This is a genomic window from Methylobacterium sp. WCS2018Hpa-22, from assembly GCF_031843785.1.
Lineage (GTDB): Bacteria > Pseudomonadota > Alphaproteobacteria > Rhizobiales > Beijerinckiaceae > Methylobacterium.
The window spans coordinates 1-115343 of record NZ_JAVTJA010000011.1; the positions used below are offsets into that span (position 1 = coordinate 1).

96 protein-coding genes, 1 pseudogene and 1 riboswitch (1 of these 98 running past the window's edge) are annotated in these 115343 nt (G+C 66.2%); of the genes and pseudogenes, 50 read left to right on the top strand and 47 right to left on the bottom strand.

All coding sequences use genetic code 11. The features are described from left to right. Window positions 1-64: 64 nt before the first annotated feature. Genes RQI43_RS15465 through RQI43_RS15475 form a run of 3 tightly spaced genes read right to left on the bottom strand, consistent with a single transcriptional unit; the run spans window position 65 to window position 4071 of the window. Window positions 65-1165, bottom strand: coding sequence for an AAA family ATPase (locus RQI43_RS15465; protein WP_311275716.1), 1101 nt, complete (start codon window positions 1163-1165; stop codon window positions 65-67). A 3-nt stretch (window positions 1166-1168) separates the two neighbouring features. Further along, window positions 1169-2716: a DUF5691 domain-containing protein gene (locus RQI43_RS15470; RefSeq protein WP_311275717.1), complete on the bottom strand. Its 1548-nt coding sequence runs from the start codon at window positions 2714-2716 to the stop codon at window positions 1169-1171. Continuing rightward, window positions 2716-4071, bottom strand: coding sequence for an SWIM zinc finger family protein (locus RQI43_RS15475; protein WP_311275718.1), 1356 nt, complete (start codon window positions 4069-4071; stop codon window positions 2716-2718). The genes RQI43_RS15470 and RQI43_RS15475 overlap by 1 nt, the downstream gene beginning before the upstream one ends. Before the next feature lie 578 nt (window positions 4072-4649). Here RQI43_RS15475 and RQI43_RS15480 point away from each other — a divergent pair. The 5 genes from RQI43_RS15480 to RQI43_RS15500 all read left to right on the top strand — a co-directional run bounded on the left by RQI43_RS15480 (window position 4650) and on the right by RQI43_RS15500 (window position 10457). Beyond that, window positions 4650-4844, top strand: a complete 195-nt coding sequence (locus tag RQI43_RS15480) for a hypothetical protein (protein ID WP_056422192.1) — start codon at window positions 4650-4652, stop codon at window positions 4842-4844. A gap of 332 nt (window positions 4845-5176) precedes the next feature. Continuing rightward, window positions 5177-5818: a M10 family metallopeptidase C-terminal domain-containing protein gene (locus RQI43_RS15485; protein ID WP_311275719.1), complete on the top strand. Its 642-nt coding sequence runs from the start codon at window positions 5177-5179 to the stop codon at window positions 5816-5818. Between the two features lie 589 nt (window positions 5819-6407). Next, a complete protein-coding gene (locus RQI43_RS15490) occupies window positions 6408-7436 on the top strand; it encodes a CorA family divalent cation transporter (RefSeq protein WP_311275720.1) in 1029 nt (342 codons plus the stop codon). A gap of 61 nt (window positions 7437-7497) precedes the next feature. Next, entirely contained in the window at window positions 7498-9843 is a 2346-nt protein-coding gene (locus tag RQI43_RS15495) for an Orn/Lys/Arg decarboxylase N-terminal domain-containing protein (protein WP_207414111.1), read from the top strand. Then, window positions 9840-10457 (top strand): GNAT family N-acetyltransferase, encoded by a 618-nt coding sequence (locus RQI43_RS15500; protein WP_056422177.1) that lies wholly within the window; start codon window positions 9840-9842, stop codon window positions 10455-10457. The genes RQI43_RS15495 and RQI43_RS15500 overlap by 4 nt, the downstream gene beginning before the upstream one ends. Before the next feature lie 55 nt (window positions 10458-10512). On the opposite strand, the gene RQI43_RS15505 is transcribed toward RQI43_RS15500, so the two are convergent. Further along, complete coding sequence (locus RQI43_RS15505; protein WP_056423228.1) at window positions 10513-11022, bottom strand: DUF533 domain-containing protein; 510 nt, start codon at window positions 11020-11022, stop codon at window positions 10513-10515. A 182-nt stretch (window positions 11023-11204) separates the two neighbouring features. On the opposite strand from RQI43_RS15505, the gene RQI43_RS15510 reads away from it, so the two are divergent. Next, entirely contained in the window at window positions 11205-11648 is a 444-nt protein-coding gene (locus RQI43_RS15510) for a TIGR01244 family sulfur transferase (protein ID WP_056454704.1), read from the top strand. 56 nt (window positions 11649-11704) lie between these two features. Here RQI43_RS15510 and RQI43_RS15515 read toward each other — a convergent pair whose 3' ends face one another. Together RQI43_RS15515 and RQI43_RS15520 are read right to left on the bottom strand one after the other, a co-directional pair. Further along, window positions 11705-12205, bottom strand: a complete 501-nt coding sequence (locus RQI43_RS15515; RefSeq protein ID WP_056422172.1) for a DUF2721 domain-containing protein — start codon at window positions 12203-12205, stop codon at window positions 11705-11707. A 275-nt stretch (window positions 12206-12480) separates the two neighbouring features. Beyond that, window positions 12481-13179 (bottom strand): BA14K family protein, encoded by a 699-nt coding sequence (locus tag RQI43_RS15520; RefSeq protein ID WP_311275721.1) that lies wholly within the window; start codon window positions 13177-13179, stop codon window positions 12481-12483. Window positions 13180-13462: 283 nt separating this feature from the next. Then, window positions 13463-13569, top strand: a riboswitch (TPP riboswitch). A gap of 85 nt (window positions 13570-13654) precedes the next feature. Here RQI43_RS15520 and thiC point away from each other — a divergent pair. Then, window positions 13655-15562, top strand: a complete 1908-nt coding sequence (thiC, locus tag RQI43_RS15525) for a phosphomethylpyrimidine synthase ThiC (RefSeq protein ID WP_311275722.1) — start codon at window positions 13655-13657, stop codon at window positions 15560-15562. 52 nt (window positions 15563-15614) lie between these two features. Here the strand turns inward: thiC and RQI43_RS15530 are convergent, their stop codons facing one another. The 3 genes from RQI43_RS15530 to RQI43_RS15540 form a co-directional block, all read right to left on the bottom strand. Then, the gene (locus RQI43_RS15530; protein ID WP_311275723.1) at window positions 15615-16880 is read right to left on the bottom strand and encodes a D-amino acid dehydrogenase; all 1266 of its coding nucleotides are present in this window, start codon (window positions 16878-16880) and stop codon (window positions 15615-15617) included. Between the two features lie 367 nt (window positions 16881-17247). Next, on the bottom strand, window positions 17248-17637 hold the full coding sequence (locus tag RQI43_RS15535; protein WP_056422151.1) for a tautomerase family protein: 390 nt from the start codon (window positions 17635-17637) through the stop codon (window positions 17248-17250). Window positions 17638-17705: 68 nt separating this feature from the next. Continuing rightward, window positions 17706-19055 carry an aspartate aminotransferase family protein gene (locus RQI43_RS15540; protein WP_056422148.1) on the bottom strand — a complete coding sequence of 450 codons (1350 nt, stop codon included), beginning with the start codon at window positions 19053-19055 and terminating at the stop codon, window positions 17706-17708. A gap of 173 nt (window positions 19056-19228) precedes the next feature. Between RQI43_RS15540 and RQI43_RS15545 the strand changes: the two genes are divergently transcribed. The 4 genes from RQI43_RS15545 (at window position 19229) to RQI43_RS15560 (ending at window position 23066) form a co-directional block, all read left to right on the top strand. Beyond that, on the top strand, window positions 19229-20635 hold the full coding sequence (locus RQI43_RS15545) for a PLP-dependent aminotransferase family protein (RefSeq protein ID WP_311275724.1): 1407 nt from the start codon (window positions 19229-19231) through the stop codon (window positions 20633-20635). 59 nt (window positions 20636-20694) lie between these two features. Further along, entirely contained in the window at window positions 20695-21111 is a 417-nt protein-coding gene (locus tag RQI43_RS15550) for an HIT domain-containing protein (protein WP_056422142.1), read from the top strand. Then, window positions 21111-22016 carry an NAD(+) diphosphatase gene (gene nudC / locus RQI43_RS15555; RefSeq protein ID WP_311275725.1) on the top strand — a complete coding sequence of 302 codons (906 nt, stop codon included), beginning with the start codon at window positions 21111-21113 and terminating at the stop codon, window positions 22014-22016. The genes RQI43_RS15550 and nudC overlap by 1 nt, the downstream gene beginning before the upstream one ends. Window positions 22017-22247: 231 nt before the next feature. Continuing rightward, a complete protein-coding gene (locus tag RQI43_RS15560) occupies window positions 22248-23066 on the top strand; it encodes an outer membrane beta-barrel protein (protein ID WP_311275726.1) in 819 nt (272 codons plus the stop codon). A gap of 48 nt (window positions 23067-23114) precedes the next feature. On the opposite strand, the gene RQI43_RS15565 is transcribed toward RQI43_RS15560, so the two are convergent. From RQI43_RS15565 to RQI43_RS15575, 3 genes are all read right to left on the bottom strand, one after another. After that, window positions 23115-23627 carry an ureidoglycolate lyase gene (locus RQI43_RS15565; protein WP_207414042.1) on the bottom strand — a complete coding sequence of 171 codons (513 nt, stop codon included), beginning with the start codon at window positions 23625-23627 and terminating at the stop codon, window positions 23115-23117. Then, on the bottom strand, window positions 23624-24463 hold the full coding sequence (locus RQI43_RS15570; RefSeq protein WP_311275727.1) for a bifunctional allantoicase/(S)-ureidoglycine aminohydrolase: 840 nt from the start codon (window positions 24461-24463) through the stop codon (window positions 23624-23626). Before RQI43_RS15570 ends, RQI43_RS15565 begins: the two co-directional genes overlap by 4 nt. A 127-nt stretch (window positions 24464-24590) precedes the next feature. Next, entirely contained in the window at window positions 24591-25892 is a 1302-nt protein-coding gene (locus RQI43_RS15575) for a dicarboxylate/amino acid:cation symporter (protein ID WP_311275728.1), read from the bottom strand. A 214-nt stretch (window positions 25893-26106) separates the two neighbouring features. Here RQI43_RS15575 and RQI43_RS15580 point away from each other — a divergent pair, with 214 nt between their 5' ends. Further along, window positions 26107-27039, top strand: coding sequence for a LysR family transcriptional regulator (locus RQI43_RS15580; RefSeq protein WP_311275729.1), 933 nt, complete (start codon window positions 26107-26109; stop codon window positions 27037-27039). A gap of 436 nt (window positions 27040-27475) precedes the next feature. Continuing rightward, entirely contained in the window at window positions 27476-27748 is a 273-nt protein-coding gene (locus tag RQI43_RS15585; protein ID WP_156467623.1) for a hypothetical protein, read from the top strand. A gap of 19 nt (window positions 27749-27767) precedes the next feature. Here RQI43_RS15585 and RQI43_RS15590 read toward each other — a convergent pair whose 3' ends face one another. Further along, window positions 27768-28031: a hypothetical protein gene (locus RQI43_RS15590; protein ID WP_311275730.1), complete on the bottom strand. Its 264-nt coding sequence runs from the start codon at window positions 28029-28031 to the stop codon at window positions 27768-27770. 324 nt (window positions 28032-28355) lie between these two features. Between RQI43_RS15590 and RQI43_RS15595 the strand changes: the two genes are divergently transcribed. From RQI43_RS15595 to RQI43_RS15605, 3 genes are all read left to right on the top strand, one after another. After that, on the top strand, window positions 28356-30449 hold the full coding sequence (locus RQI43_RS15595) for a M48 family metalloprotease (RefSeq protein WP_311275825.1): 2094 nt from the start codon (window positions 28356-28358) through the stop codon (window positions 30447-30449). Then, complete coding sequence (locus RQI43_RS15600; RefSeq protein ID WP_311275731.1) at window positions 30449-30955, top strand: hypothetical protein; 507 nt, start codon at window positions 30449-30451, stop codon at window positions 30953-30955. Before RQI43_RS15595 ends, RQI43_RS15600 begins: the two co-directional genes overlap by 1 nt. A 307-nt stretch (window positions 30956-31262) precedes the next feature. Then, entirely contained in the window at window positions 31263-31904 is a 642-nt protein-coding gene (locus tag RQI43_RS15605; protein WP_311275732.1) for a hypothetical protein, read from the top strand. A gap of 187 nt (window positions 31905-32091) precedes the next feature. Here the strand turns inward: RQI43_RS15605 and RQI43_RS15610 are convergent, their stop codons facing one another. After that, window positions 32092-33231, bottom strand: a complete 1140-nt coding sequence (locus RQI43_RS15610) for an HPP family protein (protein WP_311275733.1) — start codon at window positions 33229-33231, stop codon at window positions 32092-32094. A gap of 269 nt (window positions 33232-33500) precedes the next feature. Beyond that, window positions 33501-33824 (bottom strand): transposase, encoded by a 324-nt coding sequence (locus RQI43_RS15615; RefSeq protein WP_311275734.1) that lies wholly within the window; start codon window positions 33822-33824, stop codon window positions 33501-33503. 417 nt (window positions 33825-34241) lie between these two features. Between RQI43_RS15615 and RQI43_RS15620 the strand changes: the two genes are divergently transcribed. Continuing rightward, the gene (locus RQI43_RS15620; RefSeq protein WP_311275735.1) at window positions 34242-34475 is read left to right on the top strand and encodes a DUF6471 domain-containing protein; all 234 of its coding nucleotides are present in this window, start codon (window positions 34242-34244) and stop codon (window positions 34473-34475) included. Then, the gene (locus tag RQI43_RS15625; RefSeq protein ID WP_311275736.1) at window positions 34430-35413 is read left to right on the top strand and encodes a hypothetical protein; all 984 of its coding nucleotides are present in this window, start codon (window positions 34430-34432) and stop codon (window positions 35411-35413) included. Before RQI43_RS15620 ends, RQI43_RS15625 begins: the two co-directional genes overlap by 46 nt. Window positions 35414-35518: 105 nt before the next feature. Here RQI43_RS15625 and RQI43_RS15630 read toward each other — a convergent pair whose 3' ends face one another. Beyond that, window positions 35519-35791 carry a hypothetical protein gene (locus RQI43_RS15630; RefSeq protein WP_311275737.1) on the bottom strand — a complete coding sequence of 91 codons (273 nt, stop codon included), beginning with the start codon at window positions 35789-35791 and terminating at the stop codon, window positions 35519-35521. 153 nt (window positions 35792-35944) lie between these two features. Here RQI43_RS15630 and RQI43_RS15635 point away from each other — a divergent pair, with 153 nt between their 5' ends. Together RQI43_RS15635 and RQI43_RS15640 are read left to right on the top strand one after the other, a co-directional pair. After that, window positions 35945-37567, top strand: a complete 1623-nt coding sequence (locus RQI43_RS15635) for a Na+/H+ antiporter (protein ID WP_311275738.1) — start codon at window positions 35945-35947, stop codon at window positions 37565-37567. A 280-nt stretch (window positions 37568-37847) separates the two neighbouring features. Next, the gene (locus tag RQI43_RS15640; RefSeq protein ID WP_311275739.1) at window positions 37848-38114 is read left to right on the top strand and encodes a hypothetical protein; all 267 of its coding nucleotides are present in this window, start codon (window positions 37848-37850) and stop codon (window positions 38112-38114) included. A 34-nt stretch (window positions 38115-38148) separates the two neighbouring features. Here the strand turns inward: RQI43_RS15640 and RQI43_RS15645 are convergent, their stop codons facing one another. Next, window positions 38149-40164, bottom strand: a complete 2016-nt coding sequence (locus tag RQI43_RS15645) for a PAS domain S-box protein (RefSeq protein ID WP_311275826.1) — start codon at window positions 40162-40164, stop codon at window positions 38149-38151. A gap of 137 nt (window positions 40165-40301) precedes the next feature. After that, window positions 40302-40712 carry a DUF1236 domain-containing protein gene (locus tag RQI43_RS15650; RefSeq protein WP_207413376.1) on the bottom strand — a complete coding sequence of 137 codons (411 nt, stop codon included), beginning with the start codon at window positions 40710-40712 and terminating at the stop codon, window positions 40302-40304. Between the two features lie 296 nt (window positions 40713-41008). Here RQI43_RS15650 and RQI43_RS15655 point away from each other — a divergent pair, with 296 nt between their 5' ends. After that, window positions 41009-41233: a hypothetical protein gene (locus tag RQI43_RS15655; RefSeq protein WP_311275740.1), complete on the top strand. Its 225-nt coding sequence runs from the start codon at window positions 41009-41011 to the stop codon at window positions 41231-41233. Window positions 41234-41320: 87 nt separating this feature from the next. Here the strand turns inward: RQI43_RS15655 and RQI43_RS15660 are convergent, their stop codons facing one another. Together RQI43_RS15660 and RQI43_RS15665 are read right to left on the bottom strand one after the other, a co-directional pair. Then, window positions 41321-41557, bottom strand: a complete 237-nt coding sequence (locus RQI43_RS15660) for a DUF6894 family protein (protein WP_056422073.1) — start codon at window positions 41555-41557, stop codon at window positions 41321-41323. Between the two features lie 248 nt (window positions 41558-41805). After that, window positions 41806-42843: a calcium-binding protein gene (locus tag RQI43_RS15665; protein ID WP_311275827.1), complete on the bottom strand. Its 1038-nt coding sequence runs from the start codon at window positions 42841-42843 to the stop codon at window positions 41806-41808. 316 nt (window positions 42844-43159) lie between these two features. Here RQI43_RS15665 and RQI43_RS15670 point away from each other — a divergent pair, with 316 nt between their 5' ends. After that, window positions 43160-43432, top strand: coding sequence for a hypothetical protein (locus tag RQI43_RS15670; protein ID WP_207413372.1), 273 nt, complete (start codon window positions 43160-43162; stop codon window positions 43430-43432). Window positions 43433-43535: 103 nt separating this feature from the next. Here RQI43_RS15670 and RQI43_RS15675 read toward each other — a convergent pair whose 3' ends face one another. Beyond that, on the bottom strand, window positions 43536-43895 hold the full coding sequence (locus tag RQI43_RS15675; protein WP_056422068.1) for a hypothetical protein: 360 nt from the start codon (window positions 43893-43895) through the stop codon (window positions 43536-43538). A 294-nt stretch (window positions 43896-44189) separates the two neighbouring features. Between RQI43_RS15675 and RQI43_RS15680 the strand changes: the two genes are divergently transcribed. Together RQI43_RS15680 and RQI43_RS15685 are read left to right on the top strand one after the other, a co-directional pair. Beyond that, complete coding sequence (locus tag RQI43_RS15680; RefSeq protein WP_311275741.1) at window positions 44190-45077, top strand: MBL fold metallo-hydrolase; 888 nt, start codon at window positions 44190-44192, stop codon at window positions 45075-45077. Between the two features lie 266 nt (window positions 45078-45343). Next, window positions 45344-46237 carry a hypothetical protein gene (locus tag RQI43_RS15685; RefSeq protein WP_207413368.1) on the top strand — a complete coding sequence of 298 codons (894 nt, stop codon included), beginning with the start codon at window positions 45344-45346 and terminating at the stop codon, window positions 46235-46237. A 97-nt stretch (window positions 46238-46334) separates the two neighbouring features. Here RQI43_RS15685 and RQI43_RS15690 read toward each other — a convergent pair whose 3' ends face one another. After that, window positions 46335-48389, bottom strand: coding sequence for an ATP-binding protein (locus tag RQI43_RS15690; protein WP_311275742.1), 2055 nt, complete (start codon window positions 48387-48389; stop codon window positions 46335-46337). Further along, window positions 48386-49903 (bottom strand): ATPase domain-containing protein, encoded by a 1518-nt coding sequence (locus RQI43_RS15695; protein ID WP_311275829.1) that lies wholly within the window; start codon window positions 49901-49903, stop codon window positions 48386-48388. The genes RQI43_RS15690 and RQI43_RS15695 overlap by 4 nt, the downstream gene beginning before the upstream one ends. A 313-nt stretch (window positions 49904-50216) precedes the next feature. Between RQI43_RS15695 and RQI43_RS15700 the strand changes: the two genes are divergently transcribed. Further along, window positions 50217-51128: an NAD(P)H-dependent oxidoreductase gene (locus RQI43_RS15700; protein WP_311275743.1), complete on the top strand. Its 912-nt coding sequence runs from the start codon at window positions 50217-50219 to the stop codon at window positions 51126-51128. Between the two features lie 190 nt (window positions 51129-51318). Next, window positions 51319-51792, top strand: a complete 474-nt coding sequence (locus RQI43_RS15705; protein ID WP_207412903.1) for an SRPBCC family protein — start codon at window positions 51319-51321, stop codon at window positions 51790-51792. Window positions 51793-51815: 23 nt separating this feature from the next. Here RQI43_RS15705 and RQI43_RS15710 read toward each other — a convergent pair whose 3' ends face one another. From RQI43_RS15710 to RQI43_RS15725, 4 genes are all read right to left on the bottom strand, one after another. After that, the gene (locus tag RQI43_RS15710; protein ID WP_311275744.1) at window positions 51816-52250 is read right to left on the bottom strand and encodes a hypothetical protein; all 435 of its coding nucleotides are present in this window, start codon (window positions 52248-52250) and stop codon (window positions 51816-51818) included. Then, a complete protein-coding gene (locus tag RQI43_RS15715) occupies window positions 52247-53002 on the bottom strand; it encodes a DUF1828 domain-containing protein (RefSeq protein WP_311275745.1) in 756 nt (251 codons plus the stop codon). Before RQI43_RS15715 ends, RQI43_RS15710 begins: the two co-directional genes overlap by 4 nt. 570 nt (window positions 53003-53572) lie before the next feature. Next, entirely contained in the window at window positions 53573-54499 is a 927-nt protein-coding gene (locus RQI43_RS15720) for an IS1595 family transposase (RefSeq protein ID WP_311275746.1), read from the bottom strand. Window positions 54500-54662: 163 nt separating this feature from the next. Continuing rightward, the gene (locus RQI43_RS15725; protein WP_056422060.1) at window positions 54663-55403 is read right to left on the bottom strand and encodes a 3-oxoacyl-ACP reductase family protein; all 741 of its coding nucleotides are present in this window, start codon (window positions 55401-55403) and stop codon (window positions 54663-54665) included. 81 nt (window positions 55404-55484) lie between these two features. Between RQI43_RS15725 and RQI43_RS15730 the strand changes: the two genes are divergently transcribed. Then, a complete protein-coding gene (locus tag RQI43_RS15730) occupies window positions 55485-56132 on the top strand; it encodes a TetR/AcrR family transcriptional regulator (protein WP_311275747.1) in 648 nt (215 codons plus the stop codon). 862 nt (window positions 56133-56994) lie between these two features. Here the strand turns inward: RQI43_RS15730 and RQI43_RS15735 are convergent. From RQI43_RS15735 to RQI43_RS15760, 6 genes are all read right to left on the bottom strand, one after another. Next, complete coding sequence (locus RQI43_RS15735) at window positions 56995-57312, bottom strand: DUF6894 family protein (protein ID WP_311275748.1); 318 nt, start codon at window positions 57310-57312, stop codon at window positions 56995-56997. 177 nt (window positions 57313-57489) lie between these two features. Then, entirely contained in the window at window positions 57490-57615 is a 126-nt protein-coding gene (locus RQI43_RS15740) for a hypothetical protein (RefSeq protein ID WP_311275839.1), read from the bottom strand. 205 nt (window positions 57616-57820) lie between these two features. Next, a complete protein-coding gene (locus RQI43_RS15745) occupies window positions 57821-60397 on the bottom strand; it encodes a TonB-dependent receptor (protein WP_311275830.1) in 2577 nt (858 codons plus the stop codon). A gap of 119 nt (window positions 60398-60516) precedes the next feature. Further along, window positions 60517-61461, bottom strand: coding sequence for a FecR domain-containing protein (locus RQI43_RS15750; protein WP_311275749.1), 945 nt, complete (start codon window positions 61459-61461; stop codon window positions 60517-60519). A gap of 96 nt (window positions 61462-61557) precedes the next feature. Beyond that, window positions 61558-62067, bottom strand: a complete 510-nt coding sequence (locus RQI43_RS15755; RefSeq protein ID WP_311275750.1) for a sigma-70 family RNA polymerase sigma factor — start codon at window positions 62065-62067, stop codon at window positions 61558-61560. Between the two features lie 328 nt (window positions 62068-62395). Next, the gene (locus tag RQI43_RS15760) at window positions 62396-64336 is read right to left on the bottom strand and encodes a PAS domain-containing protein (protein ID WP_311275751.1); all 1941 of its coding nucleotides are present in this window, start codon (window positions 64334-64336) and stop codon (window positions 62396-62398) included. A gap of 577 nt (window positions 64337-64913) precedes the next feature. On the opposite strand from RQI43_RS15760, the gene RQI43_RS15765 reads away from it, so the two are divergent. Both RQI43_RS15765 and RQI43_RS15770 read left to right on the top strand, forming a co-directional pair. Then, a complete protein-coding gene (locus tag RQI43_RS15765; protein WP_311275831.1) occupies window positions 64914-65180 on the top strand; it encodes a hypothetical protein in 267 nt (88 codons plus the stop codon). 261 nt (window positions 65181-65441) lie between these two features. After that, window positions 65442-65780, top strand: a complete 339-nt coding sequence (locus tag RQI43_RS15770) for a hypothetical protein (protein WP_056422045.1) — start codon at window positions 65442-65444, stop codon at window positions 65778-65780. 134 nt (window positions 65781-65914) lie between these two features. Here RQI43_RS15770 and RQI43_RS15775 read toward each other — a convergent pair whose 3' ends face one another. Then, entirely contained in the window at window positions 65915-66064 is a 150-nt protein-coding gene (locus RQI43_RS15775; protein ID WP_311275752.1) for a hypothetical protein, read from the bottom strand. A gap of 531 nt (window positions 66065-66595) precedes the next feature. On the opposite strand from RQI43_RS15775, the gene RQI43_RS15780 reads away from it, so the two are divergent. The 8 genes from RQI43_RS15780 to RQI43_RS15815 all read left to right on the top strand — a co-directional run bounded on the left by RQI43_RS15780 (window position 66596) and on the right by RQI43_RS15815 (window position 71687). Next, window positions 66596-67105, top strand: a complete 510-nt coding sequence (locus RQI43_RS15780) for a ferritin-like domain-containing protein (RefSeq protein ID WP_311275753.1) — start codon at window positions 66596-66598, stop codon at window positions 67103-67105. 185 nt (window positions 67106-67290) lie between these two features. Then, a complete protein-coding gene (locus tag RQI43_RS15785) occupies window positions 67291-68436 on the top strand; it encodes a zinc-dependent alcohol dehydrogenase (protein ID WP_311275832.1) in 1146 nt (381 codons plus the stop codon). 11 nt (window positions 68437-68447) lie between these two features. After that, window positions 68448-68969, top strand: a complete 522-nt coding sequence (locus RQI43_RS15790) for a hypothetical protein (protein WP_056422037.1) — start codon at window positions 68448-68450, stop codon at window positions 68967-68969. Window positions 68970-69237: 268 nt separating this feature from the next. After that, a complete protein-coding gene (locus tag RQI43_RS15795; protein WP_311275754.1) occupies window positions 69238-70098 on the top strand; it encodes an SDR family oxidoreductase in 861 nt (286 codons plus the stop codon). A gap of 311 nt (window positions 70099-70409) precedes the next feature. Continuing rightward, window positions 70410-70595, top strand: a complete 186-nt coding sequence (locus RQI43_RS15800) for a hypothetical protein (RefSeq protein ID WP_246748098.1) — start codon at window positions 70410-70412, stop codon at window positions 70593-70595. Next, entirely contained in the window at window positions 70595-70813 is a 219-nt protein-coding gene (locus tag RQI43_RS15805; protein WP_056422031.1) for a hypothetical protein, read from the top strand. The genes RQI43_RS15800 and RQI43_RS15805 overlap by 1 nt, the downstream gene beginning before the upstream one ends. Before the next feature lie 45 nt (window positions 70814-70858). Continuing rightward, the gene (locus tag RQI43_RS15810) at window positions 70859-71179 is read left to right on the top strand and encodes a hypothetical protein (protein WP_056422029.1); all 321 of its coding nucleotides are present in this window, start codon (window positions 70859-70861) and stop codon (window positions 71177-71179) included. A 148-nt stretch (window positions 71180-71327) separates the two neighbouring features. Continuing rightward, the gene (locus tag RQI43_RS15815; RefSeq protein WP_311275755.1) at window positions 71328-71687 is read left to right on the top strand and encodes a hypothetical protein; all 360 of its coding nucleotides are present in this window, start codon (window positions 71328-71330) and stop codon (window positions 71685-71687) included. Window positions 71688-71767: 80 nt separating this feature from the next. On the opposite strand, the gene RQI43_RS15820 is transcribed toward RQI43_RS15815, so the two are convergent. The 3 genes from RQI43_RS15820 to RQI43_RS15830 are packed head-to-tail and all read right to left on the bottom strand — an operon-like array spanning window position 71768 to window position 74211. Further along, window positions 71768-72262, bottom strand: coding sequence for a DUF2243 domain-containing protein (locus RQI43_RS15820; protein ID WP_311275756.1), 495 nt, complete (start codon window positions 72260-72262; stop codon window positions 71768-71770). 26 nt (window positions 72263-72288) lie between these two features. Continuing rightward, window positions 72289-73236, bottom strand: a complete 948-nt coding sequence (egtD, locus tag RQI43_RS15825) for an L-histidine N(alpha)-methyltransferase (protein ID WP_311275757.1) — start codon at window positions 73234-73236, stop codon at window positions 72289-72291. Window positions 73237-73254: 18 nt separating this feature from the next. Then, window positions 73255-74211 carry a methyltransferase gene (locus RQI43_RS15830; protein ID WP_405030636.1) on the bottom strand — a complete coding sequence of 319 codons (957 nt, stop codon included), beginning with the start codon at window positions 74209-74211 and terminating at the stop codon, window positions 73255-73257. A 470-nt stretch (window positions 74212-74681) separates the two neighbouring features. On the opposite strand from RQI43_RS15830, the gene RQI43_RS15835 reads away from it, so the two are divergent. The 4 genes from RQI43_RS15835 (at window position 74682) to RQI43_RS15850 (ending at window position 80286) form a co-directional block, all read left to right on the top strand. Next, the gene (locus tag RQI43_RS15835; protein WP_311275759.1) at window positions 74682-76688 is read left to right on the top strand and encodes an OPT family oligopeptide transporter; all 2007 of its coding nucleotides are present in this window, start codon (window positions 74682-74684) and stop codon (window positions 76686-76688) included. Window positions 76689-77140: 452 nt separating this feature from the next. Further along, window positions 77141-77659, top strand: coding sequence for a MucR family transcriptional regulator (locus RQI43_RS15840; protein ID WP_056422016.1), 519 nt, complete (start codon window positions 77141-77143; stop codon window positions 77657-77659). Between the two features lie 189 nt (window positions 77660-77848). After that, a complete protein-coding gene (locus RQI43_RS15845) occupies window positions 77849-78535 on the top strand; it encodes a YoaK family protein (protein ID WP_405030637.1) in 687 nt (228 codons plus the stop codon). A gap of 494 nt (window positions 78536-79029) precedes the next feature. Then, window positions 79030-80286: a histidine kinase dimerization/phosphoacceptor domain -containing protein gene (locus RQI43_RS15850; RefSeq protein ID WP_311275761.1), complete on the top strand. Its 1257-nt coding sequence runs from the start codon at window positions 79030-79032 to the stop codon at window positions 80284-80286. A 335-nt stretch (window positions 80287-80621) separates the two neighbouring features. Here RQI43_RS15850 and RQI43_RS15855 read toward each other — a convergent pair whose 3' ends face one another. After that, window positions 80622-82028: a UdgX family uracil-DNA binding protein gene (locus tag RQI43_RS15855; RefSeq protein WP_311275833.1), complete on the bottom strand. Its 1407-nt coding sequence runs from the start codon at window positions 82026-82028 to the stop codon at window positions 80622-80624. A gap of 130 nt (window positions 82029-82158) precedes the next feature. Here RQI43_RS15855 and RQI43_RS15860 point away from each other — a divergent pair. Both RQI43_RS15860 and RQI43_RS15865 read left to right on the top strand, forming a co-directional pair. Further along, window positions 82159-83622, top strand: a pseudogene (locus RQI43_RS15860) (cisplatin damage response ATP-dependent DNA ligase); the annotation flags it as partial. Continuing rightward, on the top strand, window positions 83619-84095 hold the full coding sequence (locus tag RQI43_RS15865; RefSeq protein WP_311275762.1) for a secondary thiamine-phosphate synthase enzyme YjbQ: 477 nt from the start codon (window positions 83619-83621) through the stop codon (window positions 84093-84095). The pseudogene RQI43_RS15860 and the gene RQI43_RS15865, both read left to right, overlap by 4 nt. A gap of 43 nt (window positions 84096-84138) precedes the next feature. Here the strand turns inward: RQI43_RS15865 and RQI43_RS15870 are convergent, their stop codons facing one another. The 4 genes from RQI43_RS15870 to RQI43_RS15885 form a co-directional block, all read right to left on the bottom strand. Further along, on the bottom strand, window positions 84139-84702 hold the full coding sequence (locus RQI43_RS15870; RefSeq protein ID WP_156467629.1) for a response regulator transcription factor: 564 nt from the start codon (window positions 84700-84702) through the stop codon (window positions 84139-84141). A gap of 784 nt (window positions 84703-85486) precedes the next feature. Further along, window positions 85487-86836 carry an O-antigen ligase family protein gene (locus RQI43_RS15875; protein WP_311275763.1) on the bottom strand — a complete coding sequence of 450 codons (1350 nt, stop codon included), beginning with the start codon at window positions 86834-86836 and terminating at the stop codon, window positions 85487-85489. A 253-nt stretch (window positions 86837-87089) separates the two neighbouring features. Further along, the gene (locus RQI43_RS15880) at window positions 87090-88265 is read right to left on the bottom strand and encodes a glycosyltransferase (protein ID WP_311275764.1); all 1176 of its coding nucleotides are present in this window, start codon (window positions 88263-88265) and stop codon (window positions 87090-87092) included. A gap of 64 nt (window positions 88266-88329) precedes the next feature. Further along, window positions 88330-89316 carry an NAD-dependent epimerase/dehydratase family protein gene (locus RQI43_RS15885; protein ID WP_056422446.1) on the bottom strand — a complete coding sequence of 329 codons (987 nt, stop codon included), beginning with the start codon at window positions 89314-89316 and terminating at the stop codon, window positions 88330-88332. A 722-nt stretch (window positions 89317-90038) separates the two neighbouring features. On the opposite strand from RQI43_RS15885, the gene RQI43_RS15890 reads away from it, so the two are divergent. After that, window positions 90039-91430, top strand: coding sequence for a UDP-glucose/GDP-mannose dehydrogenase family protein (locus tag RQI43_RS15890; RefSeq protein ID WP_056422443.1), 1392 nt, complete (start codon window positions 90039-90041; stop codon window positions 91428-91430). Between the two features lie 289 nt (window positions 91431-91719). On the opposite strand, the gene RQI43_RS15895 is transcribed toward RQI43_RS15890, so the two are convergent. The 4 genes from RQI43_RS15895 to RQI43_RS15910 form a co-directional block, all read right to left on the bottom strand. After that, entirely contained in the window at window positions 91720-92877 is a 1158-nt protein-coding gene (locus RQI43_RS15895) for a DegT/DnrJ/EryC1/StrS aminotransferase family protein (protein WP_311275765.1), read from the bottom strand. Beyond that, window positions 92858-94093: a glycosyltransferase family 4 protein gene (locus tag RQI43_RS15900; RefSeq protein ID WP_244478198.1), complete on the bottom strand. Its 1236-nt coding sequence runs from the start codon at window positions 94091-94093 to the stop codon at window positions 92858-92860. The genes RQI43_RS15895 and RQI43_RS15900 overlap by 20 nt, the downstream gene beginning before the upstream one ends. Before the next feature lie 123 nt (window positions 94094-94216). Next, window positions 94217-95308, bottom strand: a complete 1092-nt coding sequence (locus RQI43_RS15905) for an NAD(P)-dependent oxidoreductase (RefSeq protein ID WP_082470605.1) — start codon at window positions 95306-95308, stop codon at window positions 94217-94219. Between the two features lie 613 nt (window positions 95309-95921). After that, window positions 95922-96605: a response regulator transcription factor gene (locus tag RQI43_RS15910; protein ID WP_056454656.1), complete on the bottom strand. Its 684-nt coding sequence runs from the start codon at window positions 96603-96605 to the stop codon at window positions 95922-95924. A 613-nt stretch (window positions 96606-97218) separates the two neighbouring features. On the opposite strand from RQI43_RS15910, the gene RQI43_RS15915 reads away from it, so the two are divergent. From RQI43_RS15915 to RQI43_RS15930, 4 genes are all read left to right on the top strand, one after another. Next, window positions 97219-98376 (top strand): hypothetical protein, encoded by a 1158-nt coding sequence (locus RQI43_RS15915; protein WP_311275766.1) that lies wholly within the window; start codon window positions 97219-97221, stop codon window positions 98374-98376. Between the two features lie 290 nt (window positions 98377-98666). Beyond that, window positions 98667-103307, top strand: coding sequence for a MupA/Atu3671 family FMN-dependent luciferase-like monooxygenase (locus tag RQI43_RS15920; RefSeq protein WP_311275767.1), 4641 nt, complete (start codon window positions 98667-98669; stop codon window positions 103305-103307). Window positions 103308-103339: 32 nt separating this feature from the next. Continuing rightward, window positions 103340-109570 (top strand): SDR family NAD(P)-dependent oxidoreductase, encoded by a 6231-nt coding sequence (locus tag RQI43_RS15925; protein WP_311275768.1) that lies wholly within the window; start codon window positions 103340-103342, stop codon window positions 109568-109570. A 78-nt stretch (window positions 109571-109648) separates the two neighbouring features. Next, a complete protein-coding gene (locus RQI43_RS15930; protein ID WP_311275769.1) occupies window positions 109649-110503 on the top strand; it encodes an FkbM family methyltransferase in 855 nt (284 codons plus the stop codon). Here RQI43_RS15930 and RQI43_RS15935 read toward each other — a convergent pair. Then, complete coding sequence (locus tag RQI43_RS15935) at window positions 110481-112019, bottom strand: right-handed parallel beta-helix repeat-containing protein (protein ID WP_311275770.1); 1539 nt, start codon at window positions 112017-112019, stop codon at window positions 110481-110483. The genes RQI43_RS15930 and RQI43_RS15935 overlap by 23 nt on opposite strands. 332 nt (window positions 112020-112351) lie before the next feature. Here RQI43_RS15935 and RQI43_RS15940 point away from each other — a divergent pair, with 332 nt between their 5' ends. Together RQI43_RS15940 and RQI43_RS15945 are read left to right on the top strand one after the other, a co-directional pair. After that, a complete protein-coding gene (locus RQI43_RS15940) occupies window positions 112352-114544 on the top strand; it encodes a polysaccharide biosynthesis tyrosine autokinase (protein WP_311275771.1) in 2193 nt (730 codons plus the stop codon). Window positions 114545-114715: 171 nt separating this feature from the next. Then, window positions 114716-115343, top strand: the start of a protein-coding gene (locus RQI43_RS15945) for a polysaccharide biosynthesis C-terminal domain-containing protein (protein ID WP_311275772.1). It continues 740 nt past the right edge of the window; 628 of the gene's 1368 nt are visible here — the first part of the coding sequence; the start codon lies at window positions 114716-114718; its stop codon lies off the right edge, out of view.

A 115343-nucleotide genomic window follows, 5' to 3' on the forward strand; every position in this document is an offset into this window, starting at 1 on the left:
CGCCCCCTCTCCCGCCTGCTCCGCAGGCACCCTCCCCCGCAGAGGGGGGAGGGTGAGAACGCCCTCACGCGCTCTCGCGGGCGGCGCGGTAGAAGTCCTTCCACTCCGACCGTTCCTTCACGACGGTCTCGAGATATTCGCGCCAGACGATGGCGTCCTGCACCGGATCCTTGATCACCGCGCCACTGATGCCGGAGACGAGGTCGTGGGCCGAGAGGTGGCCGTTGCCGAAATGCGCGGCCAGCGCCAGCCCGCTGCCGACGACGCTGATCGCCTCGGCCGTGGAGAGCGTGCCGGATGGCTGCTTGACCTTGCTCTTGCCGTCCGCGGTCACGCCCTCGCGCAGCTCGCGGAAGATGGTGACGACTCGGCGAATCTGGTCGGCGCCGGGCGGTTCGGCGGGGATTTCGAAGGCGCGCCCGAGGGCGGCCACGCGGGTCTCGACGATGGCGATCTCGGCCTCGATCGTGGCCGGCGAGGGCAGCACCACGGTGTTGAAGCGCCGCTTCAACGCGCTCGACAATTCGTTGACGCCGCGATCCCGGTTGTTGGCGGTGGCGATGAGGTTGAAGCCCCGCGCGGCGGCGATCTCCTCGTTGAGTTCCGGGATCGGCAGGGTCTTCTCGGAGAGGATCGTGATGAAACTGTCCTGCGTCTCGGAGGGGATGCGGGTCAGTTCCTCCACGCGGGCGATTTTGCCCTCCTCCATGGCGCGCACGATCGGGCTCGCCACCACCGCCTCGCGGCTCGGCCCCTTGGCGAGGAGCAGTGCGTAGTTCCAGCCGTAGCGGATCGATTCCTCGCTTGTGCCGGCGGTGCCCTGCACGATGAGGCGGGAGGTGCCGCAGATCGCGGCGGCCAGATGCTCGCTGACCCAGCTCTTGGCGGTGCCCGGCGTACCGAGAAGAAGGAGCGCCCGGTCGGTGGCCAGCGTCGCCACCGCCACCTCCATCAGGCGCCGGTCGCCGATGTATTTCGGCGTGACCTCGAAACCGGAGCCGAGCCGCCCGCCCATGAGGTAGGTGACGACCGCCTGCGGCGAGAGCAGCCAGTTCGGCGGGCGCGGCCTGTCATCGACGCCGCGCAGCGCCTCCAACTCCTCGGCGAAGGCATCCTCGGCGGCCCGGCGCAGCTGCGTCGTCTTGGTTCCGTTGATCTGGCTCATGCCTCAGGCGAACTCCCGTCTGATGGTGGCGCGCAAAGCGAGGGTTTCGGCGAAGTCCTCGATCTGCCGGCGCAGGTTGTCCTCGGCCTCGTCAGGCAGCCGGGCGAGGATGGCGGCAGCCGATGCCGCGTGGTCCTCGTCGGGCCAGGCCCGTTCGGCGAGGCGGGTGAGCAGGTAAGCGGAGGCGAGGTCCTGGCGGTCGGATTGCGAGGTCCGCGTCACCGCAGCAAGCCAATCGAGGAGGGCCGCCGTGAAGACCTCCGACAGGGATGAGGGCGCCTGTCGCAGCAGGGTCAGAATCGTATCGATCTCCCCCTTGCCGAGGAGCTGCGCCACCGTCGCCTCCCATTCCGCATCGGGGAGCGACCGTACGGCGCGGGCCCAGGTCTCACGGAGCGCGTCGACCGGCTCGATGCCGGAGAGGCGCCCGGCCGACGCCTCGCCCAGCACCGACACCATCATCCGTACCCAGTCGAGGTCGCGCTCGCGGCGCGCGGCGGTGAGAAAACCATCGACGATCTGGATCGCCCATTCGCTGCGCAGGGCCAGTTCGATCCAGAGCTTCGGCGGATGATCGGCGAAGGCGTGGAGGGGAGCGGCGGCGATGACGCTCTCGAGCAGACCGGCCCTCGCGCCGCCGCGCCTCCGCTCGTAGGCGTTCGGCTCGATCCCGTCCCGCGCGAGCGTCGGCGATTCCTCCGGCAGCGTCACCACCAGAGTGTGTTTCGTCCCGCCGAGGAGCTTTCGGCTGCTTTCGACCACGAGCGCGGTTCGCGCCCTCGCCGCCATGCGGGAGGCGAAGAGCGAGTGGGTGAGGCGCGGTAGCAGGACTCTCGCTGCCGCGCGCACGCCGCCCGCGCGATCGTCCAGGCAGGTTTCGAGGAAGGGCGCATCCGCCTCCGACAGGCCGATCTCCAGGATGTAGACGAGGCGCTCGCGCATCTCCGCCTTCTCGGCGCGGAACCCAGCCTCCAGATCGGCGCGGGCTCCTTCGGGATCGCGCAAGCGGAAGTCGGCGAAGGTGGCGTGGCGCTCGGCCGGGCTCGCTTCAGCGCCATCCGGGGCCGAAATCGCCGCCTCGGCGCCTCGGGCGGAACAGGCCGCCTCCAGCCAGGCGAGCTCCTCGCCCGCGACCGCGTCGATGGTCTCGTCCCACTCGCGCCGGTAGGGCGCGAGGGCGGGGAGCAGCCAGGGCGGAGCGCGCATGCCCCGCTCCGCCGCGATCTCGCACCACTCCTTCACGCGGCCCCGCGCCTCCGTGCCTGCGGCGAGGAGCAGCCCGAGCCGCGCCGCCGCTTCGGGTGGGCAGGGACGGCCCTTCGCCTCGTGAGGGCGCGTCGGCGTGAAGGCTTCTGGCGGAAAGCCGCTGCCGGCGAGATGGTGGATGCCCGCGACCGCGACCCGCGCCAGCAGGGTCATGCCCGGCTCTGCGCGCGGCAGCGTACCGGCGACCGTCTCGAGATCGACAGGGGAGGGGGAGCGGTCGGCCCCCAGCAGAGCGGAGACGAGGGCCGACTCCCAATCGTCGGGGGCGGAGACGTCGAGGCTCATCAGGCCGCCCTCACCAGGATCGGCCGGGGATCCTGGGCCGGAACCGCGTAGAGATGCCCGCCGGCCACCATGGCGAGGGGCGTGAGCGCGAACCCGTCATAGAGACCGAAAAGATCGATATGGCCCCCCGCCGCCACCGCCATCAGAGGGGGGACATGTGCGGAATCGGCAAGGGTCAAACAGCCGGTGGCGTCACCCGCGCCCATGGCGCCATCCGCGAGATGTCCGAGGCGTAGGCCGGACAGCCGAAGCGGCCAACGGTCGATCCACGGCGCCCGCGCCAGGGCCCCGGCGAAACCGTCGAGGGCTTCGGCGACGCTCGTCGCGCCGGGCAGGGGGCCGGCCGGTGCCGGACTGGCGCGCCCCTCGCGAAACGCGGCCCTGAGCGGCGGATCGCCGGGATGGAAGGCGAGCGCGCCCGAGAAATCCTGTCCTGCCGCCGGGACCGGCGGCAGCGGCGAGCCGGAGGTGCCGTAATCGACGACCTGGGCCATGGCGCCACTCGTCCGTCCGGCGAGCCAGACGGTGCGGGCGGTGAGCTTGTCCTCGTCCTCCACCGCATGCGCGAGGACGGCCCACTCGTCGACGAGACCCGGACGTGCCGCCATCTCCTCGGTGGTCACGGGATAGCCGATGGCCGCGCGGACGCCCGCTGCCTGTTCGGGCGTGAGCCGTTCCAGACGCCGGGCGGCCCGGGCCAGCAGGGACAGGCGGCCGAGGGCGAGGGCAAGGGCCGCCTCCGGACGCGCGGCAGAGCCGGGCGCGGCCGCGATGAGGCCCGGCATGGCCCGGACCCTGCGGGCGAGGCCCGGGGCCTGTCCATCGACGAGGCGTCCCGCCATGCGGTCCCAGAAGGCATAGGTCTCGCGCCGCACCGTCGCGAGACCGCGCCGCATCAGGTCGCCGAGCCAGAGATCGAGTTCATCGAGCGCCGCCGAGACCTTGTCCTCGCGGGCCTGACGGCGCTTGGCCTGCCCCTTTTCGTCGACGGGGGCAGAGGCTTGCTGGGACCGCGTTTCGGCGGAGACGGCGCGGCTCTCGCGCCCCCGGATCCAGGCGGCGACCCAATCCGGCGGTTCTGCCTCGGAGATCGGCGCGGCGGCATCTACCAGCATCAGGCCGATTGCGTGCTTGCAGGGAAATTTCCGGCTCGGGCAGGTGCATTTCGAGGCTGGACCGGAGAGATCGGCCACCGTGCGATAAGGGTTCGCTCCGCTTCCCTTGATCTCGCCCCAGACGACGGCGCCTGCCCGCCCGAGCCCGCTCCACTTGGCCGCCTTCGCCTGATCCTGCCCGGCCTTGCGGCTCGACGCATCGGGAGCGAGGTCGAGGATTTGCGCGGAAGTGAGGCTCATATGGCGATGGGACGGCGATTCCGAAGCTGGATGATTCGAGGGAGCCTAGCCGCCCCGAGCCGCAACGCAAGCATAAATCTGTATTTCAAGTTTATAATAAGAATAAAACAAATCTTCATCTGTGAGAAAGAGGCGGCAGAAATGCCGATATATGAGAAAAGCGGCGCAGAGGTGTATTTGTCCTCCCTGATGGCAGTGCTCTGGTGTCCGTTCGTCAACGATCAGCAAGCCCGCCGCCGTCGCTCGACCTCGAAAGGTGCTCTCGATATCTTAGCTACAGTTTCGTTCGATGGTCGTCTGCGAAGTAAAAACGATGGCTCGGTATTCTCAAAAAAATCTCCCGACGGGTCATTCTGGTCTGAGCGCAACCCGTCCGTGACCGGAAGTTCTGTGGGCAGTCTCAACGCTGTGACTTTCTGATCGACGCAGGCGCTGACTTCTGCCGGGAGGTATTCTCGCACTCAGGGGCCTATCTCCGTCGCGCTCGTTCCCTCGGGCGGTAAACCCCGTTCACAGCGACATATGAACCTATCTTCGATCCCGGCGTTCACATTTCTTGTGTTATCGAAGGAGTGGCGATGCTCATTGAAGACTATCGCGAGCCAGCCCGGCCCCGGCCGCGCACCAGGGATCTCAACAGCGCGCTGACCGAGACCACCCGGCGGCGTCTCGGCGAGGAGTTGCAGGCCCTCTACGAGCCCGTGATCGACGAGCCTCTCGACCCTCGCCTTGCCGAGCTCATGAAACAGCTGGAGGCGGACAGGGACCGTTAGATCCTGTCTGGCTAAATCCGGTCCAGGGATCGGGGGTGATCCTGTCGGTGCCGCCCGGCGATCTCCCGACGGCGGATGTCCTTTCTCCCCATGCGGGCTCCGGCCCAACCCGCACCTTGCCGCGGCCCTCGGTTCAACGCTGTTCGGACCCTCAACGCGGGAGAGGCCCCGATCTCGTGGCGATCCGGGTTTGAACCGTCGGAGGCCCGGCGGAACGACATCGTCCAGGGTCGGAGCGGACGAGTGTTCCGCAGCCATGACCAATTCTGAATGGCATTCGATGTCGGCGGGGCACCATCCTGCGTCATTCGCCGGTGGAGCGAGGGCTCAAAGTGCCTCGCCGGCCATGTAGGCGATACGAAGACGTCCTGATCGGCTATAGTGGCATTAATATCCTGACGGGCTTGGCCGGCAACGACTTCCTCCGGGGATTAAGAGCATCCGATACACTGATCAGCGGCGACGGCAATGACAAGCTGGCAGTTACCAATGCACCAGCGCTGGTCGACGGGGAAGATGGGCAGGACAGGCTCCTGCTTCTTGGACCCGATACTTTCACGTTCACCGACGCAAGCTTCAAGAGTATCGAGACGATCTATGTGCGCGGAGCTCTAACCCTCGATCTGTCGGGCGTGACCGCAGGCACCACGGTCAACCTGCAGAACGCCAAGGATACCTTCGCCACGGTGTCGGGGACAAAGGGGAACGATGTCATCAGGGCCGGCGAGGGTGACACGGTGATCGATGGCGGCACCGGTAACGACAAGCTGTATGCTGGTGGGGGAGCTGATACCTTCACTTTCAAAATGAATTTTGGGAAGGATAACGTCTATGGTTTTGCGAAGGGCTTCGATCATTTCGACGTGTCAGCCCTCGTGAGCAGCTTCGAGGATATCAACCTTACTATGTTGAACGGGGGGCGGACACTCTTGTCACGTTCGATGATTTTGGTCTTGGCAGCAGTATCATCCTGAGAGATGTTGCTAAAGGATCCTTGAGTAGGGCGGACTTTGGACTCCTGATCTAGTAGTATGTCGGTAATTCACTTCTAGAGGGTAGTCTGAATCGTCTTACGAAATGAGGATGCAGGACGGGGCGGAACGAAGCTAACCGAAGAGATGTCCAGCGACGGCCTGCCGCACGCTGGACGCGAATAGCGACGATGAAGACCTCGGACGACGCGGCGTTATTTTCCGCCCAGTCCGACGAACCTCGGCGAAGTGCAGATGCTGCCGGCAAGCACAGGCGATGTACATCATCACTGCATGCCCTTCCACGAGCGCTTGGCCCAGCAAGGCTCACCGAAGAATGTCGCGCAGGCGGCCGTGATGCGAAGGCGACTGGTGACGCTCAGCGCGATCCCTCGGAATGCACGTCATGATGGCCAATCACGGCTCGACCATCGACGTCGTCGCTCCGCCCCGTCCCTGCGAGTCGTCTGAACCATCGGGAGAATACGATGGCAGCAGACGCGCCTCGTCGTCATCACAGTGTCGCCCAGCCTTGCGATCCAGCGCGATAGTGAGCCGGTATTTTGCCGGCCATGTTCGCCGCGAACGCATTATGCAGCATCTTCTCATTGAGGAATCGTCCCTCCCGGGGCTGATCTTCGCCCTCGCCTTCGACACGGATGGACGGGGACGCCAGGTTGCGCTGAGGGACGAGCTTCCTTCCCTCGGTGACCCGGAACACGGCTTCGTTTGGCTTCACGTCGATCTCGTCGATGCGCGGACCGAGGCGCTGATCCTTGAGGGACGCCTTGGCCCGCCCCGTCTCGCCGCCGCAACCTTCGCCCGCGACGAGCATCAGCGTGTCGTCGTCGATGGCCCTCATGCCGGCTTCGTCATCGCCGACCGGGAACGCGCTTTCGACGGGTCGTCGAGCGAAGAGCCGAACGGCCGCCTCCATTGCGTTCTCGGTCCAGGCTATCTGGTCAGTGGCCGTCGCCATGCCACGGCCTGCGCGGTCGCCGCCCGCGACGCGGTCCTGTCCGGTACCCTCGTTCCCGGCCCGGCAAAGCTGCTGGAGCGCTTCGTCGGCAGCACCATCGCATCGCTCAATGCCACGTCCGATCGCCTGTCTTCCTCCCTCGATGCCATCGAGGACGACATGCTCGACGAGGCCAAGGCCGACGATGCCAGGCCGTTGGGACCGATCCGCCGCCAATCCGTGCGCTCCCACCGTCAACTCGCCGGCTTACGCGCGGTGTTCCACCGGCTCGAGGATGAGGCCGCCATGGAGGGCGACCAATTGCCGGAAGCCGTCGGCGCCATGGCGGCGCGCGTGGTCCAGCGCCTCGATTCGCTCCACCGGGACATGCATGTCCTGTCCGAGCGCAGCCGGCTTCTCCAGGATGAGATCGCCGCCCGCACGACCGCGCTGACCAACCGCCAGCTCTTCACCCTCTCCATCCTCACGGCCCTGTTTCTGCCGCCCACCCTGGTCACGGGCGTCTTCGGCATGAACACCAAGGGCCTGTTCTTTTCCGAATCCGACAGCGGCTCCATGATCGCCCTGATCATCGGCGCGCTCGCGGCGCTGGCCGTCTATGTCGTCATCCGCCGGCTCAATCTCGCCGGCCGGCCTGGTTGATCCCGAACGCGAACGCGCCCACACACCCTCGATTCATCCGACCACCGGAGCCTTCCCCCGCATGGACTTCTTTCGCCGCTTCACCGTGCTCATGTGCGCGCCTAACTTCGACCCGGACGACCTCGAGGGCGTGCGCGTCCAGCAGATCATTGGCTCTGTGGAGAAGCTCGGCTTCGAAGTGGTCCGCGCCCGCCGCGTGGAGGACGCAGCCATCGCGGTCCAGACCGATGCCGCCATCGGCTGCATGGTGGTCGATTGGGGCAAGCGCGGCCTCGACGGCAAAGCGGCTGCCCTCATCAACCTGATGCGGAAGCGCGGGCTCGAAATGCCCATCGTCATCATGGTCCGCCGCAAGCGCCTGGAGGACATCCCCGTCGAAGTGCTCGACTTCATCGACGGCTACATCTTCCTGGCCGAAGAGACCCCTGACTACATCGCCCGCGGCCTGGTGAGCCGCGTGAAGCAATATGCCGAGACCCTGAAGACGCCGTTCTTCGGCGCGCTGGTCGATTACGCAGAGCAGGGCAACCAGCTCTGGACCTGCCCGGGCCATAACGGCGGCATCTTCTACAACCGCTCGCCGATCGGGCGTATCTTCGTGGAGCATCTCGGCGAGGCCGTGTTCCGCGACGACCTCGACAATTCCGTGCTCGATCTCGGCGACCTTCTGGTCCACGAAGGCCCGGCCTTGAAGGCGCAGAAAGAAGCCGCCGTCATCTTCGGCGCCGAGAAGACCTATTTCGTCCTCAACGGCACCTCGGCCTCCAACAAGATCGTGCTCTCGGCCCTGGTGGCGGAGGGCGACCTCGTCCTGTTCGACCGCAACAACCACAAGGCGGCCCATCACGGCGCCCTGTTCCTCGGCGGCGCGGTTCCGGTCTTCCTGGAGACCGACCGCAACTGCTTCGGCCTGATCGGCCCGATGTATCACGAGGCCCTCGACGAGGCGGCCATCCGTGAGAAGATCCGCACCAACCCCCTCATCACCGACAAGGAAGCCTGGAAGCGCGAGCGCCCGTTCCGCGTGGCGGTGGTGGAGCAGTGCACCTATGACGGCACCATCTACAACGCGCAGATGATCCTCGAGAAGATCGGGCATCTCTGCGACTACATCCTGTTCGACGAGGCCTGGGCGGGCTTCATGAAGTTCCACCCCCTCTTCGCCGGCCGCTTCGCCATGGGACTGAAGGGCCTCGACGAGACCTCGCCCGGCATCATCGCCACGCAATCGACCCACAAGCAGCTGGCGAGCTTCTCACAAGCCTCGCAGATCCATACCAAGGACAGCCATATTCGCGGCCAGACCCGGCGCATCGAGCACCGGCGCTTCAACGAGACCTTCCTCGTCCACGCCTCGACCTCGCCGTTCTACCCGCTCTTCGCCTCGCTCGATGTCGGCGCGCAGATGATGAAGGGCCGCTCGGGCGTCGTCCTGTGGGACGACACGATCCGGCTCGGCATCGAATGGCGCAAGAAGGTCCGTGCCATCCGCCGCGAATTCGAGGAGAAGGAGGGCGATCCTCTGCGCCGCTGGTTCTTCGACCCCTTCGTGCCGGACACGGTGAAGGGCCCGGAGGGCAAGGTGCCGTGGGAGAGCGTCTCGACGGACGAGCTCGCCAGCGACGCGAAATACTGGGAGCTGACCCCCGGTGCCGCCTGGCACGGCTTCAACCATGTGGCGCCGAACTACGCCATGACCGACCCGAACAAGCTCACCGTGCTCACCCCCGGCTTCGACCGGCGCACGGGGGAATATGCCGAGCACGGCGTGCCCGCGCCCATCGTGGCCCAGTACCTGCGCGAAAACCGCATCGTGCCGGAGAAGAACGACCTCAACTCGCTCCTATTCCTGCTGACGCCGGGCGTCGAATCCTCCAAGGCCGGCACGCTCATCTCCGGCCTCGTGGCCTTCAAGCGCCTGCATGACGAGAATGTGCCGCTCGAGGATGCCATGCCGGAATTCGTCCGGCGCCGGCCGAACCGCTACAAGGGCGTACGCCTGCGCGACCTCTGCGCGGATTTCCACGCCTTCCACCGCGAGCACGGCACCAGCACCCTTCAACGCAAGCAGTTCGAACCCGGCCACCTGCCCGAGATGGTCATGACTCCGAAGGAGGCGGTGCAGCAGCTCACCCGCAACAACGTCGATTACGTGCCGATCGCGGAAGCGGAAGGTCGCGTGGCGACGACCTTGCTTCTAGTCTACCCGCCGGGCATCGGCACGGTGCTGCCGGGCGAACGACTGGACGAACGGGCGAAACCCATGCTGGACTACTTCAAGATGTTCGAGCGCTCCGCGAACCTGTTCCCGGGCTTCGAGGCCGAGATTCAGGGCGTGTTCCGCAACGTCGATCCCGATGGGACCATCCGCTTCTACACCTATGTCATGCGCGAGAATCGCCCGTGAATCCGGAAGGGCCGCCCGCCGCCTCCGATACCGGGATCATCATCCGGCCCTCCTCGGATGCGGACGTGCCGGCCATGGTGGCGATCTACGCTCACCATATTCGGCGGGGCGTAGGTGATGTGGGGGATTTCGAAGCGGATCCGCTCCATCCCGACGACCTCAAGCGCCGCCGCAAGGCCATGCGCAAGAGGCGTCTGCCGCATCTTGTGGCCGACCGCGATGGGGTGGTGGCGGGCTACGCTTACGCTGTCCCGTTCCGGAAGCGCCCGGCCTATCGCTACACGCTCAAGCACTCGATCTACGTTCATCACGAGCACCTGAACGCCGGCATCGGGCGACGCCTGCTGCCGGCTTTGATCGAGGCCTGCGCCGCCGGTGGCTACCGCCAGATGATCGGCTATATCGACGCGCAGAACGAAGCGTCCCTGCGGCTCCACGAGACCTGCGGCTTCGTCCGTGTCGGCCTGTTGCCGGCGGTGGGCTACAAGTACGGCCGCTGGAGCGACAGCGTCATGGTCCAGCGGGCACTCGGCACCGGCGCCACCGACCAGCCCGGCACCTGGACACGATCGGTTGAGGCGCTGGTGGCAGGGCACGAATGGATGGGGAAGTAGCACTTCCCCATCGGGCCGGTACGGAGCGCGTCAACTCCCGCGACATCGCTCTCCATCAGGCATTTTCGAGCCCGGCATCGACCCTCGCCGCCACGTCCTGCGAGACGTCCAGGGCCTCGGCCAATCGCTTCAGGAACTCCCGCTCCTGCAGCGTATCGGCATCGATGGCCAGACGCGCTGCCGCATAGAGGCGGGCACCCTTCTCCGGCGAATCCACGCGTTCGGCGAGTTCGTCGATCTCGGCCGGGTCGGCCAGCTCCTTTTCGAGCCAGGCGCGGCCATCCTTGTCGATACCGGCCGCCTCTACCGCCTCGTCGAGGCGCTGGCGCTCCTGCGTGTCCACGATGCCGTCGGCCAAGGTCGCCGCCACCATGGCGCGCAGCATGATGCGGGCCTCGTCCTCGCCGACTTGGCTGAGATCGGGGGTTTCGGGCTCATGGGAAGGACGGAGTGCTCGAAGAGCCAGGCCCGCGACGAGGGCGAGCCCACCGAGGGCGGCCGTGGCGGCGATCCCGCCCTTGCGTGAGCGCACGAGCGCGTCGACGATCTGTCTTGCATCGGCCATGGTGGTCATCCTGAAGGCGGGTTGAGGATCAGACCGGAAACGGACGAGACCCATCCCGGGTTCAAGGCGGGCCGTGCGGTGGAATCAGCCTGCCCCGCTTGTGCCGCACGGAACGGACACGATCTGTGGCGGGTCCGTGCAGCGCCAACGGAGCCGCAAGGCAGCCCCAAGGACGATCTTCCATGACCATCACCTCCATCGAATCCCGACTTTCGGTCTCCGGCCAGCCGAACGAAGCCGAGATCGCCGACTTGGCGGGAAAAGGGTTCGCTCTGCTGATCAACAACAGGCCCGAGGGGGAAGAACCCGGCCAATTGGGCACGGAGGCCGAAGCCGCAGCTGCTAGGGCGGCGGGGCTGGCCTATCTCCATCTTCCGGTTACCGGCCCAGACATCACACTCGACGACATCGCGCAGTTCCGCGACGCCGTGGAAGGGGCGCCCGGCCCAGTCCTCGCGCATTGTCGTAGTGGTACCCGCTCGCTCACCCTCTGGGCTTTGAGCGAGGTGTTGGCGGGACGCTTGAGGCGCGATGACGTCGCGGCCTATGGCCGGGAACGGGGCTTCGACCTCAGCGGCGCAATTCGCTGGCTCGACGCGCATGGCGAGGGGATCGTCGAGGATTGAAGCCGCAGGTGGCGGTCCGCAACATTGGATCAAGCCCGTGCTGTTCGCGGCGATCGCTATGGGAGATCGGGTCCAGACGCTTCCCGATCCGAGGCCTGCACCGTCTGGCGGTCGACCTCGTCCCTGATACGGCGGCCCGCCATTAGGATCTCGAGAAGGAAGGCGACGATGGCCGCCACCGTGCAGACCAGGGCGACGCCGAAGCATCCGAACAAGACGGAGGCCGTGGCGGCATCGCGCAAGGCCCCGACGAAAAGCGTGAGCACCGCGATGCCGGTCATGATGCTGCCGAAACAGGCCAGCACCACAGCCACATCGAGCATGAAGGAGCGCTGACGCAGATAGGTCAGTTGGCGCGACAGGTGCGCCGCCTCGGTCGCATCCGCCTTCTGCAAGCTGGCGGCGGCATCATCGACACGGTCGGCCACCCGCCCAAGGCGCGTTGAGAAGACATTGAGCAGCGTCGCCAGCGCCGTCAGCAGGAAAGCGGGAGCGAGCGCGACCTGAATGACGTGGGCGATGTCGTCGGGAGCGAGGAGAGAACCGGAAGCCACCATGACGTGGCGTTACGCCATGCCGAGCAGCCCCGGAAGATCCCTCCTCGCTGCGACCGCCGTTCCTAGACCCAGACCCTCGAACGGGGTGGAGGCGGGGTCGTCAGGTATAGATCATCATCTCCGCCGATGGACCGATGGCAAAGACGGCGCGGATAAGTAAGGCAGGCGCCACTGGGCCCAGATGCGACGAAGCCCCGCAACGAGTGATGCGGGGCTTCTCTTGTCGGATGAGGCTGAAATGTCTTCGCTCTTGGTGCAGGTCTTCCGTGCAGTTGTTATTGCGGGCAGCGGTGACGCTGACCGTCATTGCCCAGATAGGTGCCCGATCGCTGATCGTAGGAGCGGAAGCGCTGGATGCAGTAGGCGACGTCCTGATCGGACCCGCCGACATCCTGCTGAACCTCGACGGCGCCACCATAATAGGCTGGGGCATAGCCGCCGCCGTAATAGCCACCGTTATCGTAGTAACCGCTGCCATAGCCGTAACCGATTCCGGCTCCAGCCAAGCCTAGCCCCAAACCAAGACCGAGTCCGCCGTAGCCGTATCCCCGGCCGTAGCCACGATTGTAGCCATACCCGCGGTGATGACCGTAGCCGCCACGGTTGAAGCCACCGCCGGAGTTCGGACCGGCAGCGATCCCGCCCTGTCCGCGTCCACCGCCCCAGCCTCCCTGGCCAGCGCCCCCCACGGCAGCGGGACCGCCGCCAGCACCGCCACGGCTCAAGCCGCCACCGCCCCAGCCTCGCCCACCACCGCCCGCAGCCGCGAGTCCCGCGCCGCCAGCGCCTCCACGGCTCATTCCACCGCCGCCCCAGCCGCCGCCTGCACCACCCGCGGCGAGCCCACCGCCGCCACGACTCATGCCACCGCCACCACCGCCACCACCCCAGCCGCCTCCGCGAGCGTCGGCGGTTGTCGGAACGAACGCGACCGCGCCGAGCAATGCGGCGGATGCGAGAATGAGTTTGTTCATGGAACGCCAGCCTGTTTGTCTTTTGGAATTGATGACTGACAACGCGCCGTCAGCAGGGAAGGCTCCATTATGGGAGGGCCTTTGACGGACTGAAATATGCCGCACCGAAAATGGACTGTGCTTGCGGATGAAATCGAACACTACGGTCGCGGAGAGCTTAACGGCCCGACCCGAACGATCCGCGATCGGCGCGACGTCATCGTTGCCGTGGTGTGAGTCCTTGCATTCGGGTGGGGATGTCGGCTCCGGCGATTGACAAAGGCGCGGCGAACGCAGACTTTCGAATCGTTCCGAGGGGGGCCCCGCATAGGGGGCTGAGATAGGGCCGCAGCCCTGACCCTTGAACCTGATCCGGCTCATACCGGCGGAGGGACGGGAACTACGCTTGGGTTGTCTGCTCAAAACGAGCGGGTGCCCGTCGTCCTGACGTACCGTTGCGAACCGGATCGCCTCCCACGCCAGGAGCGAATCCGATATGAACGCACCCGTCCTTCCCAAAAACCTTTCCGGACAAGAACCCGCCAAGGGGCAGCCGCAAGCGGTGACCACCGGCCCGATCATGGGCTCGCGCAAGGTCTATGCGAGCGTGGCTGGCCGTGACGACATCCGGGTGCCGTTCCGCGAGGTCACGTTGAGTGATCCGAAGGAGGCGCCGGTGCGGGTCTACGATCCGTCTGGCCCCTATACCGAGACCGATGCCCGGATCGACCTGAATGCCGGCCTGCCCCTATTGCGCGACCCGTGGATCGCCAAGCGCGGCTACGCCACGATCACGCCGCGCGCGGTCAAGCCCGAGGACAACGGCTTCGTGCCGGAGGACAAGCTCGTCGCCCCCTGTCCGGCGACGCGCCAGATCCGCAAGGCCGGCCCCGGCCAGATGGTGACGCAGTACGAGTTCGCCAAAGCCGGGATCATCACCGAGGAGATGATCTACGTCGCCCACCGCGAAAACCTCGCCCGCGAGACGATGCTGGAAGGCGCGCAGACCGCGCTGGCCGACGGCAACAGCTTCGGTGCCTCGCTCCCCGCTTTCATCACCCCCGAATTCGTGCGCGACGAGGTGGCGCGCGGCCGCGCCATCATCCCGGCCAACATCAACCACCCCGAGGTGGAGCCGATGGCGATCGGCCGCAACTTCCTCGTCAAGATCAACGCCAATATCGGCAATTCGGCCGTGACCTCGTCGGCAGCGGAAGAGGTGGAGAAACTGGTCTGGGCGACCCGCTGGGGCGCCGACACGGTGATGGACCTCTCCACTGGTCGAAACATCCACAACATCCGCTCGTGGATCGTGCGCAACTCGCCCGTGCCCATCGGCACCGTGCCGATCTACCAGGCGCTGGAGAAGGTCGGCGGCGATCCGCTGAAGCTCGACTGGGAGGTCTTCAAGGATACCCTCATCGAGCAGGCCGAGCAGGGCATCGATTACTTCACCATCCATGCGGGCGTCCGCCTCGCCCATGTGCCGCTCACCGCGCGCCGGGTCACCGGCATTGTCAGCCGAGGCGGCTCGATCATGGCGCGCTGGTGCCTCGCCGGTCACCGGGAATCGTTCCTCTACGAGCGGTTCGACGAGATCTGCGACATCATGAGGGCCTACGACGTCTCGTTCTCGCTAGGCGACGGCCTGCGCCCTGGCTCCATCGCGGATGCCAACGACGCGGCGCAGTTTGCGGAACTCGAGACCCTCGGCGAGCTGACGAAGATCGCCTGGGACAAGGGCTGCCAGACCATGATCGAGGGCCCCGGCCACGTGCCGATGCACAAGATCAAGGTGAACATGGAAAAGCAGCTGGAGGAGTGCGGCGAGGCGCCGTTCTACACCCTCGGCCCGCTGACCACCGACATCGCCCCCGGTTACGACCACATCACCTCGGGCATCGGCGCGGCCATGATCGGCTGGTTCGGCTGCGCCATGCTCTGCTACGTCACCCCGAAGGAGCATCTCGGCCTGCCCAACCGCGATGACGTCAAGGAAGGCGTCATCACCTACAAGATCGCGGCCCATGCCGCCGATCTTGCCAAGGGCCATCCGGCGGCGCAGCTGCGTGACGACGCCCTGTCACGCGCCCGGTTCGACTTCCGCTGGGAGGACCAGTTCAACCTGTCGCTGGATCCCGACACGGCGCGCGCCTATCACGACGAGACCCTGCCGAAGGACGCCCACAAGGTTGCGCATTTCTGCTCGATGTGCGGCCCCAAATTCTGCTCGATGAAGATCACGCAGGATCTGCGCGCCGAGGTGCTCGCCATGGAGGCGGCCGGTCAGGTGTTGGGCGAGGCGACGCCCATGAGCCAGGCCGAACGCGAAGCGGGAATGGCGGCCAAATCCGCCGAGTTCCAGGCCGAGGGCGGCAAGCTCTACGTCGACGCGGCCGAATAGGCCGCCTCGCCTCACCCTCTCGCGCCCGGCGCGAGAGGGCATTACCCCGTTGTCAGGCTCCGCGTGCGTAGCGGCTGACGGCGAGGTCCGGGGTGGCGATGTCCGGCGTGCGGCCGGATATGAGGTCGGCCAGCACCCGGCCCGAGCCGCAGGCCATGGTCCAGCCCAGGGTGCCGTGGCCGGTGTTGGTGTAAAGGTTCGACAGGCGCGTTCCGCCGACGATGGGCGTGCCGTCCGGCGTCATCGGCCGCAGGCCGGTCCAGAACTTTGCCTGCGAGAGATCGCCGCCCGCCGGGAACAGGTCGCCGACGGAGCGGACCAGGGTTTCCCGGCGCGGTCCCCGCAGGACCGCGCTGAAACCGGCGAGCTCGGCGGTGCCGCCGACCCGGATGCGGTCGCCGAGCCGGGTGATCGCGACCTTGTAGGTCTCGTCCATCACCGTCGAGACCGGGGCGGCGTCGATATTGGTGACCGGCAGGGTGAGGGAATACCCCTTCACCGGATAGATCGGCAGGTCGATGCCGAAGGGCCGGAGCAGAGCCGGGGTGTAGCTGCCCATGGCCGCCACATAGGCGTCGGCGGTCAGCACCTCGCCCGCTGCCGTCGCCACGCCGCTGATTCGGTCGCCTTCGCTGCGCAGGCCTGTGATGGCCGTGCCGTAGCGGAAGACCACACCGAGGTCTTCGCAGAGTGCGGCGAGCCGCTGGGTGAAGAGGTGGGCGTCGCCGGTCTCGTCGCCGGGGAGCCGCAGGCCGCCGACGAAGGTCCCGGCCACCCGCGCCAGGGCCGGCTCGGCCATGATGCAGCCGGCAGGGTCCAGCACCGCGTAGGGAACGCCGTAAGCATCGAGGACACGGGTGTCGTCGCCGACATGATCGAGTTGCTTAGCGGTCCGAAACAGCTGGAGCGTGCCCTGCTCGCGATGGTCGTAGGCGATGCCGGTCTCGGCGCGCAGGTCGCGCAGCACGTCGCGGCTGTATTCGGCCAGACGCACCATCCGGCCCTTGTTGCGCTGGTAGGCTTCCTCCGTGCAATTCGCCAGCATCCGGGCGAGCCAGCCGTAGAAACGCGGCTCGAAGCTCGGCCAGACCACGAGGGGCCGGTGGCGCATCATCAGCCACTTCATCGCCTTGAGGGGAATGCCGGGCGCCGCCCAGGGCGCCGAATATCCCGGTGAGACCTGGCCGGCATTGGCGAAACTCGTCTCGAGCCCCGCCGCCGGCTGGCGCTCCAGCACGGTGACCCGGTGGCCGGCTTTGGCCAGGTAATAGGCCGAGGTGACGCCGACGACGCCGCCACCGAGGATCAGGACATGCATGGCCGGCGTTCCGTAGAGGGTCGGGGTTAGGGTCCGGAATGGGCTTGGCGCCCCGGGCGGGTTCGCATTGGCGGGCCAACACGTCACCTCGCTCAGTCCTTATGACGTGTCGCAGGTTTCAGGCCGCAGAAGCGGCGACCCTCGTTGCGAAACCCGCCCAGGGCCTGTTTGATCGGGTTTTCCAGCGGATGCTTGTGCCAGAGCAGATCATCCCAGCAGACCACCTCATCCTGAGGCGCCCTTTGCTTGAGCAAAGGGCCTCGAAGGAGCCCTCCAGTCGTCTCCCGATCCATGGAAGCCTCCTTTGAGGCCGCTACGCGGCACCTCAGGATGAGGTTAAGCTCTAGAATAAGAACTCAAACGATTGTCAGAGTTCGCCGGTGAGGAACTGCGCCCGGCCGTGGCCGAAGGACCAATCCTCGTCGGTGTTCTCCACCGTGGAGACCATGACGTCGGCCGGGGCGATGCCGCAGGCGGCTTCGAGCTTCTCGGTCAGCAGCCGGTAGAACAGCTGCTTCTTCTCTTTGCCGCGCGGCCGGGTGATCATCTGGACCACCACAACGTCCTTGGTGCGCGGGATGTCGAGCCCGGTATCCTCGACGATCATCCGCGAGGGCTTGTGCTCGGTGACGATCTGGTAGCGGTCGCCCGGCGGAACGTTGAACGCCTCCAGCATCGCCTCGTGTGCGGCGTCGAGGAGCGTCTTCAGTTCGGAATCGGTGCGGCCTTCCAGGATATCGAAGCGCATCAGGGGCATGTGGATTCAACCTTTGAAGAGAAGGGAACGGGTCACGGGCCGTCTATCGGGAGTGCGCCGGCCGCCGGTCAGGCTTCGGCGCGGATGAGACCGCGCAGCATCTCGATCATGCCGGTGATCTCGGCTTGGGTCGAGATGAAGGGCGGGCCCATGGCGATGGTGTCGCCGGTGAAGCGCAGGAGGATGCCTTCGCGCAGGCCGCGCTCGAAGATCCGCAGGGCGCGCGCGCCGGGCTGGCCCGGTGTCGGTTCGAGATCGACGGCCGCCGTCAGGCCGAAATTGCGGATGTCCTTGATGCCCGGTTCGTCGCGCAGCGTGTGGACGGCCCCCTCGAGGATCGGCTCCAACTCGCGCACGCGGGCGAAGAGGTCACCCTCCTCCATCAGGTCGAGGGAGGCATGGGCGACGGCCGCCGCCAGGGGATGGCCCGAATAGGTGTAGCCGTGGAACAGCTCCACCGCCGCGGCCGGCCCGGTCATGAACGTGTCGTAGATCTCCTTGCGGACGATGACGCCGCCCATCGGCACGATGCCGTTGGTGATGCCCTTGGCGAAGGTGATCATGTCGGGGATCACACCGAGGCGGTCAGCGCCGAAGGGCGCCCCGAGGCGGCCGAAACCGGTGATCACCTCGTCGAAGATCAGCAGGATGCCGTGCCGCGTGCAGATTTCGCGCAGGCGCTGGAGATAGCCCAGCGGCGGCACGATGACCCCCGCCGAGCCCTGCAGCGGCTCGACGATGACGCAGGCGATCGTGCCCGCATCGTGCAGCGCCACCATCCGTTCGAGGTCGTCGGCGAAATGCGCACCCCAGGTCGGCTGGCCCTTCGAGAACGCCATCTCGGCATAATCGTGGGTATGGCGCAGGTGGTCGACGCCCTGGATCATCGCGGTGGCGAACATCTTGCGGTTGGCCACCATGCCGCCCACCGACATGCCGCCGAAGCCGACGCCGTGATAGCCCTTCTCGCGGCCGATCATGCGGAAGCGACCGGCCTCGCCGCGCAGGCGGTGATAACCGAGAGCGATCTTGAGGGCGGTATCGACGGCCTCCGAGCCGGAATTTGTGAAGAACACCCGGTCGAGCCCGTCCGGGGCCATGTCGGCGATACGCTCGGCCAGCCGTAGCGTCACCGGGTTGGTCATCTGGAAGGCGGTGCAGTAATCGAGGGTCTCGGCCTGCCGGCGCAGGGCCTCGACGATCCGCGGCTGGGCGTGGCCGAGGGGGCAGCACCACAGGCCCGACAGGCTGTCGAACAGCTCGCGTCCCTCGGCCGTCCGGTAATAGGCGCCCTTCGCCGAGGTGATGATGCGCGGCGTCGGGTCGGCCTTCACGTGGCGATTGGGCGTGAACGGCATCCAGTACGGCTCGACATTGAGCTGCCGGTCCGCCGCCTGGTCGATGATCGCATGATCCATGTGTCTCTCCGCCGATCCCCGATGCAAGATCCCGACCCCCGCCGCACTGCGTTATCGCCCGGCCCTGGCTCACCGACTATCAACAGTTGGCGGGTTGGCACGCGCAGCTGTATCTGTTCACCCACCCATACAGTCGGATCGCCGAGACCGGCCTCGCCCGTGGATGACGGCCCATGATCAGCCTCGACCCCGCCAGCACCGCCCCCCTCGTCGCCCAGCTGGTGGAGGCCGTGTCCGAGCGCATCCGCAGCGGGAGCGTGGCGCCGGGCGCCCGCCTGCCATCGGTGCGCAAGCTGGCCGTTCAATGCGGCGTGAGCACGCTCACCGTCTCGAACGCCTATAACCGGCTGGTGGCGGACGGCCTGCTCGAAGCTCGACGCGCGAGCGGATACTTCGTCTCGGCCCGGCTGCTCGATCGCAAATCCGTCGTCCCCCGGCGGAAACCCGTGCAGATCTCGGTGGATTCCGGCTGGCTGCTCCAGCGGGTCTACGAGGAGGACGCTTTCACCGTCAAAGCCGGCTGCGGCTGGCTTCCCGACAGCCACCTGTTCGCCGACGGGATCAAGCAGGCCCTGGCGGCCCTGGCGCGGCGCCCCGACCGGCTGGTCTCGCGCTATGGGCATCCCCTCGGCCACGCGCCCTTGCGCCGGGCGATCCAGTTGCTCCTCGCCCAGCGCAACATCGAGTGCGAGCCGGACCAGATCCTGCTGACGCATGGGGCGAGCCAAGCCCTCGACCTGACCATGCGGACCTTCCTACAGCCGGGCGACATCGCCTTCGTGGACGATCCAGGCTATTGCAACCTCTACCCCTCGCTCCACGCCATGGGGGTGACCATCGTCGGCGTCGAGCGGACCCTCCAGGGGCCGTCGATTCCCGCGCTCCAGGCACTGGCGGAGCGGCACAAGCCGAAGCTGTTCTTCACCAATACGAGCTTCCACAACCCCACCGGGACGTCCTGCTCGCCGGCCACCGCCTACCAGATCCTCCGCATCGCCGAGAAACACGACTTCCAGATCGTCGAGGACGACATCTATGCGAGCTTCGTCGAGGAGACGGCGCCCAGCATCGCCAGCCTCGACCAGCTCGCGCGCGTCATCCACATCAGCAGCTTCTCGAAGACCATCTCGCCCGCCCTGCGGGTCGGCTATCTCGCCTGCAACCCCGAGAATGCGCAGCGGCTCCTGCGCATGAAGATGGCGGCGAGCCTGACGAGCTCGGAAATCTCCGAGAGCATCGTCCACTCGATCCTGACGGAAGGCCAGTACCGCCTCCACATCGCGAGGCTCCGCGAAAAGCTCGCCGCCGAGCAGAAGATTGTGGCCGAGGCCCTGCTCTCGGTGGGCCTGTCGCTGTTTCACCGCCCCGCCAACGGGCTCTTCCTCTGGGCCGGCTTCGGCGGAGATCCGGACACGGCCGGCCTCGCGCAAAGGGCCGCCGCGAAGGGCATCATGCTCGCCCCCGGACACCTGTTCCGCGCCGATCAGGAGCCGACCCCGTGGCTGCGCTTCAACGTGGCGCATGCCAACGCGCCGGCCCTGTTCCGCTTCCTCGACACCGAGCGGCCCGCGCCGGCGTGACTTACGAGGCCGAACCGGCGAGAACTCCGCATTCCCAACGCATCCCAGCTTGAGCGGCGATGACAAACGATTTCACCCTCGACCCGCGCCTCGTCGCCGACACCGTGCCGGTGGGCGACCTCGCCTTGTGCAGTGTCCTGCTGATGGACGACGCCCGGTTTCCCTGGCTGATCCTGGTGCCGCGCCGGGCGGGTGCCAGCGAACTCACCGACCTGTCGGCGGAGGATGCGCGCGACCTCATGGACGAGATCCGGATCGCCACCGGCGTGATGCTGGCCCTCGCCAAGCCCGACAAGGTCAACGTCGCGGCCTTGGGCAACGTCGTACCGCAGCTCCATGTCCATGTGATCGGGCGTTTCCTGTCCGATCCGGCCTGGCCCTCGCCGGTCTGGGGCGTAGGCACGCGCCAGTCCTATCCGCACCACGCCCGCGCCCAGATGATCGAGCGCATCGGCGCCCTGTTCGCGGCCGCCTGATGAGCGCGCGCCTCGACCGACTCGGCTATGCGGAAAGCCGGCTCGTCCGCCATTCGGCCGAGAGCAGCGACCTCGTGCCGAAGCCGGACGCGCCGGATGCGCGGATCGTGCTGGTGGCGGGGGACCGCATCGTCCTTGCCGGCGATACGGCGCTCCTCCCCTCCGGGCAGGCGGCGAGTGCCTGTCACGCCGATCTCACGCTCTTCCTCGGCCGCCTCGACGGGGCTCCGGTCTTCGCCTGCGCGGTCTCGCCGGAGTCCGCCGACGGGTATGAGTCCGATCCCGGCTTCCGCACCACCGACCTGCGCAGCCTCGCCGCCGAGAATGCGGTAGCGCCGCATGAACTCGGCCTCCTCGCCACGGCGAAATCCATCCTGGCCTGGCATGCCCGCCACGGCTTCTGCGCCAATTGCGGAACGGCCACCCGTTTCGCCGCCGGCGGTTTCCGCCGCGAATGCTCGACCTGCGAGACCCATCACTTCCCCCGCGTCGATCCCGTGGTGATCATGCTGATCCGCCGTGGAGAAACCTGTCTGCTCGGCCGCTCGCCGCGCTTCAAGGAGGGGATGTATTCCTGCCTCGCCGGCTTCCTGGAGCCCGGCGAGACCATCGAGGACGCGGTCCGCCGCGAGACCCTCGAAGAGGCGGGGCTGAGGATCGGCGCGGTGACCTACCACGCCTCGCAGCCTTGGCCGTTCCCGTCGTCGCTGATGATCGGCTGCGCGGCGGAGGCCCTGGACGAAGCGATCACCATCGATCCGGCAGAGCTCGCGGATGCCCGCTGGTTCACCCGCGACGAAGTAGCGGCGATGATCGCCGGCACCCATGGCGAGGGACTGACCGTGCCGCCGCCCATGGCGATCGCTCATCTGCTCATGCGTGCCTTCGTCGAGGAGCGGCTTTAATGGGCTGTGGAAACCGGTCGACAGACTCACGGCAGTGTCATTTTTGTACCTCCCCGAGGAGGAGTTAGCCACGTCGCGTCATGGTTAAAAATTTCGGACGATCGGTCCGAAATTGTGTCTTCCCGGCACTATCCCAGGATCGCTCCGTTGATTCACGTCGCTGCCGTCAATGGAGGCGGCGAGGGGAAGATGGCGAAAGTTTTGTTGGGTGTCGGCGCGATAATCGGGCTGATGACCGGGACCGCGGCTGCGGCGGACCTACCCCGCCGCGCTGCGCCGCCACCCGTCTTCGTGCCGCTTCCGAGCTTCAGCTGGACCGGCTTCTACGCCGGTGTGCAGGCCGGATACGGCTTCACCGACCGGCAGACCGTCCGCACGGCGGCGACCTCGGTGAATGGCAGCAACGCCGATCTCTTCATCGAGCGCGCCGGCATCGCCTCCCTGTCCTCCCGGCAGGAAGGCTTCGTGGCCGGCGGTCAGGCCGGGTACAATTACCAGTTCACCCCCGGCGCGGGCCTCGTCCTCGGCATCGAGACCGACATTGCCTATACCGACCTGGACGAGACCAAGCGCAGGTCGCGCGGCATCTTCGGGTCGGGCAGCGATTCGGCCGTGGTGACCACCACGCGTCAGAGCCTCGATTTCCTCGGCACCGTGCGCGGCCGGCTCGGTTACGCGTTCGATCGCGTCCTGGTCTACGGCACCGGCGGTCTCGCCTACGGCAACGTGAACTACCAGAGCGCGTCGAGCTTGCAGCTGGGGGGAACTCCGACCCTCGCCCTCTTCGCCGGCGGGATCGACCGTCTCGAGACGGGCTTCGCCTATGGCGGGGGCATCGAATACGCCCTGCCGACCGAGAGTTTCCTCAACGTCTTCCGCTCCTCCGCGGTGACGCTGAAAGTGGAATACCTGCATTACGATCTCGGCAAGCGCAGCGTCCCGCTGACGGGCTCCAGCGGACTCGCCCAGTCCCTCGTGGAGGCGACCTCGCGCTTCCGGTCGGAGGGAAGCGTCGTCCGGGTCGGGCTGAACTACAAGTTCGGCTCCTGAGCCATCGGGACATCCGGCTCACGATGCCCTCCGGGGCATCGCGGCGGCTTATCCCTCCGACATTGTCGGCAGAGCGACCGTCCAAGGCTCGTCGAGCCGAACCTCTTCCAAGTTGGTGCCCGTCCCGCCGCGATCGATCACCAGGAACTCCTGGGGCGCACCGAAGGGGGTCAGCACGCCGTGCCACGTGCCGATAGCGTAGCAGACCCCCTGGCCCGGCGCCGTGACGAAGGCCTGTGGTGGTCCGGGCCGCCCGTCCTCGTCGGGGCACACGACGACGAGGAACGGCGCGTCGTTCAGCGGTACGAAGGCCTGCGCGCCGAGGGGATGGCGCTCGATGAGACCGACCCTCAGCGGCAGGGGATAGGGCTCGGCTTCCACGAGGCCGATCACCACGCGCGCGTCCTCGCCGAGGGTACGGACCTCCGCCAGATCGTGGAAGCGGCGCGCCATGCCGGCATTCATGGGGCGCGGATCAACAGTCGCCCTGTCGATGATCGTCCCGAACGGGGCGAAGGCTTGGGGGGTGAGTGGACGCGCGACGATGTGCCGGGCGCTCATCGCCCGCCCCTGTGCGGCGTAAGGGCCGGGTGGCGGTTGACGTCCTTGTAGAGCAGGTAGCGGAAAGGGCCGGGGCCGCCCGCGTAACAGGCTTGGGGGCAGAAGGCGCGTAGCCACATGAAATCGCCGGCCTCCACCTCGACCCAGTCGCGGTTGAGCCGGTAGACCGCCTTGCCTTCGAGCACGAAGAGCCCGTGCTCCATCACATGGGTTTCCTCGAAGGGAATCGAAGCACCGGGCTGAAGCGTCACGATGTTCACGTGCATGTCGTGGCGCACGTCGTCGGGGGAGACGAAGCGGGTCGTGGCCCAGACACCGTTCGTGCCGGTCATGCCCCGCGGCTCGATCTCGGAATCGTGGCGGATGAAGGCGGGGGGCACGTCGATGCCCGGCACGGGCTCGTAGGCCTTGCGGATCCAGTGGAAGCGGGCCGGCTCGCCGCCGTCATTGCGCAACGTCCAGGGGGCGCCCGGAGGAAGATAGGCATAGCTGCCGGAGCGGAGGGCATGCGTGGCCCCCTCCAGGACGAGGCTGGCATGACCACCGACCACGAACAGCACGCCCTCGGCGCGGGCGTCGAGTTCCGGGCGCTCGCTGCCGCCGCCGGGCGCGACTTCCATCAGGTACTGGGCGAAAGTTTCGGAAAAGCCGGAGAGCGGGCGGGACAGGATCCAGGCGCGGGTGTCGTCCCAGAACGGCAGCACGCTGGTGACGATGTCGCTCATCACGCCTTTCGGGATGACCGCATAGGCTTCGGTGAATACGGCCCGGCCGGTCATCAGCGCGGTCTGGGGCGGCAGTCCACCGCAGGGCGGGTTATAGGAAGAGGCGGTCACAGGCTCGTCTCCAACAATTCATGCGACTCGTTCGAGCCGTTAACGTCGCGGGCCCAGCGCGGATCGTGCCAGGGCGGACCCGGATTGGCCTGTTCCGACCTGGGCGCGCCGGATGTCGTCCCGGAGCTTACGCCTTGGCAAGGGGGCTATCGAGCACCGCCGCCGTGTCGGTGGCGACCTCTCCGTTCAGGACGCGATGGGCCTGAGCCCGATCGATATCGCCCTCCCAGGCGGCGATGACCACCGTCGCCACGCAATTGCCGATGAGGTTGCCGAGCGCCCGGGCGATGCCGACGAACCAGTCGATGGACAGAACCAGCACCAGCCCGATCACCGGGATTTCCGGCACCGCCGACAGGGTCGCCGCCAGGACGACGATGGCCGATCCGGGGACGCCGTGTGCGCCCTTGGAGGTCAGGAGGGCGATGCCGAGGATCAGCATCAGGTGTCCGAAGGACAGGGGCGTGTTGGTGGCCTGCGCGATGAAGACGGTGGCGAGGGTGAGGTAGAGGGAAAAGGCGTCGAGGTTGAACGAGTAGCCCGTGGGGATCACCAAGCCGACGGTGGAATCGCGGATGCCGAGCCGTTCGAGCTTGCGCATGATCTGCGGCAGCACGCTGTCGGAGGAGGCCGTGCCCGCCACCACCATGAGTTCCTCGCGCAGATAGGCCAGGAGCTTCAGGATGCTGAAGCCGGCCGCGCGCAGGATCGCGCCGAGCACGACGAAGACAAAGAACGCGACACCCACATAGAACAGGGCCACCAGCATCCCGAGCTGCCGCAGGGAGCCGATGCCGTACTTGCCGACGGTGAAGGCGACGGCGCCGAGGACACCGAGGGGGGCCAGCCGCACGATGAAGCCGATGATCTTGAACAGGACGGCGGTGATCCGCTCGATGCTCTGCGCCAGGGGCTGCCCGTGCTCGCCCAGCAGCGCCAATCCCGAACCGAACAGGATCGCGATGATGAGGACCTGGAGGATGTCGCCCTTGGCGAAGGCATCGACGATCGTGGTCGGGATGATCTTCATCAGGAAGTCGACGGTACCTGTCACCTGCCCGACCCGGTCGGTGTAGCTGGCGATGGCCTTGGCATCGAGGGTGGAGGGATCGATGTTCATGCCGGCCCCCGGCGCGAACACGTAGGCGAGGACGATGCCGAGCACGAGGGCCAGGGTCGTGACCGCCTCGAAATAGATCAGCGCCTTGAGACCGACCCGGCCGACCTTGCGCAGGTCCCCCGCCCCGACGATGCCGTGCACGACGACACCGAAGACCAGGGGCGCGATCGCCATCTTGATCAGCTTGATGAACCCGTCGCCGAGGGGCTTCAGGGCGACGGCGAAATCCGGCAATGCGATGCCGAGGACGATCCCGAGGACGAGGGCCGCGACCACCTGACCGAACAGGGACGCAAAGAAGCGCCGCATGCGAACCTCCAACCATTGCTTCAGGCCGTTCGTCGCTCCGCGTGCCCGGCCCCGGTGCATCGGAAGGGTCGTCGATGTGACAGCGGCACGTCGGGGAAATCACCCGGGTGCGGCATGCTGTCGCCAATCGCCGAGTGCAGCATTGTTCGCCCCGCGCCGGCCGTCAAATATCTCTTTCGTCGCCATTAAGAGCTTCCACATATGAATGGCGGTCATGCAACTGCGCCACCTCCGCTACTTCGTCGCCGTCGCAGAAAAGCTGAGTTTCACGGCGGCGGCGGAGGCCCTGGGCGTGGCGCAGCCGCCGTTGAGCCAGCAGATCCGCGATCTGGAGACGGAGATCGGGACCTGCCTGCTGGAACGGACGACCCGCCGCGTGTCGCTCACCCAAGCCGGCCAGGATTTCCTGGTCCGGGCCAAGGCCATTCTCCACAGCGCGCAGGACGCCACCGAGCGGGCGCATGCCATCGGCTGCGGCAGCGTCGGCGTGCTCAATGTCGGCCTGACGGGCTCCATGCTCGCCGGACCGCTCGGCGGACTGATCTATAAGTTTCAGGAGACCTTCGTCGGAGTCGACATCCAGATCCATGAGATGTCGCCTGACAAGCAGATCGCTGCGCTGAAATCGGGGCAGACGGACATCAACTTCCTGCGAACTCCGCCGCAGGACCCGGACCTGACGAGCGAATTGGCCTGGAGCGAGGGAATCAACGTCGTCCTGCCTAAAGGCCACAGCATCACCACCGAATCGGTGACGTTGAGCTGTCTGAAGGACGAGAAGTTCGTCTTCCTGCGTCTGCGGGATTCGCTCTTTGCCAGGCACATCCTGCAATGCTGCATCGGCGCCGGTTTCTACCCGACGATCTCGCAGCAGGCGGTGGAAGCCGCCTCGCTCACCAGCCTCGTGGCGGCGGGTTTCGGTGTCGCCCTGATCCCGGAATTCGTGGCGAAGCTCGCCCATGCGAACGTCACCTATCGGCCCGTCGTCTCGCCGATCCTGTCGGCGGATGTCCACGCCCTCTATCATCTGCGGTCGGGGCCGATGGCGCAAAATTTCCTGGCTCTGATGCGAAGCGACGCGGAGCGCTTGGCTACCGAGTTGCGGCGAGACCGGCCTTCGGTCGGGAGCGGCGTAGAGCGGTCTTAGACTTTGGCTAACCAATCGGGCCCACCCTGGCTGCCATGTCGAAACAAACCGTCAAAACCGCACGATGCGCCCTCTGGCTGGCTTCGCTGGCCCTCTGTTGCGTCTGCGCCTTCCAACTCATGAAGATCCCTAAGACCGCGCCTCAGCCGGGCAATCACGCCACGCTCAGGGGCGAGCCCGAGACGACGGGATCGATTGAGACGCGGCCTGTGAAGATTTGCCGCCCCACTGTCTGTTAATGACTTCTCACCGATCGGAGGGCGTGAGCACCATTCATTAACCACGGCATCGCATTGTCGGGGCAACCCAACTTGCAGGTACCCGAGTGTTCCAGGCCCGTTCGATCGGCATCGAAGATTTCAACGACGATTGCCCTGTCTCAGGCGATCAACTTGGGAAGATATACCGCGCTCACGCGGACGCCATCCCCGATTTGGTGGCGGGCATACCCGAGAGGACCCGGGCGCGCCTCGCCGCCTTCCTCTATGGCCGGAGCCATACCCGTGAACTCGCGACGCAGGTCGCGGCATCCTGCCAAGCAACCACCCTGCGACAGGTCGCCGGCGACCTCGGCGACGCGATCCACCGGCAATCCCGACAGGGCTACACGCCTCCCACCTACGGCGATGGACACCGTGTGTCGAAGAAGGGCGTCAGCCTTGCGGGGTCGGGTGCAGCATTGGGAATGACGGCCAGTCCCCGTTTCTGACCCGGCTGAGCCGGCGCGGCTAATCCATACCACGCGCGGCGCGCCATGCCGCCAAGGCGCTCTCACGGGCGTCGTAGAGATGCCGAAGGCGACTTCCCCCCTCGCCCCGGCCCGCGCGCTGAGCCGCCATCTCGTCGATCCTGTCGGAGCCGAACACGCTTGCCAATTCGGCGATCCACTCAGCATCCGCGGCGATGAGATCGGCCTCTGTGGAGGCGAGGGCCGGGGTAGAGAAACCTGGGAAGACGTCGAGATTCATCCGCCCCCATACGGAGCGGCACATAATGAAGTTTCATACCTCATCCCAGGGGCCACCCTGACGCTTCCGCAGCGTTCCTGCGCTGGAATCCCTGGCGAATGCTGATGGAGCAACCCGCCCCGGACACGATCCACGCCGCCCTCCGCATCGACATGCCAGAGGCGCCCGGATCGTGTCCGCAGCCTGACGGGTGATTTTTCCTAGGAAGTGGCCTATCTGCATGCCCGTTTGCGCTAGAACGCATCCCGGGAGGCAGGCATCGCCGACGCAACGATCACGCGCGCCCCGTCGCGGCTACGCTCTCTCGCTGGCCTCGTGGCCGCCACCGTCCTGCTGCCCCTGGCCATCATGCTCCTCGGCCTCTGGGAACAGGAGCGCGCCGCCGCCGATTGGGCCGAACTCGATGCCGAACGCCTGCAGCTGATACGGGTCGTCGAAGACCTTGAGGCGCGCCAGCCACAGGACGGCCGCATCGATTTCCGCATGCAGTTCCGCCGCAACGGCCAAGTCTATGGCGGCCCCCTCGCCCTGGTTCAGGCCCGCGCGGCCCGCGACGAGGCCACCACCCTGACCATGCTGATGGATTGGCGCAGGAGCCTGCCGCCGTTCGTCGTCGCGGCCGGTGCCATCGCGGCCGTTCTGTCCTTCCTCGTCCTGCTCGCCGGCGCCGTCCTGGGATGGATGGGCCGGGGCTCGCGGGACGTGCTGGTCGTCGGCTTCTCCCTGGTGCGACGACTCTTGCCTCCCATCCTCGCGGTCCAGGTCCTCCTCACCGCCGGAGGGGTCGTTGTCGCCGTGATCGTCGAGGCCGGTATGCTCGCCCGACCCGGCCTCGGCAGCGGAGAGATCAAGCTGCTGCTGGTCGCCGCCGTAGCTATCGGCGCCGTGCTCATCACGGCCGGTGCGACCGTTCTCGGTCTGCGCCGGGCTCTCGCCGCGTTCGAGCCCGACCCGCTGCCGATCCTCGGCCGGACCGTCTCGCCAGCGGAGGCGCCAGGCCTGTGGCGTCTCACCGAGGGGCTCGCCGAACGGCTCGGAGCGCTCAAGCCCGAGGCCGTGGTGGTGGGCCTCACCGGAGGATTCTTCGTCAGCGCCGGGCCGGCCGTGGTGGAGCCGGGGGGCGAGCTGCTGACCGGCCGCATCCTCTATCTCCCGCTGCCCTATCTCGCCCTGATGCGCGGCGACGAAGTGGCGGCGATCATCGGCCACGAACTCGCCCATTACGCCGGGGGCGACACCGCCTACAGCCAGCGCTTCCTGCCAATCTATGCCGGGGTCGGGCGCTCCCTCGACGCGGTGGCGGAGGGGCATGCCGGATCCTTCGGGCTGCTGACCCCGTCCTTGCGCCTCGGCGCCTTCGTGATGGAGCGGTTCCACCTCGCCGTGCGGCACTGGAGCCGGACGCGGGAATTCGCCGCCGACGCCGCGGGGGCCGGGCCGACCTCGGCGGATGCCGCCGCGCGGGCGCTGCTCCGCACCGGCGCGGTTCAGCCGCGCATCGCGGAAATGCTCGATGCCGCCGCCGAGACGCCCGGATCGGCCCCCGCCGATCTCGTGGCCGCCATCCTCGATCACGTGATCGCGCGCGGGCTCGACGACCCGGCCGCGCATCTGGAGGCCGAGCAGCCCCACCCCACCGACACCCATCCGCCGACCCGCGAGCGCATCGCCGCCCTCGGCAGGACGCTGGATGCCGAACTCCTGGCCGCCTCTGCCATCGTGCCGCCGCCGCACGCCCTGGGCCAGCTCGCCGCCTATTTCGCGGACCCCACCGGCCTGTGCCGGGCGGCCACGGCGGATTTTCGCGGGGCGGTGGAAGAGCATGACGCAGCCGTGCGGGCGCATCTCGAAGCGACGGCGGCGGCGATCGACACCGAGGAGCGGATCCTGCGCGAGAACAGCCGGCCCGGCGCCATCGTCCTCGCGGTCACCGGCCTGCTCTTCGCCACTTTCGCTCTCGCCCTGGTGACCCTCGGCTTCCCGGGATTGTCGGCCTGGGAGGCGCGCCTCGTAGCGGCGGTCTCCCTTGCCTGCGGGGCTATGCTTGGGGGCTTTGGCCTGTTCAGGCTGTGGCGGGGCGAGCGGACCACGATGATCCTGCGGCCCGAAGCCCTGGTGATCCCCGGCCTGGACCGGCCCATCCCCTGGGACGACATGGCCGACCTCGACATGACGCTACAGCAGACGGGAATCGTCACGCGCCTGCTCCTGCCGCCGGAGGCGCTCTTTCCGCAGAGGGTGCCGGGGGGCCGGAAGATCCGCCTCGACCCCAAACGCCGCATCGTCACGATCAGGGCCAGCCTTCCGCGAAAGATGACGCTGCAGGACTTCGCCGACCTGATCGGCCGCTACCGGCACGCGGCCGAGGCGCGCCGCATCCTCGCGGAGGCTGGCTCGTCTCCGGCCCCTCCCATACACGATGCCAGACGAGGCTCGCTTTGATGACTGCCCCTGCGAAAAGCCCGGCCTCCTTGCGCCTTCCCCCTCCGAGTCAGGGCTGGGGCAATATCTTGTGGACGCTGTTCGGCCTCGTGGCGTTGGCGGGTCTCCTGGCCGCCTGCCTCGTCTACACGGCGCCGCCGTTGCTCTCGGATTGGCAGGTCCGCGAAACGGCCCATCCGGTCGCCGACGCGCGGGTGACGGACGGCAAGTGCAGCGCCAAGATCGTGATCCATATCTGCGACGCGACCCTTAACCTGCGCACCTCGACCGGAGCCGTCGCGCGCCGGGTGAACTACGTGTTCAGTGGCTTTCATGTGGGCGATTACAGCATCCGGGTGATGGCCGATCCGGCCCGGCCAGACCTCGTCACCACCGATCTCGGCCTCGACCGGTTGTGGAATCGCACCCTGACTTTCCTGGCGATCACCGGTGCCATCGCGGCGATCATCGTGCTGGCGATCGCCGGCATGGTCCGCAACCGGCGGGCGGCCTCGGGGGGCCTTTGACGGCGGGACCGGTCGCGCGAGCCGGGATTTCGGTCGGACGCGACCCCGTTTCCCACCGCCACGCGGCGGGCCTTCGGCGTGTTTCGTCGTCGCGACGGATGGCGCCACGCGCGAGGGGGCGGCAGCCACCCGAGTGCGGGAAAACGCGTGATCCGGCAAGCTCTTGAGCCACCCCGAGCGTGGCGCGACCATGGCGGATCGGCGCGGCGTTGCGCCGATCATGGCAAACCGCGCCGCGTTCCGGTCACACAGGTGGGCCACGGACCTCACGCCCCCATCGCCCCCGCTTTCCGAACCGAGGTTCCGCGTGGACCAAAGCCTGCGCCAACGTTTCGACGGAGCCTGGACACGGGCGGTGGGAGGGGCCGGCGCGGAGGCCGCATGGCGGGCGCTCGATGCGGGCTACGGCGAGGCGGCGCGGCATTACCACGGCTGGCCCCATGTCAGGGCTCTGCTCGCGGGGCACGATGCCGTGCGGGGGCTGCCCGACGTTTCGGGGCTCGACGGCGACGCCATCGATCTCGCCATCTATTTCCACGACGCCGTCTACGATCCGGCCCGCTCCGACAACGAGGCGCGGAGCGCCGACCTGCTCGTCACCTGCTCGGGGTCCGGCCTCGGCCGGGATGGCATTCGCTCGGCCGTCGCGATGATCCGGGCGACCGCCGCGCATGGACCCAGCGAGGACCCGGAAACGCGGTTGATGCTCGATCTCGACCTCGCGGTGCTCGGCGATCCGCGGGCGATCTACGAGGCCTATGCGGCGGCGATCCGGCGGGAATATGCGATGGTCCCCGACGCGGCCTGGAGGATCGGGCGCGCGGGCGTGCTCGATCGGTTTCTCGACCGGCCCCGTCTCTACCAGACCGGGCATTTCCACGACCGCCTGGAGAGTGCCGCCCGTGCCAACCTCGCCGACGAGGCGGCGGCGCTTCGGGCCGGAGGGTAACGCGCTCAGGCGCGGCCGAGAAGCCGGTGGACCTGCCACGTGATCATCATGCTCGACGCCATCAGGATCACGTAGAGGAGGTGGAGAAGAAGCGGCGTGTCGTGCATCGGCCCGAACCCGTGCTGGTACGGTGGGAGGGAAACACCCCCTCCACGCAACAACCGGGCCATACTCTCCGACCCACGGATCACGCCGCGTGCGGCGTGGTCACTGCGAAGGCCTTGTTCGAGACCAGGCGCGTGAGGACCGCGACGAGGTCGGTCTGGGTGACGATCCCGAGGATGCTGCGGTCCTCGGCCGTGACCACCACCGCATGCGTGCGCCCGTTGCTCAGCGGCTCCACCAGCGAGAGCACCGGCTCGTCCGCCCTAGCGGTCCTGGCCTCGGACATGACCTGCGCGATGGTCCCGTCGCCCCGCAAGGCCAGTTCGCGCAGGCCCAGCGTGCCGGCGAGCCGGCCCGCGCCGTCGACCACGGGCAGGGTCCGGATGTTGTGCTTGAGCAGCAGGTCGCGCGCCTTCGCGATGGAATCGTTCACGCCGATCGTGACCACGTCCCGCGACATGACCGTGCCGCAGTCGAGCTCCCCATGGGCGCGGGACATGGCCTGGCTCTCGACCTCGCGGAGCAACCGATCCAGGTCGGTCCGGTCGATGTCGAGGGTTTCGTTCAAGGACTCGAGCGCCGCGTCGACGTCGCGGGCATTGAAGCCGACGCGGAGCGGAGCGGGCAGATCGGCCGTTCCATGGACGTTGACGGGCGCCGCCTGCGGGACATGCGGATATTGCCGCCCCGACAGCCGATGGAAGGCGATGCCGAGGCCGACCAGGATGAGGGAGTTCAGGCAGACGGGGACGAAGGGAAACAGGAAGCCGGAGGACGCGATGGCCGGTCCGCCGATGAGGGCCGTCAGGGCGGCGGCACCGCCCGGCGGATGCAGGGAGCGCGTGAACGACATCGCCGCGATGGCGAGCGAGACGCCGACACCGATGGCCAGCACGGGGTTGGGAATGAAATAGGCCGCCGTGACGCCGATCAGGCCCGAGATCGTGTTGCCGCCGATGATCGGCCAGGGCTGGGCGAGCGGGCTCGCCGGCACGGCGAAGAGGAGCACCGCGGTCGCTCCCATCGGGGCGACGATCAGGGGAATGTGCGGCCCCTCTCCGACGATCCAGCCGCTGACGAGGCCGGTCAGCGCGATGCCCAGGAGAGCACCGAGGCAGGCGATGAGACGCTCGCGCAGGGTCGCCCCCGCCAGGATCGGCCGAAACAGGCGAGATCCGAGCAGGTCGCCGAGACGACGTCCAGGACCGGCGATGTTGGACATCCTCTCGTTCTCCCCCGTGCGACCACCCACCCCGCCGATCAGAGCCGCCATCGCCGGCTCACGACCCTGGTATACCAGGCGGAGTTTTACAGAAGGCATCGAGATTTGCAATCTCGATAGGCATTCTGCCTTCTAGTGAGGCAGATCGGGGGTCCGATCTGGTTGCGAGACGCTTTCGCCCTGGAGGGGCTCACGATTTCCGCCTCTCCGGTTCCTACGGATCGGGCGAAGAAGCTCTTGGCTTGGTTCGTGTTGGCACCGTCCGCCGACTAGGCCTCGGAGTGATTGATACGGCCAGCGCCGAGGAACGAGATCTCTAGCTCGTTCCAGCGGGTCGCCTCGTTGGCGTAAATTTTGGAGCCCTTGGCCTGACGCTTGGTCACGAACGTCAGTGTGCGGCCCTTGCGCCGGCGCATGACGATCCGACGCTCGGGACTTAGGTTGGCATTGAGGCGATGATCCTTGCGATCCTCCTTGCGGTTCTCAGGACGAACCGTGCCACCGAAACACGCGCCGTCGATCTCAATCTCCCCATCGAGGCCAAGGCCGCGTGTCTCAGCCGAAAGGGGCTCGCAGCTTGTGGGCAAGGACAAGAGCCGTCTTGTAGGACACCGGTAGGTCGCGGCTCGAGTTGGAGAGCCGACAGGCCCTTTTCCGCGTTCACGAAGATGGCGACGTCGGCGCACAGGTCCGTGAAGGCCAGCCTGCGCGAGGCGAAGATGGTCACGCTGAACTGCTTGCCGCAGTCCGCGCACCTGAAGCGACAACAGGTCTAGATGCCGCAGTGGTCGAGGCAATCGAAGCCGGGGCACACGAGCTCGCCATCCGTCTTAGGCCAGCGAAGGCGCTTGAAGGTCTGGTAGGTTTTGTCCTCGCCGCCTTTGTAGATCGCCTTGAGCGAGAGGGTGCGGGCGGCTACCGAAAGGCCGAAAAGAGGAAATGTTGGGTCACTATTGCCAAATCCGATGTCGACACATCGAATATGGCGACATTTACCCCCAGGGGCGACGATGACGAAGGCCAACGAGACCGAATGGCAGGCCAGCGTGAAGAACCCCCTCAAGGCCGAGTTGAAGCGGAAGGGCTTCAGCTGCCGCGATCCGGTCGAGAAGCTGGCTCCCACTGGTGTGGAGGAGACGGAAAGGAATATCGCGAATAAGATCAGCCGGGGCGGGCTCACAGCGGTGTTTTTATTGCAATGCCTAAAAGTGGTTGGCGCTACGTCTTTGCGTTTGGTGGAGTAGGCGTCCTTGCTGGCATATTCCTAACCGCAGCACTGCTAACCTCCTCTTCACCACCAAATTGGGAAAGCGGAGCAAAACAAAGCAAGGCCGACCAAACAGAACAAAAGAGCCGGGCGACGGTCGCGGGGCCTATCGAATCCACCGAACAACGCGACGGCTCGGAAGAGAAATGGCCGTGCAAACGCGGCCAAGAAAATCGTAATTCCGATCTTTGCGCTCAATGGAAGGCCGCAGATTCCGCGAGCGATGCTGCATTGTGGGGGTTTCTCTCTTTCATAGTTGGTATTTTTGGTACCATCGGGCTGCTGATAAACATCATCTATACCCATCGTGCCGTAAGTGTTGCTGACAAATCTGTTGTCGAGAGCCGACGAATGGGCGAGGTTCAAAATAGAGCGTACCTCCAGATTATCTCCAAATCTTCCAAAATAGTATTCGACAAAGACAGTGGTTGCATATCTCCACAAGTTGAAGTCGTGGTTAAAAACACCGGGCAGACTCCGGCTCGTGAAGTTAAAATTGTTGCTGTTCATTCCAAGGTCTGGAAGGGTTCCACCAGCTTTCCCAAGGCCGACGTTATCAATTATCCTGGCACCAATATTCTGGAAATAGGATCTCAGACCGAAGGAAAGCTCGTCATTTCTCCTTTGGGATATGGCGCCACTACAGAGTGGATATCTAAGCAAATATCCAGAAGTCCCCATGCCGGTATCATAATGAACGGAGCTATATTCGGATACATCACGTTCGATGACGTATTCAGCATAAACAGAACTATAAGATTTAGATTTCAATCCCTTATTTTCTTCGGGCAAGATGGGAACCTTCAATCCTCTCCAGTCGAATTTCGCTTCTGGATGCTTCCTGATGAAGAAGCCAAGTCCGCTAACAGGTGGAAAAGAAACAAGGACGGTGGCTGGACCTTGCAAGAGGCATGATGTGCCAATGGCAGCGGTCAATAAAGACCGCGTCCTTGAGCCGTCCTTCCCCAAAATTTTCATCGGGTGTCTCCCGCCCGGCCGTCTGAACCAAAGGTGCCTCGCCTAGGGCTTCGTGCATTTGCTCCATGAGGCCGGCTTTGTGAGGAACGTCACGGTGCGGCCCGTACGCTGGCACAGGACGATGAAGACCCGGCGCTCTGGGCTCTGGTTGGCCTTGAGTCGGTGATCCTTGCGATTCTCAGGGCGAACCGAGCCGCCGAAATGCGCGCCGTCGATCTCGACCTTGCTGTCGAGGCCAAGGCCAGCCGTCTCAGCCGGAAGCGACCCGCGCCGCTCGTGCGCCAGGACGAAGACCGTGACAACGATCCCTGTCATGCCATCGCCGATGCGGGTAATCCGAGGAGGTTGGCGCCGCTGTGCCCTACGATGCCTCGCAGGCGGTAATGGCCACGACGCGCCATCGCGCCCCTATGACGCCACACCGCCGGGGCATCGACACCGCCATCGGCTCCACCATGAAAGAGGCGCATGGAAAGCGTTACCGTCGTCCTGGCCCTGCTGCTGTCCGTCCTCGTCAGCGGCGCCCTCGGCCGCCTGCTTCCGCTGCCGTTGCCGTTGATCCAGATCGCCATCGGCGTGGCCCTGGCCCTGGGCCCGCTGCCGAGCACGTCCCTCGACCCCGAAATCTTCTTCCTGGTCTTCCTGCCGCCGCTCCTGTTCCTGGACGGCTGGCGCATTCCCAAGCGCGACCTGTTCCGGGACGGCAAGACCGTTCTGGCCCTCGCGCTCGGCCTCGTGGTCCTGACCGTGCTCGGCATCGGAACGCTGATCCACGTCATGATCCCGGGCATCCCCCTCGCCGTGGCCTTCGCCCTCGCGGCCGTCCTGTCCCCGACCGATCCCATCGCGGTCTCGTCCGTGGCGGCGCAGGCACCGGTGCCGCGCCGTCTCATGCACATCCTCGAAGGCGAGGCCCTTCTCAACGACGCCACCGGCCTCGTCTGCCTGCGCTTCGCCATCGGCGCCGCCCTGACCGGGACCTTCTCGCTGCCCCAGGCCGCGACCACGTTCGTGTGGCTCGCGCTCGGTGGAATCGGCATCGGCGCCGCGACCACCTTCCTCCTCATGGGCGCGCAGGACCTCCTGCGCCGGCGCACGGGGGAGGACCCCGGCCTGCAGATCCTGTTCAGCCTGCTCACGCCCTTCGGCGCCTATCTGGCCGCCGAGCATGTCCACGCCTCCGGCATCCTCGCTGCCGTCGCGGCCGGCATCGCCATGACCTATGTGGAGATCCAGGGCCGCAGCCTGGGGGCCACGCGCGTTCGGCGCACCGCCGTGTGGGACACGGTCGCCCTCGCGGCCAACGGCTCGATCTTCGTCCTGCTCGGCGAGCAGCTGCCGGCGGTCCTGCGGGAGGCCGCCAAACAGTCCGACGTCGAGGGCGCGGGCTGGCTCGTTGCCTGGATCCTGGCCATCACCGGCGGCCTGATGGCCATCCGCTTCGTCTGGGTCTGGGTCTCGCTCCAGTTCGTGCTGATGAAGGCGCGCCGGAACGGCGACCGACGAGAGGCGCCAACCCTGCGCCTCGTGGCCGCGACCACCCTGGCGGGCGTGAAGGGCGCGATCACGCTGGCGGGTATCCTGACCCTGCCGCTCACCCTGGCGGACGGCACGCCGTTCCCCGCGCGCGACCTCTCCATCCTGCTGGCGATGGGGGTGATCCTCACCTCCCTCCTCATCGCGAGCACGATCCTGCCGCCCCTCCTGCGCGGGCTTCGCCTCCCACCCGAGCCCAGCCACGATTCCGAGGAGGATGCGGCCCGCGCCGCCGCGCGCGACGACGCCGTGAAGGCGATCGAGGCCCTGCAGCATCGCCTCGTGGAGGAGCAGGAGGATGCCTCCATCGCGGTGGAAGCCGGCGCCCGCGCCATGGATCGCTATGAAGGTCTGGAATCGCCGACGGAGACGCCCCGCAAGGATGTCAGCCGTGTGAAGCAACTGGCGCTCACCGAGAAGCGCCTGCGCCTCGCGGGCATCGACGCCGAGCGCCAGGCGCTCTACCGCCTGCGCCGTTCGCAAGCCATCGACGACGTTCTGCTGCGGCGGCTCGTCCGGGAGATCGACCTGATCGAGGCGCGGCTCGTCGCCTAGAGCTGCGCCCAACCCCATTGGGTCGGGTCACATCGTCCAGGCCTTTGTTTTGCCGCGCTCTTTTTCGCCGAACCGGCATTCACTTCGGCGGAGAGCGCTCCAGTCGCGCCTCGGTCCGGGAGACGCGCGGGAATGCGAGATCCGGCGGCGCATATTCTAATCCGCGATCGCGCGTGCGGGTCGGCACGTCATAGATCGCGATGACGCCCCATATTGGTTTCCAACAGCAACAAGCAGACACCCTTTCAGGTCTGCAGCTTATAGGAGCCAAGCAATCCTCATGAAGTCCCGTATTGCCGCCATCGCCACCGCCCTTGTTCTTGGTGTGGCCCCGATCTCGTCGGCGATGGCCTACGATAGTCCTTCCCGCTACACGACGGTCTCGCCTTACGATGTCGAGACGACAGGTTCGATCCAGTCTCGCGACGATCTCTTTTCGCGCAACCCGGCCACCTGCCCGATGAGCTCCGCCGCCGAAGGCAATGCCAACCAGCAGAACTTCCCGGTCCAGCAATACGGCCAGACCTCCGGCGGAAACCGCTGCTGATCGGCGTCCGAGGGGGCGACGATAGAGTCCCCGCTCAATGGGCGGGTGAGCCGGAATCGTCGCCCGTCCTGGCACTGACCGGCTGGAACGCCGGCACCTGAGGATCGGCCTGCAATCGCGTCAGGATGGCGCGGGCGAGATCCGCCTGGTCGAACGGTTTGGTCAGGCGCACGAGATCGGTCTGCGCGTGCTCCGTCGGTTCGGCGTAGCCGCTGGCGAGGATGACCGGCAATCCCGGATACGCCGCCTCGATCGCCGCGATGAGCTGCAGGCCGTTCATGCCGGGCATCAACTGGTCGGTGACCACGAGATCGAACGGTTCGGCGCTGCCGAGGACGTGCAGGGCCTGTGCGCCCGACATCGCCTCCTGCACCCCATGACCGAGATCTTCCAGCATGGCCGCCGTGTTCATGAGGACGAGCGGGTCGTCGTCGACGACCAGCACCCGCAACGGCCTCGTCTTCGGCAGGGGAAGCCCGTGTTCGGGCGCTCTCTTGTCCGGGCCGCCGGCCTGGGCCACGGGCAGCCACAGCTCCGCGACGGTGCCCTGGCCCGGAACGCTCGTGAGGATCAGCCGTCCGCCGGATTGCTCGGCAAACCCATGGATCATGGAGAGGCCGAGCCCGGTGCCCTTGCCGACGCCCTTGGTGGTGAAGAACGGCTCGGCGGCGCGCGCCAGGGTCCGCTCATCCATGCCTTCGCCGGTATCGGCGACCGAAAGACAGACATAGCGGCCGGGCGCGAGTCCCGGAATCTCGTGGAGGCCGATCTGTGCCTCGCGGGCCGAAATGGTGATCCGCCCCCCCTCCGGCATGGCATCGCGGGCGTTGACGCTCAGATTGAGCAGGGCCAGTTCCAGCTGGTTGGCATCGGCGCAGGCGAGGGGCAGCTGCAGGGGAAACTGCGTGTCGACCCGGACGACGGAGCCGATGGAGCTCTGCAGCAGCTCGGCCATGCCGCGCACGAGAGCCGGCACGTCGACGGGGCCGGTCTCCAGGGTCTGCTGGCGCGCGAAGGCGAGCATGCGCCGGGTCAGCGTCGCCCCGCGCTCGGCCGCCTGAATGGAATTGTCCACCAGTCGCAGGAGCTTGCCATCCGGCGGCAGACGCTTGCGGGCGAGGTGCAGATTGCCCAGGACGACCGCCAGCAGGTTGTTGAAATCATGGGCGACGCCGCCGGTGAGCTGGCCGATCGCCTCCATCTTCTGTGACTGGACGAAGCGCGCGCGGGTCTCTTCGAGGGTCTGTTCGGCGTTTCGCCGCTCCGTGACGTCCCGGGTGATCTTGGCGAAACCGATCAGTTGGTCATGCTCGCCCCGGATCGGATCGATGACGACATGCGCCCAGAAGCGCGTGCCGTCCTTCCGGACGCGCCAGCCTTCCGCTTCGAAACGGCCTTCCTTCGCGGCCGTCCGCAGGGCGTGGCCGGGCAGGTCCGAGGCGCGATCCTCGTCGGTATAGAACCGCGAGAAATGCTCGCCGATGATCTCGTCGTCCGCATAGCCCTTGAACCGCTGCGCGCCACGGTTCCAGCTCGTCACCTTTCCCTGCGGATCGAGCATGTAGATGGCGTAATCGTGCACACCCTGGACGAGCAGGCGGAAATGCTGCTCGCTCTGCCTGAGCGCGGCCTGGGCGGCATGCCGCTCGGTGAGGTCGCGGGTGACCTTGGCATAGCCGAGGAGGGTGCCGTCCTCATCGCGGATCGGGTCGATCAGCACATGGGCCCACATCAGGCTTCCGTCCTTGCGGACGCGCCATCCCTCCTGCTCGAATCGCCCCTCGGTCGCGGCGATCTTCAGCGCACGGCCGGGAAGATCGGTGGCCCGGTCGTCGTCGGTGTAGAACCGCGAGAAATGCTCGCCGATGATCTCCGCGTCGGTATAGCCCTTGAAGCGCTGGGCGCCGCGATTCCAGCTCGAGACCCGACCCTCGATGTCGAGCATGTAGATGGCGTAGTCGACGATGCTCTCAACCAGTAGACGATACCGGTCGTCACCTACAATCGATGCATTGCTTGCTTGCGAGGCCTTCAGCTCTTGCTCGGGCATTGCAGAGTGATGGATTGAATCATCGGGCATGGGCCCACCATACGGGATACCGAACGCGATGTCGGCTGCGTCGCATTACGGACGCAGCTCATGGCATGACGGCCGTCACATCGGCCCCGGCAGGGGAGGATCGGCGCTCAGTCGATCACTTCGACGATGCGGCGGGTGCCCGGCTCGACCAGGACGGGGAGATCGTTGACGATCGTGTAATTGTACCCTTTGAGGGCGAATTCCGGGGGCACGTCGTAATAGACGACGCCGTTCTCGGGCAGCACGGTGCCGACATGGACCTTGCCGCGATACGCGAAGGACGGGCGCCTTTCGCCGCGCGTATAGATGCGGAACCGCTCACGGCGGTCGATCCCGAGAATGTCGTTCGCCGTGCCGACAGCCCCTCCGATCACACTGCCGACGGCCGCGCCCAGCGGCCCGGCAATGTTTCCACCGCGCTCCGCGCCATCCTGCGCCCCTCGGGCGAGGCCCTGCGCGTGGGCGGCCGTCCCAACGCTCAACGCCGCGAGCACACCCACCGCAACACGCATCCGCATCGGTTTCGCTTCCGTCTCTGATGGGCCGAACGGGAAAGAGCACTTCCGATCCGCGCTGCCTTTTCTTGCCGATGGATGGTTAACATAATCCACTGTCGGGACGGGTTCGCGTGCGAGACGCCCTGCGTCGTCGGACCACGACCTCATCGTTTCTCGACGCGGTCCCCCTCGCGCAGCCCCGTTCCGCCCAATGGTACGAGACCGGACGAAAGGTCGGAAAAAAACTTAGGTTATTGCTGGACAGGCCTCGTGTGCTTTCGAAAGGCATCAGGTCCCCTGTGCTGTGATGGCCCCTGATGTCCGATCCGCCCCAGCCTCCAGCCACGATCGTGGGAACACAGCCACGACCGGCCTACCGGGTGCTCGTCCTGTCCAAGGAGGGAACGATCGTTGAAGTGAGACGGATCTCCGTCGATAGCGACGACGACGCCATCCAGCACACGCAAAGGCTCGTGGACGGGCACGCCCTCGAGCTCTGGGATGGTCTGCGCTTCATCGAACAGTTCCTGCCGACCGAGTGACCGCATTTCCGTCGCCGGGAGGGAGATGTCCCCGATCCCGGAGGGCGACCGAAGCAATCTCGATGACCGGACACCGGGGGAGGGCCGCTAATCCAGCTTCAGGGCCTCCTTGAACGGCACGACGGCGCGCAGTTCACCCGAATCGTCCATGATCTCGAAGCACTGCCCGTCCACGAGCCGCCCGGCCCGGACGAGTTCGGCGAGGATGTCCCGTGCTGATGCCAGCGCTTCCAGGCGAGCCGCATCGACATCGACGAGAACGCTCCCCTCCTGATCTTCGATGAGATCGTCGCCGTCGCGAATGTTGAGGTAAAAACGAGGCATACCAGTCAACGGCAGGCTCTAGCCCAAGTTGCTGTATGAAAGAAGACATAGCTTCCTCCAGTCCGATGCTTTTGCGTCGCCGCACCGGATCCGAAGGTCGGGATTCGGGCACGCGCCTCTCGAAAATCCTCCCGTCTCGCGCGGACAGGCCTCGATGAGGCGGGCTCACCGAGGCCAAGCGTCATGTCACGAGTCTCACGTCTCACATCACGAAAGCGGCCGGCCGTGGACGGACGCTCGTATGCCGATCACACGACATGCACATCCGTGTGGGTGAGCGTGGCGAGGTTCTCCAGCGTGGCGAATTGCTGTTGGGCCTGGCTGCCGCTGCCATCGGAATCGTAATAAAGGGCGCCGGTGTTGCTGTCGTAGAGCACCCTGTCGTCCCCATCGACGGTCGAACCCGCCGTACCGATGTCCTTGAACGCAGACTCGGTGAGTTCGCCGGGGGCCAGCGCCTCGAAGATCTCCTGCGACAGGCTGATCGTATCGAGATCGTGGGTGAAATCGGTGATCCGATCGACATTCGTCGAGCCCAGTCCCGTATCGAAGACGAAGGTGTCGTCGCCGCCGCCACCCGTCAGGATATCCCTGACCTGACCGCCCGCGAGCACGTCACGGCCCGCACCGCCTTCGAGCTGATCGAGGCCGGCGCCGCCGAGGAGCTCGTCCCTGCCGGTACCGCCGAACAGCTTGTCGTTGCCGGCATCGCCGAACAGGACGTCGGAGCCGTCGCGACCGAATAGAATGTCGTTGCCGGCGTCACCGTCGACCAGATCATCGCCCTCGCCCCCGTCGAGACGGTCGACGTCAGCGCCGCCGGTGACGAAATCGTCGCCGCTGCCTCCGAGAACGGTGTCTCGCCCCAGCTCTCCGACAAGGAAATCATTGCCGGAGCCGCCGCTTATGTAGTCGTCACCCGCATTGCCGGCGATGTAATCGTCGCCGAAGATGCCATAGAGGATATCGTTGCCGTCTTCTCCTATGATCTGGTCGCTACCGGCATTTCCTCTGATCACATCGTTGCCGAGGCCGCCGGCTATGTAGTCGATACCGTCACCGCCCGTGATCCGGTCGTTGCCGTCCTGGCCGTCGATGCGATCGAACCCGCCATTACCATTGAGGACATCGTCGCCTGAGAGACCAAGGATGATATCTTCATCATCCGTACCATTCAGAACATCACTTCCAAGAGTACCGTTCAGCTTAGCCATGGCGTTTGCCTCCGCTTCATGCGTGATCGCAGGGTTTTTATAGAGGCAACTGAAACATCGTCCATTGCTCATCACGGAAACAATTGTTTGCGGCGCTGCAGCATGCTTTGCAGTACCGATGGATATTTAACCTCAGTTTTTCTCATAGTATAAAGAAATATTGGGAATTCGACCTGTCTGGGAGCACATCGCTTCGCGCCATTCGAATGCCTGCGACATTTCATCCCGCATAGACTTCGATGATGCGCTCTACGTATTTCACCTTGGGACGATGGCACGCATCCGGGGAGCGTGACTTACGGTTATTCTGTTCGGACGGATCTTCACCGCAGGAACATTCGCCGTCGAACCGGATTGATGCGTCACTCTCGGAAAACAAGGACGTTCGATGAATAGCCTACGCATCGTCGTGAGCGCGGGAGCGCTCGCATTGTCGGTCATGCCCGCTTTCGCACAGGGGTTGATGTCTCCCAACGGGGAACGTGGCGTGGTGATCCAGAACCAGCCGAACACGACCGGCAACAGCCGCGATCGCGTCATCTCCTATGGGGCGACGGGGGCCGATACCGTGACGACCAATTCCGCCGCGGGCGGCAATGCGAGCCGACCGGAGCAGGCCATTCCGAATGGCAGTGCCGGTGGGGGTCAGGGCGGCCGCTGAGAACCGGCGACGCCCACTCCCTCCACGGTCTTTCAGGCCGCGTATCGGGGATCGGCGCTGAGGCGACCGGTCGCCGGTCGGGCCACCATCACCGAGCTTGGCATCAGCCCTTGGTCCCCTTGAAGGGGCGGAACAGCCAGGCCAGGCGCTTGGCGTCCGCCTCCTCGCCTTCGGCGGGTTCAGGCACGGCCTCCTCGTCTTCGCGGTCGGCCACCGGTTTTGCCGAATCCTCGTCCTCGAGCTTGCCGATCATCTGCTCCAGCAGCGGCGGCAAGTCCCGTTCGTATTTTTCGAGGATGATGGCGGCATCGAGCAGGGCGTGAATATGCGCTTTGGGAATGGGTTGACTGGCGATCTGTGCGCTGAGGACGCGGTCGGCCAGAAGACTGGCGAGCCGCGAGACTTCGGACAACCTACCGATGGGATCCGTGGCGTTGGCGGACGGGTCCGGGCTCTCGTTCATGACAAATGTTCTCCCCCCTCAGATGTTTAACCCATTATCCGCCGTCCCCCTACATGCGCCACGCACTTCTGCCCCGGTCGACTATGCCGTGGTCGAGTGGGAGGCGCTGCCGGAGCCCTAGAGCGCTCACCGCCGGAGGGGATGCCGGTTCGGCGAAAAAGAGCGCGGCAAAACAAAGGCCTAGAGTTGCACCCGACCCAACGTGGTCGGGCGCAGCTCTAGAGGAACCGGCATCCGCGGGATCGATTGGCCTATCGACCGGGCGGCGATGCAAACCCTTTTACGAGGTGCCCCATGGCGCAACAGGTTCCCGTCGACGCGACTGCGCAGATCGAGACGCCTCTGGGTGCGGACGGTACCCACACCATCACGGAGGATCTCGTCTACCAGCGCCATGCCATCGTGAATGTGATCTTCCATGGTCCGCCGGGAGCGGGCGACCGTGGCTGGACGCTGATCGATGCCGGGATCATGGGGTCGAAATCCGCGATCCGGAAAGTGGCGGAGCAACGCTTCGGCCCGAATGCCCGTCCGGCGGCCATCGTGTTGACCCATGGCCATTTCGACCATGTCGGGGTCGTGGAAGACTTGGCTCGCGAATGGGACGTGCCGGTCTGGGCCCATCCGCTCGAACGTCCGTATCTCGATGGGTCCGCCGCCTACCCGCCGCCGGACCCCTCCGTCGGCGGCGGCCTGATGGCCCGGCTCTCGCCCCTCTATCCGCTCGCGCCGGTCGACGTGTCCGCCCATCTCCGGGACCTGCCGGAAGACGGCTCGGTGCCCTCCATGCCGGGCTGGCGCTGGATTCACGTGCCGGGCCATTCGGTGGGTCAGGTCGCGCTCTGGCGGGAGGCGGACCGCACGCTGATCGCGGGCGACGCCTTCGTGACGACCGCTCAGGAATCGGCCTACGCGGTCATCGTCCAGGAGCCCGAGATCCACGGTCCGCCGATGTATCTCACCACCGATTGGGAGTCGGCGGGCCGTTCGGTGGCGATTCTCGCGGCTCTCGAGCCGGAGCGTGCGATCACGGGCCATGGACGCCCGCTGGAAGGGCCGGCCCTTCGCGAGGCGCTTCATCTGCTGGCGGATCGTTTCGACGCGGTCGCGATGCCGAGGCAGGGAATGTATGTCGATGAGCCGGCCCGAGCCGAGGACGGATCGGCCTACAAGGAGCCGTGACGCGCCTGTGTGGCCGCGTCGGGTGACGGATCGGCGATGCGGGCTCGGCCCCATGCTGCTTGGGCGGTCGTGCCCGCGCGATCGGGGAGGACCGGGCCGGCACGACGGATCCCCACGTCTTATTCCATCGAAAAAGCATTCGCCGGGGCCGGATGCCGCTTTTCGCGCGTCCTGTGGCAGAACAATCGCAGTCATGGACCGGCTCGGCATGGTCTAACGGCCGAGCCCATTCGGCTCATGCAGCGTTGAGTTGCCAAGACATCATCATGCGACTTTCAATCTATTGCCTGCTGGCGGCCTGTTTGCTGGCGCAGCCCTCGCTCGTCGACACAGCCTCTGCCGAGGAGGTGGACACCGAACATCTGTTCGGCTTCACCGAAGGGGCCGATGTGGGCAAGAAGGGCGAACAGGAGGTGGTGCTCGACACCGTCACCCGTATCGGCAAGCGCCGGGCCGGACCGGGGCCGTCATCCTATGACGCGGTCGGCACGAAGCTCAGCTATCAGATCGATCTCGTCGACGGTTTCAGCGTCCAGGTCGGGCTCTTCGGCGACCACCATCGCGTTCGCAACATCCTCGATCTCGACGACAGGAACGCGGGCAATTTCGACGGCGTCTCGGTGGAGTTCAAGTATCAGCTCGTCAAAAGCACGCCCGAGCAGCCCTTCGGCCTGGCCTTGGAATCGCGGCCGCGGTTTGCCCGCGTTCTGCCCATCGAGGGGCGCGGAGCCGACATCTTCGACTTCGAGAATGTCGTGCACGTCGATTGGCAGATCGTGCCGAACAAGCTCTGGTATGGCACAAACATCAGCTTCGATCCGGCCGCCGGACGCCAGCGCGGCTCGGGGGAGGGATACCGCTCCTCGACATTCCTGTGGTCGAACGCCCTCGTCGGGGAGGTCGCGGACAAGACCTATCTCGGACCGGAACTGCGCTATCTGCGCAGCTATGAGGGAATCTTCCTGAACGGGCTGCAGAGCGAAGCTCTGACCCTCGGCCCCGCCCTGCATCACCGCTTCACCGAAAAGGCCTGGATCACCGTCGCCTATGCCGGTCAGGTCTGGGGTCGGGACACCGACAAAGCCCTCGCCAACCGGGGATTGGGTCTGAACCAGTTCGAACGCCATGCCCTTCGGGTGAAGCTGGGCATGGAGTTCTAGGGGGGCAGTCCTCATCACCCTGGCGATGGCCGTACGGTCGCCGGTTCGTCGCGCGCGCTCGTCAACGAACCGCCGGAATGACCGTGGCCCGTATGGATCAGCCGGTTCCGCCCGTCAGGACCAGCCGTAGGGAGCGGGCGAGTTCATCGCGGCGGTACGGCTTGTTCAGGACGGTGAGTTCGCCCTTGCCGATGATCTGTCCCTCGTCGAGGTTGGCGACGTAGCCGGAGGTGAGGAGCACCTTCAGGCCCGGTCGCAGGCGCTGCGCCTCGACCGCCAGCTGCGAACCGTTCATGCCGCCCGGCATCACCACGTCCGAGAACAGGATGTCGATGCGCTCGACCCCCCTGAGATGCTCCAGCGCTTCGGCGGCGTTGCGCGCGACGATCACCCGGTAGCGCAGTTCCTCCAGGCTCTCGACCGCCATGCCGAGGACCTGCTCGTCATCCTCGACGAGCAGGACGGTGTCGCCGTCCCCCGCCCGCTTGAGCGGGAGCGCGGTGCCGGAGCCCGTCCCCGCTTCCTCGCCGACCGGGTCCGAGGACCGCGGGATGAGAAGTCGGAACGTGGTTCCGGCCCCGACGGTGGATTCGATGGCGACGTAGCCGCCGGCGCTGCGGGTGAAACCATAGACCTGGGAGAGCCCGAGACCGGTGCCCTTGCCCACTTCCTTCGTGGTGAAGAACGGTTCGAACACCCGGGCCAGGGTCTGGGGCGGGATGCCGCTGCCGGTGTCGGCGACCGAGACCTCGACGTAGTCGCCGGGGGGTACGCCTTTATCGGCGACGGCGGCGGTGTCGAGGCGGACGTTGCGGCTGCGCACGTCGATGCGGGCCGCGCGGTCGCTGCCCTCCATCGCGTCGCGGGCGTTGACGACGAGGTTCAGCACCGCGGCCTCGAACTGGGCGGGGTCGATGCGGATCGGATCGAGCGCCGGGTCGAGATCGAACGTCATCTCGATGGCGCCGCCGGCCGCGCGCTGGGCCAGGGGCCGGAAGTCGAGGAGCAGGCGGTTCGGGTTGAGGGTCTGGGGCCGCAGCATCTGCCGCCGCGAGAAGGCCAGAAGCTGCTGGGTGAGCTGCTCGCCCCGGCGCGCCGCATTCATCGCGGCCTCGGCCAGGCGGACCACCCGCTCGGTGTTCTCCGGCTTGCGGATCACCATGTCGAGGCCGCCGACGATGACGGTGAGCAGGTTGTTGAAATCGTGCGCCACCCCGCCGGTCAATTGCCCGATGGCTTCCATCTTCTGGGCCTGGCGCAAGGCGTCCTCGGTCGCCCGCTGGTCGGTGCGGTCCATGACGATACCGGCGAGGCGGACGGGATTTCCCTCGCGACCGTATTCGGCGCGGCCCCTCGCGGCGATCCATCGGATCGCGCCGTCCGGGCGCCGGATCCGGCATTCCATGTCGAGGTTTCCGGTCTCGACCGCCTGCGCGAAGGCCGCCGCGACGATGGAATGGTCCTCCGGGACGACGTGATGCAGGAAGTCCGCCCATCCCCAGGAGGGCAGAGGCTCGTCGTAGCCGAAGATGGCGTCGTGGCGTCTCGAACGCCGGGAGGTATCGTGGACGAGGTCCAGGTCCCAGGAGCCCATGCCGGCGGAATCGAGGGCGAACAGGAGCGTCTCGCGCGCCGCATCGACTTCGCGGGTGCGCTCGGCGACCCGGCATTCCAGCGTCTCGTTGGCGTGCCGGAGGCGCTCCTGCGCCTGTTCCCGCTCCAGGATGTGGCCGCGGGCCTGATATTGCCGACGACGGCCCCGAAGCGCCGACGCGACGGCGCTCGCCAGGGTCTCGGCGTTGATGGGCCGTTCCAGCAGCACGACGTTGCCGAGCCGCTCGATGATCGCGGCCGCCCGCGCGGGGCGGCGTCCGACCTGTCGGGTCGCCAGCATGATGAACGGGAAGTCCGACCAGGGCGGCTGGGCTTCGACCCAGGCGTCGAGGGCGGCCGTATCGGCCTCGGCCAGGGCCTCCTCGGTGACGAGGGCCGCGGCCGCGCCCGCGCGCAGGCCGGCGATCAATGCCGGCGCGTCCGCACAGATGGCGGCCGGCGTGCCCGATTTGGCGAGCAGCTGCTGGACGACCCCGGCGTCGCGCCCGCGCGGCGCCAGGATCAGCACCCGCTCCTCGATTGCCGACGATGGCGTCACGCGGCGGGTCCGGACGTCTCGGCATTGCCGTCCAGCATCGCGACCTTGCCGCCATAGGCCGGCAGCCCGGTGAGCACGCCCTGGAAGTCGCTCAAGGCCTCGCCGACCTGCAGGCCGGTCGGGGAGATCCGCAATTCCCGGATGGTGCGCTCGTGTGCGTTGACCCGGCTCTTCACCACGGAGATCGCGGTGCGGACCGCGCCTTTGGCCTCGAAATACCGGAACAGCACGATGCCGTCGCTGAGATAGCTCAGGTCGACGTCGGTGCGGACCTCGCCGATGACCCCGTGCTGGCCCAGCACGAGGACGGTCGTGGCGCCCTTCTGGTTGAGGTAGCTCAGGAGCTCGTGCATCTGCAGGACGAGGTATTGCTCGCCCGGCATGGCGTGGACGTAGGCGTTGAGGCTGTCGATGGCCACGAAGGACGATCCCTGCGCCTCGACGGCCTCGCGCACCCGGCAGGTGAACTCGCCCGGCGAGATCTCGGCCGGGTCGATCTGCATCAGGTCGAGCGCGCCGCTCGCGATATGGGGACGCAGGTCCATGCCGAGGAGCGCGGACCGGGCGAGCAGGGTCGCCCTGCCTTCGTCGAACAGGAAGTAGGTCGCGCGCGATCCGCCCTCCAGGGCGGTGAGCATGCAGCGGATGGCGGTGGTGGTCTTGCCGGCGCCGGACGGCCCCATCAGCAGCGTGTTGGTGCCCGGCACGAGGCCGCCCCCGAGAAGCAGGTCGAGCTCCACCAAACCGGTCGAGGTCGTGCCCGGGTCGAACTCGTCCGAGTGCTCGGCCGCGACGAGGCGCGGGAACACGGTGAGGCCGCCGGTGCGGAGCACGAGGTCGTGGAAGCCGCCACGGACCTTGACGCCGCGCATCTTGACGACGCGGATGCGCCGACGCTCCGACCCGAACTCGCGCTCGATCTGCTCCACGACGATGACGCCATGGGCGATGCTGTGGAGCTGGACGTCCGCCGTGTTGTCGTCGAGCAGCAGAACCGTGCAGCCGCGCGACGCGAAGAACTGCTTCAGGGCAAGGATCTGACGCCGGTAGCGCAAGGGGTTCTGGGCCAGGAGCCGGAGCTCGGACAGGCTGTCGAACACGATCCGGGCCGGCTGCAGCGCGTCGACGCGCTCCATGACCTCGCGCACGGTCTCGCCGAGCTCCACATCCGACGGGTGCAGGATCGACTGCTCGCTGTCGGGGTCGAGGCCGAGTTCGCTGACGAGTTCGTAGACGTCGACGCCATCCAGGGACCAGCCGTGGGACGCCGCACCGGCCCGGAGCTCGTCGGCACTTTCCGACAGCGTGACGTAGAGGCCCTTCTCGCCCCGGGCGACGCCTTCGAGGAGGAACTGCAGCGACAGGGTCGTCTTGCCAGTGCCGGGCCTGCCCTCGACGAGGTAGAGCCGGTCACGGGTGAGGCCGCCGGCGAGGACGTCGTCGAGCCCGGATATGCCGGTGGAGAGCGCGTCGCGGGAGCCGGTCGGGGCGGTAGGCTGACTGTCGTCTGGCATGGTCACCATGATGCGGGAGAGGCGCATCGGGCGGCCGCCCATCGAGGGGGCGGCCCATCGCCTTCTGTCGGAATCTATCATGCATCAGCCCGTGTCAGCGCGATAGGTCGGATTGGACACATCGCCCGGAACAATGGTGGAGGCTCTGTCGTCCTTCACACCAGGACATGGCGTCGGCACGTCGAAGATCAGGCATAGGTTGAAGGCGATCAGGAACCTGCCATTGCGCCTCCTGTTTTTGTTGGGCGGGGTCGCGGTGCGGTGCCGGGACCGTATGGACACTTCAGCCGGTGAGCGGAAAACGTTGGATAACTTGCAAGCCGAAGTCGAAACGTTGCCACTGGAGACGCGCCCATTCCAGGTCCTCGTGGTCGCCGGATCGGCAAGGCGGCTCGATGGATGCCCCGGCATGGACGGCAAGGCCCGGTTTCTGATGCACCGGATGCTCGGGCGCTTGCCGGCGCGCTGGCAGGTCGACCATGTCGATATCGGCAACCAGCACGGCAAGCCCAAGATCCAGGGCTGCAATGGCTGCGTCGGCTCCTCGATGGCGCTCTGCGTCTGGTCCTGCAACTGCTACGGGCCGGACAGCGACCACCAGCCCGACCTGATGTGGAACGAGAAGCTCTACCAGCGCCTCGCCCGCGCCGATGCCTGGGCGATCATAGGGCCGGTCTGGTGGTATGGTCCCTCCACCAACCTCAAGGCGATGTTCGACCGCCTCGTCTGCATGAGCGGCGGTAACCCGCGTCCCGACCTCATCGACAAGAAGAGCACCCTGAAGGCGCAGGCGCTGGAAAAATCGCCGCTCTGGCGGGAGCTGACCCGGAACCACCTGGAGGGGCGCACGGCCGGGTTCTTCTGCTACGGCAACGAGGGCGGCAACGAACTCGACGACGATCGCCGCCCCCGCATCCTCCGGCAGAAGGACTGGTTCGACCCGGCGCGGGAGCCTTACCAGGGCGATGAGCGCAAGGCTTACCAGGGCCTGGTCTGGCAGTGCCGCTACAGCGGCATTGAGGTGCCGGACGAGCTCTGGCGGCATGCCTCGGTCGGTCTGGAGCGGCCCTATGCCGACGATCAGGCCGACGACATGGTTCAGGAACGCGACGCCATGGCCTGCTTCGATTCCTGGGTCGACGCCTTCGTGCGGCACGTCTCGGCCAAGGGCATCGTGCCGGGGACGACCGAGGCCGAACGGGGCGCGCGATCCACGACGGATTGATGCCGGCGGCCTCGGTCTTTCCGCTAGAGCTGCGCCCGACCACGTTGGGTCGGGTTACATCTCCAGGCCTTTGTTTTGGCGATTATACCGTTCACACATACGCGATAGGCATGGCCTGATTTCGATTGCGCGCTAGTTTGTTCATGGTCCCACGAGGGGCGAACAAGAACCTGTTTTGAGGAAGCGCCAAATGTTGAAGATCGTTGCCCCCGTCCTGGCTCTCGCGGTAGTCGCCACGACCCCCGCTTTGGCACTTGAAGTCACCAAGACGGCGACTATTGCAGCGGCGCCGGACGCAGTGTGGAAGACAATCGGCGGCTTCTGCGGCATCGGCGATTGGCACCCCGTCATTGAGAAGTGTGCACTGTCCAAAAACGGCAGCAAGGAGGAGCGTACGCTATCGTTGAAAGGCGGCGGCACCATCGTCGAGCAGGAGCAGGCCCGCGACGACAAGAAGATGAGCTACACCTACACGATCCTCTCGGGACCTCTTCCGGTGGAGGACTACAAGTCCACGATCATGGTCGAGAAGGATGGTGGCGGCTCCAAGGTCACTTGGACTGGCAGCTTCAAGGCCAAGGGCGCGCCCGACGATAAGGCCAAGGAAGCTATTGCCGGCGTCTACGATGGCGGCCTGAAGGGCATCGCCGACAAGTCCAAGTAGGACATCTCATCGGAGCGGGGGCGCTACGATTGCCCCTGCTTCGGCTTCAATATCTGCTTCAACGCACTATCAAAGTCCGCTTCATCCTCACTGCACCCGGCTTCACGGGCGGCTTCGATGAAGCGGCGCTTCTGCTCCTCAGGTGTCAGCTTCTCTGCGCCGAGCTTGCTCACCGCTTTAGCTAGCTTCGCTTGGGACTCCACCGCATCCTGTGCGGCCTTGTCGGCGCGGTTCTGCGCCGTGCGTGTGCCGAGCTTGGCCGATGCCACAGCCGCCTGCGCGTCAGCTACGACAGCCTGTGCGCGCTGGATGTCCGGCGTCAGCTTCTCGGCGACGAGCTTGGCCGGCTTGGGCGAGGGTATTGTCTCCTCTCGATCCGACCCACGTTTGGCAAGTGTCACCGTGGACGCTGGTAGGTTGCCCTTTTTGCTGAGCGGCTTGGGCTTAGCGGGTGTCATGCAGCAGCACGCCTAAAATCACTATCTGACTGCTGCTCTTGTATGACCTTACTAGGGACAAGAAGAGATAGCTTTGGACCGAAAGCAGAAAGATCCTTTACGACAGCAATCAGTCGAGGTGGATCGTGAAGCTCAGATAGGTCGCGAAATGCCGTTGAGGCTTTGTAAATTGATGCAGCATGATCGCTCACCGCCTGAAATACAGCAACTCTATCAGGCAGCCTGACGACCGCAGATAGGGTCCATTCATTTGTCGAGGCGCCGAGGATTGTAGATTTGTTAGGGTCGACGCTATTGGGGCCAAAGACCTTTAGTAGGCGGCTCGCCAAGGCTTCGGACAACGCCTCATCATCATCGGAAAGCAGTCTCTGTGATATGCGATCAGCTACGCGCCACGATGCCTCCGCCACATCATGCACCGCTCTTTCAAGCATATCAGTAGATGAGTCTACAAAAATTGCATGATTGTTGACGAAAACACCCATCTGTTCAGCGATGGCACTTGCTGTTCTTTTGAACGAACCTTTCGGCGCTTCAAGATCTTCAGCTTCACGATATGCAAAACCGTCATCACTAACCCGGATGCCTCCAGGCGTTGGATCGACGCGAACTGTTACATACGATCCATCTGGATACAGCAGTGGTAGATTAATATACCAACTCTCACCGATCCGCTCAGTACGCACGAGTTCGCGAGCCGTGTTTTCGACAGCCTGCCTAACCCTATCAGCGATGTTTACGCCCGTCGTCATGTGAACAAATCATACTCCCACGGAGGGCGAGGCACAACGTCTATGTTATTGATATTTAAGCGTCTTCCGACGAGGGTCCTAAGTTCTTCAAAGGATTGCGGTTCCGGCTCTAGGGGCTCAGCGCAGGGCAATTTGCCTTTCCGCATACGCCGTTCAGCCTCCACCCAATTGAGATTGAACGTGTGCGCGTGTGACGCGGGGACGCGACGTCCTGACCATAGTCCTCGGCAGGATCGTTGATTGCTGTGGCCTCCCCTGATGTCTCTCCAATCCACTCGCTCAATACGAATTTGGCGCTGGCCCGACACGCCACGAACAGAGAGCTCGAAGGTCACATGTCTGTCCGGGCGGCGAATGTAGGCGCCGACACTGAGCGTGACGCTGGTTTCCAGCACGCCTTCGACTTCAAGGGGGACAAGGAAGCGAGCGTACCCATCTGACGCCTCAGGCTTCACCCATTCGTTGGCGAAAGGGATGCTCTTTTCGGCAGCAAGGAGCCTCGGCAATGGCATCGGGTTACGCTAGCTGAGAATGTACGAGCTTGGGAGTCTGCCGGTGATCAGCGTTTGATCAGGCCAAGCGGTACGTCAGCCGCTTCCCGACGATACCCTTTAGCGCCCGCTCGGCCCGCTCTACGTCGCCACAGCCGAGCTTCACCCGGTTGTTGTACCGGAAATCGAACTCGGCGAGGTAGCGGTGAAGGTGCTGCTTGCCGCAGTGCTGGTAGACGCCCTTCATGCCGCGCTTGAAGACGGAGAACGCGCCCTCAATCGTGTTCGTGTGGATCGTGCGGTCCACGAGGTCGACGTACTCGCCTTGGCCGTGCCGGGTGAAGCCGTGGCCGCCGGTGAAGGTCGCGGAGAGCTTGCCGTACTGGCCGGCCTCGTCGGTCATCACACGGGCTTCCTTGGCGATGTTCTCCTTGAGGATCGGGAGCAGGGTCTTGGCGCTGAGGTCATCGACGACTATGGAGCGCTTCTGGCCCGTGTCACGGTCGACAAGGCTCAGCACCTTATGCTTGTGAGCGTAGCCACGGCCCTTCTTCTCGCCCTTGGGCTTCACGGTGCGGTCGTTGCCGATGAAGGTCTCATCGACCTCGACAATGCCGCCACCGCCGCCGAAGGGCACGAAAGCGCCTTCGCGCATCGCCTCGCGCAGACGGTGGGTCATGAACCACGCCGTCTTGTAGGTGACGCCGAGGATGCGGTGGATCTGGTGGCTGCTCATGCCCTTCTTGGAGGAGCAGAGGAGGTGAGCAGCCTGGAGCCACAGATGTAGCTTCACATGGCTGGACTCGAACACGGTGCCGACGGTGACGGTGAACTGCTTCTTGCAGTCGCCGCAGCGACGTAGGCCCATCCGACCGCCCTTAACCGCAGTGATCCGACCCATGCCGCCACAGTGAGGGCACACGGGGCCTTCCGCCCAAAGGAGGCTTTCCAGCTTTTCGAAAGCGGCGGCCTCGTCGTGGAAGAACTTGGCGGAAAGGGCGGACATCGGGCTAACTCCTTGATCCAGAAGCTAGACCGTCAGTCCGTATGTGTCAACGATATAATCGCCTTTGTTTTGCCGCGCTCTTTTTCGCCGAACCGGAATCCACTTCGGCGGAGAGCGCTCCAAGGCCGTGTCTCGGATGCGCGCGGCGGTGTCGGATCCCCGCTCAGGCGTTCACGCCGCCATCCACGGTGACGACCGATCCGGTGATCTGCCGCGCGGCCGGGCTCGCGAGGAAGCCCACGGCGGCGGCGACGTCCTCCGGCGTACCGTAGCGGCCGAGCGGTGTCAGCGCGCGGATACCGTCGGATTGGGGACCGTCGGCGGGGTTCATGTCGGTGTCGGTTCCACCCGGCTGGACCAGGTTCACGGTGATGTCCCGAGGCCCGAGTTCGCGGGCCAGCCCCCGGGTGAAGGCGAGAAGCGCCGACTTGGTCATCGAGTACACGGTCACGCCGGGAAAGGGGACGCGCTCGGCGAGGCACGAGCCGATCGAAATGATGCGCCCCCCTTGTCCGAGATGCGGAATCGCAGCCTGGGAGGCCAGCACCACCGACCGCACATTGACGTTCAGGAGCGCGTCGATGTCGACGAGGTCGATCTCCGCGACCGCGCCGTAGCGGGCGATGCCGGCATTGTTGACGAGGATGTCGAGACCGCCCAGTCCCGCCACGGCCTCGTCGACCGAGCGTTTCACGGCCGCCGCATCGGCGCTGTCGGCCTGAATGGCGAGCCCGTGCCGGCCTTTCGCCTCGATGGCGCGCACCAGCTCGGCCGCGCGGTCGGCCGACCGCTCGTAGGTGATCGCCACGTCCGCCCCTCTGTCCGCGAGATCGAGCGCGATCGCGGCGCCGATGCCTCGTGAACCACCCGTGACGAGTGCACGCTTTCCAGCCAGTTCCTGCATCACTCAACCTTTATGTATCGATCGACACAAAAATAGCTAGGCGTGTTGGTGATGGGGGTCAAGAGATTTATATATCGATCGATGCAGAAATCAGAGCAGAAACCGGGACGCGTCGCGGCAGGGTCCGTCCGGGGGCGCGGACGCCCTCGTGCCTTCGACCGCGAGGCCGCCCTCACGCAGGCGACCCACCTGTTCTGGCGCAAGGGCTACGAGGCGACGTCCATCGCCGACCTCACCGAGGCGATGGGGATCGGATCGCCCAGCCTCTATGCCGCTTTCGGATCGAAGGAGGCGCTCTTCACCGAGGCCCTGCGCCACTACAACACGACCTACGAGGCGCTGGTCTGGGGCAGGTTCCGATCCGCCGGGACGGCGCGTGAGGCGGTGCTGTCCTTACTCATGGACTCGGCCGCGGCCCTGACCGGATCGCTCGCCGACAATCCCCTCGGCTGCATGGTGACGCTCTCGTCCGTCGGCGGCGAAGGGCGATCGGACCTCGGCGATCTGGTTCGGTCGGCGCGTGCCGTGACGCTGGAGCGTCTGGAGGCGTGCCTGGCCGGGGCCGTGTCCTCGGGCGAGCTTGCGGGCGAGACCGACATTCACGCCCTCGCCCGCTTCGTGCAGACCGTCCAGAGCGGCATGTCGATCCTGGCCCGCGACGGCGCGAGCCGGGCCGAACTGGAGGGCGTGGCGCAGATGGCGATGCTGAGATGGGACGCCTGCGGCTGAACTCCGCCGGACCGTGCCAGGGCTGCGCCCGACCGCGTTGGGGCGGGGCACAACTCAAAACCTTTGCTTGGCGATCGTACCGTTCGCCCATACGGCCTGACGGTCTGGCTTCCTCTTCATAGAGTTGCCCCGATATCCGCCCTTTCCGCCAAGTTCTTTCACGACGAGGCCGCAGCTTTCGGGACGCTGGAGGACCTCTTTTAGGCGGAAGTCCCCGTGTGACCTCATCACGGCGGCATGTCGGCAGCGGTGGCGGCCTTGTCGAGGGCGATGAGACCTTCGTCGGCAACGACGGCGCCGTGAAGCCGAAGGGCGAGAAGACGGGCCGTGGCTACGCTGGCGGGCACAGGGCGACGAGCCAGGCTCGCCGTAACGTGTCCTCCCGAGGCGGCACGTCATGAATCGCGGGACGCGGATACTGCAAATACGGGGCTGCCGGATCGGGTGCGGAGGCTTTTTGCTGTCCGCCGCGTTGGCTCTACATTCCCCGACGATGCAGGAGCCACTGTCATGACCGCCGACACCCCCCCCCCCAAAGCCGGGACGGCCAGGACGCCCGCTGACGCCAGGACAGGCCATGCAAGTCAGTGACGCTGAGTTCCTCGAGTTCATCCTGCAATCGGCCGCGGACGCCCGACAGTCTGTCGCGAGATCCAAAGCGGTGGTCGAAGAGACGAGGGCGATTCTGGACGAGCCTGAGACCGCACCAAAACCGCCCGCAAAGCGGGGCGGGGTCGTTGACGCGTGAGGAACGGAGGCGCCGCTTCATCGAAGCCGCCCGTGACGCCGGGGCGAGCGAGGATGAAGCGGACTTTGTTCGTGTGTCGAGGCCGATATCGAATCTGTGCCGATCAGATGACAGTCATGATTGGTAATTCGGCCGTCTTCTCATGGTTTCGACGATGGGCGACTCGATCATCGTAAAATCCAGCCAGATCAGCAAAAGCCCATTTTCATCCGCGACCTCGAGGCGCCACTCATCGCTCGAGCAAATGTGCTTGAAGTTTTCGAGAATGATCCTGCCGGCTAGGCACACTGCCGCAAACTTGGCTTCCTCGAAGCTATTGAGCTCTGTCCCATCCTGATCGAGGGTGCTTTTTCCATCGTACACGTTGAAATGATAGCGCGGCATATCCCGCCTCATCTTGGTGGAGGCGGGAGCGATGACGCTCTCACTCACGGGCATGCCTAGGAAAGGGCGCGCGATTGCCCTGACATTAAGCAACTATATTTGTTGCTGCTATTTCTTGCGTTATTTTTTGACGGCGGTCGACCACATGTCGCACCCGTCTGTGCGAGCCGATGGGGATGACCGGGAGACCGATCCGGCGCGGAGCGGGAGGGAGGCCTCCATGGCTCAGCCCGCCCGCTTGATCGCGAAGGAGTTCAGGTAATCCTCGGGTTTGGCCGGATCGAAGACCTTGCCCATCACCGAGAAAGTCTTGGTGGTCGCCGTCGGCGGGGTGAGGCCGGCCTCCGTCATCAATCTCGCGGTGCACCTCGGATTCGTGATCGACCGCCCGACGGTTTGCAAGCTTCGTACACATTGCCCGACGCGACGGCGCGTCAGGCAAAGGGCATGACCTCTAAAGCTGCGCCCGACCACGTTGGGTCGGGACACATCTCTAAGCCTCTGTTTTGCCGCGCTCTTTCTCGCCGAACCGGTATCCACTTCGGCGGAGAGCGCTCTAGAAATCGACGGAGGCGGAGACGATGACGGTTCGGGGGGCGCCGACGGCGAGGAAGCCGCGCGCGGCGGAGGCCCAGTACGAATCGTCGAATAGGTTCTCGACGGTGGCCCGCAGCACCACGGGTTTGCCCGAGACGCCCTCGAAGGCGTAGCGCAGGCCGGCATCGAAGCGGGTCCAGTCGGGGACCGACTGTGTGTTGGCCTGATTGTAGAACTGGCGGCTGGTATGGATGGCCCGCCCGGTGAGGGTCAGGCCCGGGGCCAGCCACGGCGGCAGGTCGTACTCGCCGTAGAGATTGATCGCCATGTCGGGGACGCCGGGAGCGGCGTTTCCGTCGAACTGCCCTCCGAGCGTCCTCACCAGTTCCGCGTCGATGAAGGCGATGCCGCCGAGCAGGCGGATCCCCGCGACGGGCTCGCCGAACACGGTGAACTCGGCGCCCCGGTTGCGCTGCAGCCCGCTCACGGAGAAGCGCCTCGTGCCGGGATCCGTGAAGGCGCTCGGCTGCTCGATCTCGAACAGAGAGGCGGTGACCGAGACGGTGCCGAAATCGTATTTGGCGCCGACCTCCTTCTGCCGACTCACGGTGGGGGCGAAGATCTCGCTAGCATTGACCGCGGTGACCGGCGCGCTCGGGCCTGCGTCGAGGGACTCGATGTAATTGCCGTAGAACGACAGGTTCTCGAAGGGGCGGATGACCAGGGCGATGGCGGGGCTGAACCGGCCCTGGTCGTAGCTCGATGCCAGCGACCCCTGATTGGCCACCGGGCGGGTGACGTAGCTGTTGACCGCGATGTCCTGGAAGCGCCCGCCGAGCGTCAGCATGAAGCGGTCTTCACCCAGGGAGAGGGTGTCGGCCACGGCCACGCTGCGTGCGCTCAGCTCCGTGAAGAGGGGTTGCCGGCTGGAGCGGGGATAGACCCCCGTGGCGACCGATCCGAACGGCAGGTAGGTCGGAGCGTAGATGTTGGTCTGGAAGCTCGGGAGGCTCGGGGGGAAGTAGCCGCGCGAGAAGTTCTTGTTCACGGCCTCGGTCGCCGAGACCGAGACCTGGTGCCCGATGAAGCCGGTGTGGAAATGCGAGCGCAGCCCGATCTCGCCGGTCAGGCCCTGCAATTCGAGGGGAGCGATGGCGAGCGTGTTGGTGGCCTGCCCCGAGGCTCCGGTGATCAGGTAATAGGAACTCAGCGAATCCTCGCGGTAACGGCTGATGCCGCCCGCGGCGTAGATCGTCGTCTCCGGCAGGATATCGAATTCGACCCGGCCGGCGGCCATGCCGTAGGTGGTGTCGATATATTCGTTCGTGTTCGCCGTGTTGCGCCGGTTGTTCGGGGCGCGGGGCACCGCGATGTTCGGTGCGGCCGCGTTGAACAGCGATGTCGGCGCCGTGATGTTCTGGTTGGAATGGTTGAGGTCGAGCGAGGCGCGGAACCGGTCGCCGCGATAATCGAGCCCGAGGGCCGCGATGCCCACCTCGATGGCGTTCTTGTCGAGGGGCGTGCCCCCGTTGCGGTAGGCGCCGTTGAAGCGGATGCCCCATTCCTTGGCGGTGCCGTAGCGGCGTCCGAAATCCAGATGGGTTCCGACCTGGGAATCGCTGAAATAGCTCGTCGTGATCCGTGTGAGCGGCTCGTCGAAGGCGCGCTTGGGGATGAGGTTGATGGTGCCGCCGACACGGCCGACGCCGCCGTTGAGGAAGGCGGTGGGGCCCTTCAGCACCTCGACGCGCTCGAGGCCTTCGGTGAAGGTTCGGCGCGCATTGGCGATGTAGAACAACCCGTCGAAGGCGGTGTCGAGGTTGGTGACCGAGAAGCCGCGGATGAAGAAGGAATCGCGTTCGCTGTAGGGCGGCGCGTCGTTGCGCACCGAGGGATCGTTCTGCACGACGTCGCCGACCGTGCGCGCCTGCTGGTCCGTGATCAGCTTTTCCGTGTAGCTCGTCACGTTGAAGGGCGTGTTCAGCACGGAGCGGTTGCCGAGGAGGCCGAGCCGGCTTCCCGTCGCCACCTGGCCGCCGGCATAGGGAACCGGCGGCTGGCCCACCGTTCCGCTCGACGGGGGCAGCCCCGCGAGCGACGCGCGGTTCAGGCGCTGGGCCTCGACGCTCAGCTCGGCGAGGGTCACCGCCCCGGCCGGCTCCGGGCCGAGCTGGACGTAGCTCGGATTGACGAGGGTGATGGTGTAAGGACCCACCGCCCGGTGGGTCAGGCCGGTGCCTTCGAGGATCCTGGCCAGGCCGTCGAGGGGCAGGAACGCGCCGTCGACGCCGTTGGTGCTCAGTCTCGCCGTGAGCTCGGTGGCATAGACCAGCTTGACCTTCGCCTGTTCGGTGAAGGTGACTAGGGCCGTTTCCAGAGGCCCTTTCGGAATCGACAGGGACACGCTGTCCCCCTGTCGCGGGGCCGAGGCTTCGGGAGCGAGGGCGATGATGCTCGCCTTCCGGTCCTTGGCCGATGGCGGGCGCTTCGCCTCCTGGCTCTGCGCGGCGGCGGGGACCATCACCAGCATCGACACGCCGGCGAGGAACACCCTCGCGCGCCGCTCCCCTGCAAACCCAAGCTCTCGCGCCGCCATTGCACGCCCCATCCGTCGGTTGAACAGGACGGTGCGCTTCGCGCTCTCTCGTCCCTTACCGATTGAGATCAACGGGCCCGCAATCTCCTGACGTCCGAGAACGGAATTATTTCGGCCTCCTATAGCGGCGACCCGACCAGGACGAGGAGGGGCGTGAGCCGGGTGACGCGCACGTTCATCGTCGCCGCGATCACGTCCAGCGCCTCGTCCGTATTGTGGGGGTCGAAGGCCCCCGTGACCCGCCGCTCGCCGGCCTTGGCGTCGATGAGGACGACGCGGCCGTGGCGGTAGCGGTCGAGTTCCCCCAGGACGGCGGAGAGCCGTTCGCCCGAGAAGACGAGGCGACCCTCCCGCCAGGCCACGCTCCGGCTCGGATCCGCCGTGACGACGCCGAAGGGCGCCCCGTCCTCGCGGCGAACCGCCTCGCCCGCCGATACCAGCATGTGCCGGTGCTCGGCCGCCACATCGACGCGTCCCTCGGTGACCCCGACGGGGCTGTCCGCACCGTCCGCCCGGACGAAGAAGCGCGTGCCGATCGCCCGCACGCTCAAGCCATTGCCGCGCACCACGAAGGGGCGCCGGGAATCCGGGACGACGTCGAAGAACGCCTCGCCGCGCAGGAGCTCGATTCCGCGTTCGGTGTCCGTGAACCGCAGCGCCACCGCCGTATCGGTGTTGAGGTCGATGCGGCTCCCATCGGCCAGGACGGAATGGCCGATCTCGCCGACGCCGCTCCAGAGGTCGGAGCGGAACCGGTCGATCAGGCCGAGTTGATGGATCAATGCCGCGCACAGGATGGCCGCCACGGCGAGGGCGGCGAGTCCTGTCGGCGAGGTGCGGCGTCTGCGTGGGTCGGGCACATGGCCGAGCCTGCGCCAGAGCGCATCCATCTCGGCATGAGCCTCGGCATGGGCGGGATCGGCATCGCGCCATTCCGCGAAGGCCTCGCGGTCCTCGTCCGTCGCATCGGGGGAGGAGAGCCGCGCGACCCAGCCGGCCGCGGCCTCGAAGACGGGATCCTCGTCGTCGCGCGCGTCCGCGTCTGTGGTTTTGTCCTTGGTCACGGTTCTGCTTTCCGGACCCAATCCCGGCTCGGATCGCCGAGCCGTGTGTCCCTACCGTCTCAGATCAACGAGGCGGCCGATCCCTGACGTCGCGTGTCACGAACGTTCGCGGCTCCGGCTGCGGCAATGCAGGAGGGCCTTGATGAGGTGCTTCTCCACCATGTTGCGGCTGATGCCCAGGCGCGTGGCGACCTCGCCGTTGGAATGGCCGTCGATGCGGACGAGGAGGAACACCTCCCGGCACCGGGGCGGCAACGCGTCGATATCGGCGGCGAGCCGCCGGAGCTCCTGGCGCGCCATCACCTGCCGTTCCGGCAGCGCATAGGCATCGACGATGTCCGACATCTCCGCGTCGCTCACGGAATGGAACAGCGTCCCTTCCAGCCGCTGCCGGTTCCGCATCCGCAGGGCGACGTTGTTGGCGACCTGGAACAGGAAGGCGGAGGGGTTCTCGACGCTGGTGCGCGAGAGCGCCGCGAGCATGCGCAGGTAGGTCTCCTGGTGGGCGTCGGCCGCGTCGGCGGAATTGCCGAGCAGGCGCAGGAGGAAACGCTGAAGCTTCGCGCCTTGGCTACGATGCAGCGCATCCATCGATACCGGCTGCATAAAACCAGCTCCCACCACCTTGGGATCACCGCGGGACCGCACGATCTCTTGGCGTTGAAACAAGCGGGTGGATTCAAAATTATGCAAGCACGTCAATAGTTTATATGATTTCTAAAATGTCCTGCCCCCGACGGATCAAGCCCTTGTGTTTCTGTCGGAAACATCTTGCCGGCCGGCCTTACCCGCCGGGACGCCCTGCTTCTCACTGGGCGCGAAAGCCCCCGTCCTGTTGCGCTGCGGACACAGATATCGGCCACCCGCCGCCGGACGGGCCCCCGGAGCGTGTCGGGATGGCCGGCCCGGCGCGGAACGCCCTGAGGCGTCGGCGTCACGCCACGCGGTCGAGGCTCGTCTCCGTGGCGTCGCGGAACTGAACGTTCAAGCCCGTGCCCGAGCGATGCCGGACTTCACAGTCGAACCGGCGTCCGTCCTCGTCGATGGTGACGGCGAACCGGTCGGGAACGTCGGCGCGTCGCGACACATGCAACCGCGCGCCTCCCTCCGACAGGTCGCGGACCGAACATGCGATGCGTTCGCCGCCGGGGAGGTGAATATGGGCCGGCAGCAGGACGCGCCTCCGGCGCTCCGCGCGGCGTTCCTCCATGCCGACGGTCCAATTGTCGAGGCCCGTGCTGATGCTCGACACGCCATCGGCCGCCTGCCGCATGCTGACCAGGATGTCCCCCGTCGTCCGTGCCTGCTCATCCACCGCCTCGGTGACTCCGGCCACATGCGTGCTGATCGTCCCGATCGCCTGCGTGATGGAGGCCAGGGTCGCCGCCACTTCGGTGGAGACCGCCTGCATGCCGGCGATCTCGCTGCTGATCCGGTTCGTGGCGGAGGCCGCCTGACTGGCGAGGCTCTTGACCTCTGTCGCGACCACCGCGAAGCCGCGCCCCGCGCTGCCGGCCCGCGCCGCCTCGATCGTCGCATTGAGTGCCAGCAGATTGATCTGCTGAGCGATGCCGGCGATGACCGAGGCGACGCCGCCCATGGCCTCGGTGGCGGTTCGCAGCCGCTCGGTGGCGGCATCCGCTTCACCGGCACGCCCATGGATGTCGTCCACCACCGTCTTGGACTGGGCCATGCTGCGGGAAATGGCCTCCGCGGACGCGTTCATGGCGTCGGCGGCGTCGGTGACGGACTGGACGTGGTCGAGGGTCCGCTCCGCCGCCTCGACCGCGACGGATCGCGCCTCCATGTTGGCGGTGACGTCCGAGGCGTATTTGACGATCTTGGTCAGCCGGCCGCTGGGATCGAAGATCGGGTTGTAGCTCGCCTGGATCCAGACCGAGCGGCCGCCCTTGCCGAAGCGCTGGAACATGCCGGAGGAAAATTGTCCTGCCCGCAGGCGGTCCCAGAAGGCGGCGTAATCCGGCGTCCGCGCATAGCTGGGCTCGACGAACATGGCATGCGGGCGCCCCCTTATGTCGTCCAACTGGTAACCGACCGCGTTCAGGAAGTTCTCGTTGGCGTCGAGGACCGTGCCGTCCGACGCGAACTCGATCACTGCCTGGGACCGATTGACGGCCTCCAGCTGCCCCATGGCATCGGCGGTCTGCAGCTTCTGCCGGGTGATGTCGCTGGCGAATTTCACCACCTTGATCGGGACCCCGTCCCGGTCGCGGATCGGGTTGTAGGTCGCCTGAATCCATACTTCGCGGTCGCCCTTGGCGATCCGTTTGAACTCGCCGGAACGAAACTCGCCACGGGCGAGCGACGTCCAGAATTCGCGGTAGGCGGCGCCCACCCGCTCCGACGGGTCGACGAAGAGGCTGTGATGCCGCCCGCCGATCTCCTCGAGCGTGTAGCCCATCGCCGACAGGAAGTTCGCGTTGGCGGTCAGGATAGTACCGTCGAGGGCAAACTCGATCACGGCCTGCGAGCGATGGAGGGCGTCGAGTTGCCCGTCATGTTCGATGTTGCGCAACACTTGAGCGGTGACATCGGTCGCAAACTTGACAATTCGGCTGACCTTCCCGGCGCGGTCCAACACGGGATAGTAAGTCGCCTGGATCCATACCTCGCGCTCATGCTTGGCTATGCGCTTGAACTCGCGCGTCTGTGCTTCGCCGCGGCGCAAGGCCTCCCAGAACAACCGGTAATCGTCGCTTTTCTGATCTTCGGAAGAAACCAAGAGTGAATGATGTCGACCTTTTAACTCGGAAAGGGAATATCCCATCGCATCGAGGAAGAGCGGATTGGCATCCAATACTATGCCGTCTGGGTTGAATTCGACCCGAGCGCTGGACTCGTCTATCGCGGTCATGAGCGCGCGGCGGTCTGCATCGAAAAATAACACAGGTCTCATTCCCTGTAGCATCGGTGGCGTTCCGCTACCCTTGGCACGACTTGGTTAAATGAAAACAAGTCATCCCTCAGCTTTCCGGCGCGGCGCTCGCCAAAGATGGACGGGCCGCGTGAGGCATTTCGTACCAGGGAGTCTCCGTTCGACGTTCGATGGAGACGGGACGTGAAAGCTTTTCTCCGCAGCCTCGTGATCGATCCTCGTCGTCGCGACATCCGGCTCCCCTCCGAAACCGTCCGGCTCGCTCCTCCCGGTCCGGTCCGCTGGGGCCACGGTGCCGATGTCGCGCTGCCGGCCGACATCGTCGAGCCTCATCGGCCTCGCGACCCGCTCGTCCTCTTCGATCGCCGGTCGCGCGGCGGCCAAGCAGTTGTTTTGCCTCTGGTATATCACCGACAGAAGAGTAGCCGGGTCTAATCCACGATGCTGAGTGCGGCTCAGCACGTCAGGAATGAGATTGCTGCCCCATATTCAAATCACACAAGACGAACGAGCCGAGTTGTTCGGCATCGACGTCAAGAAGGAGCTTGTAATACAGATGAAGACCCGTATCGCCGCTATCGCCACTGCGTTTGTTCTTGGCGCTGCTTCGATCTCGTCCGCGATTGCTTTCGAGCGCCCGACCCGTTACAGCTCGTTCAATGCCTACGACGTCGAGGCCACGGGGTCTCTCAGTCTCCGCGACGGCAATGCCGGGCGCAACCCGGCCACCTGTCCGATGAGCTCCGCCGCCGAAGGCAATGCGAACCAGCAGAACTTTCCGGTCCAGCAATATGGTCAGACCTCGGGCGGGAATCGCTGCTGAATGAAGATCTTCTCATACGCCATGGCGGCCGCCGCCACCCTCATGCTGGCAGCGACGCTGGTGAGCTCGGCAAGCGTTTTGATGAGCGTCTGAACTCCGGCTCGAACACGGATAGTCGCGCAGAAAGGCCGCCCCTCGGGCGGCTTTTTTTGCTTTCTCGGATGAGAATGTGAACTAAGTGAATGATGGGGACTTAAGCAGTTTCGCGGGCAGATGGACTGCCCGTCAGCGAACCGGCGCCGTAGCCGACAGTTTTACCCCATGAACGACAACCCGCTCAATATCTGGCAGCTTCGCAGCCATGCCAGCGAGGCTATGCCGTTCAGGGACGGCGTCGACCGGGCCATGGCGAAGGCCTTTCCGCCGGTCGAGGGGGAAATCCCCGACCGTATCGCGAAGGCCCTGCAGGCCTTGGAAGCCGCGATGGGCGGGACGCTGGCGAGCCGGCCGTCGTCACGCTGCGGATCGAGCGGCACTCCTCGGGATGCGGCGCATTGGCATCTGATGTCGCCGATGGCGGCGATGACCAGCTCGGCCTTCCTCCCGAACGGCATCCGCCACGGCCTGCGCCATCCCTCCGAGATCGGTATCCGTCCGTAGAACGCGGAGGGCTGTCGGGTGCACGGTTCGACTGTGCGCCTCGGTGACCGCAGGTTTAGCGAATGTGACGAAGCCCCGGCGACCCGAGAGGTCCGGGGCTTCGCGCGTTGAACACACCGATGAAGGATGCGGAGTCAGCTCGGCTGCTCTTCTGTCTTTTCGATCTCCGGATCGTCTTCCTCCGGGATCGAGGGCGGCTGCCGCTCAGGCTTTTCGGGGGCAGCCGGCGGAGTCTCGATGGGCTGCAGATCGGCGCCGGGCTGCGGTGTGTCGGCTGTCTTCACGGATGTGCTCCTTCGTCGTTGCAGGGAGCAAAGCCCCTTGGATCGGAAGCGTTCCAGCGTGCGTCCGGCGCCCTCCCTCGCGCGAACCTCACGGATATCCAAGGCCGCGCTAAGCCGTTGCGCGATCACGGAATGCACGCTGACGTCGCGAGTCCGATCGACACCGCCGGCCTCCCTCTCGCCTGAGCCATTCCGACCTCTTCGCCGATCCGATGCGGGTCAACTGTCCGCCTTTGGCTGTCGGCGCAAGTCGTCGGCGCATGTGCCGCCTGCCGGCTCGCTTTTGGGCCGAGGTGGCGAGACCGGCGATGTCGCGACGACGAGCAACCCCGGTCCGGCCCGGCCAAGCTCGATCCGCTCGAGGGTATCTCAGGAAATGAGATCGCATTCGCTGCGGCTTATGGGCACCGAGCAAGCGTATCCGCATTTTGAGCGAGGCTTTAAGCAACCGGCCGCAGCGTTAACAGTTAGAGAGACAAGGATTTCGTCCAATCGAGACATAACACAGTTTAATATTCGGAGACAGTCTACATGGCACTCGACCCGCGCTCCATCTATGTTACTGCCCTGAAGAACACGCATGCCCTGGAGTTGCAGGCGCTTCAGATTATGGAAAGGCAGGTCGAACGCCTGCAGCGCTATCCTGAAATGGAAGCGGCGTTGCGTCGCCATATCCAAGAGACGCATGGCCAGCGTGACCGGCTCGAAGAGGCGCTGTCATCCCTCGGCGATGGCCCTTCGGCGATCAAGGAAGGGTTCCTCGGTTTCGTCGGCAACATGATGGCGCTGGGGCACGTGCCGGCTCAGGACGAAATCCTGAAGAACACCTTCGCCAATCATGCGTTCGAGAATTTCGAGATCGCGGCCTATACCTCGCTGGTGACCATCGGGGATGCCGCCGGGCAGAGTGCGCACCGCACCGCATTCGAGCAATCCCTGAGGGAGGAGCAGGCCATGGCGAAGACCGTCGCCGAGCTCATCCAGCCGACGACGTTGCGCTATCTGGAACTCAGCGCATCCGACGAAAAAGCCGACCGCTGAATTCCGGGCGCTGAGTATTCGCCGGGCGCCATGGGGTCGACGATCGCCCTGGCGAACGGTGGAAGCTCGGCGCCAATCCGGGTGAGCCGAATACCGTCCGCTTTGGCTGAGAGTCGTCGCCGTGGGGAGCCTCCGCGGACGGCCCAGGGATCAGGATTCAGGGGAGGACCCGAGACGTGTTGGCGATGAATTATCGCGGGCCCTACAGGGTTCGGGTCGACAGGAAGCCGGTTCCGGTCTGCGAACATGTTCAGGATGCCGTCGTGCGGGTGACCCGCACCTGCATCTGCGGCTCGGACCTTCATCTCTACCATGGCCTCGTTCCCGATACCCGGGTGGGCATGACCTTCGGCCATGAATTCATCGGTGTCGTCGAGGAGGTCGGCTCGCAGGTCGGCAACCTCTCGGTCGGCGACCACGTGATCGTCCCGTTCAACATCGCCTGCGGCCAATGTCATTTCTGCCGGCAGGGTCTCTTCGGCAATTGCCATGAAGCCAACCCGCAGGCGAGCGCGCTCGGAGGCATCTATGGCTATTCGCACACGGCCGGCGGCTACGATGGGGGGCAGGCGGAGTATGTCCGTGTCCCCTATGCCGATATTGGCCCCTGCAAGATCCCATCGACGATGGATCTCGACGACGCGGTGCTTCTCACCGATGTCGTGCCGACAGGGTACCAGGCGGCCGAGATGGCCGGCATTCAGCCGGGCGACACGGTGGTGGTTTTCGGTGCCGGTCCCGTCGGGATCATGGCGGCCCGGTGTGCGTGGCTGTTCGGTGCCGGACGTGTGATCGTCATCGACCACATCGACTATCGGCTCGATTTCGCGAGGACTTATTGTCCCGCCGAAGTCTACAACTTCCGCTCGATGGACGATCCCGTCGTCTTCCTGAAGAAGACCACCGATTCCCTCGGTGCTGATGTCTGCATCGATGCCGTCGGCGGCGACGCGGCGGGCAGCGCCCTGCATACCCTCCTCGGTACGAAGTTGAAGCTCGAGGCGGGTGCCGCGACCGCACTCCATTGGGCGATCAATTCGGTGAAGAAGGGCGGCGTCGTGTCGATCGTGGGCGTCTACGGTCCCACGGGCAACCTCATCCCCATCGGCAATGTCGTGAACAAGGGCATTACGATCCGGGCCAACCAGGCCTCGGTGAAGCGCCTCCTGCCGAGATTGATCGAGCATATCGAGGCCGGACGCCTGAACCCGAAAGCATTGATCACGCACAAGGTGCCTCTGGAGGAGATCGCAGACGCGTATCACATCTTCTCGGCCAAGCTCGACGGATGCATCAAGCCCGTACTCGTCCCCCCTTCGGCGCGCGGGTGAGGAAGACCGACATGCGAAACCTTCCGATCGACCCATCCAAGATCCCCGGCTGGGGTGCCGATGCCAATCCGGAGAACGACCCGACCTACCCGATGCGCGACCGATCGCGCGACGACAAGGGCGGGATGAACTGGCCGCGGCCGCCGCAACAGCGACAGACGGTCGAGATCCTGCAATCCATCGAGCGGAACAACCTCACGGCGGTGTTCGGCACCTCGACACCGCCGAGCGGCGTCAGTGGTGCCATGCGGCGTCAGGCCTTCAAATACAGTGAGTCCGAATGGGCTCATTGGTTGATGTTGATGGCGGCCGACCGGGTGAATGTCGTCGAAGGCCTGGTGCAGGATTTCGGTCGCGGCACGGTTCCGAACATCCCCGCCGAGATGGGTTTCCGTTCGGAACTCCAGCACAACCGTGCCGGGCTGGTCAGAAAAGCCGCGGTTTCAGGGGCCGTTCTGGCCCTCGGTGTCCTGGCCTTCCGCCTGCTGTCGTCAAAGGACGGCAGCCGCCATACGCGGCGGCGTGGTGGTTGAGCATCGCTAGAACGGCCTGACTTTTAAAACCGTCTTCGCTGTCGAAACAATAGCCTCCGCCATGAATTGTCCCATCGAGTGAGGTGATCGACAGCAAGGTCCAGGGCAACATAGCTATTGTTTTTGTTAATGCTGTGTGTTCTCGCCATCATTTCTGAATAAGAATGGATAATGGCTTTTCATGGCTTGCCGTGCTGACGGGTAAAGCTTGCGGTCACCTCATGCGCCGCCAACGCAGATATGATAGTTCTTGCAAGGATCGCTCGAGATGACCGATTTCCCGAAGCCACCATTCGAGAATCAGCGGCCCCTGACGCCACCGGGCCGCGATGCCGATATGGACCCGCGCCCGGATTACGGCGAGGCGCATTACAAAGGGTCGGGGCGCCTTTCCGGTCGCAAGGCGATCATCACCGGCGCCGATAGCGGCATCGGACGGGCCGTGGCCCTGGCCTATGCCCGCGAAGGGGCGGATGTCCTGGTGAGCTATTATGACGAGCATGAGGATGCCGACGAGACCTGCCGGCTGATCGAGTCCGCCGGCCGCAAGGCGGTGCGGATGGCGGGCGATGTGAAGGATCCCCGGCATTGCCGTGCCATCGTCGAGACAGCCGTCTCCGAGTTCGGCCAGGTCGATATCCTGGTCAACAACGCGGCCCACCAGAAGACATTCGCCAGCCCCGAGGAGATCTCCGACGAAGAATGGGAGATCACCTTCGCGACCAATATCCACGCGATGTTCTACCTGGTGAAAGCCGCGCTCCCGCATATGAAGCCCGGGAGTTCCATCATCAACACGACCTCGGTCAATGCCGATACGCCGAGCCCGCAGCTCCTGGCCTATGCGACCACCAAAGGGGCGATCCAGAACTTCACTGGCGGTCTGGCCCAGATGCTGGCCGAACGGGACATCCGGGTGAATTGCGTGGCTCCGGGTCCGATCTGGACGCCGCTCATCCCCGCCACCATGCCGTTGGAGAAGGTGAAGAGCTTCGGATCGCAGGTGCCGATGAAGCGTCCGGGGCAGCCCTGCGAACTCGCCCCCGTCTATGTGATGCTGGCAGGCTCGGAAGCGAGCTACGTCTCCGGCGCCACCGTCGCGGTGACCGGAGGCAAGCCGATCATCTGAGACGCACCCGGTCTCGGATGGACCGGACTTCGGAGGCGGCCCCAAACGCTGCCCCGAGGGCTTTACCGTCCGCGAGACCCACGAAAGATCCCTGCCGCCTTCGCGGCAGCAGCAGGCGGCTTCGTCGTGCCGCCTGCATTCCTGCGTCAGTCGATGAACCCACGGCTGGATCTTGTTGCCTGCCGCTGACAGTAAACATGCAGACAAATACGGTTCAGGCTTCGCGATGATTTGCCGAGGATAAATATCGGAACTGACATTGCGGTGAATCGTTCTCTCTGCAAGGCAACGCTATTCGATAGGTGTACCGAATGACTGCTAAGCCGCCACCCGTTCCACCTGCCAACCAATCCGACAAAGGGCCCGGCAGCGCGCCGGAGGCGCCCGTGTCGACGGCACCCAAGGGCTCCGCCCAGACGCAGAATCCCGACAAGATGGGCCAAGCCGGAAATTCCAAGGTCAACACGACGCATCAAGGCTATCAACAGGACCGCTGATGAGCACCTCGAAGAAAACTCCGGCTGCCGATCGTCATCATGGTGGGCCCGGTAGCAGCCACCAGGATGCCACCGAACCTCGGTCCGAACCGGATCGCGGCCCGCGCCCGGGCAGTCCCACCAACGATCCCATCTCGCATGTGTCGGGCGGCGGCGGCGAGCGCGACCGCCACCATGCGCATGACGCGGAAGGGAAGGGCGGTCACCGCTCGCACTGAGCGGCGGCATAGGGCTTCGAACTCGGACACAGGAGGAGATGTTTCATGGCCAAGGCCGATCGCCATTCCATGGGGCCGGGTGCTCAGGGCAAGGGCACCGGAACGGGCGCGATGACGGATCTGCCCGAGGGAATCCTCGAAGAGAACATGGTCTTGAGTAACCGCGACAAATCTCGGCATACCGACCAGCGCGGCTTGGACAGCAAGACGGTCCAGACCGAGCAATACCAGGATCACGCGGCCAACCGCGAAATTCCCCCGGATGCCATCGAATCCGGTGTTTCCGGAAACACGAGCGGCCTGGCCAATCCGAAAACCGATCTTTCGGGCGGGGAAAGCAGCCTGAAAAGCCAGGACCGGGACTAAAACCCGTTTCGATCGTTCACCTAGCCAATGGTGCTCCGGTCTTCACGAGGCAGCGGGGGCGATCCGGCCCCCGCTGCCTCGACGCTGGGACGTCGAGCACGAGGTGGCGTCGCGTGTGCGGGCCATGAACCGCCAGTGGAGTTTTCTCATGGGCCTACGATCCGAGACGCCTCCGCCGCCCGCCGACCTCGCGGTCGAATCGCCTGCGGATTCCGATCGCCCCACCAGCGCGATGCTGAAAGCGGACATCGATTCCGGCAGGACGGGTGACAAGATCCCCCATTACGATGTCGGCCTTTCGCCGCTTGGCACCGATGACGAGGCCGCCGGGAATACGCCCTCGAAGGAACGGATCGCGATGGCGCGGGGCACGGAGGCGGCCTCGCCACGGGTTCAGGCCACCGCCCGAGCGACGGGACGCGATTCCTGGGTCATGCCGCTCTATATCGGCCTCGTGGTGCTTGCGGCCATGGTGATCGGCGGTTCGCTGTATCTGTTTCGGGCTTGACGCGACGACATCGACGGAAGCTGCGGCGCGCTAATCTTACATCGCGGTGCGGGCCTGTTTACATCGCTGCGCGAGCCTGCCTACACCGCTGCGCGAGCCTTGCCGCGTCGGTACAGGACCCAGCCGGCGACGAGCATCGCCGCGCCCCATAGCAGGAAGCCGACGTCCCAATAGACCCACTGCGCCCGTGGCACGGTCTCGTTGACGTGGTGAAGGCCGAGGAGGTGGTGATTGATCGTTCCCTCCACGAGATTGAAAATGCCGAAGCCCATCAGGATGCCGCCCGGAAGCAGCCAGCCCGACCACCGGAGATGGTTCTGCCGCGAGTAACGCCACAGCACGAACAGCCCGGCGAGGGTGAAGAGATAGGTGCAGGCGTGAAACAGACCGTCCCAGAGCGTGTTGATCTGCAGGTTCTCGACGCTGTCCGCGGGATATCCGGCGCTGCTGAGCATGTGATGCCATTGCAGGATCTGATGGAGCACGATTCCATCGAAGAACCCGCCGATACCCAGGCCGAAGAGAATGGCCGCCGAGAGCGGGAAGCCGGTCGGACGCGCATCGTCGCTTGTCATGGGATGTCCGGGTGATCTGGGGGAAATCAGGCGGCGAACAGGTGAAGGCTGAAAAGGCCCGCTTGGTCGAGCCAGACCCGTTCTGGCCGCCACCCGGCGCGCTCGGCAAGTGTCCGGAACGTCTCGGGCGCGTATTTGTGCGAGTTGTCGGTGTGGATGCTCTCGCCCGCCCCGAACCGGATCTCCGTCCCCGCGAGAAGGTAGCGGCCCGGCTCCCGCGCCACCAGATGCGCTTCCACCCGGAAAGGATCGGGCAGGATGCGGGGTTCGTGCCGAAAGTTGTCCAGGTCGAAATCGGCGTCGAACTCCCGGTTCAGCCTCTCGAGGAGGTTGCGGTGCAGGGCCGGCATCAGCCCGTCGGCATCGCCATAGGCGCGGCGCAGGCGGTCCGCGTCCCGGTTGGGGTCGGCCCCGATGAGAAAACGGCTCGGCCCCAGGGTGGCGCGTGCCCGCCCCAGGAACAGTTCGGCCTCGGCGGGCGTGAAATTGCCGATGCTGGTGCCGGGAAAGAACCCGAGCACCGGCCCTCCCGACAGGTCGACCGGTAGCCGGACCGGTTCGGAGTAATCGGCGCAGACCGGGATCATCTCGATCTGCGGATAATCGCGAGCGAGCCGCCGGATCGCGGCGTCGAGATAATCCCCCGAAATGTCGATGGCGATGAAGCGCGCCGGCCGGTCGAGGGCGTCGAGCAGGGTGCGGATCTTGCGGCTCGCTCCGCTGCCGAATTCGACGATGGTGGCGCCGGGTCCGATCAGGGGGGCGATTTCGGCCGATACGGACGGCAACAGCGCCATCTCGGTTCGCGTGGGATAGTAATCGCCGCTGCTGCAGATGCGGTCGAACAGGTCGGAGCCGGTCTCGTCCCACAGGAGCTTGCCGGGAAGACGCTTCTGCGGCTGCGTCAGTCCCGCCAGAACCTCTTGCAGCAGGTCGGCCTGGTTCGGGGACAGGGCGGCGTCACCATCGATCATGGAAGGGCCTTCCTCGGTTCAGGCTGGGCGCGTCGCCGTCAACACCACCAGGGCGATGCGATCGGCCTCGGCATAGGCCGGGTCCTCGAGTTCCTCTCCGTAAGCATCCGGATCGAACTCGCGATACTGCGTGCGCAGCCCGTGTCTTTCACAGGTGGCCAACGCGGCGTCGCGGAAGGGATCGGCGCCATCGACGATGACGGAGCCGGTGAACAGAACGAGGCTGCCCCCCGGTGCCAGACGTTCGGCCGCCGCCTCGACCACGGCCTGTGACAGCCCTTCGCCGAAGGTCCCCCCACCATGGCGATAGGTACGGCCGCTCCGGTCGATCATGAAGGGCGGGTTGGAGACGATGAGGTCGAAATCGCCCTCGACGTCGTCGAGCAGGTTGCTCCGTCTCGGCTCGATGCCGGCGACCCCGGCGGCCCGGGCATTGATCCGGCCGGCCTGCAGAGCGGCCGGATTGATGTCGACGAGGAGTACTTCGGCGCCCGCGGCGCGCTTGGCGATGGCGATCCCGGCCGCTCCCGATCCCGAGCCGATATCGACGGCCCGGTGAACCGGTTTCTCGCGTTGGGCGAGATGAGCGATGACGGCGGAGACGAAGCGCATCGTATCGGGGCCGAAGAAGACCGCGTCCGTCGAATCGGGCGGATAGGCCGAATGCAGGAAGAGTTCGTCGTCGAGGCTCGAGAGGCGGATCGTGGCGCGCCGGAACTCACCCTCGCTGTCGACGACGCCCGCCCGTTGCAGGGCGGCGAGGACGCCCGACGGCACGGCGTCGTCCGAGAACGGGCGGCTCCAGCCGAGGACGTCGCGCAGGTGGCGGGCGCGCGCCGCGTCCGGGCGTGCATTGACACGGGCATGGCTCGCCGGCGTCACGGTCGTGAACCTGTAGCCCGTGTCCCGCACCGTGCGGATGAGATCGACGAGGGCGTCCTCCGTTTCAGGTCCCACACTCTGCACTCCGGTCATCTCCCATGGTCTGTTTGCCGGGTTCGGCCCATCTTTTCGCGTCGGAGCCGGATCGCGCATCCGCCCGTGTCGGGTTCCTCATTCGCTGGCCGTCGGGCTCGTCGCGCGGGTGGACGCGCTGGCCCCCTCTTGGGCGGCGTAGATCTCGGTTCACCGGCGGGCGGCGTCCGAAAGGAAAGGCGATCCGTGTTCGGCCAATGTTGCGTCGCTGGGGCTTGATCCAGGCTGGATATACGCGACCACAACCGGGCTTGACTGTGGTTGTTCCTAGTTATGGCGGCGTTGCATTGGTAACCTCGGTTAAAACTAACTTCGATCAAACATTATGCAGATGTTAATCGAAGCGCCTTGCCTGATACTGGATCGGGTTCTGGCGAGGCCGATGACCCGAAGAGCGCCATCCCGGACGTATCGCGCGCCGCCGCTTCACTCACCGATGACGAGCCCGATGGGCCGATGAGGCATGATCGATGGATGCGCGGACCGGCCGACAGCTTCACGGAGAAGAGCGGCGTTTCCGGGAATTGACCCTGCGAGGCCTGGTGCTCGGAGCGGCCATCACAATCGTGTTCATGGCCGCCAACGTCTATATGGGCCTGAAGACCGGCATGACGTTCTCGTCATCGATTCCCGCCGCGATGCTGTCGATGGGCCTGCTGCGGTTGTTCGGCGAGACCTCGATTCTCGAGAACAACATCGTGCAGACGCAGGCCTCGGCTGCCGGCACGCTCTGCAACGTCATCCTGGTCCTGCCCGGCCTCGTGCTGATCGGCCATTGGCAGGGATTTCCGTTCTGGCAGACCGGAGGGGTCTGCCTCGTTGGCGGCTTGCTCGGCGTCGCCTTCTCGATCCCGCTGCGGCGGGCGCTCGTGGCCGAGGCCGGGCTGCCGTTTCCCGAAGGCGTGGCCGCCGCCGAGGTGCTGAAGGCCGGTGCCGGAACCGAGGACGGAGACGGCAGCCGGCACGGTCTGCGCGATCTGCTCCGCGCCGGAGGGGCGGCGGCCCTGATCGCAGTCGCGACGAGCGGCTTGCGCGTTCTCGGCGAGGGCCTCCACACCACCCTGCAGGCCGGTGGGGCCGTGTTCCGGCTCGGGACCGGCTTTTCCCTTGCCCTCGTCGGCGTCGGCTACCTCGTCGGCATCGGTGCCTGCCTCGCGTTGCTGACCGGCGTGATCATCGCCTGGGGTGTGGCGGTCCCGGTCCTGACGGCCCTCGGGCAGGGGGAGGGGATGGACCCGGGCGCGGCCGCCGAGGCGGTGTGGTCGGACCGTGTTCGTCTGATCGGAGCCGGCATCATTGCGGTCGGTGGCGCCTGGACCGTGGCGACGCTGGCGCGGCCGATCCTGGCGAGCATCCGCGCCGCCCTGACATCGGCTCGCGGCAGCCATGGGGGCCTGCGCGACCTGCCGCGCCAGGAGCGGGACATTCCGATCACCTGGGTCGGCGGAGCGGCCGTGATCCTCATGCTGCCGATGGCGCTCCTGCTCGGCCAGTTTTCGGCCGGGGCCGAACTCGGCGCGCTCTATCCCGTGCTGATCGTGGTGGCGACACTGTTCGCCGCGGGGTTCGGCTTCCTGATGGCGGCGGCGTGCGGCTATCTCGCGGGCCTCCTCGGCTCGTCGTCGAGCCCGATCTCGGGGATCGGCATTCTCACCACCATGCTGGTGGCTCTCCTGCTGCCGCTCCTCATCGGACGGAGCGCGGGGCCCGAAGGCGACCGTTTCGTCATCGGCCTGGCACTTCTGGTCGCCTCGGTCATCGTCACCATGGCGTCGATCGCCAACGACAACCTGCAGGATCTGAAGACCGGCCAACTCGTGGACGCCACGCCCTGGCGGCAGGAGGCGGTGCTGGTTGCGGGCGTCGGCGTCGGCTCGCTCGTGATCGGTCCCTTGCTGGCGCTCCTCTACAACGCTTACGGGTTCGTCGGCGCCCTGCCGCGAGACGGCATGGATGCCAGCATGGCCCTGCCGGCGCCTCAGGCGGCGCTGATGACGCAGATCGCCAGCGGCATCGTTCACGGCGAGCTGCCCTGGAACATGGTGCTGACGGGTATGGGGCTTGGCGCCGCCCTCGTCGCCGTGGAGGCGCGGCTGCGCCGAAGCGGGCGCGTGTTCCCGGCCCTCACGGTGGGAATCGGCATCTATCTTCCGCTGAACGTGGTGGTGACGATTGCGATCGGAGGCGTGATCGCGTGGCTGAGCGAGCGGTCGTTCCGGAAGCGCTTCGAGGGGGAGGGGGCCGAGCCCGCCTATGAGGCCGTGCGTCGCCGTGGAATCCTGCTCGCATCGGGCTTTCTCGTGGGCGAGAGTTTCGTCGGCGTCCTGCTCGCCGCCGCCGATACCGTCACCGGACGCAGCGCCTCCCTGACGATCGCCGGTCCCGAGTTGTCCACCGTCACCGAAACGGCGGGCCTCGCCGTGTTTCTGATCGCGATCGGGATCTTCTACCGGGTCGTATCCCGCTCTCCGCGCTGACCGGCGCGCTCTCGTCATCGGGCTCCCGTGCCGCACCGGGCCCCTTTTCGAAACCTCGCCGCCGGACTTGCGGATCGACCATTATCCAGGGCGGTCCGACGCAGTTTTACTTGAGTGACATGTTTTCCACTTCACCGTGCGATCAAGGCTATCATTTCAATCGCATTGTAATTCAATATGCATTCTGGCGATTTGCTTTTGTGTCGTGAGAGAATTGAAAAATATGGAAAAGTCTTTTCCGGAAAAAATCAGTATTATGAGATGGGCACTGATTATATGAGGCGAAAATAAGACGCTCGTTAATAAATGTTTGTGTGCGATGACTGAAAAACAGCGCTCTGTCCGGTTTTATACCAACGGTTCCTGCCCAAGGAATTATAGCTCTTGAAAGATTGTCATTCTCGCCGAAGTCAATCTATAGCCGTTGATGGATTGGCAGGAGTACCTACCACATGAGCGATGATGCCCAAGAATTTCAGGCCGATTATATCGAACTCACGGCCGACCTCGTATCCGCCTACGTCTCCAACAACTCGATACCTGCAAGCGCGCTGCCTGATCTGCTAAACAACGTTCACGCCGCGATCAGTGGTCTGGCTTCCAGAGGATCGGAGGCAACCGAGACCGACAAGATCGAGAAGGCGACACCGGCGCAGATCAAGAAATCGATTTCCCCGGACGCTCTGATCAGCTTCGAAGACGGCAAGCCCTACAAGACGCTGCGCCGCCATCTGACCCTCCGTGGTCTCAGCCCCGAAGCCTACCGGGCGAAATACGGCCTGCCGCCGGATTACCCGATGACCTCCGCGAGCTACTCGGCGCAACGCTCGGAACTCGCCCGGTCGCTCGGCCTCGGGCAGCCGCGCCGGGCCCCTGCGCCCGAACCCGAGGAGACGGTCGTCCAGGACGACGCTCCGGTATCCGAGAAGCCGAAGCGGGCGGGCCGTCCGCGCAAGGCCGCCACCGCCTGAGGGACACGTTCGGCCTGAGCCGAGGCCCGGTCGAAGCCGATCCGCACGCGACAGGCCCGAGCCGGTTGCGCGATCGGCTTCGAGTGACGCCGATCCGGAGGTGAGTGCGCTCACCTTCGGCAGGCCTTGCGCACGGGGAAGATCAAAGGCCCAGGAAGATCAAAGGCCCGGGAAGATCAGAGGCGCGGAATGCCTGTTCGGGATCATGGAGACACCTTGATCGGTGCCGGCCTGGCCTTCACCGCGGGGTTCGTGGACGCCGCCGCCTTCATCGCCCTCACCGGCCTCTTCACGGCGCATGTGACCGGCAATTTCGTGCTCATCGGTGCGGAGCTTGTTTCCACATCGAGCGGCGTCATCGCCAAGCTGCTGGCGTTGCCGGTCTTCATCCTGGCCGTCGCCCTGACGCGACTGGTCACCCTGGTCCTGGAACGGAGAGGGGTGGCGCCGCTTCGGCCTTTGCTGGCCCTCGAGGCTGCCGTTCTCATCGCCTTCGCGGTTGCGGGCATCGCGCTGTCGCCCCTCGGATCGCCGGACGGCATCGCGGCGATCACCGTGGGCATGCTGGGCGTCGCCGCCATGGGCATTCAGAACGGGATCGGCCGTCTCGTCATCGGTCATCTGGCGGCGACGACCGTGATGACCGTGAATGTCACGCAGGCCGTGATCGACCTGACCGATCGCTTTTGCGGCGCGCGCGCCACGGCTCAGACCAATACCCGCCTGAAGCGGACGCTCTCGGCCGTGCTGGCTTTCGCCGTTGGGGCGTTGGCCGGGGCTTTCGGCGTGGCGGCCCTGTCCTTCTGGTCGATCTTCGTGCCGGCCCTCATCCTGACCGGGTTGATGATGATCCCCGCGCTAGGCCCGAACGCGTGAAAAGGCGCGGCGGCTGTATGGTCAGGGGCGAGGTCGACGGTCGTCTTATCCTGAAGCAGCCCCGCCGCCCCGATCTGCTCACGGGGTCGGCGGGGTGCATCGTGTCGTGTCCACACGACGGGAGCCGATACGCAACTTGGCTCGACATCAGGATGCACCGCTTCGGTTAGCAGAAGGCAAACTCCCCGTCGGGCGACTGGCCCGGATCGGGAATGCGGGGTCGTCCCGTCTCGAACCCCCTAGGGTCCGGCCTTCGCGACTTTTCGCAATCCCGAATCCTCGCGGAGACAATCCAGGCGACGGCGCAAGCATGCCTGCCCGTGGAAACCGTCTGTCCGCCACCATGCATCCCCGCGGCGTCTGAAGAGTTTGATGGAGGCACGACCGCGTGAATCGAGGGCGCTCGACGAGTCACATCTCGTGAGATCACACTGGGATCGCAGGGAAAGCCTTGGCTGTTTGAGGCCGCGGCCCCGCTGGGAAGAAAGCCGGACATGACGGCAGATCGATCGATGCCTCCGGGGGTGCCCATGGAGCAGGGAGGCGGAGCCGCGGAGCAGCTGGCCTACCGGCTTCGCCAGCAGGAACTTACCGCCGAGTTCGGGTTGTTCGCGCTCAGGACGCGATTCATCGACACGCTCCTGCAGGAGGCGACGCGTGTCTGCGCGCAGGGGCTCCAGAGCCGGTATTGCAAGATCATGGAATACTTGCCCGCCGAGCATCAGTTCGTGGTGCAGGCGGGGATCGGCTGGAAACCCGGAATCGTCGGTATCGCAAGGACGGGGGCCGATGCGGCGAGCCCATCCGGTTACGCCTTTCAGACCGGGCAACCGGTCATCTCGAACCATCTCGGGGGCGAAAGCCGCTTCCGCACGCCCAAAGTGCTCGAAGACCATGGGATCCAGCGGGCGATCAACGTCATCATCCGTGGCGAGGGCGAGCCGTTCGGTGTCCTCGAAGTCGACAGTCCGACGGAGGGGCGCTTCACCGAGGCCGATATCGCGTTCCTCCAGGGGTTCGCCAACCTGCTGGGCGGCGCGATCGACCGGCACCGCAAGGAAGAGGAGCTGCAACAGACGGAAGCCCGTCTACGGCAGGCCTTGGCACATCAGGAGGTTCTCACACGGGAAATCAGCCACCGGGTGAAGAACAGCCTTTCGATCGTGGCGAGCCTGCTGAACATGCAGGGCGACATGGCGACCGATCCCGTCTTGCGCGCCGCTCTGGGCGACGCGCGGAGACGGGTCCTGACCATCGCGACGGTGCACGACCGGCTATGGCGCACGGACGAGGTCCAGGTCCTAGATCTGGCCGAGTTCCTGGCGGAGCTCTGCGAACATCTGGGCGCATCGGTGGGGCCGAACCACAGACTGACCTGCGAGGTCGCACCGGTCCTGGTGGCGACGAACCATGCCGTGCCGTTGGGGCTCATCGTCAACGAGCTCGTCACGAACGCCTTCAAATATGCCTATCCCGACGGGGCCGGCGAAGTGCGGGTCTCGGTGACGCGGGAGGAGCCGGGACGGCTCCGGCTCGAAGTCTGCGACAGCGGCATCGGCCTGCCAACGGGCTTCGACCCGTCGCGGTCGAAGAGCCTCGGCATGACGGTGATCACCGGGCTCGGTCGCCAACTCGGCGGTCAACCGGAATGGCAGGATCTGCAGCCCGGCACACGGGTCGTGCTCGCATTTCCGTACCGGGAGGCCAGTGTACGAGTGGGGGCCGAGGACCTGGACACCCTCTCGTCCTGAAGCCTCACAGTTCTCATAGTTCAGGGATGAGGAGGCAAGATCTTTTGGTCAGTAAGATCTTTTGGTCGGCAAGGTCTCTTGATCGGTATGTCCTGATCCCGCATCGCGTCATGCTGCCGATCGTCGGGTGACGGTCCGGCACGCCATGCTCTGGCTGGGTCGCTGCGTGACGTCCAGTCGGGCGGACGATCCTTCTTCCGGGGTCGCTACGGTCATCAGACTTTTCTATCCTACCCGAGGCATCTCAGGCGGACCCGTGACACCCGAATGCGCAGGTCGTACCCGCAGCTAGGGGAAGGTCATCGATCGTAGCGCCGGATCCCATGGCCAAGCCGCTATCCTCCCAATGTGCGCGCCAGATCCCCGACCCGTTTCAGGTCGGCCACGAAGGCTGCGTAAGCGTCTTCCTTGGCTTCGTCGGGGAGGCGCAGGAGGTAGGAGGGGTGCACGGTGATGAAGCCCTCATAGGGCTTGCCGAAAGAAGCCGGGCCACGGGCGCGGGTGATCGGGATCGCCTTGCCCGTCAGGGCCAGGACGGCGGTGGCGCCGAGGGCCACGACGAGTTTGGGGGCCACGAAATCCAGCTCCCGGTCGAGCCACCAGCGGTAATGGCTGACCTCGCCGGCAGTGGGCTTCTGGTGGATGCGGCGCTTGCCGCGCTCCTCGAACTTGAAATGCTTGACCGCATTGGTGAGGTAGGCCGCGTTCCGCTGAATGCCCGCATCCGCCATGGCGCGGGACAGGAGCTGCCCGGCCGGTCCAACGAAGGGGCGGCCCTGCCGATCCTCCTGGTCGCCCGGCTGCTCGCCGACGAAGGCGATGTCGGCATGGGGAGGGCCTTCGCCGAGGACGGCCTGGGTCGCACCCGGCACCAGGGGCTCCGAGCGCCGGATGATGGCGTTGAGCTCCTCCAGGGAGGTGGGATCCTGGTCGGACATGGCGGCGACGGCCTTGGCGGGGTTACGCTTGGTCGGCATCTGCGGCTCCCGTTCGATCATGGCTTCCGTGCGGGCTGAGGCGGCGCGGACGAGGCCGGGAATCGCTGCTGTTTCCGGCATGTTGCGCCAATACTTCTTCGGCATTTCCGCCCGCATGGCGGCAAGGTTGGTGCGGGCGGGGTTGAAGGTGCTCTCATAATAATCGCGCCAGCCGGCCTCGAACCCGTCGGCCTCGGGCGCATCCTCGCGTCGTCCAGGCGGGCCGAAGGTCAGGGTCTCCCCATCCCAGTGGGCGGAGCCGTCCGGCGTGAGGATCGTCCAGTGCAACGACCGGAAACGCGAGACGAAGAACGTGGTTGCCGCCTCCAGGATGTGATGGTCCGGCTCGAACCAGGCGACGAAGCGCTCGACACCGTCGGCCTCAGTCCGCCGGAACCGCAGGAAGGCGTGCATCTTGTGCAGGTCACGGGCGATGGCCTTGCGCATCCGGTCGAGCCGATGGACCAGCGGGTCGCTTCCCACCTCCAGCAGGCCGCGCTCGCCGTGCGTGATGCGCCAGATCAAGGTGTAGAGCAGGGCGTAGCGCTCGGGGTCGCGGTGCGGGACGACCATGCGGATCAGGTCGGCCACCGCGCGCGGCAGGCTTAGGGGCGCATCGGAGCCGGATTCCGGCTGGGAGACCTGTCCGAACAGGCCGGGGGCCTGCCCGATGGACCAGACTACTCTATCGGGCGGGACCGATGCGGCGGCGAGCCGGCGCGCTGCGGTGCGGAACCCGTCGAGATCGGCACCCTCGTGGAGGATGACCGTTTGGAGTGATCCACCCGACCTTGCCCCCTCCGCGGGGGAGGGTGGCCCTCGCGTGAGCGAGGGTCGGGAGAGGGGAGCGCCATCTCCGGAAAGGTCGTCCCCTCTCCCGCCTGCTCCGCAGGCACCCTCCCCCGCAGAGGGGGGAGGGGATGCAGCAGCGGCCGGTCCGGGCCACAACAACCCGCCCCCGCACATCCCGACCCTCTCGGAAGTGGTCGAGACCCTCGCCACCGTGAAGAAATCCGACCTGCCGGCCCATATTGCCGGCTGGCTCGACGCGCTCGACGAGACCGGGCGCTGGGCGCTGTTGAAGCTCATAACCGGGGCGCTTCGCGTGGGCGTCTCCGCCCGCCTCGCCAAGACGGCGGTGGGGGCGCTCGGCGGCCACGAGGCCGATGCGGTGGAGGAGGTCTGGCACGGGCTGGAGCCGCCGTATCTCGGCCTGTTCGCCTGGGTCGAGGGGAGGGGGGAGCGCCCCACCACCCTCAACCCCGCGCCGTTCCGCCCGCCGATGCTCTCCCACCCGATCGACGAGGAGGCGGACTTCGCGAAACTCGATCCGGCCGCCTTCTCGGGCGAGTGGAAATGGGACGGCATCCGCGTCCAACTCGCCGGGGGGCGCGACGAGGCCGGGCAGCAGGTGGCGCGGGTCTATTCGCGCACCGGCGAGGACATTACCGGCGCCTTCCCCGATCTCGCCGAGGCGATCACCTTCTCGGGCACGATCGACGGCGAATTGCTGATCCTGCGCGAGAGCCGCGTGCAGAGCTTCAACGTGCTGCAGCAGCGCCTCAACCGGAAGGCCGTCACGCCCAAGCTGCTGGAGGAATTTCCGGCCCATGTGCGGGCCTACGACCTCCTCACGGCGGAGGGCGAGGATCTTCGCCCGCTGCCCTTCGCGACCCGCCGCGCGCGGCTCGAGGGTTTCGTCGCCGCCCTGGATCACGCCCGCATCGATCTCTCGCCGCTGGTGACGTTCGAGACCTGGGACGACCTCGCCGAGGCTCGCGCCGATCCCGCGAGCGTGGGGGCGGGCGAGGATGCCGACGCCATCGAGGGGGTGATGCTGAAGCTGCGCGACAGCCCCTATCTGCCCGGCCGCCCCAAGGGGCCGTGGTGGAAGTGGAAGCGCGAGCCGCATCTCGTCGACGCCGTGATGATGTATGCCCAGCGCGGCCACGGGAAGCGCTCGTCCTTCTACTCGGACTACACGTTCGGGGTCTGGCGCGAGCGGCCGGAGGGTGGGCGAGAACTGGTGCCTGTGGGCAAGGCCTATCACGGCTTCACCGATGCGGAACTGGCCAAGCTCGACCGCTTCGTCCGCAACCACACGACCAAACGCTTCGGCCCCGTGCGCGAGGTCGCCTATGGGCCGGAGGAGGGCCTCGTCCTGGAGATCGCCTTCGAGGGCGTGCAGCGCTCCACCCGGCACAAATCCGGCGTCGCCATGCGCTTCCCCCGCGTCCACCGCATCCGCTGGGACAAGCCGGCCGCCGAGGCGGACGGGATCGGAATTCTGGAGACCATCCTGGCGCGCGGCGAGCGGGAAATCGCGCCGGGCGCATCGATCGACGAGGAGGCATCATGACGGCTGCAGGCAGGATCGGCGGGATCGAAGGTTTTCAGGAGGGCGAGATCCGGCGCCAGGCCAGCGCCCGCTTCACCGTCTCGACGCGGGGCCAGGGCTTCACCGATGTCACGGCGGCGGTGGCCGATTTCCTCGCGCGCAGCGGTATCGAACAGGGCCTGCTCACGCTCTTCTGCCGGCACACCTCGGCCTCCCTGACGATCCAGGAGAATGCCGATCCCGACGTTCAGAGCGACCTGATGACGGCCCTGGACGGGCTCGCCCCGCGCCATCCCGGTGGCGGCTACATCCATTCGGCGGAAGGCCCCGACGACATGCCGGCGCATATCCGCACCCTGCTCACGGATTCGGGCCTGACGATTCCCGTCATCGACGGACGTCTCGTCCTCGGCACGTGGCAGGGCATCTATCTCATCGAACACCGCGACCGGCCGCACCGGCGCGACATCGTCCTGCACGTCGCCGGCGCATAGGCGACCGGCGGCGCGCCGTCATCGGGCGCGCCGCCGGTCCGGGTCACGCGGCCCGGCCGTTCCGGCGGCAGCCGACCGTCGGGGTGCCGTGTTTCGAAACCCAGACCGCCGCCTGGGTCCGGTTGCTGACATTGATCTTTCTCAAGACGTTCTTGACGTGGATCTTCACCGTCGCCTCGGAGATCCGCAATTCCCGGGCGATCGACTTGTTGGAATGCCCGGTCGACAAGCAGGCGAGGACTTCGATCTCGCGATGCGAGAGATCCGATGCCGCTGCGGGCGCCGTCTCTACGCCCTTGGCGAACCGCATGAGAGCCGGCCTCGGGAAGCCGTTGCTGCCCCCGGTCAGGTGCGAGGCGGCACCGATGGAGATCACGATGTTGCCGCCCATCACGACGTTCAGCGATCGGATCAAGGCGATCGGCTGCGCGCTCCGGTTCAGGCAGGCCTGGATGCCCCGCTGCAGCAGGTACCGCGGCACCGCCGGATCGGTCTCGGCCGTCAGGGCGACGATCCGGGCCGTGGGAAAGTGGGATTGCACCAGGGGAACCAGCGCTCCCTCGATCTCATCCTGGCCGAACTCGCTCAGGATGATCAGCTCCGGCATGTATCCGATCTGTAGATCTGCAATATCGTCTATCGAATCGAGGACTGAATATCCGTTCTGGTTCAATATTCCAACGAGACCGTCCCGTTCGAGCCCTCTCGGACCAATGACGATGGCGGGTATGGCCGTGGTCGCAGAGGTCAGACTATCCGGTCCGACGATCATGCTGGGAAGGAAATCGGATTGGGGAGGCTCGGAAGAAGCAGTGATACTGAGTGGCATCGGGCTAACTCCAATGAAGACTTGGAAATAGATGGCATGGCCATCGCTCTGCCGGCATGAATGAAATGCCGCCGTATGAACGTCGCACTGTCGTCCTGCTGCGAAGGCGAGACGCAGTCTCATAGCAGTCGATCGAAAATCGGGTCGTCGTGCTGAGCAGTTGATCGTTATGAAACAAATGTTATTATTTCAGGTTACAAATATCCGCGGATCGTCGTTGCCCCCTTCCTCAGTGTCGAATTCCATGACGATTGAATAACATGGAGGCATCGCGTGCAACAAGGAAAAATGAACACTTCAAATCTGCCGCATCGAGTGCGTATGACTGCCTGTAGGTCAATGATTCCGCGCTCGCTGAAGTCTCGATTTCAGCAAGCCTCGGGTGGTAAAACGCTCTTGCACGTAGGCGTGGAAGCCGAAACCGACGTCTTGGAGCGGCCCCCGTCATCCCGGCCTCCGAAGCCTGGAACAGTCGAGACCTGCGAAAGGCCGTACCGTGGTATGACTACTTAGATCCGGTCCGAACCAGGGATTGTCCAAGGTTAGAGCAGGTTACCGGCCCTCATGGACCGGCGCGATCCTCGCCGTGCCGAAAGCTGCGCCCGAGGGGGGAGCGGAAGATCATGCTGGCGCCGATGCCGAAGCCGAAGACGCACCAGAACCAGATCCCCAGCATCGGTCCTTCGAGCGCCACGTCGAAACACGCGTCCACGAACATGCCGAGGCCGTAGCAGCCGATCCAGATGAACAGCTTGGCCCAATGCTCCTCCCCGCGCCGGCGGGCCCAGAGCAGGCTGTGGAACAGCATCGTGAACCAGGTCGCCAGCACGCCGAGCCACAGCACGAGGCCAGGGACGCCCGAGCGCGCCAGATAGGTCATGTTGACGTTGTGGGGGCTGCGCAGCACCGCGTCGGCCGTCACCCATTGCTTGTAGCCGTCCTCGAGGGCGATGTTCACGCCGAAGCCCTTGCCCGTCCAGAAATACGGCCCGCGCAACGTGTAATCCTGGATCGTCGCCCACCAGCGCAGGCGGAACTCCTTCGTCGCCTCGAAATTCGAGGCCTCGCTGACGCCGACCACGCTCTTCAGGCCCTCGACGATCTGCTTGGGTCCGGTCGCCCGCTCGTTGCCGGGAAGCTGGACGCTGAGATCGAACAGCGTCGCGATGATCGCGGCGACGAAAAACACCAGGACGATGGGCATGAACTGCCGCAGCCGCCGCCCGGCGATGGCCGCGACCACCACCGGCGCGAGGCAGGTCAGCATGGCGCCGCGGCTCGAGGTGACGACGATCATGCTCGCCATCAGCACGGCGATCCAAAGGCGCGAGAAGCGGCCGAGCCCCAGCAGGACGAAGACGGCGATGGCCGCGAGGTGGCTGGCGGCCTCGCCGGCCCGGACGCTGGGGATCTGGATCTCGGTGCCGGGGATCTTCAGGAACGCCGAACTCAGGCCGTACACGATGCCGCCGGCCAGGGCATAGAACCGCGCGAACCGGCCATAGGCGTCCATGGCTCGCCCGAACCGGCCGGGTTCCTCCAGCAGCAGGGCGACGACGATCAGGGCGAACAGGCCGTAGAGGGCCAGCACGCTGTCCCGGGGGGCGTCCATCCCGTAGGGGCCCAGATACGGCACGGTCCGGTAGAGGACCCAGCCCATCAGGACGATGAGCATCCGGCTCGCCGGCGTCGCCAGGATGGCGAGCCAGCAACCGGACCGCAGCAGCGCGATGAGCCCCCCGGCCAGGGCCATCTCGCCGACGAAGAGCGGCGGGATTCCCAGATAGGCGAAAGTCTTCCCCAGCACCGCGTAGCCCAGGAGCACGATGACGAGGGCGCGGGAGTAGCGCTCGTTGAAGTCGTCGGCGGCCCGGCCGAGGGGGAGGGCGGTGTCGAGGCGGGACTGGATCACGCGGGCGACTTCTTTAGAGGGGGCGGGACTTATGTCGGCACTCTCAGGGTCGTTCGATTGGATGGTTCGGCCGGTTCACTTGGCAAAATCCATCATCCCACCGGATCACCTCATCCTGAGGTGCCCTTTGCTTCGGCAAAGGGCCTCGAAGGAGCGCTCCAGTCTGCTCAGTGGGTTCTGGAGCCCTCCTTCGAGGCCGCTACGCGGCACCTCAGGATGAGGTCGAGCCTCGGAAAACGGTTCAAAGAGGCTTCTAGACCGCGATCGGCATCGTCCGGTGCGAGTCCATCGCCTCGGCGTAGATCCCCAGGAGCTGGTTCGTGGTGACGGTCTCGCTCCAGCAGGTTTCGTATTTCAGCCGTGCCGCCCGGCTCATGCGCTCGGACGCGGCACGATCTGACAGGACCCGCGTCATGGCGCGGGCGAGATCGGCGGCGTCGCCCGGGGCGGCGTGCAGGCCGGTCACCTCGTCCGAGACGATCTCGGCCAGCGAGCCGATCCGCGACGCGATCACCGGCAGGCCCATGGCGAAGGCTTCGACCACCACCATCGGCAATCCCTCGTACCAGAGCGAGGGGACGATCAGGGCCCTTGCCCCCCTCATCGCGGCGCGAACCTGCGCGGGGGTGACCTGGCCCCGGTCGTCGAGATCGGGCGAGGCGGCGACCTGCGCGGCCAGCGGCCCCGTTCCGATGACCGTGACCCTGCAGCCGGCGATCCTGGCCGCGGCATCGAGGGTCTCGACGCCCTTCTCGGTGGTGAGGCGTCCCACGAACAGTAATCCCTCCCGCGCGTCTGCCGAGACCGGGCCGGGATCGGCGAGCCCGTTCGCCTTCACGGCGATGCGGTGTCCGGGCAGGCCCGCCGCGATGAACCGGCCGCGCTCGAACTCGGTCAGCGCGATGAACCGGTCGACATGGTTCGCCCAGGTGCCGGTCTGCCTGTGATGCTGGATGGACCGCGCCACCGCGAGCGATCCGAGCCGGGAATCCCGGTAGCACCGGTGCAGCACCGCGTTGTAGGCGGAGCCGCCGACGCAGACCTCGCAGGGCGAGCCGTTCCGCGTCAGCATCGCGTTGGCGCACATGATCCGGTAATTGTGCAGCGTCTGGATCGTGGGCGTTCCCGTCTTGCGGACGGCCACATGCACCATCGGCGAGATCAACGGGAAGTAATTGTGGACGTGGACCACGTCCGGCCGGAAGAGATCGATCTCCTTCAGGACGAGGCCGATGTTCTTCGGTGAATTCACCGACTGGAACGCCGCGCGCAGGCGGTCGACCGGCGTGACGATGGATTTGTTGCTCAAGGTGAAGAGGCGGACGTCGCAGCCGGCCCGTTCGAGGGCGCCGATCTCCTGGGCGACGACGGAATCTTCGCCCCCGTGGAACTGGTACTCGTTGTGGACGATCAATACGCGTTTCGACATCTCGATCGCCTCACAATCGTTGCTGTGACCGCTGGTCAGTCTTCGTCCGGCCGCGGGCGCGGCGTTACTCGGCCGCCACGGAATGCAGGACCGGCTGAGCCTGCGCGATCTCTTCCTCGATCCAGCGGTAGGTCGGCACGAGCCCCTCGCGGATCATGATCTTGGGCTCCCAATCGAGAACCTTGCGGATCAGGCCGTTGTCGCTGTTGCGCCCACGCACGCCCTGCGGCTTCGTCAGGTCGTGGCGCTTGGTGATCGTCTTGCCCGCGATCTCCGCCGCGATATCGACGAGGTCGTTGATGCTGATCATCTCGTCGGTGCCGAGATTGATCGGCGCGCAGTAATCGGAATGCATCAGCCGGTACAGGCCCTCGACGCAATCGTCGATATACATGAAGGAGCGGGTCTGCAGACCATCCCCCCAGACCTCGATCTCACCGCCATCGGGGCAGAGCACCACCTTGCGGGAGATCGCGGCGGGCGCCTTCTCCCGGCCGCCGTCATAGGTGCCGAGCGGACCATAGACGTTGTGGAACCGTACGGACCGGGTCGGGATCTTCCAATCCTCGGTCATGTATTGGCACATCTTCTCCATGTAGATCTTCTCGAGCCCGTAGCCTTCCTCGGGCTGGGCCGGCCAGGCGACGTCCTCGGAGAGCGGGGTGACGTCGGGCGAGAGTTGGAGATGCTGGGGATAGACGCAGGCCGAGGAAGAGAAGAGGAACTTCTCCAGGCCGCTGTAGCGCGCCGCCTCGATCATATGCGCGCTGATCAGGGTGTTGTTGAGCGTGATCTCCGCATGCGAGCCGCTGATGAAGCCGATGCCGCCCATGTCGGCCGCGAGGTGGTAGACCTCGTCCATGTCCTTGACGGCGATGGCGCAATTGTCCCGCATGCGAAGATCGACCTGCATGAAATCATGCGCGGCCGAGGCTTCGTATTGCGGGAGCTTGATGTCGGCCCCGCGGACCCAATAGCCCTTGTTGACGAGGCTTTTCACGAGATGGTGTCCGATGAAACCACCGGCCCCGGTCACAAGTATCTTTTTCATGACAGACAGCCCTTATTCAATGCGTGTCGTCAGAAGAACTGCATGATCGCCGAATGTATTGGTAGGAACCTTGAGGGTTAGATCGAACGCGCTCACGGTGTCGCGTATAGTACCCTTGCGCCGGATGTGGCGACTTGGCGGTCAGAGGTGCCGGGCAAATGTGAGCCCACGGCCTCCGCCATCCTCCGGATGCCCTGCTTGATGGGACTTCTTAGCGGATGCTCATGCCGAAGTCGCTCGTCTGCCAGAGCAGATCATCCGAGCCGACCACCTCAGGATCGGGGCTTCGATTTCTGGTCAATGGGGGTTTCGACAAGACCATGAGAAGACCACGCCGTCATTCCGGAGCCGCCTTTGGCGCCCCGGAATGACGGGCTGGGTGTCAAAACCGATGTGAACTTTCCCGCAGATCGGATGACATTAACCCAAGTTCGGATCTCTGACCTCAGGATGAGGTCGTGCCTTGGAACAACAACGCGAAGAGGTCCTGAATTCCGTCCCGCGCGGACCCTGTCGGGCCACCGAATCGGGATGACGAAATGTCGGATCGCGTGTTCGCCATCAATCATTATCGCCGATCCTGTAGCTTTCGGACTAGTTTCCGACCACTCGGAAGAGATGTTCTCCAGGACAGGATGATATTTTAAGGTTGTCGCTTGCGGCGGTTGCTGTTCCAAACCCGTGACCGCCTTTGCTCATCTGAATGATCCATGGAGGCTGGAATGCGGGTGGCGGTCATCGGCGTCGGATATGTCGGTCTCGTATCCGGGGCGTGCTTTGCCGAATTCGGGCATCATGTGCATTGCGTCGACAAGGATCCGCAGCGGATCGCCGCCCTGCGCGCGGGTCGCATGCCGATCTACGAGCCGCATCTCGACGCGCTCGTCGCCAACAACGTCGCCGCCGGGCGCCTGAGCTTCGGCACCGATCTCGCCGAGGCGGTGGGCGACGCGGAAGTCGTGTTCATCGCCGTCGGCACGCCCGCCCGGCGCGGCGATGGCCATGCCGACCTCGCCCATGTCTTCGCCTGTGCCCGCGACATCGCGCAAGCGATCCGGGGTTATACCGTGGTGGTGACGAAATCGACCGTCCCGGTGGGCACGGGGGACCGGGTCGAGCACATCATGCGCCTCGTCCAGCCACAGGGCGCCTTCGCCGTCGTCTCGAACCCCGAATTCCTGCGCGAGGGCGCGGCCATCGCGGATTTCCAGCATCCCGACCGGATCGTCATCGGCACCCAGGACGAGCGGGCGAGGGCGATCATGACCAACCTCTACCGGCCCCTGGCGGAGGCGGCGGTGCCGCTGTTCTTCACCACCCGGCGCACCGCCGAGCTGGTGAAATACGCGGCCAACGCCTTCCTCGCCATGAAGATCGGCTTCGTCAACGAAATGGCCGATCTGTGCGAGCGGGCGGATGCCGATGTGGAAGGGGTCTCCTACGGGATCGGCCTCGACCGGCGGATCGGCGCGCAGTTCCTCCAGCCGGGTCCGGGCTTCGGCGGCTCGTGCTTTCCCAAGGACATCCAGGCGCTGATCAAATCGGCGCAGGATTACGGCGTCCCCTCCCGGATCATCGAGACAGTGGCGGCCGCCAACGAGCAGCGCAAGCGATTGATGGCGCGGCGGCTCATCAAGGCCTGCGGCGGCTCCGTCAGGGGGCTGACCATCGCGGTGCTCGGCCTCACCTTCAAGGCGAATACCGACGACACCCGCGAGGCGCCGGCCACCTCCATCATCACCGCCCTCCAGGACGAAGGCGCCGAGGTGCGGGCCTATGACCCCCAGGGGATGGACCAGGCGAGGGCGCTCATGCCCGACATCGCCTACGCCACCGACCCCTATTCCTGCGTGGCCGGCGCCCATGCCGTGGCGATCGTGACGGAATGGAGCGTGTTCCGCACCCTCGACCTCGCCCGTCTCCGGGCCCGCATGGCGGGGTCGGTCCTCGTCGATTACCGCAACATCATCCCGGTGGCGGAGGCGACGGAGGCCGGTTTCCGCCATGTGGGAATCGGCCGGCGCAGCGTCACGGCGGAGCGCCCGGTGCCACGGATCGACCTGACGCAGCCGCAGGGAGCGGTGCTGCCGGAACTCGCCATCGCTGCGGGGTAATCCAGCGAGGGCATGGACCGAGCGAAAGCCGCCCCGCGACTGGGGGGCGGCTTTCGTGTGTCGGTTCTACTTGGGGGGTACTTGGGGAAGTCTGTATCGTTGCAAAACCACGGATCTTCCCGCCCTCTCACCTCATCCTGAGGCGCGCTTTGCGCAAGCAAAGGGCCTCGAAGGAGCCCTCCAGCTCGCTGAGCGAGTGTTGGAGCCCTCCTTCGAGGCCGCTTCGCGGCGCCTCAGGGTGAGGTAAGGGGTTGGAAAGACGGAAGAACAGGTTTTGGTGGGAACCTATTCACCGTCCGGTCGCGGTCCTCAGGGCGGGCTTCGGCCAGAACGCGGAGGCCTGGGCCAGCACGGTCTCGATCACCTCGTCCTGCTCGTCGATGCGCAGATCCGGGAAGAGCGGCAGCGAGAGCGTGCCCTCGCCCCATTCCTGCGCCACGGGCAGGGACGATGCTTCCGGCACGTCGCGGTAGAGGGTCAGCGTGGGCACGCTGCGGTAATTCACCGTCGTGCCGATGCGGGCCTCGCCCAGCGCCCGGAGCATGTCGTCGCGGCGCCCGTCGGGCACGTGGATCGGGAACAGGTGCCGCGCCGAGACCACGCCCGGCTCCATGGCCGGCCAGGTGAACGGGGTGCCGGCGAGCGCGCTCTCGTAGCGCCGGCTCAAGGCCTCGCGCCGGGCGCACTGAACCTCCACCTGATCGATCTGGGGCGCGAGCAGGACGGCCAGCAGGTCCGGCAGGTTGGCCTTGGTGCCGAGGCGGTCGATGTCCCAATGGTTGTAGGTCCCGCCCTGGAAACGCTGGGCCGCGCCGGCGGACATCCCGTGCAGCACCGTCTGGACCAGGGTCCGGGCGAGGACCGGATCGCGGGTGACGACGGCGCCGCCCTCGCCGCAGGTCACGTTCTTCGTGGCGTAGAAGGAGAAGATCGCCGCGTCGCCGTCCTGCCCCGGCCGGCGCCCGTTGCGGCTGCCCTCGAAGCAATGGGCCGCGTCCTCGATGATCCGGATCGAGGAGGGGATCGCCGCCCGCAGAGCCGGGATGTCCACCATCTGGCCGTAGAGATGGACGGGGATGATCGCCCGCGTCCGCTCCGTCACGGCCGCCGCCGCGAGACCCAGGTCGATGAGGAGCGTGTTCGGGTCGCTGTCGACGAAGACCGGCGTCGCGCCGACGAGGCGCACCACGTTGGCCGTCGCCGCGAAGGTCATGGCCGGTACGATGACCTCGTCGCCGGGGCCGATCCCCATGGCGAGGAGGGTCGCCACCGCCCCTTGCGTCCAGCTCGAGGTGAGCTTGGCATGCGGCACCGCGAAGAAATCCCGCAGCAGGTCCTCCACGCGCGCGCCCTCGGGGCCGGTCGTCAGGAACGCACTGCCGAGGACCGAGGCCACCCGCACGGCGTAATCGGGCGAGAGCGCATGCCTATAGAACGGGACTGCCATCGGTTGCCTCCATGTCTTCGCTGAGAGCCGGCGATGCCGGTGTGGTTCGGTAGAGGGCGTGCAGGCGCGCCGCGACCACGGTCCAGTCGGCCGAGCATCCCATCCGGTGGGCGCCGCGCGACATCGCCCGCCATTCCGCGGAATCGAGGGAAGCGGCCCGGGCGAGCGACTGGGCCACGGCCTCGGCCGTCAGATCCTCGATGAGGAGGCCGGCGCCGTGCCGCGTCATCGCCTCGGTCATCCCCGCCTCGGCGGTGATGAGGAGCGGCACGCCGAGGATCTGGGCTTCGAGGGCCGCCGTCGGCCAGCGGTCGAGGCGCGAGGGAAAGGCGAAGAAGTCCCAAGACCGGACGATGTCGTCCCGCTCGGCCCCGTAGCGCGGCCCCTCGAAGGTCACGGCGGATTCGATGCCGAGGCGGCGGGTCGTCGCCATCAGCTCGTCTCGCTCGTCGCCGGGGCCCATGACGACGAGGCGGCCGGTGCCGCCCTGCCGCCGGTAGAGGGCGAACCCTTCGATCAGCAGGTCGAGCCCCTTGTGGAACACCGCCAGCCGGCCGCAGAAACCGAAGACCGGCGAGCCGCCGGCAGGGCCAGATGACCCGCCGGCAGGGCCGGACCTGTCGACGAATCCCGGACGCCCGCCGAGCGCGCTCGAATAGACCCCGTGGGGCACGAGGACCGACCGGGCCTTGGGCGCCAGGCGGCGGAGTTCGGCCTGTTCGAGGGCCGTGATGACGTGGACGAAGCGCGCGCCCTCCAGAACCCGCCGCTCCAGCAGCCGGACGTAGAGGGCCGTCGACGGCTTCACCAGCCGGCCGGCCCGGTCGTAGAAATGCGAGAAGCAGGCATGGAGGCTGATGACGTAGGGGATGCCGCGCCGGCGCAGCATCCGCGTCAGGGAGACCAGAAGCGGTTGGCGCGCGCCGTGGAAGTGAAAGATCGTCCGCGTGTCGGCCCCGTCGAGGAAAGCCTCGCGGGAGCGGCGCGACAGGCTGACCGTGCGGCCGAGGATCCTGAGCCCGTCCAGCGGGACATGATCCATCCGGATGCCCGCCGGCACCGTCATCCCGTTGGGATCGCGCGACAGGAACAGGATGCGGGACGCCTCGCCCGACACGGTCTGCTCCGTGACGAGGGAGCGCGTATTCTGGTGAATACCGTTGGCGAAGGAGGGATATCCCTCCTTGTTCTCGATGATGACGTGTCGGACGGACAAGGGGGAGCCACCATCCGGCCGTCGGACCGTGGACGAGGGAGGCACGTCATAGGCTCGCATGGATGTCCTCTCGGGCCGGCCGGTCGGAGATGCGGGTCCGGGCGGACGCGGACCCGTTTCGTCTCAGGCGCGCGCCGCCTCGGCGCCGGCCTCGAAGGCCGGGCGGGGAAACACGCCCGGGGTCGCGGCGATGGCCTCTTCGGCCGGGATCGGCAGGCTCAGCCGCTGGAGCGGGTCGGCGAGCAGCATCTTGTACCACTTGACCGTGTTGCAGACGGCGGTGTTTCGCAGGATCTTGGCGTCGATGGCGTTCTGGATCTCGATGACGGCATCCTCGATCCGGTGTCTCGCCCCGAAGCCAAAACTTTCCCGCGCCTTGGCGAAGCTCACATGGTAATCGCGCCGGTCGAGCCCGCAGGGCATGAACTCGATCTCGCTCGCCTTGGTGACGGTGTTCTTCACCGCGAGCGCGATGTCGACGATCTGGCGGTTGTCCCAGCCGATGTTGAAGGCCGCACCGGCGACGACGCCGGACGGGGCGCGCAGGGCGCTGAGGAAGGCGGCGGCCACATCCCGCACATGGACAACCGGACGCCATTGCGATCCGTCGCCCCCCACCGTGATGCGGCCGCGATCCAGGGCGTCGAAGGTCATCTGGTTGACGACGAGGTCGAACCGCATGCGCGGCGACAGGCCGAACACGGTGGCGTTCCTGAGCGCCGTGGCGGCGAAATGGCCGGTATTCAGGGCGAGCACCGCCTCTTCGGCCCTGGCGCAGGTCTGCGCGTAGATGGTGAGGGGCCGTAGAACCGCGTCCTCGGTGAGGAACATGTCCTGGCCGGCACCGTAGACCGCGCAGGAACTGGCGAAGAGGTAGCGGCGGACGCCGGCGCGCTTGGCGGCCATGGCGGCCCGTATCCGGCCCTTCTCGTTGATCGACCGTGTCAGCTCCGGGTCGAGGTCGCCGGACGGATCGTTCGATAAAGCGGCCAGATCGATGGCATAATCGCAATCGTCATAGGCATGATGGTCGATGAGCCTGATGTCCTGCTTGACGATCTCAAGCTTGGGGTGGCCATCATATTTCGAGAGAGCAAGGTCTCCGAAATAAAAGGCATCTATGGCTCTGACCTTGTACCCGTTCCGAAGTAATTCTCCGACCATGACGGAGCCAATGTAACCGCCGGCTCCCGTGACAGCAACTTTCGCGTTCATGATTGTCATCCATCGCAGTCTTGAGAACAATGCTTCAGTCTTGATGTTCAATTTAATGTGATGAATTTCGTAAGGCAAAAGAACAATGGGACTAGCAGCGATGGTTCGGGGTGCAGTTCAGTAATACGAAATCAAGATGCCGCGGCGCGAATGGATTAGCCGGGGGTGTTTCCTATGTGGCGCGTCTCGTCGGCGACGATCGACTGAACAAGGAGCGCTCGCGCTCGGTATCGACGCGCGTCAGCGCACGGGCCGTCCTTCGACGATTTCGGCGAGCGCATGGCCGTTCACGGGGAGCCGACCTCGCGGGAGGCGGGGTTTCCCAGGCGTGCGAGCGTGGCGGTGGTGTCGAGCGGGAGGAGCGTGAGGCCGGACGCCGAAGGCGTCGAAAGGCATCGGGCCAAGAAGGCATCGGGCCAAGTATGATTGGCCAGGGGACCGCGTAAGACGGCACGGGTCCGAAGAGAGATGTAGGACGAAAGATGAAGGACGATCTCTCTGAGACGAGAGATGGGATTAGTCTCAGCCGAATCCGCGCCTCTGCTCGGCGCGGGTCATGTCTTGCGAGATCCACCCCGTCGAACGGGATGGATCCGCCCAGATGGCGGCGCCTCTATACGGCCGCCATCCCTTCGAGCGTATCGTTGAGCGATGCCGCGCCGGGATGATGCTTGGCGAAGCTCGCTCGGTCGCCCGAGTTACAATATTTGATACCCCAAAGAGCCGCTTGTGTCCTGTTCCGTACGTTAATCTTTCGGAGGATCGCCTTCACATTACCCTTCACCCGTCCTTCGGCGATGGACAGGCGCTCGGCGATGGCGCGGTTTGAATCGCCCTTGATCAAGCAGGCGATGATACTGAGTTCCCGGTCTGACAGATGAAGTGTCTGATCCTGAGAGGGGAACGGCTCGTCGGCCTCAGGTTCCCCGCTTTCCTCCTCACCGGGAAGGGGGTCGGCCTCGGCCCCAATGCACAGATGGGGCACCACGCAGTGGTCGAGCAGGATCAGTTCCAGGGCCTGCACCAAAGTATCAGAACACGCACTGTACAAAAGAATAGCCGCCGCACCGCATTCCAGCATGGGCGCTACATGCTCGGCCTCGCAGGTCGCGCAAATGCAGATGATGAAACTGTTGGGAAAACGAAGACGAGCGTTCAAGATTTCCTCGGTCGGGGCGTTCGCCGTCGAGGGAATACTCATGATGACAATAAGGTTCGAGTCGGAAGATTCGGGTAAATCCTGGGCCTGATCGAGATTTCCGACCATGGAAATCACGTCGAACCCGCTCTTCAGCAATATGTATCGTAACCCTTCTCTGTAGAGCGCAGTTCCACCGCTGATCACGGTTGCGGGTCGCGCCGTAGATGCAAAATTGGGTCGTGGAAAGGTAGTTCCGGAAACGTGAATCATCGTCAGCCCCCCACCAATTCGTACTGATAAAGTCGACCGCTCCACTTACAAGTAATGTACAAATCGATACATTAAAGTGAGAATCTGGTATGGATCGGAACAATCTGACCGTCAATGAAAAAACGATTAAATAATCCTTTTTTGGTCATCCCATTTGATCGATAGCCGCGCCCGACTGTGATCTGCCATCCGAAAGCTCTATACGGATGTTAATTGCGGATGGTTCTACAGGCGAACATTGGGGAGTGTGCCCGCGGATTCCTGGCATATCTCGAAGTCATCGATTGTATAGATTCCCTCGTGTTCGTTCAGACTCGCTCCTCGTCCCAGATCGACCGTTCGGAGTAGGTCTCTTTCGATCTCCGTTGTCTGGCAGCGCGAGGTACAATCACCGGCATTCAGTTGCGGTGATGTAGGATTCGCTATGCTGGGCAGGTGGTTAGACAAGCAAAACAGCTTTGCCGGCTCTCAAGGCGCGCTGGGTGCCGGTGGGCGGTGCTTGGCCGATTCGGCGCAGGCTGGTTCGGCATCCTCGTCGGCCGGCGTAGAATCAGGGTCCGGCGGGGCAGGAAGCTGGGCCGAGTCGTTCAGGCTCGACCATGCCGAGCTCATTGGCCCGCACCGGCCGGGCCCCCGTATTCCCGGCAGTCTCACCTGGCTGCTGGCGACGACATCGATCCTTTCCGCGCTGGTCTTCGGTCTCGTCGTCGAGACGACCCGGTCGGTCGGTGCGCGCGAGGCGCGCCAGAGCGAGGACGGACATCGCGTCGCGTTGCAGCAGGCCGAAGACCGGATCGCGACGCTCGCCCTGGAGCTCCGCTCCGAGAAGGACGCGGCCGAGATCTCGCGCTCCCTCCTGAGCCGGCAGCTCGATGAGGGAAGCCGGGCATTGGAGACCGTCGAAGCCGATCTCAAGCGGGCGCAATCCGAGCGGCAGGCACAGGCCGCCCGCGCGGACGACCGCGAACAGGCGCTCCGTCGCCTCGAGGAGCAGTTCGAGGCGAGCCGTCGGGAAGCCTCGACCCTCCGGTCCGAAGCCGCGGATCTCCTGGCGCGCACCGATGCGGCGATGCGCGCGCAGGCGGCGGCGGATGAGGCGCGCCGGGCGGCCGAAGCGGTTCTGGCGAATGCCGGGGGCGCCCGCGACGGCGATGCGCCGGCGCGGACGGAACTGGCCTCGATCGATGACGACGCGAAAAGCGATGTCCGGTCCGCTGCGCTGCCGGTCGCCATGGACAGGTCAGCGGAGGCCGCGCCGCTGGCGGTCCCGCCCGTGACCGATCCGCGCCCGGGATGGTTGACGCATGGCAGCGCCACCTTCGCTTCCCTCGACGCCGTCGCCCATTCCCGTGGCCTCGGGCCTGTGAAGGCCCAGCCACAACCAACGGCCTCCGCCGTTCGCCGCGCGCCGCCGCGCCCGAACCGTGGGCGGACTCAGGCGAGCGACGCGGTGTCGATGCCGGCCTCCTCCGCCGCTCAGCCCGTGGCGAAAGCGGGCCTCGACGGCGGTGAGGCCGGTCCGGGACCGGACGGCGCGCCACAGCGTGTGCCGGTCTCCGCCCTCTTGCGTCCGTCACCGGTCCGGGCCGCGCCGCAGCAGAAACCCGCCCGTGGCGAGGGAGTATCCGCGGAGAAAAAGCTAAGTAATCCCAAGTAGCGCTTCTCCTGGGCGCATTCGCGCCGCATTCTCCTTGCCGAGCTTGGATTAAAGTCATTCTCTAAGTCGCGCTGAGTGAAAAATCGTTATCCAAGTGATTTAACGTCAAATTTGTGCCAGTTATATTCCGCGATGATGCATTTATAGTTTGGTTGCGTCGATGTATTCGTGATTTTTTTCGAATGACGGCGCGATGCATCGCCGTCTTTGCGCGGTGAATACGAAGCCTTGGATGCGTCATCGCCAAACATCGATCTCTGTGACGCGCAGCGATGCCGGAGCCTGTCGAGATGGAATTCATCGAGAACCGTTCCCAGGACGAAACGGATATCCGTCAGGCCGACGACGATGGGCGGTCCACCGCCTACTTCATCGGCGACGGAACCTTGCTGATCCGATGCGCGGAGCTCTTCCTGGCCGCCGGGCATGCGATCTCTGCCGTGATCACGCGGGACCGGCGCGCCGCCGAATGGGCGCGCCGCGCCGATATCGCGATCATCGACAAGGATGCGTTCCTGGCCGCCGGCCATCGCGATCCTCCGGTGGATTTCCTGTTCAGCGTCGGCAATCTCGACGTGATCCCATCGGCCGTGCTCGCCCGGGTCCGGCGCCGGGCGATCAACTTTCACGATGGCCCCCTGCCGAGGCATGCCGGCCTCCATGCCACGACCTGGGCGATCCTCGCCGGGGAGACCTCGCATGGCGTCACCTGGCATCAGATCGACGAGACCATCGATACCGGCGCCATCCTGGCGCAGGAGCATTTCGACATCCTGCCCGGTGACACCGTCTTCAGCCTCAACGGCCGCTGCTACGAGGCCGGCGCCTCCAGTTTCGCCGCCCTCCTCGACGGGCTCGTCTCGGGCCGCGTGGAAGCGAGGCCGCAGCGGGGTGAGCGCCTCTACCATGGCCGGCTGAAGCGCCCGGATCGCGCCGCGACCCTGGATTTCCGCCAGCCCGCCGCCCGGATCTCCGCCCTCGTCCGCGCCCTGGATTTCGGCCCGGTGCACAATCCGCTGGCGCGCCCGAAGATCTTCACCGGGCAGGATCTGGTCCTGGTCCGGGGCGCGGAGATCGGTCCCGCCTCCGCTCACCTCCGGCCCGGTACGATCATTCGGGTGGGCCCCGATCTCATCTCCGTCGCGACGGCGGATCGCGAGATCGTCCTTTCCGGCCTCACCACTCTGCGCGGCGAGCCGGCCGGCACTCTGTTCAGCCCCGGCACGGTCCTGCCCGAGATCGAAGGGCCGTGCGCCGAGGCGCTCGCGTCCGCCCAACGCCTCGCCGCCGCCCACGAGGCGTTCTGGATCGAGCGCTTGGAGGCCGTCGCCGCGCCGACCTTGCCCTATCCCCGTCGCGGGGACGGCAGCTCCGAGGTCGCGCCGCATTCCATCGCCATCTCGGTTCCCGGCGCGGCGAGCCTGGACGATGCGGCGGCGGCCTTCCTCGCCTGGATCGGCCTCGTCTGCGACACGCCCCGGGTCACGCTGGCGCTGAGCGAGGCCGCCAAGGCCCAGGACGAAACGGGGACCGGGCTTGAGCCGTGGTTCCTGCCGGACCGTCCCCTGACCCTGGCCGTCGACCGGGACGGCTCGGTTGCGGAGCTCCGGGCGGTGTTCGCAGCCGAGCGCGCCGACCTCACCGCCAGGGGTATTCTGGCCGCCGATCTACCGCAACGCGCCGCCTCTCCCGAAATGCGCGAAAGGGCCGTCGCATGGCGCAAGATAGGCCTGGTCCATGGCGGTGCGAAACCGGGTCTCCTGACGCGTTCCGGCTCCGAATTGTTGCTGGTTCTGAGCGAGGGCGAAAGCCGGGCTGAGCTCCTCGCCTGCGGCCGGACCTTCGAGGCCGAGGTGGCGCAAGCCATGGCGAGGCAGTTCGCGGCCTTCCTCCAGGCCTTCCTGGCCGATCCAGAGATTCGCCTCGGCGCGCTCCCCCTCGTGCCGGAGGAAGAGGCGGCCATCGTGGCGGCGCTCAATGCCACCACCCTGCCTTTCCCGCACAATCGCACGATCCAGGACGAGATCGCCGCCAGGGCGGCCGAGCTGCCCGAGCGGGACGCCGTCGTCGCCGGGAAGGCCCGCCTCACCTATGCCGAGCTCGACCGCGCTGCCGGGGAACTCGCCGGCCGCCTCGTCGCGGCCGGAATCGGGCCGGGGACCATCGTCGGCATCTGCCACGAGCGGGTACCCGATCTCGTCGTCGCCGTCCTCGCGACCTTGAAGGCCGGTGCGGCCTACCTGCCCCTCGATGCCGATTATCCGCGCGAGCGCCTCGCCTACATGCTCGAAGATTCGGGCGCCGAGGTCCTGCTGACGAGCCGCCCCATCCAGGATCGCCTCGCCTTCGCTCCGGCGCAGGTGCTCTACACCGCGGAGGCCAGCGGCGAGGCCGCGCCGCCCCCCGGTCGCGCCGGCGGGCAGGATCTCGCCTACGTCATCTACACCTCGGGTTCGACCGGCCGGCCCAAGGGCGTCGCGATCACCCATCTCAACCTGATGAATTTCTGCGCCGGCATGGATGCCCGCATCCCGCACGATCCCCCCGGCACCTGGCTCGCGGCGACGAGCCTGTCCTTCGACATCTCGGTACTCGAAATCCTCTGGACCCTGGCGCGCGGCTTTACGGTGGTGCTGCACGGCCAGCGCTCCGAGCCGAGTTCCGGCCCCGGCTTCAGCCTGTTCTACTTCTCGAACGACGACGCGGCGGACCCGCAGGACAAGTACCGTCTGCTGCTCGAAGGCGCACGTTTCGCCGATCGCAACGGTTTCGAGGCGGTGTGGACGCCGGAGCGGCACTTCCACGCCTTCGGCGGCCTCTACCCCAACGCCGCCCTCAGCGCCGCCGCCCTCGCCGCCTGCACCGAGCGCGTCAAGATCCGCGCGGGCAGCTGCGTCCTGCCGCTGCACCATCCCCTGCGCGTCGCCGAAGACTGGGCGATGATCGACAACCTGTCGAAGGGCCGGGCCGGGATCGCCTTCGCGTCGGGATGGCAGCCGAACGACTTCGTCCTGGCGCCCGAGCGCTTCGCCGAGCGCAAGGACAAGATGGCGGGGCAGATCGATGACATCCGCCGCCTCTGGCGCGGCGAGCGCCTGCCGTTCCCCAACCCGCTGAGCAAGGTCGTGGAGATCGGCACGATGCCCCGGCCGATCCAGCCCGAACTGCCGATGTGGCTCACGGCGGCCGGCAATCCCGACACCTTCGTCCAGGCCGGGCGGCTGGGATGCGGCGTCCTCACCCATCTCCTCGGCCAGACCCTCGAGGAACTGGCGGACAAGATCCGGCAATACCGCATGGCCTGGCGGGAGGCCGGGCATGCCGGTGAGGGTCATGTGACCCTCATGCTCCATACCTTCGTGGGCGAGGACGAGGACGCGGTCCGCGAGACCGTCCGCGAGCCCATGAAGCGCTACCTCGGCAGCGCGATGGATCTGGTCAGGCAGGCCGCCTGGACCTTCCCGACCTTCGTCCAGCGCGCGGCCTCCGACGGTCGCACGCCGGCCGAGATCCTCGACGCCGAGGATTTGTCACCCGCCGATCGCGACGCGCTGCTGGACCACGCCTTCGAGCGCTATCACAGCACCGGCGGCCTGTTCGGCACCCCGGAATCCTGCCTCGGCATGGTCGAGGCGGTGCGGCGCATCGGGACCGACGAGATCGCCTGCCTCGTCGATTTCGGGGTGCCGACCGATCTCGCCCTCGACCATCTCGAGCATCTGAAACGCCTGATGGTTCTGGCCGGAACCCTCACCGCGACAATGCCCGCCTCGGTGCCGGAGGAGATCGTCCGGCACCGGGTCACCCACTTTCAATGCACCCCCTCCATGGCTCGGATGCTGGTGGCCGATGCGGCGGGCCGGCGCGCCCTCGCGCAACTCGGCACCATGATGGTGGGCGGCGAGGCCCTGAGCGTGGACCTCGCCGGAAGGCTGCGCGACCTCCTGCCCGGCAGATTCCTCGGCATGTACGGGCCGACGGAGACGACGATCTGGTCGGCCGTGGTCGAGATCGACGGCGTGGAACGCGGCGTGACCCTCGGCGAACCCATCGCCAACACGGTGCTGCACGTGCTCGACGCGCACCGGCGCCCGTGCCCGGCCCATGTGGCGGGCGAGCTCCATATCGGCGGGGAGGGCCTCGCCCGTGGCTATCTCGGCCGCGAGGATCTGACGGCCGAGCGGTTCATTCCCAACCCCTTCGGTCCGGGGCGGCTCTACCGGACGGGCGACCTCGTCCGCCGGGACGCCTCGGGAGGGCTCGTTTTCCTCGGGCGGCTCGATCACCAGGTCAAGGTCCGGGGGCACCGGATCGAGCTCGGCGAGATCGAGACCGCATTGGCGCGCCAGCCCGGCATCGCCGCCGCCGTCGTGGTGGCGCGCGAGGATAGCGACGGCGACCAGCGCCTGGTGGGCTACGTCACCGCCAGGGACGGCGCGACCCTGCGGCCCGAGGCCCTGCGCGAGGCAGTCGCCTCGACGCTGCCAGGCTTCATGGTCCCGGCCGTGATCGTCGTTCTGCCCGCCCTCCCGATGACCCTGAACGGCAAGGTCGACCGAGGCGCGCTGCCCGCGCCGCATCAGGCACCGGAGGGCGCTGCTCCGCCCGAAGTGCCGATGAGTTCGGTGGAGGCGCTGATCGCCGGCATCTGGGGCGAAGCGCTCGGCCGGCCGGTCGTCGCCACAACCGAGAACTTCTTCGACCTCGGCGGTCACTCCCTCCTCGTGGTGCAGGTCCAGCGCCGTCTCGGCGAGGAGCTCCGCCGGGAAATCGCGATCACCGACCTGTTCCGCTTCCCCACGATCCGCACCCTCTCGCTGCATCTCGGAGGATTCGCCACCGGCCCCTCGGCAACCGACCGGGGACACGATCGGGCCAAGGCGCGGCAGGCGCTGAGACGGCGCCAGGAGATGCCGGCGCCCGTCGCGTAGCCATCGGCCAGTAGAGAAACGTGAGGTAGGTCATGATTTCGCCGACCCCTGAAACGGCAGGTGATGCAACCGGCAGGATCGCCATCGTCGGCATGGCGGGGCGGTTTCCGGACGCAGCCACGACGGGCGACCTCTGGCGTCTGCTGAGGGCGGGGCGCGAAGCGACGCATTGGTTCAGTGACGAGGAGCTGCTGGCCTCCGGTGTCTCGGCCACGCATCTGCGCGACCCGCGCTACGTGAAGGCCGGAATGGTTCTGCCCGACATGGAAGCGTTCGATGCGGGATTTTTCGGCCTGAGCCCTCGGGAAGCGGCCATTCTCGACCCCCAGCACCGCCATTTCCTCGAATGTACCTGGGAGGCGCTGGAGGATGCAGGCCATTGTCCCGAGACGTTCGAGGGAGCCATCGGCGTGTTCGCGGGCTGCGGCATGCAGGCCTATTTCGCCAACAACCTGCTCACCAATGCCGAGCTCCTCGAACAGGTGGGGCTCTTCCTCCTGCGTCATACGGGCAACGACAAGGACTTCCTCGCGACCCGAGCCTCCTACCTCCTCAACCTGCAGGGGCCGAGCATCTCGGTGCAGACCGCCTGCTCCACATCCTTGGTGGCGGTCCATTTCGCGATCCAGAGCCTGCTGTCGGGCGAGTGCGACATGGCTTTGGCAGGCGGGGTGACCATCGAGGTGCCGCACCGACAGGGCTACCGGGCTGCTGAGGGCGAGATTCTCTCGCCGGACGGGCATTGCCGCGCCTTCGACGACGAGGCCAACGGCACCCTGTTCGGCAGCGGGGCCGGTATCGTGGCCCTGCGCCGGCTGGAAGACGCCATCGCCGCCGGCGACCACATCTATGCGGTCATCTGCGGTTCCGCCGTCAACAACGACGGCTCGACCAAGGCCGGCTACCTCGCGCCCAGCGTCGAGGGGCAGGCACGCGCGGCGGCCGAGGCCCTCGCGGTAGGGGGGATCGACCCCGGCAGCGTCAGCTACATCGAAGCCCACGGCACCGGCACGCCGGTGGGAGACCCCATCGAACTCGCGGCCCTGAGCGAGGCCTATTCCGTTCCCGGCCGGCGCCAGTTCTGCGGCATCGGCTCGCTGAAGACCAATATCGGGCATCTCGACACGGCGGCCGGGGTGGCGGGTCTGATCAAGGTCGCCCTGGCGATGCATCACGAGGAACTGCCCGCGAGCCTGAACTGCGCGCGGCCCAATGGCCGGTTTGATTTTTCCGCGAGCCCGTTCTCCGTGGTCACGTCGGCCAGGCCCTGGCCCCGCACCGGCACGCCCCGGCGCGCCGCGGTGAACTCCCTCGGGGTCGGCGGCACCAACGCCCATGTCATCCTCGAAGAGGCTCCGTCCGTTTCCTCAGCGAATCCCGCCTGGGACTGGCAGATCCTCGCCCTCTCGGCACGGACCGCCGAGGCCCTCGACGGGGCGAAACGCAAATGGCGGGAGGCGCTGGCCGATCCCTCGCCGGATCTCACCCTGGCGAACGCGGCCTTCACCACCCAGACCGGCCGCCGCGCCTTCCCGCATCGCTGCGCCGTCATCGCCCGCGATCACGCGGGGGCGTGCGATATCCTGGCCAGCCACACGCATCGCCGCATGGGCACGGGGAGCGTCGGCGCCGGGACCGTCGGCGCGGTCTTCATGTTCCCCGGCGGCGGGGCGCAGTATCCCGGCATGGGCCGCGATCTCTACCGGGAGGTCCCGGCCTTTCGGGAGGCGCTGGAGGCCTGTCTGGCGCTGCTGCCGCCCGATGCCCCGGACGGCCTGCGGGCGCTGCTCCTCGACAGCGCACCGGGCGATGCCGCCGCCGCCGCCCTCCTCGCGCGGCCGCGCTACACCATCCCGGCCCTGTTCATCGTCGAATACGCCACGGCGCGCATGATGCTCGCCTGGAACATCCGCCCCGCCGCCGTGATCGGGCACAGCATGGGCGAGTATGCCGCCGCCTGCATCGCCGGCGTGATGTCCCTCGCCGATGCCTTGTCCGTCGTCGTCCTGCGCGGGCAGATCTTCGAAGCCGCGCCCGCGGGCGCCATGCTGGCGGTGTCGCTACCCTCGGCCGAGCTGCGCGACCGGATCGGCGACGCTCTCGACATCGCGGCGGAGAACGCCGCGACGCTGACCGTAGCGACCGGGTCCGTCCACGAGATCGCCGCCCTCGAACGGCGGCTGGCGGAGGACGAGATCGAGTTCCGCCGCCTACGCATCGACGTCGCTGCCCATTCGCGCATGCTCGACCCCTTCCTCGACCGGTTCCGCGCGCGTCTGGACGCGATCGTCCTCCACGAGCCGACGCTCCCCTTCGTCTCGAACCTAAGCGGCGCCTTCGTCGGTCCGGGTGAACTCACGCGGCCGGACTATTGGGTGTCGCATCTCAGGCAGACGGTCCGCTTCGCGGCCGGCGTTTCGGCGATCCTGGCCGAGCCGGACCGGGTGCTCCTCGAGATCGGGCCGGGCCACAGCCTCGGTGCCCTCGCGCGTCTTGCGGAGGGCGGGGCCTTCGCGCCTCTGGCCATCGCTCCGACCATGGGCCAGCCGGGGGACACGGAATCGGACGTCTGCGTCGCGCTGACCGCAATCGGCAAGCTCTGGGCCTGCGGCCATGCCGTCGATTGGGCGGCGATCAGAGGCGGCGATGCGCGCCGTGTGTCCGCGCCGACCTACGCCTTCGAGAAGCACAGGCATTGGATCGAGCCGACGCGGTCGGGTGCGATACCGGTCGTCGCCGAGGCCGAGGCGCCCGTGCTGCAGCGCCTCGACGCGATGGAAAACTGGTTTTCGGTGCCGCAATGGTTGCCTGCGTCGGTCGCGCCGAACCGGGCCACGCCGGACCGGACATGGCTGGTCTTCGCCGACGCGTCGCGCCTGAGCACCGCGATCCTCACGGCTCTCGAAAACCGGGGCGCCAGCGTGGCGGTCGTGCGCTCCGGCGAAACCTTCACCGTCCGCAACCGCCTGTTCCAGTTACGGCCCGACCAGCCGACCCAATACCGGGACCTGATCACGGCCCTCGACCGCGAAGGAATGGTGCCGGATCACATCCTCCACCTCTGGTCGATGAGCATGCCCGACCCGTCCCTGGATCGCCCCTCGGCCGAACAGGTGCTGGGTTTCGACAGCCTTCTCTCCCTCTGCCAGGCGATGCAATATTGCGACGTCGCTTCGCCCAAGCGCCTGACCATCGTGACGCGGGAGAGCCAGTCGCCCCCGAACCATGCGGCCCGCCACCCGGAGCGCGCGACCCTCCTCGGCTTGTGCCGTGTCCTGCCCCGCGAGATGCCGGGCCTGGCGACGCAGGTCATCGATCTCGGCGGCGAGGATGGCCCCATCCGCGACGCGGATCCGGTGGCGGAGGCCGCCCGTATCCTCGCGGAATGCGATGCGGAGCACGGCGTCGATTTGGTGGCTCATCGCGCCGGCATACGCCTGGTTCAGCGGATGGTCCCGGCGCGGATCGAGCATCCTGCCGGGCTACCGCACCGCCTGCGCCAGAGCGGCGTCTATCTCATCACCGGCGGGTTCGGCGGACTCGGCCTCACCCTCGCTGCGTGGCTGGTGAGCGACGTGAAGGCGCGCCTCGTGTTGGTGGGGCGCAATGCCTCCGCGCATGCGGCAGCGATCCACACTCTGGAGGCGGAGGGAGCCGAGATCCTGTCGCTGAGCGCCGATGTGACCGACCACGCTGCCATGGAGCGGGTGATCACCGCCGCGCGGAAGCGTTTTGGCGCGATCCACGGGGTCTTCCATGCTGCGGGCTCCATCGACGACGGCCCAATCTTGGAAAAGACCCTGGAATCCAGTCGTCGGGTCATGGCGCCGAAACTGGCCGGCGGTTTGGTCCTCGATGCACTGCTACCGCAGGGAAGCCTCGATCTGTTCGCGGTGTTCTCGTCCACCAGCGCCCAGATCGGGCCTCCCGGACAGATCGATTACGCCGCCGCCAACACCGCCCTGGACGCCCTGGCCGCCCGCCGTAGCGATGGCCTGTCGGTGGCATGGGGAATCTGGGGCGACATCGGCATGGCGGCCCGGATCCACGGGGGGGCGTCCCTGTCCGGTACCCCGGAAGGGCACCCGCTCCTCGGGGCCGAGACGGGTCGCACCGAGACCACCATCACCTTTCAGGCGCTCTACGATCCTGCGCACATGTGGGTCCTGGCGGAGCACGTCCTCGACGGACGTCCGATCCTGCCCGGCGCGGCCTATGCCGAGATCGCTTTGGCCGCCGCCACGGCGGGGTTCGCATCGACGGGTGTCGACCTGCGCGGGCTCACCGTCGATCTTCCCCTCGTGTTCGAACCTGGGGTGAAGCGTCTCGTACGGACGACGCTCACGGTCCTTGCTAGCGGCGGGTACAGAATGTCTGTCGAGAGCCGCCCCCTCCTGGGCGAAGAATGGGTCGAGCATGCGCGCGCCACCCTGTGGCCGGGATCGGCCCTGCCCTGGGCTGTCCGGAGGGTGGCCCGCCGGGCGGCGCGTCGGGAAGGGGCGCACGCGCTTCCGGGCCTTGGTTTTCCGCAGGGTGAGACCGTGACGTTCGGGCCGCGCTGGCACACGATACGCTGGATCGAGCGCGGTGATTGGGAGGCCGTGGCCGAACTGGAACTGCCCGCCGAGTTCGCTGCCGACCTCGACGGCATCACGGCGCACCCTGCGCTCACGGATCTCGCGACCACCTTCGGGCTGCATCTCCTCGCGCCCCCGGCCGACGACATGGTCTACGTCCCTACGTCGATCGAGCGCATGCGGCTTCCCCCGGGGCGCTGGCCTCGCCGAATCCGCAGTCACGTACGACTGACGGCGCTTCAGCACGGTGCCTCCGCTCGGTTCGACGTGGTGATCGGCGACGTGAACGGGGTACCGCTCGCCGTGTTCGAGGACTTCACCCTGCAGAGCGTGTCCCGATCGGTGAAGTCCTCGCAGGCAGATGCCCGTCCGCCGAGCCTGGAGGCGCGGCTCAATGCCGGCATCATGGCGGCCGACGCTCCCGAACTGCTCCGCCGGGTGCTCGACTGCCGGGGCGCCGGGATCGTGGCCTCGTCGATCGCCCTGTCCGACCTGCGCCGGGAAACCCTTGCAGCCATTCGCCCGAAAACGATGTCGGCGCAGCGTTCGGCCAAGCCGGTCGGCGGCGATCTCGACTACGCGAACGCTCTCGAGCGTCAGATCGCCGGATACTGGGCGGACCTGCTCGGCATCGCCGTCGTGCGTCCCCAGGACGACTTTTTCGAGCTTGGCGGTTTTTCCTTGCTGGCAGTGCGGTTGTTTGCCCGGATCCGCAAGAATCACGACGTGGATCTGCCGATCGCCACCTTGTTTCGTGCATCGACCCTGCGCCAATTAGCGACTCTGGTCGGCGGAATGGTCGCGCTGGAACCCACGGACGAGGGCACCGCCGGGGGAGGCGAGCCGGACAAGGTGCTGGTCATGCCGTCCGTCGCCTGGTCGCCTTTGGTGGAGATCTGCCGGGGCGTGCCCACCCGTGCCCCGATCTTCTGCATCCATGGCGGCCAGGGCAACGTCCTCAACTTCGAGAAGCTGAGCCGGCGCCTCGGCCGGGACCAGCCCTTCTACGGATTGCAGGCGCGCGGCGCCGACGGGCGGCTCGCGCCCCTCGAATCCATCGAGGAGATGGCGGCCTCCTATATCGCAGCCATCCGCGAGGTCGATGCGCACGGTCCCTACCGGATCGCGGGTTATTCCGGTGGCGGGGTGATCGCCTACGAGGTCGCGCAGCAACTGACGCGCGCGGGCTATTCCATCGCGCTCCTGGTCCTTTTCGACACTCTGTCGACCACCAGCGTCGCGCAGCATCACAGCACGGTCGAGCGGCTCTGGGCGGTCCGCCGCTGGAGCCTCGGCTACACGCTGGGATGGCCGTCCCGCCTGATCGAGCGCCGCCGCCGCGCCGCGGAATTCGCGCGGGAGCGCTTCGACCCGAACGTCCCGATCCCCGACATGTACCGCGCGCAGTTCATCATGAACGCCTATCTCGTCGCACAGAGCCGCTACACGCCCGAGCCCTATGCCGGGAGCATGCTGCTGTTCCGCTCGACGGACGCGTATGTCCCCTATCTCCTCGCCGGCCCGGATCTCGGCTGGGGCGGTCTCGTCCGGGGGGGGATCGACATCCACAAGATCGCGGCGACGCACGAGACGCTGTTCCAGGAGCCCGCCGTCGACAAGCTCGCCGCCATCCTCCGGCGCAGGCTCGACGGCCTGATGCATTATCCCGTGCGCAAGAGCGCCTGATCCGGGGGCCGCATCGTCCGTCGGTGCCGTCCCGTTCCGCGATGGACGACACCCCGTTGCCCGGCAGGGAGACCGAAGATGGATTTCGTCGATCGCGCCTACAGGCACTACAGCGACGTCAAGCAACTCGGCCTGCCCGTGCTCCTGCGCGGGCTGCACCGCCGCGCATCCTCCCGCGAGGCCCGTCTGGTCCGGACGGTCCACGGTGCGTTCTACATCCGGCCGCACACGTCGGACATGGAGGTGCTGAGATCCGTCTTCGGCCGCATGATCTACGACCTCGACCGGGTCCGCCAGGGGGCGGCCACCCGGAGCGAGTACGAGCGGATCTGCGCGGCGGGACACACGCCGATCATCATCGACGGAGGCGCCAATGTGGGAATCGCGGCGCGCTATTTCGCGCGGGCCTATCCGAGGGCGGTCGTGCTGGCGGTGGAGCCGGACGAGGACAACCTCGTCGTCTGCCGGCAGAACACCGAGGTCTGCGCCAATATCTGCGTCGTCCCCACCGCCCTCGGCGGCCGGAGCGGCTGCGTGAACCTCGAACACGGCAACGGCAACGCCGACAGGGGACGGACCGAGCGCTCCGACCACGGCATCCCCATCACCGTCATCGCGGAACTCAAGGACCTGATCCCCAATGGCGAGTTGCTGATCGTCAAGATCGATGTCGAGGGCTTCGAGAAGGACGTGTTCTCCGGCGAGATCGGCTGGGTCTCCGAGCCGCATGCGATCATCGTCGAACCGCACGACTGGATGCTGCCGGGCGACGGAACCAGCTTTCCGCTGCAGGACATCCTCCTGCGCGAGCGGCGGGAGATGATCTTGTCGGGCCACAACCTGATGCTCTTCAAGTCCCGCGCCGCATCCGCGAGGGGCGACACGTCGCGCTGGCCGACGAGGGGGCTTCTCAAGGTGGTGCCGTCCGCGTGACGAGGCGGCCGAGCTTCTCCTGCCCGGCATCGCGAAAACCGGCATAGTCGATGGGCGTCCGCCCCCAGATGAAGACCGGCTTCACGTCGGCGGGCGCGGCGTAGGTGTTCCTGTCGAAACTGTTGCCGCCCTCCTCGATGATTCGGGCATTCGGGGCGGCCTCGTTCGTATCCGTGACGCCGCCGGCGCTGCCCCTGCCGGTGAACAGGATCCGGTTGTCGTGGACGCGGTTTTCGGTCGTCCTGTAGAAGCCGCCGCCGTCCTTCTCGCGGCCCTGGTCGACGAGCACGATCGCGCGGCCGTCGGGCCGGACGGTGATGGTGTTGTCGAAGACTTCGACGCCGCTCGAGGCCGCCACCTGGATGTCGGCCCCCCAGAACCAGACCGGATGGCCCGCGCCGTTGAAGCGCAGCGTATTCCCGCGGATCACGGCGTCGTAGGAGATCTCGAAGAAGATCCCGGCGGTGGAATTGTTCTCCACCGTATTCTTCTCGAACAGGACGTCGCGGCAATCGATGTCGCACCAGAGGCCCGGACCCGCATTGTCGTGGACGCGGTTCCCGCGCAGGACCACCTCCTGGCTCTGGGTGATCTTGAGGCCGCCGGCCTCCCATTCGGGGTCGAAGCCGGCCGTGTTGTTCCAAGCGATGCGGTTGTTCTCGATCAGGATCCGCTGGCCTTGCGCGGCCGCGCCGAGCTGGCCGTTCCGCTCGATCGTGCTGCCGGTGATCGCCCCGTCGGAGCCCACATCGACGCCGAGCCCGGCATTCAGGCGGATCTGCGAATCCTCCACGCGCCACCCGGTGCCGTCGCCGCCGCGGATCGCCCCCATCTGGGTCGGCGTGTCGTATTTCTCCACGACGAGCCCCTTGATCCGCACATCGGCGGCCCGGCTGCGGAAGGCGAAGCGCGCCGCGCTGACCTCGACGCGGCGTCCCTCCGGGTTGTCGGCGAGGATCGCGCGGCCGGCCGCCGCCTCCACCACGTAACGTCCGGGACCGAGATCGCTGCGCGACGCGACGCGGGTGAGCGGCTGTCCGTCGAGGAACACGGCCAGCGACAGGAGGCAGAGCGAGCCGCCGCCGCGACACCGGCCGGCGCCCACATGGCGCGGGTACAATCCAGTGAGGGACCAGTACGGGCCCGCCCGTTCGAACTGCCGGACGATGCGCGAACCGTCGAGGACGCTGCCGGGCTCGCCGAGGAACGTCTGACCCCGCAAGGGCGCGATCTCCTGCATCCGGTAGAGGCCGGCGCCGATGCAGATGGTCCCGCCCTCTCCGGCGCGGATCGCGGCCCGCTGAATCGACTCGCCGGCGGCGACGCGCACGGCCTTGCCGGGGCAGCCGCCCTCCGCGCCCTCTCCCCGCGCCGGGTCGCCCCCCTGCCAGAGGATCAGCCCGGCGAGGGGCAGCGCATGGCGGAGCGCGCGCCACGTCATGGCTCCCGCCGTCCGGTGAGCGAAGTGCGCGACGGGGATCGCTGCCGGTGAGGGCTGTGCCGAGCGGTCATCCACCAGTTCGATCCTGCAGGGAGCAATTATCACCTTCCGTAACAGTTGCGGCCGGCACGAGATCTCGATGCCGCCGGCCCTGTACCGGTTTCTGCAAAACAGTGAGGGTTACTTTTCGCCGAAAGGAAGGTGAAAAACGGTCTAGAGCGCCGGGGCGAACGAATTAGTCCGTGATCTCACTTCCCAAGCCAAGTCGAAATCCCGCTCAATCACATCGACCAGACGGTGGATCGGCCGGATGGTGGATGAAAGCTCCGCCGTCATGGCCCGGATGCCCGGAAGACGGCCGATCCTCCGACCGGAGCGCCGCACATGCCACGATCAACGAGGACGGAATGAACCGGGTTCTGGACCACTCGAAGAGCGGGGTCAGCGTCGTGCTCCGCCAGACCTACGAAGCCCAGACCCTGGGGTTCCTCACCGCGATCCTTCGGCATCGCCGGGTGATCGTCGGGCTCGCCGCCGCCGCCCTGGTGCTCGCGACCGCCATCTGCTGGTCGCTACCCGACAAGTACAGCGCCGAATCCCTGATCCAGGTCGATCTCAGCCGCGTCGCTGCCTCACAGGCCACGTCGCCGAACCAGCAGGCTGCGACCAGTCTCGACGCCGGGGCCATCGTCGAGAGCGAGGCGCGGGTGATCCGTTCGCTGGCCACCGTCAGACATGCGGTCGAGGACCTCAAGCTCCAGGACGACCCGGCCTTCGCGCGGGGGCCGGGCTTCGTCTCCCGCATCCTTTCCACGGTACTACCCGGATCGACGAAGGAGGCCGCCGATTCCACCGCCTCGGTGGAGGCGGTGACCCGCGAAGTCTCGCGGAACCTCACCGTGACCAACGACACGCGGGCCTACCTGATCAACGTGTCCTACAACTCGACCTCGCCGGAGCGTTCAGCGCGGATCGTCAACGCCGTGGTCGACGCGTATCTGCGCAACCGCCTGGAGATGGGGGTGGCGGCGGCCGAGCGGACGAGGACCTGGCTCGAGGAGCAGATCGGCGAGAGCCGGAGGGAACTCGAGAACGCCGAGGCTGCCGTCGATCGCTACAGGCGGCAGACCGGCTATGTGGAGGGCGGCACGCAGGGCATGAGCCTGCCGCAGCAGGAGGTGCGCGATGCCGTGGCCCACCTCGCCGCCGCTCGCCAGACCCGGATCGCCGCCGAGGCGCGCCTGTCGCGGGCGCAGGAGGTCTTCGCCGCCGGCGGCACCCCATCGGCGCAGGACCTTTCCGGCGCGCCCCTGATCCAGAGGATGCTGGAGAGCGCGGAATCGGCCACGCGGGAATTCGCCAACGTCGCCGCGACCGGACCGCGTCATCCGGCTTACCTGCAGGCCAAGGCCAATATCGAGGCCGCGCAATCGCGGCTTCGCGAGGAGATCAAGCGCGCGATCGGCAATCTCGAGAGCGACGTCAAGGCGGCCACCGCCGACGAGGCGAACCTCGCCGACAGGGTCGACGTGCTGAAGGCGAACCTCGTCGAGGGAATGGGGCAGGACGCCAAGCTGCAGAGCCTGCAGACCAACGCGGTGGCCATCCGCGAGCGCCTCAAGTTGCTCAGCGACGGCCATGCCCAGGCGCTGGCGCTCACGGGAATGAAGTCGTCGACCACGCAGATCGTCATGGCGGCCAAGCCTGTGACGGTCCCGTCGGGGCCGAACCGGCTCATGCTGATCTGCCTCAGCGTCCTCGGGGCGAGCGGCGTTGGGATCGGCTACGCCGTGATGATGGACCGGCGCGACACCGGCTTCCGGTCCGATGCCGAGATCGCGCACGAAACCGCCCACCGCTGCCTCGGGATGGTACCGGAACTCACCGGCAGCTCGTCGACCGCCGAGGTCCGGATGTTCGACGAATCGATACGCCTCGTCAGCGCATCGCTCACCGGAGCCCGCGCTCTGGCCGAGCCCCGGGTCGTCATGGTGACGTCCTCGGTACCCGGCGAGGGCAAGTCGCTTCTCTGCATGGCGATGGCGAGTCTCCTGGCTCAGCGCGGCATCCGGACTCTCGTGATCGACAGCACGCCGCGCCGCTACGCGGAGGCCGACCAACCCAGCCTCGAGGATGTCGTGTTCGGCGACCCGGCGGGATTCCCAATGCGGAACGACCCCGGCAGGGTCGTGGTGCTGCATCGCGCCGAGAACGGCGACTCGCACGACCTCTTCCTGACGCCGGCTTTCGAGAGTTTCATAGAGCGGGCTCGAGAGAACTTCGATCTCGTCCTCATCGAGGCTCCCCCGGTGATGCTGTCCATCGATGTCCTGACGATGGGCGGTCTCGCCGACGTCACGGTCATGGCCGTTCACTGGAACCGGACCCCGCGCGAGACGGTCCAGGCGGCATTGCGGCGGCTGCAGGACAATTCCGTGCGCCTGCGCGGCCTGGTCCTGACGCATGTCAATCTGACGGAGCACAAGGACTTCCGCGTGGTCGACCAATGCTCCCACTACAACGATTACCGGGGGCATTTCGAGGAAGCAGGGTCGCATCACCCCCGCGGCAACCTGCTGCCGTCCAAGCTGTCCTCATAGGACCGGGCCAACGGCCCGTTCCCTTTCTGCACGATTTCTTCTCGGCGGCCATCCAGCGGATGTCGATCATGGCTTCGATCATCATCGTGTTCACGCCTGTCGGCGGAGGCGGCGCGCCGCTGTCCCGCGCGGCCGTGGCCTGCCCGACGCCGTCGGCGGTGGAGCCGGCCGGTGCTCGCTAGAGTGCGGGCTGCACGGATCGCCTGGCCCCTGATCGATCAAGGCGTCGCGAGCCTCGGCAACTTCCTGTTCACGATCGCCCTCGCGCGGACATTGCCGCCTCAGGAATACGGTGCCTTCGCGCTGCTCTTCGGGATCCTGATGATCCTCTACACCGTCATGGCGTCGGTGCTGTTCTATCCGATGTCGGTCCTGGCCGATCCCGCGGACAGGGACCGCATCGGCGAACTGATGAGCGTGAGCTTCATCCTTCTCGTCGGCCTGTGCGTTCCGGCCGGTCTCGTCCTGGCCGTCACGGCCTTCCTCATCGGCCGGCCGGATCTCATCGCGGCCCTGCTCGTCTACTTCCTCGTCTGGCAGGTGCAGGAGGCGTTCCGGCGCTACCTGTTCGTGGAACTGCGCTTCGGAGCCGCCGTCCCCGGCGAGATCGTCAGCTATATGGGGCAGATCCTGATCGCCCTCTGGCTCGCGCTCCGGGGTGACCTGACCCTGGAGACCGCCCTCTATGCCATGACCGTCACATCGGCGGCGGCGGCCGTCCTCCAGGGGATACAGGTGGGGTTCTCCCTGCGCCGGCATGCGATGATCCGTATCCGGACCGTCGCCCTGGAATTCTGGC

What these genes read in the sequence shown, in the direction of transcription:
- RQI43_RS15465 (WP_311275716.1), bottom strand. Translation starts at nt 1,165, where the DNA reads ATGAGCCAGATCAACGGAACCAAGACGACGCAGCTGCGCCGGGCCGCC.
- RQI43_RS15470 (WP_311275717.1), bottom strand. Translation starts at nt 2,716, where the DNA reads ATGAGCCTCGACGTCTCCGCCCCCGACGATTGGGAGTCGGCCCTCGTC.
- RQI43_RS15475 (WP_311275718.1), bottom strand. Translation starts at nt 4,071, where the DNA reads ATGAGCCTCACTTCCGCGCAAATCCTCGACCTCGCTCCCGATGCGTCG.
- RQI43_RS15480 (WP_056422192.1), top strand. Translation starts at nt 4,650, where the DNA reads ATGCTCATTGAAGACTATCGCGAGCCAGCCCGGCCCCGGCCGCGCACC.
- RQI43_RS15490 (WP_311275720.1), top strand. Translation starts at nt 6,408, where the DNA reads ATGCAGCATCTTCTCATTGAGGAATCGTCCCTCCCGGGGCTGATCTTC.
- RQI43_RS15495 (WP_207414111.1), top strand. Translation starts at nt 7,498, where the DNA reads ATGGACTTCTTTCGCCGCTTCACCGTGCTCATGTGCGCGCCTAACTTC.
- RQI43_RS15505 (WP_056423228.1), bottom strand. Translation starts at nt 11,022, where the DNA reads ATGGCCGATGCAAGACAGATCGTCGACGCGCTCGTGCGCTCACGCAAG.
- RQI43_RS15510 (WP_056454704.1), top strand. Translation starts at nt 11,205, where the DNA reads ATGACCATCACCTCCATCGAATCCCGACTTTCGGTCTCCGGCCAGCCG.
- RQI43_RS15515 (WP_056422172.1), bottom strand. Translation starts at nt 12,205, where the DNA reads ATGGTGGCTTCCGGTTCTCTCCTCGCTCCCGACGACATCGCCCACGTC.
- RQI43_RS15520 (WP_311275721.1), bottom strand. Translation starts at nt 13,179, where the DNA reads ATGAACAAACTCATTCTCGCATCCGCCGCATTGCTCGGCGCGGTCGCG.
- thiC (WP_311275722.1), top strand. Translation starts at nt 13,655, where the DNA reads ATGAACGCACCCGTCCTTCCCAAAAACCTTTCCGGACAAGAACCCGCC.
- RQI43_RS15530 (WP_311275723.1), bottom strand. Translation starts at nt 16,880, where the DNA reads ATGCATGTCCTGATCCTCGGTGGCGGCGTCGTCGGCGTCACCTCGGCC.
- RQI43_RS15535 (WP_056422151.1), bottom strand. Translation starts at nt 17,637, where the DNA reads ATGCCCCTGATGCGCTTCGATATCCTGGAAGGCCGCACCGATTCCGAA.
- RQI43_RS15540 (WP_056422148.1), bottom strand. Translation starts at nt 19,055, where the DNA reads ATGGATCATGCGATCATCGACCAGGCGGCGGACCGGCAGCTCAATGTC.
- RQI43_RS15545 (WP_311275724.1), top strand. Translation starts at nt 19,229, where the DNA reads ATGATCAGCCTCGACCCCGCCAGCACCGCCCCCCTCGTCGCCCAGCTG.
- RQI43_RS15550 (WP_056422142.1), top strand. Translation starts at nt 20,695, where the DNA reads ATGACAAACGATTTCACCCTCGACCCGCGCCTCGTCGCCGACACCGTG.
- nudC (WP_311275725.1), top strand. Translation starts at nt 21,111, where the DNA reads ATGAGCGCGCGCCTCGACCGACTCGGCTATGCGGAAAGCCGGCTCGTC.
- RQI43_RS15560 (WP_311275726.1), top strand. Translation starts at nt 22,248, where the DNA reads ATGACCGGGACCGCGGCTGCGGCGGACCTACCCCGCCGCGCTGCGCCG.
- RQI43_RS15565 (WP_207414042.1), bottom strand. Translation starts at nt 23,627, where the DNA reads ATGAGCGCCCGGCACATCGTCGCGCGTCCACTCACCCCCCAAGCCTTC.
- RQI43_RS15575 (WP_311275728.1), bottom strand. Translation starts at nt 25,892, where the DNA reads ATGCGGCGCTTCTTTGCGTCCCTGTTCGGTCAGGTGGTCGCGGCCCTC.
- RQI43_RS15580 (WP_311275729.1), top strand. Translation starts at nt 26,107, where the DNA reads ATGCAACTGCGCCACCTCCGCTACTTCGTCGCCGTCGCAGAAAAGCTG.
- RQI43_RS15590 (WP_311275730.1), bottom strand. Translation starts at nt 28,031, where the DNA reads ATGTGCCGCTCCGTATGGGGGCGGATGAATCTCGACGTCTTCCCAGGT.
- RQI43_RS15595 (WP_311275825.1), top strand. Translation starts at nt 28,356, where the DNA reads ATGCTCCTCGGCCTCTGGGAACAGGAGCGCGCCGCCGCCGATTGGGCC.
- RQI43_RS15600 (WP_311275731.1), top strand. Translation starts at nt 30,449, where the DNA reads ATGACTGCCCCTGCGAAAAGCCCGGCCTCCTTGCGCCTTCCCCCTCCG.
- RQI43_RS15610 (WP_311275733.1), bottom strand. Translation starts at nt 33,231, where the DNA reads ATGTCCAACATCGCCGGTCCTGGACGTCGTCTCGGCGACCTGCTCGGA.
- RQI43_RS15620 (WP_311275735.1), top strand. Translation starts at nt 34,242, where the DNA reads ATGACGAAGGCCAACGAGACCGAATGGCAGGCCAGCGTGAAGAACCCC.
- RQI43_RS15625 (WP_311275736.1), top strand. Translation starts at nt 34,430, where the DNA reads ATGCCTAAAAGTGGTTGGCGCTACGTCTTTGCGTTTGGTGGAGTAGGC.
- RQI43_RS15630 (WP_311275737.1), bottom strand. Translation starts at nt 35,791, where the DNA reads ATGACAGGGATCGTTGTCACGGTCTTCGTCCTGGCGCACGAGCGGCGC.
- RQI43_RS15635 (WP_311275738.1), top strand. Translation starts at nt 35,945, where the DNA reads ATGGAAAGCGTTACCGTCGTCCTGGCCCTGCTGCTGTCCGTCCTCGTC.
- RQI43_RS15640 (WP_311275739.1), top strand. Translation starts at nt 37,848, where the DNA reads ATGAAGTCCCGTATTGCCGCCATCGCCACCGCCCTTGTTCTTGGTGTG.
- RQI43_RS15645 (WP_311275826.1), bottom strand. Translation starts at nt 40,164, where the DNA reads ATGCCCGAGCAAGAGCTGAAGGCCTCGCAAGCAAGCAATGCATCGATT.
- RQI43_RS15650 (WP_207413376.1), bottom strand. Translation starts at nt 40,712, where the DNA reads ATGCGGATGCGTGTTGCGGTGGGTGTGCTCGCGGCGTTGAGCGTTGGG.
- RQI43_RS15655 (WP_311275740.1), top strand. Translation starts at nt 41,009, where the DNA reads ATGTCCGATCCGCCCCAGCCTCCAGCCACGATCGTGGGAACACAGCCA.
- RQI43_RS15660 (WP_056422073.1), bottom strand. Translation starts at nt 41,557, where the DNA reads ATGCCTCGTTTTTACCTCAACATTCGCGACGGCGACGATCTCATCGAA.
- RQI43_RS15665 (WP_311275827.1), bottom strand. Translation starts at nt 42,843, where the DNA reads ATGAGCAATGGACGATGTTTCAGTTGCCTCTATAAAAACCCTGCGATC.
- RQI43_RS15670 (WP_207413372.1), top strand. Translation starts at nt 43,160, where the DNA reads ATGAATAGCCTACGCATCGTCGTGAGCGCGGGAGCGCTCGCATTGTCG.
- RQI43_RS15675 (WP_056422068.1), bottom strand. Translation starts at nt 43,895, where the DNA reads ATGAACGAGAGCCCGGACCCGTCCGCCAACGCCACGGATCCCATCGGT.
- RQI43_RS15680 (WP_311275741.1), top strand. Translation starts at nt 44,190, where the DNA reads ATGGCGCAACAGGTTCCCGTCGACGCGACTGCGCAGATCGAGACGCCT.
- RQI43_RS15685 (WP_207413368.1), top strand. Translation starts at nt 45,344, where the DNA reads ATGCGACTTTCAATCTATTGCCTGCTGGCGGCCTGTTTGCTGGCGCAG.
- RQI43_RS15695 (WP_311275829.1), bottom strand. Translation starts at nt 49,903, where the DNA reads ATGCCAGACGACAGTCAGCCTACCGCCCCGACCGGCTCCCGCGACGCG.
- RQI43_RS15705 (WP_207412903.1), top strand. Translation starts at nt 51,319, where the DNA reads ATGTTGAAGATCGTTGCCCCCGTCCTGGCTCTCGCGGTAGTCGCCACG.
- RQI43_RS15710 (WP_311275744.1), bottom strand. Translation starts at nt 52,250, where the DNA reads ATGACACCCGCTAAGCCCAAGCCGCTCAGCAAAAAGGGCAACCTACCA.
- RQI43_RS15715 (WP_311275745.1), bottom strand. Translation starts at nt 53,002, where the DNA reads ATGACGACGGGCGTAAACATCGCTGATAGGGTTAGGCAGGCTGTCGAA.
- RQI43_RS15720 (WP_311275746.1), bottom strand. Translation starts at nt 54,499, where the DNA reads ATGTCCGCCCTTTCCGCCAAGTTCTTCCACGACGAGGCCGCCGCTTTC.
- RQI43_RS15725 (WP_056422060.1), bottom strand. Translation starts at nt 55,403, where the DNA reads ATGCAGGAACTGGCTGGAAAGCGTGCACTCGTCACGGGTGGTTCACGA.
- RQI43_RS15730 (WP_311275747.1), top strand. Translation starts at nt 55,485, where the DNA reads ATGCAGAAATCAGAGCAGAAACCGGGACGCGTCGCGGCAGGGTCCGTC.
- RQI43_RS15740 (WP_311275839.1), bottom strand. Translation starts at nt 57,615, where the DNA reads ATGACGGAGGCCGGCCTCACCCCGCCGACGGCGACCACCAAGACTTTC.
- RQI43_RS15745 (WP_311275830.1), bottom strand. Translation starts at nt 60,397, where the DNA reads ATGGCGGCGCGAGAGCTTGGGTTTGCAGGGGAGCGGCGCGCGAGGGTG.
- RQI43_RS15755 (WP_311275750.1), bottom strand. Translation starts at nt 62,067, where the DNA reads ATGCAGCCGGTATCGATGGATGCGCTGCATCGTAGCCAAGGCGCGAAG.
- RQI43_RS15760 (WP_311275751.1), bottom strand. Translation starts at nt 64,336, where the DNA reads ATGACCGCGATAGACGAGTCCAGCGCTCGGGTCGAATTCAACCCAGAC.
- RQI43_RS15765 (WP_311275831.1), top strand. Translation starts at nt 64,914, where the DNA reads ATGAAGACCCGTATCGCCGCTATCGCCACTGCGTTTGTTCTTGGCGCT.
- RQI43_RS15770 (WP_056422045.1), top strand. Translation starts at nt 65,442, where the DNA reads ATGAACGACAACCCGCTCAATATCTGGCAGCTTCGCAGCCATGCCAGC.
- RQI43_RS15780 (WP_311275753.1), top strand. Translation starts at nt 66,596, where the DNA reads ATGGCACTCGACCCGCGCTCCATCTATGTTACTGCCCTGAAGAACACG.
- RQI43_RS15785 (WP_311275832.1), top strand. Translation starts at nt 67,291, where the DNA reads ATGAATTATCGCGGGCCCTACAGGGTTCGGGTCGACAGGAAGCCGGTT.
- RQI43_RS15790 (WP_056422037.1), top strand. Translation starts at nt 68,448, where the DNA reads ATGCGAAACCTTCCGATCGACCCATCCAAGATCCCCGGCTGGGGTGCC.
- RQI43_RS15795 (WP_311275754.1), top strand. Translation starts at nt 69,238, where the DNA reads ATGACCGATTTCCCGAAGCCACCATTCGAGAATCAGCGGCCCCTGACG.
- RQI43_RS15800 (WP_246748098.1), top strand. Translation starts at nt 70,410, where the DNA reads ATGACTGCTAAGCCGCCACCCGTTCCACCTGCCAACCAATCCGACAAA.
- RQI43_RS15805 (WP_056422031.1), top strand. Translation starts at nt 70,595, where the DNA reads ATGAGCACCTCGAAGAAAACTCCGGCTGCCGATCGTCATCATGGTGGG.
- RQI43_RS15810 (WP_056422029.1), top strand. Translation starts at nt 70,859, where the DNA reads ATGGCCAAGGCCGATCGCCATTCCATGGGGCCGGGTGCTCAGGGCAAG.
- RQI43_RS15815 (WP_311275755.1), top strand. Translation starts at nt 71,328, where the DNA reads ATGGGCCTACGATCCGAGACGCCTCCGCCGCCCGCCGACCTCGCGGTC.
- RQI43_RS15820 (WP_311275756.1), bottom strand. Translation starts at nt 72,262, where the DNA reads ATGACAAGCGACGATGCGCGTCCGACCGGCTTCCCGCTCTCGGCGGCC.
- egtD (WP_311275757.1), bottom strand. Translation starts at nt 73,236, where the DNA reads ATGATCGATGGTGACGCCGCCCTGTCCCCGAACCAGGCCGACCTGCTG.
- RQI43_RS15830 (WP_405030636.1), bottom strand. Translation starts at nt 74,211, where the DNA reads ATGACCGGAGTGCAGAGTGTGGGACCTGAAACGGAGGACGCCCTCGTC.
- RQI43_RS15835 (WP_311275759.1), top strand. Translation starts at nt 74,682, where the DNA reads ATGGATGCGCGGACCGGCCGACAGCTTCACGGAGAAGAGCGGCGTTTC.
- RQI43_RS15840 (WP_056422016.1), top strand. Translation starts at nt 77,141, where the DNA reads ATGAGCGATGATGCCCAAGAATTTCAGGCCGATTATATCGAACTCACG.
- RQI43_RS15845 (WP_405030637.1), top strand. Translation starts at nt 77,849, where the DNA reads ATGCCTGTTCGGGATCATGGAGACACCTTGATCGGTGCCGGCCTGGCC.
- RQI43_RS15850 (WP_311275761.1), top strand. Translation starts at nt 79,030, where the DNA reads ATGACGGCAGATCGATCGATGCCTCCGGGGGTGCCCATGGAGCAGGGA.
- RQI43_RS15865 (WP_311275762.1), top strand. Translation starts at nt 83,619, where the DNA reads ATGACGGCTGCAGGCAGGATCGGCGGGATCGAAGGTTTTCAGGAGGGC.
- RQI43_RS15870 (WP_156467629.1), bottom strand. Translation starts at nt 84,702, where the DNA reads ATGCCGGAGCTGATCATCCTGAGCGAGTTCGGCCAGGATGAGATCGAG.
- RQI43_RS15880 (WP_311275764.1), bottom strand. Translation starts at nt 88,265, where the DNA reads ATGTCGAAACGCGTATTGATCGTCCACAACGAGTACCAGTTCCACGGG.
- RQI43_RS15885 (WP_056422446.1), bottom strand. Translation starts at nt 89,316, where the DNA reads ATGAAAAAGATACTTGTGACCGGGGCCGGTGGTTTCATCGGACACCAT.
- RQI43_RS15890 (WP_056422443.1), top strand. Translation starts at nt 90,039, where the DNA reads ATGCGGGTGGCGGTCATCGGCGTCGGATATGTCGGTCTCGTATCCGGG.
- RQI43_RS15895 (WP_311275765.1), bottom strand. Translation starts at nt 92,877, where the DNA reads ATGGCAGTCCCGTTCTATAGGCATGCGCTCTCGCCCGATTACGCCGTG.
- RQI43_RS15905 (WP_082470605.1), bottom strand. Translation starts at nt 95,308, where the DNA reads ATGAACGCGAAAGTTGCTGTCACGGGAGCCGGCGGTTACATTGGCTCC.
- RQI43_RS15920 (WP_311275767.1), top strand. Translation starts at nt 98,667, where the DNA reads ATGGAATTCATCGAGAACCGTTCCCAGGACGAAACGGATATCCGTCAG.
- RQI43_RS15925 (WP_311275768.1), top strand. Translation starts at nt 103,340, where the DNA reads ATGATTTCGCCGACCCCTGAAACGGCAGGTGATGCAACCGGCAGGATC.
- RQI43_RS15930 (WP_311275769.1), top strand. Translation starts at nt 109,649, where the DNA reads ATGGATTTCGTCGATCGCGCCTACAGGCACTACAGCGACGTCAAGCAA.
- RQI43_RS15940 (WP_311275771.1), top strand. Translation starts at nt 112,352, where the DNA reads ATGAACCGGGTTCTGGACCACTCGAAGAGCGGGGTCAGCGTCGTGCTC.